We start from the raw sequence: 113,550 nt of genomic DNA on the forward strand, positions 1-113,550 counted from the left end.
GCGCGCAGCGCGACTTCGGTGCCGAACTCGTCCGCGCGTGGCGGATCTGCCCGCAGGTGCGCATGCGCCGCGGCCAGGAGCGCGTGACGATCGAGCCGTGCCAGATCGAGGAGGCCGAGCCGAACCCCGGCGAGCGCTGGTGGACGTGGGTCGAGTCGAATGCGCAGGGGCGCCGGGTCGTCGCGTCCCGCACGAAGGCATTCGCGCCGGGTGTCGCGGAGCGCGAGCTGTTCGACGCCGAGCATGCGGGTATCGTCGTCGCGATGCCGGAGCCGGCGGCGCAGGCAGACACCGGATCGGCAGACGCAACGGACGAGCGCGATCGCGCGAGCACCGGTGCGGTGGACGAAGCGGCGTTCGCCGCGTCGTCCGGGCCGCCGCCGTTGCAGCTCGTGAGCGAGCGGCGGCGCGGGCGATGGGCGGACGACAGCGGCGTGGTGGTCGAGATGACGCTCGACGACATCGCGCTGCATGGCGGCACCGAGCCGCCGCGCCGTCACGTCGAGCTGCGTCTCGCGGCGCCCGATTGGGAAACGCCGCCCGCGCGCGCAGCCGCATTGCATGCGCTGTTCGCCGCCGCGCGCGAGCTGAGCGGCGCGTGGCCCGCGTTCGTGCAACTGACCAGCGTCATCGATCGCGCGTGCGCGGGCGAGTCCGCCGTCGCCGAGCCGGTCAAGGCGCAACTCGTCGACCTGACCGGTATCCGCACGCAGCGCGCCGCGCTGTTCGCGCTGTCCGGCGACATCGTCGCGCAATGGCTCGGCAACGAAGGCGGCGTACTCGATCGCGACGATCCCGAATTCGTGCACCAGATGCGCGTCGCGCTGCGCCGGTTGCGCACGCTGATGCGCTTCTTTCCGCGCTTCGCGGACGAGCAATGGCAGGACACGTTCGGCGTCGACCTGCGCTGGCTCGCCGCGCTGCTCGGCACGGTGCGCGACTGGGACGTATTCTCGACCGAGAGCCTGCCCGCGCTGATCGCGGCCGACGGCGGCAGCGCCGACTGGAACGGCACGCTCGACGCCGCACGTGCGCAGGCGGCGGCCGCGCGCGTCGAATTGCGGCAGGCCCTGCATTCCGCGCGCTATGCGCGACTGACGCTGGGCTGGCTCGAATGGCTGAGCACGCTCGCGCTGCCGTCCGCGGAAGGCGACGATACCCCGTCGCTGCGGCGTCACGCGACCAAGCGGGTGCGCCGGCTGTTCGGCCATTTGTATGCCTCGCCGTCGCTCACGTCGCTCGACACGGCCGCGCGGCACCAGGTGCGGATCGATGCGAAGCGGCTGCGCTACGCGCTCGAATTCTTCGCGTCGCTGGCGTCGCGCCGCACGCGCAACGAGACGGTCAAGACGCTCGCGCGCGTGCAGAGCGTGCTGGGCGAGGCGAACGACACGATGGTCGCGCTGCACCATCTCGAACAACTGGCGGCGCCCGCGTACCAGCTCGGTTTCGTGCGCGGCTACGGGGCCGCACTCGAGCAACGCGCGGCGCGCGACGCCGAGACGCTGCTCGCGAGCCTGCGTCCGCCGCGGCTCGACGGGAAGTCGGGTTGAGCGGTGCGCGCTCACTATAATGACTCCCCGTTTTCTTCGACCAGACCGATGACCGACGCGTTGCCTCCTTCCTCTGCTGCCGAACCGCTCGAACTGGGCGGCGAACTATGGTTGCGCGCGGGCGAGCAGACGCTCGGCGGCGCCACCCGCATCGCGCTGCTCGCGGCGGTCGGCGACACCGGTTCGATCACGCGCGCGGCAAAGGCCGTCGGCCTCAGCTACAAGGCCGCCTGGGATGCGATCGATACGATGAACAATCTTGCCGGCGAACCGCTCGTGATGCGTTCGACGGGCGGCAAGGGCGGCGGCGGCACGACGCTGACGCCGCGCGCGACGTCGCTGATCGCCGCGTTCCGCACGATCGAGCGCGAGCATCGCCGCTTCATCGAGGCGGCCGGCGCGGCGGTGGCCGGTTTCGACGTCGACTGGGCGCTGATCGGCCGGATCGGGATGAAGACGAGCGCGCGCAACCAGTTGTTCGGCAAGGTCGAAGCGATCGTGCGCGGCACGATCAACGACGAAGTGACGCTCGTGCTGCCCGGCGGGCAGGCGATCGTCGCGGTGCTCACGCATGAAAGCGCCGACGGGCTCGGCTTGCAGCCCGGCGCGGATGCGTGCGCGCTCGTGAAGGCGTCGTGGGTCGTGCTGGCCGTCGACGACGACGGCGAAGCAGGGGCCGAAGCGTTGAAAGTGTCCGCGCGCAACCAGTTGCGCGGTATGGTCGACGCCGTTGCGGCAGGTGCGGTGAACAGCGAGGTGACGCTTGCGCTCGATGGCGGCGGGACGCTCACGGCCGTCGTCACGAACGACAGCGTCGATGCGTTGCGGCTCGACGCGGGCCGGCGCGCGATCGCGTTGTTCAAGGCATCGAGCGTGATTCTGGCGGTGACGGGCTGACCATACGCGGCGGCGGGCGCGGGCCTTTGCCGTAGCCGCGTCCGTCCGGACGGACGCGAAACCGGCGCAGCCCAGGGGGTGAGGCGCCGGCTTCGATCCCGGTTGCAACTTATGCCGCCAGTACGGCTTCTCTCAGGCGCCAACGTGGCTGCCAGGGCCACTGCCTTCGCGCGCTCAGGTGACGCGCGTCGGCCACTCGGCGTGCGGCGTCGCCGCCTGCACGCGTCCTTCGCTCAATTGCACGACCTGGTCGCCGAACGCGGCGACGTCGTCGGGGTCGTGCGAGATGAGTACCATCGGGATGTCGAGCCGCGCCTGCAGTTCCGCGAGCTCGTGACGCATGCGCTGGCGCATCGCGCCGTCGAGCGCCGAGAACGGCTCGTCGAGCAGCAGGATGCGCGGTTGCGCGACCAGTGCGCGCGCAAGCGCGACGCGCTGCTTCTGTCCGCCCGACAACTGCGACGGAAACTGCCCGGCGAGCTTGTCGAGTTCGAACGCGTGCAGCCAGTACGCGACTTCGGGCGGCACCGTTTTCGCGCGCGGATTGCGCAGGCCCGGCGTGAGTCCGAATGCGATGTTCTGGCGCACGTTCAGGTGCGGAAACAGCGCGTAGTCCTGGAACAGGTAGGCGACGCGGCGCGCGCGTGTCGGCACGTCGATGCCGCGTGCGGCATCGAACAGCGGTTCGCCGTTCAGCGTGACCGTGCCTTCGTCGGGCGACAGCAGGCCGGCGATCGCCTGCAGCGTCATGCTCTTGCCCGCGCCGGACGGCCCGAACAGCACGACGCGCTGCGTGGTGGCGGTAAACGACACGTCGAGCGTGAAGCGGCGCTCGGCGTTCGCGTAGGTCTTGCGGATATCGACGGAGACGCTCATGCGGGCCTCCGTCGTGCCGCGCCGCGCGTGGCGGAAAGGTGGATCGTCATGCGGCGCGCGGCCGAACGACGCGGATGTGACGCGCGCGTCATGTCAGTTGGCTCCGGCCGGCCCGCGACGGCACGAGCCAGCCGGTCGCAAGCAACACGAGCACGCAGGTGATCGACGTCACGAGCACGAGGAAGTTGGCGGTGTTGTCGTCGCCGGCCTGCACGGCGGCATAGATCGCGACCGACAGCGTCTGCGTGCGGCCGGGCAGGTTGCCGGCGATCATCAGCGTCGCGCCGAATTCGCCGAGCGCGCGCGCGAACGCGAGCAGCGCACCGGCGAGGATGCCGCGCGTGGCGAGCGGCAGCGTCACGCGGAAGAACACCGCGGCTTCGCCGAGCCCGAGCGTGCGCGCCGCGCGCTCGAGATGCGGATCGACGTTCTCGAACGCGGTGCGCGCCGACTTCAGGATCAGCGGGAACGCGACGACCATCGATGCGACCACCGCGCCCTGCCACGTGAAGACGAGCTCGATGCCGAGCCTGTCGAGCCATGCGCCGAATACGCCACGCCGGCCGAGCAGCACGAGCAGGTAGTAGCCGAGCACCGTCGGCGGCAGCACGAGCGGCAGCGTCAGCAGCGAATCGACGACGTCGCGCATCGGCGAGCGCCAGCGTGCGAGCACGAAGGCGGCCGCGACGCCGAGCACGATGTCGAGCGCGGTCGCCCAGCCGGCGACCTTCAGCGACAGCAGCAGCGGTACCCAGGCGTCCTGCATCACGCTACGCTCACTTGCCCGCGGGCTTGAAACCGAACGTCGACAGCACGGCCTGGCCCTGCGGCGACGCGACGAAGTCGATGAACGACTGCGCCTGCGCGGCATGGCGGCTGTCCTTGACCACCGCGATCGGATAGGTGATGGCCGTTTGCGTCGGCACGGTCAGTGCGATCTTCACACGGCCCGGCATGATCGCCGCGTCGGTGCCGAACACGAAGCCCGCGTCGACTTCGCCGCGCGCGACGTAATCGAGGCTCTGGCGCACGTTCGCGGCCAGCACGCCCTTCGCGCTGATGGCGTCCCACACGCCCGCCGCGCGCAGCGCGCCTTCGGTGTAGCGGCCGACCGGCACCGACGCCGGGTCGCCGTACGCGACACGCTTCACGCCCGGCGCCGTCAGGTCGTTCAGCGACGTCGGCGCGGCCGCGTGGCTGTCGGCCGGCACGATCAGCACGAGCGAGTTCGCGGCGAAATCGCGGCGCGTGCCGGGCACGATGACGTTTTCGCTGACCGCGCGATCCATCGCCTTCTGGTCGGCGGACGCGAACACGTCGGCCGGTGCGCCCTTGGCGATCTGCTGCATCAGCACGTCCGACGCGCCGAAGTTGAACAGCACCTTGGTGTCCGGATGCTGCTTCTGGTAAGCGTCGCCGACGGCCTTGAACGCGTTCGTCAGGCTTGCGGCTGCCGAGACGACCAGTTCGTCGGCAGCGGAAGCCGGTGCGCTGAACGCGATCCCGGCGGCAAGCGTGGCGATCGGCAGAAAGCGGAGCAGGGTGCGGCGAAGCGGGCGAACGGTTGAGCGCATGGTCTGATCGTTTGAATGGTGGAAAACCGTAATCGTAATATAGGGCGGGTTATAACGCTCGACATACCGTTCATGTGACGGCGCACATGAAATCGTCAGACTTGAGATCGGGCGGGAATGACGCTCGCGCGGCCCGTCACGCGTGCAGCAATGCCGCCGCCGATTCGCTGCGCTGCAGCGACGACGGCTGCGACGCCGGCCGGTAGTTCGGATTGGCTTTCCAGCGCGCGCGGACGAACGGGCGCTCGTGGCCCGACAACTCCAGCGCGACCTTGGTGACCCAGCGATGCGACGGAACCGTGATGCCGTGCAGCGCAACCGTGACGAGCGCGAGGCTCGCGACCACGGCCGGCACCGACCAGCGGTGCGGCACGGCGCGCCATGAACCGGCGATGAATACGAGCGCGGCGATCGCGCCGACGATGCAGCCGGTGATCGATTCGGACGGCGAATGGGCATCCAGCGCGACGCGCGACACGCCGACCGCGATGCCGGCCGCGAGGCCGAGCGCGATGCCGGCGATGCGGACCGGCGCGCGCGTGCGGATCAGCGCGAGGAAGATCGCGACGGGATACACCGACGTCGACAGCATCGCGTGGCCGCTGAAGCCCGTGAAGTCCCACGAGCGGATGCCGATGCCCCAGCCGAGGAACGCGATCTTGGTGAGCGCGACGACCGCGATCGCGGCCGCGAGCACCCCCAGCCACGCGACCGAACGCTGCCACGAGTAGCCGAGCGCCAGCCAGACCGCGATCGTGACCGCGAGCGGCAACGTCAGGCCGGCGCCGCCGAATGCGGTGATCATGATCCACAGGTGAGAGGACAGGTCGAACATCGGGAAGGGAGCAGGCAGAGGCGGGACGAATGCTTAAATCAACGCGCGAGCCGGAAAGAACGACTACAACGGATACAAGCGGCCAAACCCGAGTATAGCGCCGCGTGTGCTCGGGGCCCGTTTTTCGCGGCGCGGGGAACTATCCGCGTGCAGGAAAAATCCCAGAAACAGTGTTATGGTGCATTGCACAAACGCGAACGATGCACCCTGTGTGGTGTCCCCATTTTTCCTGACTGCGAGCCCGATCGATGACCAAAAGTCTGACGAAGGTGTGGCTGGGCGGCGTGAAACGCATGCTGTCTCCGGCTGCCAAACGTGCGGCGCGCGATGCCCAGCGGATCACGCGCGATACGCTTGAGGCCGCGGCGTCGTCCGCTGCCGCTGATCTGTCCCCGCCGCGCGAGTCGCGCGTGCGGCCTCGCGCGGCGGCGTGGGCGGCCGGCGAATGGACGCGTGGCGAGCATCCGATGGCGCCGGCGCTCGGCCGCCTGGTCCAGCAACTTGCATATGGCCTCTACGTGCCGCCAGGGCGTCGGCGCGGCGCGATGCCGCTCGTCGTGATGCTGCACGGCTGCCAGCAATCGGCCGACGAGTTCGCGCAGGGCACCCGGATGAACCTGCTGGCCGACAAGCACGGTTTCGCGGTGCTGTATCCCGAGCAATCGCTGCGCGCGCACGCGCACGGCTGCTGGCACTGGTACGAAGACACCGACCGCGCGGGCCGCGGCGAAGCGGACGCGGTCGCGTCGCTCGTCGACGCGCTCGTCGACGAGCGCGGTTTCGACGCGTCGCGCGTGTACGTCGCGGGCCTGTCGGCCGGCGCGGGCCTCGCGTCGCTGCTCGCGCTGCACCATCCCGACCGCTTCGCGGCGGTCGCGCTGCATTCGGGCCCGGCGCTCGGCGAGGCGAATTCCGGGATCAGCGCGATGGACGTGATGCGGCGCGGTCTGCGGCTGAACCCGGCTGCGGCCGTCGATGCGCTGGTCGACCCCGGTTCGCATCCGGGCATGCCAGCGCTGATCGTGCAGGGCGACGGCGACCATGTCGTCGCGCCGAAGAACGCCGATCAGTTGACCGTGCAGTTCATGCGCCTGAACGGGCTCGCGGACAGCCGCGGCGCGCTGCGCGGCGGCGACCGCGCGGAGACGCGCGACGCGGGCGCGCAGATCACCGACGTGCGCCGCGACGGCGAACCGGTCGTGCGGCTGTGTCACGTGAAAGGGCTCGATCATGCGTGGGCGGGCGGCGACGAAGCCGTGCCGTTTCACGCGGCCGTCGGCCCCGATGCGAGCGCCATGATCTGGTCCTTTTTCGAACAGAATCGCCGAACTGTGGCGACCGAACGACGCACCGTCTGATCGATGCTAGCCAAGGTTTAGGGTTTTCCCTATAATTCGGGAAAACCCTAGTCAAAGAACCTTTGGATTGCGAGATCGAACATGTACCTGCTGAGCCACCTCTTCCTGATGCTGACCAAGAACGCCGAGAAGGCCTCGAAAGAGCGCGCCGAAGCGTACCTGTCCGAAGCGACCGACATCTACGATCTCGAATTCCGTATGCGCAAGATCGATCGCGAAGCGGCGATGGGCCGTCCGTTCTCGTTCGGCTCGCGTTAAGCAGCGCAGCACGGGCCGGCTCGTCAGTCGGCCCCGAGAATCACGCAAAAGGGCGTGTGCGGCACAAGCCGCACACGCCCTTTTGCATTTGGCGCCGTGCGTCGCGTCAGACGACCGTCAGGCGTACCGGCACGTTGTTGCGCGTGGCGTTCGAGTACGGGCACACTTGGTGTGCCTTGTCGACCAGCGCCTGCGCGTCGGCCTTGTCGAGACCGGGCAGCGACACGCGCAGCTCGATGTCCAGCCCGAAGCCGCCTGCATCGTTCGGGCCGATGCCCACTTCTGCCGTGACCTGCGTGTCGGCCGGCAGCGCCTGCTTGTTCTGGCCGGCGACGAATTTCATCGCGCTCAGGAAACAGGCCGAGTAGCCTGCGGCAAAGAGCTGCTCCGGATTCGTGCCTTCGGCGCCCGTGCCGCCGAGCTCGCGCGGCGCGGCCAGCTTCACTTCCAGCTTGTTGTCGGCGGATACCGCGCGGCCGTCGCGGCCGCCCGTGCTCGTGGCGCTCGTCTTGTACAGAATGTTCATCGTGCAGCTCCTGTCGAAGGAAAGGGAGGAAAGCGGTCCGGTCGGACGGGGTGTCGCCGGCCACGAATAAAATATAGAACACAAATGATTTGTGTGCAAATGAAATTTTAAAGAAAAGGCCCGACAGTGCCGGGCCCGTTGGCGGCGCGGTGCGTCAGCTTTCGTTGGCGTCCGACAGCGCGCTGCGCAGTTGCTGGAGATCCGCGCGCAGCCGCACCAGAAATTCGGGTGTTTGCTGCATCGCGCAAAAGAGATCGGCGGGTACCGAGCGCGCCTTGTCCTTCAGCGCGCGTCCTTCCGCCGTCACGCGCACGTTCACGACGCGCTCGTCGGTCGCGCTGCGCACGCGCTCGACATAGCCGAGCGCCTCGAGCCGTTTCAGCAGCGGCGTGACGGTGGCCGGGTCGAGGTCGAGCCGGCCCGCGATGTCCTTCACCGCGATGTCGTCGCGTTCCCACAGCACGAGCATCGCCAGATATTGGGGGTAGGTCAGCGACAGCTTGTCGAGCAACGGCTTGTACGCCTTCGTCATCGCATGCGACGTGGCATACAGCGCGAAGCAGAGTTGCTCGTCGAGCGTCTGGGGTAATGGGGGCAGACGGTCCATGATTCGGGCGGCGCGGCGGACGCGCTAACGATTTGCACACAAATTATTTTGCGCGCAAATGATTCGGTTGAACAGGGGAGACGGGCAAACGGCGGCGGGCTGGATGGGCCGCCGGCGACGTCCGGCCCGGGCGGGGAAGGGCGGCCGGCGACGCGTGCCGGCCGATGCCGGGCTCAGCGGCCCGACGCGGGCGTCGGGCCGCCCGGTTCCTGCACGCCGAAGCAGCCGCGATAGGTCGCGTAAAAGGAGCAGTACATCATCGTGACGATGATGATCGTCACCGGCATCATGATCGTCAGCCCGTAGGCGCCGGCGCCGAGCGCCTGCAGCAGCAGCGACAGGCCGAACGACGTGCCGAGCGCGACGCCGAACCACAGCAGGCCGTACACGACGAATGCGCCGCGATTGCGCCAGCAGCTGACGATGCTGAAGAACAGCGCCTTGGCGGGCGGAATGTCATGCCACGCGGTGAGCACGGGGGCGAACCAGAACAGCATCGCGACCGGCGCGTAGAGCAGCGTCGCGAGGAGCAGTGCGCCGAGCGTGCCTTGCGCGGCGAGCGCTTCCGGCGTGGTGCTCGGGTCGCCGGTCGTGCCCAGCATCATGTGGAGCAGGGCGCCGCCGTCCACGATCGACGAAGCGGCGAACACCAGCACCATCAGCGCGACATAGACGACGCCGAGCACGAGCAGCCGCTGCGTCGTGGCCGGGCCGTACGAGCGGAAGCCGTCGATGAGGATCGTCGGCATCACCGGTTTGCCGGCCACCGTGTCGCGGCACGCGGCCATGAAGCCGACCGCGATGCCGGGGATGAACAGCAGCGGCAGCGCCGCGCCGACCACCGGCACCATCGACACCAGCGTGATCGCCAGCAGGTACGTGAAGAACAGCGTGATGAACGCGAGCGGGTTCCGGCGGAACAGCCAGATGCCTTGACGGAACCAGACATAGCCCGCTTTCGCGGGCACTTCGATCAGTTGCATGCGGTGTGGATCTCGGGAAGCGCGGGCGTATGGGCAATACGCTCACGCAGGATGCGTTCGAAATGGCCGGGGTCGTGCGGTTTGAGCATTTCGGCCGCACGCGGCAGGTAGAAGTCGTACAGGCGCGATACCCAGAAGCGATACGCGCCGGCGCGCAGCATGTCGCGCCAGTGGCGGCGCTCCTCGGCCGTGAACGGGCGCACCGTCTGGTACGCGCGCACCAGCGCGTCCGCGCGCGCGACGTCGAGCACGCCGGTCGCGAGGTCGACGCACCAGTCGTTGACGGTGACCGCGACGTCGAACAGCCATTTGTCGCAGCCGGCGAAATAGAAGTCGAAGAACCCGCCGAGCCGGACGTCATGGCCGGTATCGGGCGCCGCGTGCGCAAACAGCACGTTGTCGCGGAACAGGTCGCAGTGGCACGGGCCGCTCGGCAGCGCCGCGTAATCGTCCGACGCGAAGAATGCGGCCTGATGCGCCAGCTCGCCCTCGAGCAGCGTGCGCTGCGCGTCCGAGACGAACGGGACGATCGCCGGCACGTTCTCCTGCCACCACGGCAGGCTGCGCAGGTTCGGCTGGTAGCGAGGATAGTCGCGGCCGGCCAGGTGCAGGCGCGCGAGCATCTGCCCGACCTCGATGCAGTGTTCGACCCCCGGTGCGAGTTCGGCGGCCCCGTCGAGCTTCGTGACGATCGCCGCCGGCTTGCCGTGCAACTCGCCGAACAGCGCGCCGTCGTCGCGGGGGACCGGATCCGGCACCGGCACGCCGTGGCCGGCCAGATGGCGCATCAGGTCCAGGTAGAACGGCAGTTGTTCCGCCGTCAGCTTTTCGAAGATCGTGAGGACGTACTCGCCGCGCGTCGTCGTCAGGAAGAAATTGCTGTTTTCGATGCCGGACGGAATGCCGCGGAACGCCAGCACGTCGCCCAGTTCATAGTGGCGCATCCATTGCGCGAGATCGGAGTCGGAAACAGCGGTGAAAACGGCCATGCGAGATGCGTCTGGTCAGTTGTCGGCCCGCGCGGGGCGTGCAGCGCGACAGGAGGTGAAGGGGGAGCCGCCGCGCCGCATCGGGATCGATGCGGCGCGGCAGGAAATCAGTAGCGCAGGTTGACCGACGGCAGGCGCGTGATCGGGACGCCCGCGTCGTGCGGCTTCGGCGACGTGTCGAGCGTCGAGCTCATCTGGTAGCGCGTGCCGAAGTTCGACTTCACGTCGATCTCGACCGGCTTGCCGCGATCGCGATACTCGGTGACCTCGGTGCCGTTCTTGCTCTTTTCATGGAAGCTCGGCGTGCGGCGGATGTCGGCGAAATCGACTTTCGACGTGACTTCGGCGCCCGGCCGGTTGATCTTGCGGAGATCGGGCAGGCCGGCGGCTTCGTTGGCCTCGGCCTGGGCCTGCGCGTCGGCGGCCGGCGTGCTGCCGGCGGCATAGGCGGCGCCGGCGGTGGCGAACGTGCCAGCGAACGCGGCGGCAGCGGCGACGAGAATGAGCGGCTTCATGATGAGTCTCCAGTGAACCTTCCGATTTTAGCAAATACTGCGCGCCGCCCGGCCTTCGTTTGCAAGCTGCGTGCAAGCGGGCGGCCATGAGCGCGACCGGGTTCCGTGGTAATGTCGTTGGATCAGACGAGGTGATGAAAATGAAGAACGATTTGAGCCGCCGGCACCGGGTGCTGACGCCCGAGAGCCCGCCCGTCGAAGCATTCGACGATCCGATCACCGCCGTCGCGCGGCTGTCGGCCATCTACGATACCAATACCGGTTTCCTGCGCGATGCATTCGCGCGCTACCGCCGCCACGAACCGATCACCGAGCACGTGCGCGCGTGCTATCCGTTCGTACGCATCCGCACCGAAGTCAATACGCACGTCGATTCGCGCCGCTCGTACGGTTTCGTCGCGGGCCCGGGCGTGTTCGAGACCACCGTCACGCGTCCCGATCTCTTCGCGAACTACTATCGCGAGCAACTGCGTCTGCTGTCGAAGAACCACCATGTAAAGATCGAGATCGGCGTGTCGTCGCAGCCGATTCCGATCCACTTTGCGTTCCCCGAAGGGATCCACCTCGAAGGCGAACTCGACCGCGACCGCCTGCTCGCGATGCGCGACATCTTCGATACGCCCGATCTGTCGTATCTCGACGACCGCATCGTCAACGGCACGTTCGAGCCCGAGCATGGCGAGCCGCATCCGCTCGCGCTGTTTACCGCCGCGCGCGTCGACTTCTCGCTGCACCGGCTGCGTCACTACACGGCCACGTCGCCCACGCATTTCCAGAATTACGTGCTCTATACGAACTATCAGTTCTATATCGACGAGTTCGTGAAGCTGGGCCGCATGCTGATGACCGAAAGCAGCGATCCGGAGGTGCGTGCGTACCGCAGCCAGTACAGCGCGTTCGTCGAGCCGGGCGACGTCATCACGTACAACGCGAATCTCGGCAGCGAGGCGGCCGAAGGCGCCGCGCCGCCGCGGCTGCCGCAGATGCCCGCGTATCACCTGAAGCGCGCGGACGGCAGCGGGATCACGATGGTCAACATCGGCGTCGGCCCGTCGAATGCGAAGACGATCACCGACCACATCGCGGTGCTGCGTCCGCATGCATGGGTGATGCTCGGTCACTGCGCGGGCCTGCGCAACACGCAGCGTCTCGGCGACTACGTGCTCGCACACGGTTACGTGCGCGAGGATCACGTGCTCGACGCCGACCTGCCGCTGTGGGTGCCGATCCCGGCGCTCGCCGAAGTGCAGCTCGCACTCGAGCGCGGCGTGGCCGAAGTCACGCAGCTCGAAGGCGTCGAGCTGAAGCGCGTGATGCGCACGGGGACGGTCGCGAGCGTCGACAACCGCAACTGGGAACTGCGCGATCACCGCGAGCCCGTGCAGCGCCTGTCGCAGAGCCGGGCGATCGCGCTCGACATGGAAAGCGCGACGATCGCCGCGAACGGGTTCCGCTTCCGCGTGCCGTACGGCACGCTGCTGTGCGTATCGGACAAGCCGCTGCACGGCGAGCTGAAACTGCCGGGCATGGCCGACACGTTCTATCGCGGGCAGGTCGACCAGCATCTGCAGATCGGCGTGAAGGCGATGGAGATCCTGCGCACGAACGGGCTCGACAAGCTGCATAGCCGCAAACTGCGGAGCTTCGCGGAAGTGGCGTTCCAGTAAGAACAGAACGCGCGTTGTCCCGCAGTGTCGCCATGGCGCTGCCGGAGCGCGCCTTCAGCCGGGCCCGCGCGCCCGGCTCACCATTGCACCGGTTCAACCGTGCGATCGAATGCCGCCTCGACCAGCGCGGTTTCGTCATCGTCGAGCGTGAGACCGAGTGCCGCGAGCGCGTCGGTCACGTGATGCGGCTTCGACAGCCCGACGATCGGCGCCGTGACACCCGGGCGGCGCAACGCCCATGCGAGTGCAATCTGCGCGGGCGGCACGCCGCGCGCTTGCGCGACCTGCCCGACCGTCTCCACGGTCGCCGCGACCGCATCCCGACCGTCGTACCACGACGCGATCTGCTGATCGGTGGCGGCGCGCGTCGTCGCGGCGTTGCGCGAGCCGGCCAGCAGCCCGCGACCGAGCGGCGACCACGGCGTGTACGCGATGCCTTCGCCGATGCACAGCGGCAGCATGTCGCGCTCGTCGTCGCGGCAGATCAGGCTGTACTGGCTCTGCATCGACACGAACGGCGCCAGACGGTGATGCCGCTGGTAGTCCAGCATCTTCATGAACTGCCACGCATGCATCGACGATGCGCCGAGATAGCGGACCTTGCCGCTCCTGACGATCGCGTCGAGCGCATCCAGCGTTTCCTCGATCGGTGTGTCCGGATCGAAGCGATGCACGATGTACAGATCGACGTAGTCGGTGCCGAGACGCTGCAGCGATGCGTCGATGCTCGAAAACAGATGCTTGCGCGACAGTCCGCGCGCATTCGGCGCGTCGCGCATTGGAAAAAACGCCTTCGTCGCGATCACGACGTCGTCGCGCGTCGCGAAATCGCACAGCGCGCGACCGAGAATGCGTTCGCTTTCGCCGTTCGAATAAATGTCCGCCGTGTCGAAGAAGGTCACGCCTGCATCGAGCGCGGCGCGGATGAACGGCAGCGCGTCGCGTTCGGTCGCGACCCACGGCCGCCATGCCGGGTCGCCATAGGTCATGCAGCCGAGGCAAAGTCTCGATACCTTCATCCCGGACGTGCCCAGTCTCACGTATTCCATCGGTTCCTCTCTGTCGTGGGTCGCGATGCCGCGTCGTTCAACGCATGCCGGCGATCGTATAGCCGCCGTCGACCAGAATCGATTCGCCGGTGATGAAGCGCGCGGCGTCGCTGCACAGCCACACGGCGGCATCCGCGACGTCCTCGGGCGTGCCGACCCGCCGCGCGGGCGTGAAGGCGGCGAACGGGCGCAGCATCTCGTCGTCGCCGAAGCGGCGCGCCATCGGCGTGTCGATGACGCCGGGGTTCACGTTGTTGATGCGGATGCCGTGCGGCCCGCCCTCGAGCGCGACCGCGCGGACCATCGCGTCGAGCGCGCCCTTGCTCGCCGAATAGACCGACGAGCCGGCGAGCGCGCCGCGCGCGAGCCACGACGACGTATTGACGATCGCGCCACCGCCGCCGTGCGCGAGCATGGCTTCCATCTCGAGCTTGACCGACAGCCAGGTGCCCTTGAGATTGGTGGCGATCACGTGGTCGAAATCGGCTTCCGTCTGGTCGACGATCGGCGCGAACGTGCCTTCGGTGCCGGCATTGTTGAATGCCGCGTGCAGCGCACCGTAGCGTTCGATCGTTGCGGCAACGAGGGCGCGGACGCTGTCGGACGATGCGATGTCGACAGGGACGGCGAATGCGTCGCCTCCTTCCCCGGCGATCGCCTGCACGGTTTCGTCGAGCAGCGCCGGGCGTCGGCCGGCGACGACGACACGGGCGCCGTGCCGGGCGAACGCGATCGCGGCGGCGCGGCCAATCCCGGTGCCGCCGCCGGTGACGAGGGCGACACGGCCGTCGAGGCGCGACGGCGTATCGGCAAGCGGGGGGCGCTGAATGCGTGAGTCGGACATGATGGATGGCTCCGGATGAGGGGAAATCGTGGCGGCCGACGGGCCGGCGTTCAGTCTTCGCCGGCGGATACCGTCAACGGCAGCCCGGGCGCACCCGCGTAGAACACGATGAGCTCGGCCGGCTCGTCGCCGGTCTCGCCGCGATGAACGCCGCCGACCATTTCCGGCACCACGTCGCCGGGGCCGAGCGCGAGCCGCTTGCCGTCGCTTCGACGTACCGCGTTCAGGTGTCCGGACAGCACGTAGCCGACGTTGATCGACGGATGCTGGTGCCATGGCAGTACGGCGTGCGGCGGGATCGTGTAGCGTACGACGGTGATTTCCGGTTGCTGCCGCGGGTAGGCGCGGTAGCGCGAGCCGTCCCATGCGCGGGTGGTTCGCAGCAGGACCGTTTCGTCCGCACGAGCCTCCTGCGCGGCGACGGTCGATGTGCCTGCGGCGATCATCGCGATCGCGACGGCGGTTCGGGAAACGATGGAGAATGAGCGCTGGTTCATGGCGTGCGGCCCGCCGGGCCGGGGCATTGAAGACAGCGTCATTGTGCGAAGCCAGTCGCGGTGCGAATAGTGCCGGTTCGGTTGAAACCGATTCAACGCGACCGGCACGCGCTGCAACGCCATGGATGAATGCCCGGGCGAATCGGGCTTGACGGAGTGCCGAATGGATCGTTTGAAAGCGTTGACGGTATTTGTCCGCGTCGCGGTTGCGGGCAGCATCAGCGCGGGCGCCCGCGAACTGGGCATGACGCCGCAGGCGGCAAGCAAGCAGGTCGCCGGGCTGGAGACGCTGCTGAGCGTTCGGCTGTTTCAGCGTTCGACGCGCCGGATCGCGCTGACGGCCGAGGGCGAGCGCCTGCTGGCCCAGTGTCGTGGCGCGGTCGGCGAACTGGAGAGTGCGCTGCGCATGCTGGACGACGATCGCGCGCAGGCGGTCGGGACGATCCGTGTCGCGGCGCCGTATTCGTTGGCGAGGCGCTTTCTTGCGCCGTTGCTCGGTGAGTTTTGCGACCGTCAGCCGGGCGTGACCGCCGAGCTGATCGTCAGCGACGATATGGCCGACATCGTCGAGCAGCGGATCGACATCGCGCTTCGGACCGGTAATCTGCCCGACAGCGGACTGGTCGCGCGTCGCGTCGCCGACCTGCAACTGATCGTGTGCGCGGCGCCCGCGTACCTGCGTCGGCACGGCGAACCGCAGACGATCGACGCATTGGCCGATCATCGCTGCACCGCGTTCCTGTACCCGCGCACGGGCAAGCCGTTTCCGTGGGAATTTCTCGTCGACGGCGGCGTGCATACCCGGCAGGTGCGTCCGTTCATCGCGACCAACGATATCGATGCGGAACTCGATACCGTACTGAGCGGCGCCGCGATCGGCCAGTTCTTCGGCTATTCCGTCCACGCGCACGTGCGCGAAGGGCGCCTCGTGCCGCTGCTGACCCGGCACGTGACGTCCCGCTACGGCCTCTATCTGTGCATGCCGCAGCGCACCCATCTGCCGCGACGAAACCGGCTGCTGATGGACTTCCTTGCCGACCGGCTCGGCGCGCATCCGGACCTGGCGCCGCTTTCGCTGGCGGATGCGGCGGCGTGACGACCTGACGGGGCGCGTATCCCGGCGGCGGCCCGGAAACGACAAGGCCGCCTGGCACCGTGGTGCGCAGGCGGCCTTGCCGTCTAGGTTCGCGTCGTGGCGTTCAGCACTCGCCTTTCTTCGCGTGTCCCGGCGGGCAGTGATAGCCGCGCCCTTCGTGACCACGATAGCGCTGATGGTCTTCCCATTCGCGGCGCTCCCAGTAGCGATGGCCGTCCCAGTAGCGGTCGCCGTGCCAGCCAACCACCACCACGGGCGCAGGCGCGACGACGACCGGTGCGGGCGTGCCGATGTTGACGTCGACGTTGACGGCGTGGGCGAGGCCGGACAGCGAAAGGCCGAGGCCGGCGAAGGCGAGGGCGATCAGCGAGCGTTGCATGTTCTTTTCCGTGATGTCGTTGTTGAAAGGTCGGCGCGACGCGATGGACGCGAGGGGGAATCGTTCCACCGGGGGGCCGCCACGCCGACGACTGCAGTGTGCTGGCGCGGCGACGAAAAGGCGAGACGTGTTTGTTACCGCGGATTGGCGTGACGCGGTGCGACCGGATGGTGCGCGCGCAGCGTGATTTGACAATGACGAGCCGCCCGCGCGGGACGTTGCCGCGCAGCGCGCGGCGCGGGCGGCCGGGATTTGACATTCGACGGCACGCGACCGTGAAACCGGATTAACGCGACGTTACAAAGTCATGCGCGGCAGGAGGCCGAATGGCCATGCCTGCCGCGCGTGAAGCGATACGCCGGCCGTGAGGCCGGCCATCGACATCGATCGATCACGGATTTACAGATAGAACATGCGGTCTTCTTCGGGCCGCGGCGGATGACCTTCGCCATCGTCCGAGCCTTCCTCTTCGCCGCTGTCCTCGTAGAACGCGAGCACGGCGTCGAGCACCTGGTCGGGATCGTCGATCACCTGCATCAGGTTCATGTCTTCCGGATTGATGAGGCCCATCGGAATCAGCTGGTCGCGGAACCATTGCAGCAGGCCCTTCCAGAACTCGCTGCCGACGAGAATGATCGGCACGAGGCGCGACTTCTTCGTCTGGATCAGCGTGAGCACTTCGGACAGTTCGTCGAGCGTGCCGAAGCCGCCCGGCATCACGATCACCGCGTCGGAGTTCTTCACGAACGTGACCTTGCGCGTGAAGAAGTGACGGAAGCGCAGCGAGATGTCCTGATAGTGGTTGCCGGCCTGCTCATGCGGCAGCTCGATGTTCAGGCCGACCGACGGTGCCTTGCCCGCGTGCGCGCCCTTGTTCGCGGCTTCCATGATGCCGGGGCCGCCGCCGGAGATCACGGCGAAGCCGGCGTCGGAGAGCTTGCGCGCGATCTGCACGGCGAGCTTGTAGTGCGGCGTGTCGGGTTTGAGGCGGGCAGAACCGTAGATGCTGACGGCAGGGCGGATCTCCGACAGGTACTCGGTCGCCTCGATAAACTCTGCCATAATCGTGAACATCTGCCACGATGCGCGCGCCTTCTTGGCCGTCGCGCGTTCTTGGTCTGCGAGCGAACGCAGACTCGGAATCACTTTTCTCTTGTTCATAATGCCTGAAGAACGAAATCTGGAAGGTAAGACCCTGCTATTGGTTGACGGTTCGAGCTATCTGTATCGGGCTTACCATGCGATGCCTGATTTGCGTGGCCCTGGCGGGGAGCCGACCGGAGCGCTCTACGGAATCATCAACATGCTGCGCCGTATGCGCAAGGAAGTCAGTGCAGAGTATAGCGCTTGCGTGTTCGATGCAAAGGGCAAGACGTTCCGCGATGACCTTTATGCCGACTATAAGGCAAACCGTCCGTCGATGCCGCCCGATCTTGCCTTGCAGGTCGAACCGATTCACGGCGCGGTGCGCGCACTCGGCTGGCCGCTGTTGATGGTCGAGGGCGTCGAAGCCGACGACGTGATCGGCACGCTCGCGCGCGAAGCCGAGCGGCACGGCATGAACGTGATCGTGTCGACCGGCGACAAGGATCTCGCGCAGCTCGTCACCGATCACGTCACGCTCGTCAACACGATGACCGACGAGACGCTCGATCGCGACGGCGTGATCGCGAAGTTCGGCGTGCCGCCCGAGCGGATCATCGACTACCTGTCGCTGATCGGCGACACCGTCGACAACGTGCCGGGCGTCGAGAAGTGCGGGCCGAAGACGGCCGTCAAATGGCTGTCGCAATACGACAGCCTCGACGGCGTGATCGAACACGCGGGCGAGATCAAGGGCGTGGTCGGCGACAACCTGCGCCGCGCGCTCGACTTCCTGCCGCTCGGCCGCAAGCTCGTGACCGTCGATACGGCCTGCGATCTCGCGCCGCATCTCGAATCGATCGAGGCGTCGCTGAAATCCGACGGCGAAGCGCGCGACCTGCTGCGCGACATCTTCGCGCGCTACGGCTTCAAGACGTGGCTGCGCGAAGTCGAGAGCGCGCCCGCGGAAGGCGGCGGCGCCGATGCGCCGGAAGGCGAGCCGGCGCCGGCGGTGATGGCCGACATTGTCCGCGAATACGACACGATCCAGACGTGGGAGCAGTTCGATGCATGGTTCGCGAAGATCGATGCGGCCGCACTGACCGCATTCGATACCGAAACCACGTCGCTCGATCCGATGGCGGCGCGACTCGTCGGGCTGTCGTTCTCGATCGAGCCGGGCAAGGCTGCCTACCTGCCGGTTGCGCACCGCGGCCCCGACCTGCCCGAGCAGCTTCCGTTCGACGATGTGCTCGCGCGCCTGAAGCCGTGGCTCGAATCGGCCGATCGCAAGAAGGTCGGCCAGCACCTGAAGTACGACGCGCAGGTGCTCGCGAATTACGATATCGCGCTGAACGGCATCGAGCACGACACGCTGCTCGAATCGTACGTGCTCGAATCGCATCGCACGCACGACATGGACAGCCTCGCGCTGCGTCATCTGGGCGTCAAGACGATCAAGTACGAAGACGTGGCCGGCAAGGGCGCGAAGCAGATCGGCTTCGACGAAGTCGCGCTCGAGCAGGCCGCTGCGTACGCGGCCGAAGATGCCGACATCACGTTGCAGCTTCATCAGGCGTTGTATCCGCAGGTCGCGCGCGAGCCGGGCCTCGAACACGTGTATCGCGACATCGAGATGCCGGTGTCGCTCGTGTTGCGCAAGATGGAGCGCACCGGCGTGCTGATCGACGATGCGCTGTTGCAGGCGCAAAGCAGCGAGATCGCCACGCGGCTCATCGAGCTCGAGGGCCAAGCATACGAACTGGCCGGCGGCGAATTCAATCTCGGCTCGCCGAAGCAGATCGGGCAGATCTTCTTCGAGAAGCTGCAGTTGCCGGTCGTGAAGAAAACGCCGAGCGGCGCGCCGTCGACCGACGAGGAAGTGCTGCAGAAGCTGGCCGAGGATTATCCGCTGCCGAAGCTGCTGCTCGAACATCGCGGGCTGTCGAAGCTGAAGTCGACCTACACCGACAAGCTGCCGCGCATGGTGAACCCCGCAACGGGCCGCGTGCATACGAACTATGCGCAGGCCGTCGCCGTCACGGGGCGCCTCGCGTCGAACGATCCCAATCTTCAGAACATTCCGGTGCGCACGGCCGAAGGCCGGCGCATCCGCGAGGCATTCATCGCGTCGCCGGGCCACCGGATCGTGTCGGCCGATTATTCGCAGATCGAACTGCGGATCATGGCGCACATCTCGGGCGACGCGTCGCTCTTGCGTGCGTTCTCGCAGGGCGAGGACATTCACCGTGCCACCGCCGCCGAAGTGTTCGGCGTGACGCCGCTGGAGGTCAATTCCGACCAGCGCCGGATCGCGAAGGTGATCAACTTCGGGCTCATCTACGGGATGAGCGCGTTCGGCCTCGCGTCGAACCTCGGCATCACGCGCGATGCGGCGAAGCTCTATATCGACCGCTACTTCGCGCGTTACCCGGGTGTTGCGCAGTACATGGAAAATACGCGCGCGGTGGCCAAGGAAAAGGGCTACGTCGAAACCGTTTTCGGCCGCCGCCTATGGCTGCCGGAAATCAACGGCGGCAACGGCCCGCGCCGTCAGGCGGCCGAGCGCGCGGCCATCAATGCCCCGATGCAGGGCACGGCGGCCGACCTGATCAAGCTGTCGATGATCGCGGTGGACGACTGGCTCACGCGCGACGGGCTCGCGTCGCGCATGATCATGCAGGTGCACGATGAACTGGTGCTCGAGGTGCCCGACGGCGAACTGTCGCTCGTGCGCGAGAAGTTGCCGGAAATGATGTGCGGTGTCGCGAAGCTGAAGGTCCCGCTCGTCGCCGAAGTCGGCGCCGGTGCGAACTGGGAAGAGGCACACTGACGCATCGCTGCCTGATTCCCGCATTCCCGCAGCATATTGTTGCAGGGATGCTGAATATCGAGATGGTTTGCTTGTGGTCAACGCGCAAGCTCCCGGACAATGCATGTCAGCCAGGTCATTGTCGCGGGGGCAGCGCGCCCCGCGTTCCGGGGTCGGCGCATCGAAGTGCTTCGAACTGCACATCGATGATGTCCGAACTGGTTAATCCAGCGGGCGATGCGAACGCATCGCGTCCGTATCGTCCGGCGGCAGAAGTTTCGAATCGCAAAGGGGGAATCAGATGCATCGGATCATCATCGTAGGCGGAGGCGCGGGCGGCCTGGAACTGGCGACGCGGCTCGGCGACCGTTACGGCGCGCGCGGCAATCGTCCCGCGCGTGCGCTCGTCACGCTCGTCGACCGCAATCCGACCCACATCTGGAAACCATTGCTGCACGAAGTCGCGGCCGGCAGCATGGACCCGTTCACGCAGGAGCTCGAATACGCGGCGCAGGCGCGCTGGCATGGGTTCGAGTTCCAGCAGGGCGAACTGAGCGCGCTCGACCGCGCCGCGAAGCGCATCACGCTGTCGCCCGTCAACGACAGCGACGGCGAGGCGCTGCTGCCGGCGCGTGACCTCGAATACGACACGCTCGTGATCGCGATCGGCAGCACGACGCACTTCTTCGGCGTGCAGGGCGCGGCGGAAAACGCGATCGCACTGGATACCGTCGGCGAGGCCGAGCGTTTCCGCAAGCGGTTGATCGCTGCGTGCATGCGCGCCGAACATCAGGCGCCTGCCGAGCCCGTGCCGGGTGCGGCGTCCGAGCCGCGCATCCAGGTCGTGATCGTCGGCGGCGGTGCGACGGGCGTCGAGTTGTCCGCGGAGTTGCGCAACACCGCGCAGGTGCTGTCCGTGTACGGTCTGCACAAGCTCGATCCGCGGCACGACGTCGGCATCGTGCTGATCGAATCGGGGCCGCGGATTCTCCCGGCGCTGCAGGAACGCGTGTCCGCGGCGACGGCCGAACTGCTCGAGAAGCTCGGCGTGCGGCTGATGCTCGCCGAGCGCGTGACCGAGGTCGCGCCGGGCGTCGTGCATACCGCGAGCGGCAAGGCGGTGCGCGCGGACCTCACGGTCTGGGCGGCCGGCATCAAGGCGCCGTCGGTGCTGTCGCATCTCGACGGCCTGCAGGTCAACAAGCTCGGCCAGCTCGACGTGCGTCGCACGCTGCAAACCTTCACTGACGACAACGTGTTCGCGCTCGGCGACTGTGCCGCATGCGTGTGGCCCGGCAACGAGCGCAACGTGCCGCCGCGCGCGCAGGCCGCGCACCAGCAGGCGAGCTTCCTGCTGAAGGCGATCGGCTGCCGGCTCGACGGGCGTCCGCTGCCCGAGTTCACGTATCGCGATTTCGGCTCGCTCGTGTCGCTCGGTCACTTCAGCGCGGTCGGCAACCTGATGGGCGGGCTGATCGGCGGCAACATGCTGATCGAAGGGCTGTTCGCGCGGTTCATGTACATGTCGCTGTATCGGCTGCATATCGCGGCGCTGCACGGCTATCCGCGCATGGTGCTCGACACGTTCGCGCACTGGCTGCGGCGCACGACGTTGCCGCGCGTCAAGCTGCACTGAGCGCCCGCTTCGTGCATGGAGCGGGCAGGGAACGGGTTCCCTGCCCGTCGTTGCTGCGGCTGAGGAAAGCGTCGCCGCTTGCCGCGCACCGCTGGTTGCAACGTCTTTTTCGTATCGATCGGCAAGCATTCGATCGCGCAGCGGCGTGTTGTGCGTGCCTGCCGCATGTGGATTCCAGGTCCCGTCGACACCGCTCGATCGAGCCGTCGTAATCGAGTCTTACACATCTGACAGTTGACGCAACAACGGATTATTGGGCATCTTGTCCGGGTTTCCGTTTGCGGCGGGGTGCCAACCGCCGCAACATCCGCGCCGTCCGCCGGCGCGATGCCCCGTCAGATCGAATCCGTGACCATGACGGCGGCGCCCAATCGAGGAGTGCATTCATGTTGAAACCCGAAGTCGACAGCCTGGTTCCCCACGTTCCGTTCTCGCGCCGCAAGTTCATGCAGGCCGCGCTGGGCGGCACCTTCGCGGCGGCCGTGCTGCCCGTGTCGGCGCAGACGGTCACGACCGACAGCGCCGGGCTGGACGTCGACACCATCGAGATCCGCTCGGGCGATGCGAGCATCCCCGCGTATCGCGCGCAACCGGTCGACAAGACGAACCTGCCGGTCGTCATCGTGATCCACGAGATCTTCGGCGTGCATGCGCATATCGCCGATGTCTGCCGCCGCTTCGCGAAGCTCGGCTATCTCGCGATCGCGCCGGACCTGTTCGCACGGCAGGGCAACGCGGCGAAGTATCCGACGATGAAGGAGCTGTACGACCACATCATCAGCAAGGTCCCGGACCGGCAGGTCACCGAGGATCTCGATGCGACCGTCGCATGGGCCGGGAAGAACGGCGGCGACCTGTCGCGCCTCGGCCTGACCGGGTTCTGCTGGGGCGGTCGTCAGGCGTGGCTGTATGCGGAGCACAACCCGCACGTGCGCGCCGCGGTGGCGTGGTACGGGTTTGTCGAAGGCAAGACCGACGAGATGACGCCGTTCAATCCGGTCGATCGTGCGTCGTCGCTGAAGGTGCCGGTGCTCGGGCTGTACGGCGAGAAGGATCAGAACATCACGCAGGCGTCGCTCGCGGACATGCGCAAGGCGATCCAGACGAGCGATTCGAAGCTCGCCCGCGAATCGGAGATCGTCGTCTATCCGGATGCCGGCCACGCGTTTTTCGCCGACTATCGGCCGAGCTACGTGGAGGGTGACGCCGAGGACGGCTGGAAGCGCGCGATCGCGTGGTTCCACAAGTATGGCGTGATGTAAAACGGCAAGCGGCGGCCGGAGCCGCCGCTTCGTCATCGCGCCGCGCCGGTGCTTACGGCGTCGGGCCGGTCGCGACCGGCCGCGACGGATCGGCGCTCCATTCGCTCCACGAGCCCGGGTACAGCGACGCGCCGTGCAGCCCCGCGATCTCGAGCGCGAGCGCGTTGTGGCATGCGGTAACGCCCGAGCCGCACTGCAGGATCGCGCGATTCGGTTCGGTGCCGGCCAGCAGTGTCGAGAACGTCTCGCGCAGTTCGTGGCCGGTCTTGAAGCGTCCGTCGGCGTTCAGGTTGTCCTTGAAGAACCGGTTGCGTGCGCCCGGAATGTGGCCGCCCACACGATCGATCGTTTCGTTTTCGCCGCGATAGCGGTCCGGTGCGCGTGCGTCGATCACGACGCGCGCGGGCGACGTCACGTTCGCGAGTACGGCTGCCGCATCGACCGTCGATTCGAGCGGCGCCCCCGTCCGGAAATCGCCGGCGGCAGGGTGCGGCACGTCGGTCGTCAGCGGCTGGCCGGCCGCTTCCCATGCCTGCAGGCCGCCGTCGAGCACGGCGACCGAATCGTGTCCGAGCCAGCGCAGCAGCCACCACAGGCGCGCCGCGTAGGCGCTGCCTTGCGCGTCATAGGCGACGATCTGCTGGCCCTGTTTGACGCCGCGGCTCGCGAGCAGCGTGGCGAGCGCGTCCCGGGTCGGCAGCGGATGGCGGCCGTTGGTGCCCGTCTTGCGCCCGGACAGGTCGCGATCGAGATGAAGGTACTGGGCGCCCGCGATATGGCCGGCCGCATAGGCGGCTTCGCCTGCGTCCGGATCGGCGAGATCGAAGCGGCAGTCGAACACGGCGACGCTGCCGGGCGCGGCGGCCAGGCGCTCGGCGAGATTGGCTGCGGAAATGAGCGTGGTGTAGTGGGTGTGTGGCATGACGGCTCCCTGGAGTGCAAACGGCCTGATACTCCAAGTCTAAACAAAAAAAGACGGGCCGAAACCCGTCTTTTCATATGCCGAATGCCGTGCGGCGCCGGAGCGCCGTTGGGGCCGTCAGAGATCGCCGAGATGGCGGCGCAGGAACTCGTGGAAGTGCTGCATGCCGTCTTCCATCGGGCTCTGGTACGGACCGACCTGCGACTCGCCGCGCGCCATCAGCGCACGCCGGCCCGCGTCCATCCGCATCGCGATTTCGTCGTCCTCGACGGCCGTCTCCATATAGGCGGCGCGCTCGGCCTCGACGAACTCGCGCTCGAACAGCGCGATTTCCTCGGGGTAATAGAACTCGACGATGTTCGTCGTCTTCTGCGGGCCGCGCGGGATCAGCCACGACACGACGAGCACGTGCGGATACCACTCGATCATCAGGCCCGGGTAATAGACCATCCAGATCGCGCCGAACTCCGGCGGCACGCCGTTGCGGAACTTGAGCACCTGCTCGTGCCACTTCTGGTAGGTTACGCTGCCCGGCTTGGCGAGTGCGTTGTGCACGCCGACCGTCTGCACGCTGTACCAGTCGCCGAACTCCCAGTTGAGATCGTCGCACGACACGAAGCTGCCGAGGCCCGGGTGGAACGGAACGACGTGGTAATCCTCGAGGTAGACCTCGATGAACGTCTTCCAGTTGTAATCGCACTCGTGCACTTCGACGTGATCGAACTGGTACTCGGAGAAGTCGAAGTGATGCTTCGTGCCGAGGTTCGCCAGATCGCGCGCGACGTTGCGGCCTTCGGCCTCGAACAGCAGCCCCTGCCAGTTCTGCAGCGGGCTCTTGCCGAGGTTCAGGCACGGCTTGTCGGGGAAGTGCGGCGCGCCGAGCAACTGGCCTTCCAGATCGTACGTCCAGCGGTGCAGCGGGCACACGATGTTCTGCGCGTGACCGCGCCCGTTGAGCATGATCGCCTGCCGGTGGCGGCACACGTTCGACAGCAGTTCGATCTGGTTCGCCGGGTTGCGGACCAGCACGCGGCCTTCCTTCTCGGACGGCAGCGCAAAATAATCCCCCGCCTCCGGCACCATCAACGCGTGCCCGACGTAACGAGGTCCTTTCTTGAAGAGGGTTTCGATCTCGCGCTCGAGTAGCGCCTCATCGAAATATGCAGTGACTGGAAGCTGGCTGTGAGCCGACTTCAACTGAAGCGCATCGCTCAGATTGGACATTCCCACTCCCGGTGTTAGCGTGAAAGCAGTGAACAACCCAACCATCGAAAAATCGATTTAGGGAAACGGGGAATTATACCCGGTTCGTCTCGCAAGGCTAGGATTAAGTGCCTGATTTGTGTCAATTTTTTGTCGGGCGACGATCGTCGGGTGCACAATGTGTGCAACAGAAGGGGCCCGAAGCCGGGCCGGGGTGTCCAAGTCGTCAGGTCGGAAAATTCTCTTTTGCCGTAGAATGTCCGACTTGTTTTGAAATTTGACACCCTCGTCCATGGCGAAAACCGCATCCCAAGGCGCTACCCCGCCCGGTAATGGCACCGAAGGCACCGAACCGTTGCCGGACAATTACGAAGCGGCGCTCGCGGAACTCGAGACGCTGGTTGCCCGGATGGAAGGCGGCGCACTGAGCCTCGAGGATTCACTGGCGGCGTATCGCCGCGGTGCGACCCTCGTTGCATTTTGCCAACAGCAACTCGAGAAGGTGGAGCAGCAGGTCCGCGTGCTCGACGGCGCGACGCTGAAGCCGCTTTCGTCCGGAACGGCCGCCACGGACGGCGAAGACGACGATCTATGACATTCGAACAATGGATGCGGTCCGTGCTCGGCCGCGTCGAGGACGCACTCGGCCACTATTTGCCGGCTGAAAACGTGGTGCCCACGCAACTCCACGAAGCGATGCGCTACGCGGTCCTCGGCGGCGGCAAGCGCGTTCGCCCGTTGCTGTGCCATGCGGCAGGCGAACTGACCGGCGCGACGGAAGCGGCGCGCAACGCGGCGGCGGCGGCGCTGGAGATGATCCACGTCTACTCGCTCGTGCACGACGACATGCCGTGCATGGACGACGACGCGCTGCGACGCGGCAAGCCGACCGTGCACGTGCAGTACGACGAGCCGACGGCGCTGCTGGTCGGCGATGCGCTGCAGTCGCAGGCATTCGTTGCGCTGACCGACGCCGCTGCGCTGTCGCCGGTACAGCAGGCCGCGCTCGTGCGCGAGCTTGCGCTCGCGAGCGGCTCGATCGGCATGGCCGGCGGTCAGGCGATCGACCTGGCGAGCGTCGGCCTCAAGCTGACGCGCGAACAGCTCGAGACGATGCACCGGATGAAGACGGGCGCGCTGCTGCGTGCGGCCGTGCGGATGGGCGCACTGGCCGGCGAGGCGCCGTCGGCGGAAGCGATGGCTGCGCTCGATGTATACGCGGGGGCCGTGGGTCTGGCCTTCCAGGTCGTCGACGATATTCTCGACGTCACGACCGATTCGGCGACGCTCGGCAAGACGGCCGGCAAGGATGCGGCGAACGACAAGCCGACTTACGTATCGATCCTCGGCCTCGACGCGTCGCGCGAGCTCGCAGCCCAGCTGCGCGCCGAAGCGCACGACGCGCTGAAACCGTTCGGCGCACGCGCACAGCGTCTCGCCGAACTTGCCGACCTGGTGGTGAACCGGGTCAGCTGACGCGAAAGCCCGCCGCCGCGCACACGCTACGGTGCGTGCAATAGAATGCGGGCGCGTTTGATTTCCTACAATGGAACGACGATGTACGACTTGCTGAAAACCATCGACGACCCGGCGGATTTGCGCCGCCTCGATCGTCGCCAACTCCAACCGCTCGCGGATGAACTGCGCGCGTTCGTGCTCGACAGCGTGTCGAAGACGGGCGGCCATCTGTCGTCCAACCTCGGGACGGTCGAGCTGACGATCGCGTTGCACTACGTGTTCAACACGCCGAACGACCGGATCGTCTGGGACGTGGGTCACCAGACCTACCCGCACAAGATCCTGACGGGTCGCCGCGACCAGATGCATTCGCTGCGCCAGTACGACGGCATCTCGGGTTTCCCGCGTCGCAGCGAATCCCAATACGACACGTTCGGCACCGCACACTCGAGCACGTCGATTTCTGCGGCGCTCGGCATGGCGATCGGCAGTCAGCTGAACGGCGACGATCGCTTCTCGATCGCGGTGATCGGCGACGGTGCGATGACGGCCGGCATGGCGTTCGAGGCGATGAACAACGCGGGCGTGTCGGAAGATGCGAAGCTGCTCGTGATCCTCAACGACAACGACATGTCGATTTCGCCGCCGGTCGGCGCGCTGAATCGCCATCTCGCCCGCCTGATGTCGGGCCGCTTCTATGCGGCCGCGCGCGCAGGCGTCGAGCGCGTGCTGAGCGTCGCGCCCCCGGTACTCGAACTCGCGCGCAAGCTCGAGGAGCATGCGAAGGGCATGGTCGTGCCGGCTACGCTGTTCGAAGAGTTCGGCTTCAACTACATCGGCCCGATCGACGGTCACGATCTCGATTCGCTGATCCCGACGCTGCAGAACATCCGCGAACTGCGCGGCCCGCAGTTCCTGCACGTGGTTACGAAGAAAGGCCAGGGCTACAAGCTGGCCGAAGCCGATCCCGTGCTCTATCACGGCCCCGGCAAGTTCAACCCGGCAGAAGGCATCAAGCCGTCGACCACGCCCGCGAAGAAGACGTACACGCAGGTGTTCGGCGAATGGCTGTGCGACGAAGCTGAGCGCGATTCGCGCGTCGTCGGCATCACGCCCGCGATGCGCGAGGGCTCGGGCATGGTCGAGTTCGAGAAGCGCTTCAAGGATCGCTACTACGACGTCGGCATCGCCGAGCAGCACGCGGTGACGTTCGCGGGCGGCCTCGCGACCGAAGGGCTGAAGCCCGTCGTCGCGATCTACTCGACGTTCCTGCAGCGTGCCTACGATCAGCTGATCCACGACGTCGCGCTGCAGAACCTGCCGGTCGTGTTCGCGATCGACCGCGCGGGCCTCGTCGGTGCCGACGGTGCGACGCACGCGGGCGCGTACGATCTCGCGTTCATGCGCTGCATCCCGAACATGACGATCATGGCTGCGTCCGACGAGAACGAGTGCCGCCAGATGCTGCACACGGCGCTTCAGCAGCCGAACCCGACCGCGGTGCGTTATCCGCGCGGCGCGGGCACGGGCGTGGCGACGGTGAAGGAACTCACCGGAATCCCGCTCGGCAAGGGCGAGGTGCGTCGCCGTACGTCGCAGCCGGAAGGCAAGCGCGTCGCGATCCTCGCGTTCGGCACGATGGTCGCGCCGTCGCTCGTGGCGGGCGAAGCGCTCGACGCAACGGTGGCGAACATGCGCTTCGTGAAGCCGGTCGATGCGGCGCTCGTGCGTGAGCTCGCCGAGACGCACGACTACCTCGTCACGGTCGAGGAAGGTTGCGTGATGGGCGGTGCGGGCTCGGCCTGCGTCGAAGCCCTGATGGAGAGTGGGGTTATCCGACCCGTAATACAATTGGGCCTCCCTGACCAGTTCATCGATCACGGCGACCCCGCGAAGCTGCTGTCGCAATGCGGCCTCGACGGCGCGGGCATCGCGAAATCGATTCGCGAACGCTTCCTGAGCCCGGCGGCCGATGTCGCCGGTCAGGCGAAGCGCGTCGCGTAAGCTGGCGCCGCCCGCGGGCGGCGTCGGTGCGACTGGCGTAACCGGTCTTCATTGATTCGGAAAACATGGGCCTGCGGGCCCATGTTGCTTTTCCGGCTGCCGCATGACGCGGCGTGCGCGTCGTCGAACGCGCGGCTTACAAGGATTGAACAAGATGAACCAGATGAATCCCGCCTTCGTGATGCCCGACGTGCAGAGCACGGTGGATACCCGCCAGATTCCGATTCAGCGCGTGGGCGTGAAGGCGGTCCGGCATCCGTTGACGGTGTGCACCGAAAGCGGCGACGTGCAGCCGACCGTCGGCGTCTGGAACCTCGACGTGCGTCTGCCTGCCGATCAGAAGGGCACGCACATGTCGCGCTTCGTCGCGCTGCTCGAAGACAACCGCGCGCCGCTGACGGTCGAGCGTTTCCGCGCGATGCTCGCATCGATGCTGGAGAAGCTCGAGGCCGAGGCCGGCCGCATCGAGGTCACGTTCCCGTATTTCGTGAACAAGACGGCGCCGGTGTCGGGCGTGCAGAGCCTGCTCGATTATGAAGTGACGCTCGCGGGCGAAAGCCGCAACGGCGAGACGCGCCTGTTCCTGAAGGTGCTCGTGCCGGTAACGAGCCTGTGCCCGTGCTCGAAGAAGATCTCGCAGTACGGCGCGCACAACCAGCGCTCGCACGTGACGATCGACGCCGAGCTCGCGGCCGACCTGCCGGTCGAGGCGCTGATCCGCATCGCGGAAGAAGAGGCGTCGTGCGAGCTGTGGGGCCTGCTGAAGCGTCCGGACGAGAAGTTCGTCACGGAGCGTGCGTACGAAAATCCGAAGTTCGTCGAGGATCTGGTGCGCGACGTCGCGCAGCGTCTCGATGCGGATGCGCGCGTGATCGCGTACGTGCTCGAAGCCGAGAACTTCGAGTCGATCCACAATCACAGCGCGTATGCGCTGATCGAGCGCGACAAGCGCCACGCCGCGTAACGCTGCGTCGATTTGCCGCTGCAATGAACAAGGCCGCTCGAGAACGAGCGGCCTTTTGCTTTTCGGCGCGTGCCGGTGCGGGGTTATCGCGTTGTGCGGCTCAGCGCGCGAGCGACGTGAGATCCCAGCGCGGTTTCACCGTGAACGCGTAGTCGGCACTTGCCTGCTCGGGCCAGCGGCCGAGCCGCAGCGCGCCGGCGAGCGCGATCATCGCGCCGTTGTCGGTGCAGAGCGCGAGGTCGGGATAGTGCACGTCGAAGCCGCGCTTGGTCGCGGCGGCCGACAGCGCCGCGCGCAACTGGCGGTTCGCACCGACGCCGCCGGCGACCACGAGCCGCTTGAGCTTCGTCTTCTTGAGCGCGGCGAGCGACTTCGCGACCAGCACGTCGACGGCCGCATCGACGAAGCCGCGCGCGAGGTCGGCCTTCGCGCGCTCCAGCGTGTCGCCTTCGAGCTTCGCGGCCTCGAATTTCTTCATCTGGGTGAGCACGGCCGTCTTCAGGCCGCTGAAGCTGAAGTCGAGATCGCCGGAATGCAGCATCGGGCGCGGCAGCACGACGGCGCCCGGCGTGCCCGTTTCCGCGAGCTTCGAGACTTCCGGGCCGCCCGGGTAGCCGAGGCCGATCAGTTTCGCGGTCTTGTCGAACGCTTCGCCGGCCGCGTCGTCGAGCGTCTCGCCGAGTGTCTCGTACACACCGACGTCGGTCACGCGCATCAGCTGCGTATGGCCGCCCGACACGAGCAGCGCGATGAACGGGAACGGCGGCGGCTCGTCGACGAGCAGCGGCGACAGCAGGTGGCCTTCGAGGTGATGGATGCCGACGGTCGGCTTGTTCCACGCGAGCGCGAGCGCATTCGCGATGCTCGCGCCGACCAGCAGTGCGCCGGCGAGGCCGGGGCCCTGCGTGAAGGCGATCGCGTCGATGTCGTCGCGGTGCGTGCCGCTTTGCGCCATCACCTCCTCGAGCAGCGGCAGCGCGCGGCGGATGTGGTCGCGCGAGGCGAGCTCGGGCACGACGCCGCCGTATTCGCGATGCATCGCGATCTGCGAATGGAGCGCGTGCGCGAGCAGGCCGCGCTGCGTGTCGTAGAGCGCGAGGCCGGTTTCGTCGCAGGAGCTTTCGATGCCGAGAACGAGCATGGGTGCGGGCAGGGCGCGCCGTATCGGGCGTGCCGCAGGAAGGTCAACGTAACCCGAAATTATAGCAGGCGAGGGCTGGCCTGCCGCCGCGGGCAGCCCGGCCCCGAAGCCGGGCAGGTACAATCCGCGCCATGGAAACCTATGACATCGCCGTGATCGGCGCGGGCGCCGCCGGGATGATGAGCGCCGCGGTTGCCGGGCAACTCGGCCGCCGCGTGGTGCTGATCGACCACGCGCCGCGGCTCGCCGAGAAAATCCGTATCTCGGGCGGCGGCCGCTGCAACTTCACGAATCTGTACGCTGGCCCCGACAATTACCTGTCGTCGAATCCTCATTTCGCGCGCTCGGCGCTCGCGCGCTATACGCCGCGCGACTTCCTCGGGCTGCTCAAGCGCCATCACGTCACCTGGCACGAGAAGCACAAGGGCCAGCTCTTTTGCGACCACGGCAGCGACGCGATCATCGACGTGCTGAAGCACGAATGCGACGCGGGCGGCATCGCGTGGCGCCGGCCCGTGGTCGTGGACGCGGTGCGCCACGCGCCGGAGGACGGCTTCACGCTCGACATGCAGCAGGCGGGGCCGATCCGCGCACGCGCGCTGGTCGTCGCGACGGGCGGCCTGTCGATCCCGAAGATCGGCGCGACGGACTTCGGCTACCGGCTCGCGAAGCAGTTCGGCCACAAGCTCGTCGATACGCGGCCCGCGCTCGTGCCGCTCACGTTCGCGCAGCAGGACTGGGCGCCGTTCGCGGCGCTGTCCGGCGTGTCGCTCGAGGTGCGCGTGTCGACCGGCGACAGGAAGCGCGGCGGCGAATTCGTCGAGGATCTGCTGCTGACCCATCGCGGCCTGTCGGGGCCCGGCATTTTGCAGATCTCCAGCTACTGGCAGTCCGGCGACCCGATCCGCATCGACCTGCTGCCGCAGTGCGACGCAGTGGCCGAACTGCTCGACGCGAAGCGCGCGTCAAAGCGCCAGATCGGCTCGTTGCTCGCGGACTGGGTGCCGTCGCGTCTCGCGCACGTGTGGCTCGACACGCATCGCGTCGCGGCCGATGCGCGGCTCGCGGACCTGCCCGACAAGACGCTGCGCCAGATCGGCGATGCGCTGTCCGGCTGGACGCTGACGCCGAACGGCACCGAGGGCTACAAGAAGGCCGAGGTGACGAAGGGCGGTGTCGATACGCGCGAGCTGTCGTCGGCGACGATGATGAGCGCGCGGGTGCCGGGGCTGTTCTTCATCGGCGAAGCCGTGGACGTGACGGGCTGGCTCGGCGGCTACAACTTCCAGTGGGCATGGGCGTCCGGCACGGCAGCCGGGCAGGCGGCGGCGGAGTTCGCGCGCGGCGCGTGACGGCGGCCGGCCCGTGGATGACGGGACCCGTCCCTTATGTCTTTGTGCGGTGCTCTGCTATACTCGTAAATCTTCCCTGCAAACCTTTATTCGTGTCGGATCATGACGATCATTCGCGTTAAAGAGAACGAGCCGTTCGAAGTCGCCATGCGTCGCTTCAAGCGCACGATCGAGAAGAACGGTCTGCTGACCGAGCTTCGTGCGCGCGAGTTTTACGAGAAGCCGACCGCCGAACGCAAGCGCAAGAAGGCTGCCGCGGTGAAGCGTCATTACAAGCGTATCCGCAGCCAAACGTTGCCGAAGAAGCTGTACTGAACGATTGAGCGCCGCGCGATTCACCGAGCGGCGCACCGGCGATTCTGCACGGTCGGTCACGATCGCGGGGCGAATCGCCGATGCCGGATTCGAGCAACCCGCTTGAGACATAGTCCCAAGCGGGTTTTTGTGTTGACGCCCTTTTGTGGGCGTCGAACTCACATTTCCATCCCGGGTGCAAGATGAGTTTGAAAGAGCAGATCAGCGAAGACATGAAGGCCGCGATGCGCGCGAAGGAAAGCGAGCGTCTGGCGACGATTCGCCTGCTGATGGCCGCGATCAAGCAACGTGAAGTCGACGATCGCGTAACCCTCGACGACGCGGGCATCACGGCCGTGATCGACAAGATGATCAAGCAGCGCAAGGATTCGATCAGCCAGTTCGAGGCCGCGGGCCGTGACGATCTCGTCGCGAAGGAGCAGGCCGAACTGACCGTGCTGGGCGCGTACATGCCCGCGCAGTTGTCGGACGCCGAAGTGGCTGCCGAAGTCCAGGCCGCGGTCGCGGCAACGGGCGCGGCGGGCCCGCAGGACATGGGCAAGGTGATGGGCGTGCTGAAGGGCAAGCTCGCCGGCCGTGCCGACATGACGGCCGTTTCCGCGCAGGTCAAGGCCGCGCTTTCGAAGTAAATCCCGCTTTCCGGCGCGCCGCATGCGTGTGCGCCGGGGCGTCGTATTGTCTATTTTTCGCTCGATCCCACGGTGATTCCGCATTCGTTCCTGCAGGATTTGCTGAACCGCGTCGATATCGTCGACGTGGTGGGCCGGTACGTGCAGCTCAAGAAGGGCGGCGCGAACTTCATGGGGCTGTGCCCGTTCCACAACGAGAAGAGCCCGTCGTTTACCGTCAGTCCGACCAAGCAGTTCTATCACTGCTTCGGCTGCGGCGCCCACGGCACGGCGATCGGCTTCCTGATGGAGCACGCAGGTCTCACGTTCCCGGAAGCGGTTCAGGAACTCGCGCAATCGGTCGGGTTGACCGTGCCGCACGAGCCGTCGATGCGCGGTGGGGGCGCAGGCGGTGGCGGCGGCGATTATCCGGCGCCCGTATCGAAGTCGGTCGCGACTGCGTTGTCCGACGTGATGTCGGCCGCGTGCGACTACTACCGCAAGCAATTGCGCGGCGCGACGGTCGCGATCCAGTATCTGAAGAACCGGGGCCTGACCGGCGAGATCGCCGCGCGCTTCGGGCTCGGTTATGCGCCGGACGGCTGGCAGAACCTCGAAACCGCGTTCCCGGACTACCGTGACGATTCGCTCGTCGAATCGGGGCTCGTGATCGTCAGCGAGAAGACCGACGGGCAAGGTGTCGCGCGACGCTATGACCGGTTTCGCGAGCGAATCATGTTCCCGATCCGCAACGTGAAGGGGCAGGTGATCGGGTTCGGCGGCCGCGTGCTCGGCAGCGGCGAGCCGAAGTATCTGAACTCGCCGGAAACGCCGCTGTTCAACAAGGGCAGCGAACTGTACGGGCTGTTCGAGGCGCGTCTCGCGATTCGCGAGCGCAAGTACGTGCTGGTCGTCGAAGGCTACATGGACGTCGTCGCGCTCGCGCAGCTCGGCTTCCCGAACGCGGTCGCGACGCTCGGCACGGCGTGTACGCCGATTCACGTACAGAAGCTGCTGCGCCAGACCGATACGGTCATCTTCAGCTTCGACGGCGACTCGGCCGGGCGGCGTGCGGCACGTCGCGCGCTCGAGGCATGCCTGCCGCATGCGGCGGACAACCGGACGATCCGATTCCTTTTCCTGCCGTCCGAGCATGATCCGGACAGCTATGTACGCGAATTCGGCGCGGATGCGTTCTCCGAGCAGGTCGAGCGCGCGATGCCGTTGTCGCAATTTCTGTTGAACGAAGCAATTGCCGGCAAGGCGCTCGATCAGCCGGAAGGCCGTGCGAAGGCGCTGTTCGATGCGAAGCCGATGCTGCAGGCGCTGCCGGCGAACGCGTTGCGCGCGCAGATCATGCATATGTTCGCCGACCGGCTCGATATCCCGTTCGAGGAAGTGGCCGGGCTGTCCGACGTCGATTCGCGGATCGCTGCGCCGCCGCGCCAGGCGCCCGCGCGCAGCGAACGGCGGCGCGTGACCGACAGCGAAAAGCGGGCATTGCGCACGCTCGTCATGCATCCGCGCATCGCGTCGCAACTCGACGACGAGCAGATTGCGACCCTGCGGGCGCTGCCCCGCATCGGCGAGCTGTTCGCGGAGGTCGTCGATCACGCGCGCGCGCTGGGCGACGGCGCCGAGTTCCGGCTGCTGTCGGATGTCCTGCGGACATCCTCGAATGGGGCGACTTACGAGGAAATCTTCCGCGAAATTCTGGACTATGATGAAAACGTCCGCGACTTGCTGTTACAGAATCCGGAAGACGAGACGGTGCCCGAGCGGCAGCGCGAACAGGAACGGATCGCGGGGGAGGAACTGCAGGCAGCGGTGCTCAAGATGCGCTATGACGCTTGCTGCGACCGGCTCGACAGGCTGGCGCGGCAATCCACTTTCACACCCGAGGAACTGGCTGAATTGACGGAATTGAACCAGCAGCGAACCGACATGAAGCGTCGGCTCGGGCTGTAGGCGGCCGGGGCGCCAGGAGAGGGCTCCCCAGCGTGCTATAATATAAGGTTTCCAGCGGTTTGTTTTCTAAGCAGAGGCGAAATTCGCGATGGCAAAGACGACAGGCGGAAAGAAAGCAACAGGCAAGGGCTCGACGGAGCCGACCACGAAGGTCACAGCGGCCAAGTCTGCTTCTTCCATCAGGACAACGTCTTCAGCCACGTCAGCCCCTGCAGGAAAAAAAACCGCGGCCGGCACTGCTCAGGCTGCGCCGGCGCCGGCAGCCAGAACACGGGCTGCCGCCAGACCCGACTCCGGGCCGGCCCAGCCGGCGGCGAAGCGGGCAAGTGCGAAAAGCGCAAGGGACACGACTGCCGCTGCGGACGAAACGGCAGTACGTACTACTCATGCACCAACGGTTCAACCGGCTGTCGTCCAGCAGCCGCGAGTCGATATAGCCGGTACGGCGAACTCCATGACCAAAAAGCTGAACGAAGTATCCGTCGATGACGACGCAAATCAGAGCGACGAGCAGCCCGCAGCCGTGGCTGCTCCGGGCAAATCCAAGGTGCGCGATCGTCGCGCCAAGGAAAAGGCGCTGCTGAAGGAAGCGTTCGCGACGAGCACGCCCGGCACGGCCGAGGAGCTCGAAGAGCGCCGCGTGAAGCTGCGCGCGCTGATCAAGCTCGGCAAGGAGCGCGGCTTCCTCACGTATGCCGAAATCAACGACCACCTGCCGGACAACTTCACCGAGACGGAAGCCCTCGAAGGCATCATCGGCACGTTCAACGACATGGGCGTGGCGGTTTACGAGCAGGCACCGGACGCGGAAACGCTGCTCCTGAACGACAACGCGCCGGCCGCGTCGTCGGACGACGAAGTCGAAGAGGAAGCGGAAGTCGCGCTGTCCACCGTCGATTCGGAATTCGGTCGCACGACCGATCCGGTCCGGATGTACATGCGTGAAATGGGCACGGTCGAGCTGCTCACGCGCGAAGGCGAAATCGAGATCGCGAAGCGGATCGAGGACGGCCTGCGCCACATGGTGATGGCCATCTCCGCGTGCCCGACGACGATCGCCGACATCCTCGCGATGGCCGAGCGCGTCGCGAACGAAGAGATCCGCGTCGACGAGCTCGTCGACGGCCTGCTCGATCCGAATGCTTCGGACTCCGCCGATACGGACGGTTTCTCCGCGAAGGAAGCGGAAGCGATCGAGAACGAGGACGAGGAAGCCGAAGAGGAGGAGGAAGAAGAGGAAGAGGAGGAGGACGACGGTGCCGCGCAGGCATCGGCCAACGCCGCTCAACTCGAAGCCCTCAAGCGTGCGTCGCTCGACAAGTTCTCGCAGATCAGCGAGTGGTTCGACAAGATGCGCCGCGCGTTCGAGAAGGAAGGCTACAAGTCGAAGTCCTACCTGAAGGCGCAGGAAACGATCCAGACCGAACTGATGACGATCCGCTTCACCGCGCGTACCGTCGAACGTCTGTGCGACACGCTGCGTGCGCAAGTGGACGAAGTGCGTCAGGTCGAACGTCAGATCCTGCACATCGTCGTCGACAAGTGCGGCATGCCGCGTTCGGAATTCATCGCGCGCTTCCCCGGCAGCGAGACGGATCTCGACTGGGCCGAGAAGGTCACGGCCGAAGGTCATTCGTACAGCGCGGTGCTGTCGCGTAACGTTCCGGCGATCCGCGAACAGCAGCAGCGCCTGCTCGACCTGCAGGCGCGCGTCGTGCTGCCGCTGAAGGACCTGAAGGAAACCAACCGCCAGATGGCGGCCGGCGAACTGAAGGCGCGTCAGGCGAAGCGCGAAATGACCGAGGCGAACCTGCGTCTCGTGATCTCGATCGCGAAGAAGTACACGAACCGCGGCCTGCAGTTCCTCGACCTGATCCAGGAAGGCAACATCGGCCTGATGAAGGCGGTGGACAAGTTCGAATACCGTCGCGGCTACAAGTTCTCGACCTATGCGACGTGGTGGATCCGTCAGGCCATCACGCGTTCGATCGCGGACCAGGCGCGTACGATCCGTATTCCGGTTCACATGATCGAAACGATCAACAAGATGAACCGCATCTCGCGGCAGATCCTGCAGGAAACCGGTCTCGAACCGGATCCGGCAACGCTCGCCGAGAAGATGGAAATGCCGGAAGACAAGATCCGCAAGATCATGAAGATCGCGAAGGAGCCGATCTCGATGGAAACGCCGATCGGTGACGACGACGATTCCCATCTCGGCGACTTCATCGAGGACAACAACACGGTCGCGCCGGCGGATGCCGCGCTGCATGCAAGCATGCGCGACGTCGTGAAGGACGTGCTCGATTCGCTGACGCCGCGCGAGGCGAAGGTGCTGCGGATGCGTTTCGGTATCGAGATGAGCACCGATCACACGCTCGAGGAAGTCGGCAAGCAGTTCGACGTCACCCGCGAGCGGATCCGTCAGATCGAGGCCAAGGCGCTGCGCAAGCTGCGTCACCCGAGCCGTTCCGACAAGCTGAAGTCGTTCCTCGAAGGGAACTGATTTCCAGCGTCTCGGTTGCGAGCGCCGCCGGTATCCGTGTGATACCGGCGGCGTTTGTCCCTTTCGTCGTCTTTGTTGTTACAATGCCGGCCCGGCCTCGTTGCCGGGGCAGCGTGTAGCACGCTTTGCTTCTCGTCTGGGCCCCTAGCTCATGCTTGGTTAGAGCAGCGAACTCATAATTCGTTGGTGCCGGGTTCGACTCCCGGGGGGCCCACCAGATTCGCTTCCATGGTTGTCCGGGGAAGCCGCGAAACCCGCGATGCCGCACGGCGTCGCGGGTTTTTTCTCGTGTGCGCCGCCCGAATGTGTCGAACGTATTGAATGCGTTCGCGCCGGCGCCGCATGTCGCATCTTTGCCACCGGGGAAACACTGAAAGCGTGCCGCCCCGATATCAATCGAAGTATGCTGTAGCGCGATCCGGTCGCACGCTGATCCGTTCAGCGCGCGCATCGTGGACCAGCGCCGCGCTCTGTCCGGCAGCCAGAACAAACACAATCCGACTTCGCCCGACAGTGAGGGGCGGCCAACATGATCATGCTGCGTTCGTGGGGTGCGATTCTGTCGTTGCTGATGCTTGCCGCGTGCGCGAGCCTGCCGCCGCAGGCCGACCGTGCGCCGACGCATGCATTCGCCGATACCGGCAACACGCGCCTCGGCGTGGCATTTCGTCAGCAGGCCGCCGCGCATCCGGGGCAGGACGCGTTTCATCTGCTGCGCGACCCGGTCGATGCGCTCGATGCGCGCGTGCTGCTCGCCGATCGCGCGGACCGTTCGCTGGACCTCCAGTACTACATCTGGCACGACGACCTGACCGGGCATGAACTCGCGGACGCGATCATGCGCGCGGCCGATCGCGGCGTACGCGTGCGCGTGCTGCTCGACGATCTCGGGACGAACGCGGACGACCGAAAACTGCTCGAGATCAGTTCGCATCCGAACATCGAGATCCGGCTCTTCAATCCGGTGGCGACACGCCACTTCAAGAAGATCGGCACGGTGTTCGAATTCGCGCGCGTCAATCGGCGCATGCACAACAAGGCGATGATCGCGGACAACCAGGCGGCGATCATCGGCGGCCGCAATATCGGCGACGAGTACTTCGGCGCGTCGTCGATGCTGGAGTTCGGCGATCTCGACGTCGTCGTGCACGGCCCGGTCGTGAACGACATCTCGAACGAATTCGACGCGTTCTGGAATTCGCCGTATGCGTATCCGGTCAATGCGCTGGTCGGGCATGACGCGCCGCCGGGCGGACTCGATCAGGAACGCGAACGATTGCGCGATTACCTGCGGGCGATGGAAGACAATCCGTACGTGCTCGAGGCGCGGCACCGGCTCGACCAGATCGTGCATGGCGAGGGCACGGAGCTCTCATGGGGGCATGCAACGCTGCTGTACGACGATCCCGCGAAGATCGCGCGGGCGCCGAAGGACAGCGAAGGGCACCTGATGCCGCAGCTGCGTGCGCTTGCGTTGCGGCCCGAGCACGAGTTGCTGATCGTGTCGCCGTATTTCGTGCCGGGCAAGGACATGGTCGAACGGCTGCATGCGCTCACCGCGCGCGGCGTACGCGTGACGATCCTGACGAACTCGCTCGCATCGACCGACGTCGCGGCCGTGCATGCCGGTTATCGGCGTTATCGGCGCGATCTGGTGGAGGCCGGCGTGCGGCTTTACGAGCGCCGGCCGTCCGGCGACAAGAGCATCTCGAAGCAGGTCATCATCGGTTCATCGCGCGCGTCGTTGCATGCGAAGACGTATGTGTTCGACCGCAAGAGCATCTTCATCGGATCGATGAATCTCGACCCGCGCTCGCTGAACCTCAACACCGAGATCGGTGTTTATTGCGAGAGTCCGGCGATCGCATCCGAAGTTGCGACGGACCTGGAGCCGCGGCTCGATCGCATCGCGTGGCGCGTCGAATTGAGGAGCGACCCGGCGGGGAAAGGGCGGCTCAAGTGGATGCAGACCGACGCGGACGGGAAGGTGACCGAGCTCGATCACGAGCCGGAAGTGTCCGCGGCGCGGCGGATGGAAGTGTGGTTTCTCGGCTTGTTCCCGATCGAGTCGCAGCTATGAGCGATGATGCGGGCATCCGGCGATGCGTGCTTTCGTTGCCGGATGCCCGCGGTCGGGCGCTACCGAACGAGCCGGTCTCGTGCTTGATGTACGAGACGTCGCCACATGCGCTGACGACACTGCGCGCGCGCATGTAGCGGCCGCTACCGTTCACTCAGGACGGTGTTCGTGCGGGTCGTGTTGCTGTTGCGGTTGCTCGGAGTGATGCTGAGCAGGCTCGGGTTGTCGTGGCTGCGGTGCTGCATGTTCCTGCGGTTGCGGCTGGGCATGCGGCTGCATCTCCCTGCGCTGCTGTTGCTGTTGAGCCTCGTTGCGTTGCTGCATCTCGGCCCGTTGTTGCTGTTGCTGCTGAGCCTCATTGCGTTGCTGCATTTCCGCGCGCTGTTGCTGCTGTTGAGCCGCGTTGTGCTGCTGCATTTGCTCGCGTTGTTGCTGCTGAGCCTCGTTGTGCTGCTGCATTTGCTCGCGTTGTTGCTGCTGAGCTTCGTTGTGTTGCTGCATCTCCTCGCGTTGCTGCTGCTGCCGTGCGTCGTTGTGCTGCTGCATCGCATTGCGTTGCTGTTGCTGCGCTTCGTTCCGCTGCTGCGCCTGCTCCCGTTCCTGTTGCATCGCCTGTTGAGCATGCATCGGGCCACCGGGCGCCTGCCGACCCGATGCGTCGGCATGCGGCGCATTCGCGCGGTTCTGCTCGAACGCATTCGGCGCCGGCCGCGCACCCGGGCGTGCGTCATTCGCGCCGAAGTGCGGCATCGTCATCGGCGCGGCGCCGGGAGACGGTCGCATCGCCTGTTCGCGCGGCGGCTCCGCGCCCGGCCGCATGCCGTTGCGCTCGAACGTATTGTTGTTGGTGACGTTGCCGCCGTTGTTGTTCGTGATGCGCGTGTTGCGGATGTTGGTGATGTTGTTGACCACCGTGGTCGACTTCGTCACGTACGTGGTGTGGTTGTACACCACAGCCGGACGCTGCCAGCCTTCGTTCCGGTCCGGGCCGCCCCGGTGCGGCGCGCCCCAGTTCATGCCCCACGCGTGCCAGCCCCAGTCGTGGTGCCCGAAGATCGCGGCGCCCACGGCAATGCCGATACCGAACGTGACCACGCCGGCCGCCACGGCTTCGCCGGTGGTGTAGGCGGGCGGCTGGTACACGTAGCCGGGATAGGACGACACCGGTTCGCCATAGACGACGGTCGGGTTGTACGACGGCACGTAGACGACGTCCGGCTGCGCGGGCTCGATCTCGATGGCCTGCTCCGGCGGCGGGATGACGGCCGGGCCGCTGTAGACCGCCGGTGCGTCGGCGGACGGCGCATAGTTGGCCGGCGCGGCCGGTGCGACCTGCGTGACGTGCAACTGGCTGCCCGAGCGCAGATGGCCCGATGCCTGCGCACGCTGGCGCATCACCTGGATCGCATTCATCACGTCGGTCGGGTCGTTGTAGTACGCCTGGCCGAGCGCGGTCGTCCATGCCGGGTTCGACGCCATTTGCGCGAGCACCGCGGGGAAGGCGGTCAGCGCCTTGACGGACGGATCCCACGGCTGCGTATCGGCGGCGGTCGCGAGTGCCTGCCCCTTCAACGACGGATTCTGCCCGACCCAGGTGTTGGCGGCCGCGATCTGGTCCGGGTACGTGGCGCCCGCGAGCACGAGTGCGACGAGCTTGTCCGGAAAGAGCGCGATCGGCGCGACCATCTGGTAGAGCTGGTCGGCGCTCGGCGGCGTGTACGCAACCGGTGCCGACGCGGGCTGCGGCGCGGACGCGGCGCCGGCATCGCTCGCCGGTGCGGACGGCGTGGACGTGCTGTCGTTCTTGTTACAGGCCGACAGCCCGAGCAGCGACACGATGAGGGACGACGCAATCAGCGTCCTGACGGGATGGCGAGGTGCGGAGGCAGCGGTCATGGCGTTCGTTCGATGCAGTGGAGGCGTAAGCGGGGATGCGAGGCACGCGACCGGCTCGAGCACGATGTCGGCACCGTCCGTGCATGGGCCGGGGCATCGGCCTGAGAAAGAGGCGGACGGGAAGATCGGGTCCGCATGGTTGTTGTTCCGCGATCGATTCATATTCAGATAAACGCGCGACGGGTGCGGAAGGTGTCGCCATGTTGTGTAACAGTATGTGAGTGCCTTGCGGTCTGAAAGCATGAAGGAGCAACGAACCGGCCTGAAATGAAAAAACCCGCGAGGCCGTCGCGGGTTTTCTGTATCGGCGGGGCGGTTCCGGCCGTGGGCCGGAACACCGGTCATCGTGCCGTCATCGCGCGAAATCCGACGTGCTCTTGATGAACGCGTTCAGCTTCGAGATGTTCACGCTGCCGAAGCCCGTCGTCGCGTCCCAGCCGGCTTTCGCGTTGTAACCGTAGCTACCGCTGCCGTTGTTGCCGGACGTGACGTCGTGCAGCAGCGCCGCGTTGCTCGGGAAGTACTTGTAGATGCTCGACGCCGGGAAGCCGAGCGCGTTGTTGTTCGCCGATTGCAGACGCGCCCAGATGCCCGTGAAGATCGGCGCGGCGAGACTCGTGCCGCCTTCGTTGTTCAGGTAGCCGGACCCCCACAGCGTGTTGGACGTCTGGCCGTTCACCACGAGGATCGCGCCGGTGCGCAGGTCGGCGTCGAAGCCGACGTCCGGCAATGCACGCTTGGTCGATCCGGTGAGGCTCGACGATTGCCACGACGGCGCGGCTTCGTACTTGCTGTAGCCGCCGCCCGTCGACCACACGGTGCCCGGCTGCCAGCTCGGATCGTTCCACACGACTTCGCTGTTGTACGCGTTGGTCGACGTGTTGGTGAACAGCGTCGTGCCGCCTACCGCGATCACGTACGGCGACGTCGCCGGCTCGCTCACCGTGTAGGTCGAGCGCGACGGCGTGCCGCTCGCGCATTCGTATGCGCCGTGGTCGCCGGCCGATACGGAGAAGGTCTGCCCTTGCGCGACGGCCTGCTTGAAGATGGTGTCGTCGGTTGCCTGCGAGCCGGTGCTGTTCGCCGACGATTCGCACACGCCGAGCGACACGTTGATGACCTTCGCGACGTTGTCGCTCACCGCCTTGTTGTATGCGGCGGTGATGGCCGTGAGCGTCATCGACGGCGCCACGTAGAACACGACCTGCTTCACGCTGCCGCCGGCGGCGCCGACGATCGACTGGCTGTCGAGATTCCATTCGACGGTGCCGTCGGTGTCGGTGTACGAACTGCCGGACGGGCCCGTCTTCACGATGCTGCTGCTGATCGTGCCGAGACCGTTGTTCGCGGCGAACGTATCGAGGTCGCTGACCGTCTGCGACAGATCGCCTTCGGAGATGATGCCGACCGTGGTCTGCGACGCCGTCGGCGTGCCGTCGCCGCCGTAGAGCGACGAGAACTCGGTCGGGTTGTGCGGCACCGCGGATGCGCCCGCGGGGATCGTCAGGTTACTGGTGTTGCCTTGCGGCTTGCTGCCCGCGCCGGTATGCATCAGTTCGACGTTCTGCAGCCCGAGCACCGCGCCGACGACGCCGCCGATCGCGTTCGGCACCTGCGCGGCATCGGTGTTCGCATAGACGCTGCGGCCGTTGCGCGTGAAGCGCTTGAGCGTGGTGCGGAACCCGGACTTGATCGTGGCCGCGGTGCCGGACGCGGAGACGAGCAGGCGGTTCGGCGCGACCACGATGTCGACGAAGCCGGCCTTGCGCAGGTGCGCGACGACGGCCGCGACCTGCTGGTCGGTCGGCGCGTATTGCGCCGCGAACTGCGCAGGCGTGAGGAACTGCCTGTAGTGCGGCGAGCCGGGCGTATGCAGGTCGCGCAGGTACTGGTCGAGTTGCGCCTCGTTGCGCAGGTTCAGGCCGAGCACGACGTCGACCGTTTCACCGGGCGCCATTTCGGTCGCGGCTGCCGCGGCGGCCGCGGTGCTTGCCGCCGGCGCGCCGGCGGTACTGCTGCTTTCGCCTTGCTGGACGAGCGGCAGAAATCCCTTGGTGCGCGTCTCGGTCCAGCCGGCGGCCGGTGCGGCATGGACGGCCGTCATGCCGAACGTAGCGGCTGCTGCGGCGGCGAAGGCGAGCTTGACGATGCGGATGTGCTTTTGTTTCTTGTCTGCAACCTGATTCATTTGAATTACCCCTCCGGTTGAACATCGAACGGCACGAACAACAACGGTCGACAGCGGCGCCGATCGTGCGCCGCCGATATCCGCCGCGCCCGCACGGATGGTGCGGACGCAACGGGGCCTTTCGCCCGATCCGGAAAGACGGTCGTCCTCCGGGGGCGAAATGCTGGAATGCTCGGTAACGGGAGGGCTGCGCCGCGAGGCGAAGCAGCCGGATTTGACGCAGGCGGGATGGCTAGAGCAACAGCTTCGGTGTCCTGCTCATTTGGTTCGATCCTTCGGCTCGCTGCCGGACGGCAGGTGCCCAATGAAATGCATCGGATGTTGCATGCACCGACGCAAAGAGGATGGGGTCGGCGACGAGAACTTCGGTGCGGCGGAAGCGAAATGCGTGGAGCGGAAGCGATTGCGTGTCTTGCAATTCGTCAGATTGCTTGCATCGGACGGTATCAAGAATGAAAGTCGGGTGTCAAACTTTTTCTGATTATATGAAACAAAATTAAATGGAATAAAGCGAAATGATTTTGAAAAGATTGGCGGAGATTTGTAATTTTCAAATCCGGTATCGGATGCAATAGCGGATCGATCCGCTCGATCATTGACGAATCGATTCGTAATGCGCGAGCGGTTGTCGAGGAATCATTCGAATCGGCTCGATTGGCCGGATCGATGCGGCTGCATGCCGCTGGCGGTTTGCCGCGCGTCAACCGGCGTTCGTCTGCCATCCGAGCCCGAGGCTCTTCTGCAGCGACACGTAATCCTTGATCAGTTCGGCTTGCCCGGCGATCACGTTCTGTTGAGCGGCGAGCGCTTCGCGTTGCGTATCGAGCAGATCGATCATCGACGCGACGCCCGCGCGATAGCGTTCGTCCATCAGCGTGGCCGAATGCGTAGCCGACGTCTGCACCTTCGTCAGCGCGACCACGTGTTCGCGCTGGTGTCCGTAGCGCTGCAGCGACGTGTTCGCGTCCTGCAACGCGCCGAGCACCGCTTTCTGGTAGTTCGCTTCCGCTTCGTCACGCGACGCTTCGGCTGCGCGCACCGCGCCGCGCGTGCGTCCGAAGTCGAGGAGGTTCCATTGCAGGTACGGCGCGCCGATCCACGTGAAGTTTTGCTTGCGGAACAGATGGCCGGGATCCGTCGCGCTGAAACCGAGATCGCCGAGCAGCGTCACTTTCGGGAAATAGTCGGCGATGTGTTCGCCGATCTGCGCATTGCTCGATGCGAGCCGGCGCTCGGCCGCGCGGATGTCCGGCCGCTGCTTCAGCAGCGCGGCCGGATCGCCGACCGGCACGCTCGCGGGTAGCGCCGGCAGCGGCGTGTCCGGCGCCGACAGCGCGGCATCGAGCGCGCCGGGCGCACGGCCGGTCAGGATGGCCAGCCGGTCGAGCGACTCCGTCACCTGCGCGTCGAGCGGGGTCAGCGACGCGCGCGTGTTCTCGACCTGCGTCGTCAGGCGCTCGATGTCCGCATCGGCGGCGACGCCGCGCGCGCGGCGCTGCTCGGTGAGTTCGAGCATCTTCTGTTGCAGCTCGGCCGTGCGCTGCGACAGCGCGAGCCGTTGCTGCTGATCGCGCAGGTCGACATACGCGGTCGCCACTTCGGCCGCGATCGACACCTGCGTGTCGGCGAGATCGGCATCGACCGCTTCCGCCTGCGTGGAGGCGGCTTCGACCGCGCGACGCGTGCCGCCGAACAGGTCGATTTCCCAGGTCGCGTCGAAGCCCGCCGAATACAGTTGCAGCGGACCGGAGCCGCCAAGCGACGGGGACGAGCCGCCCGACTGGTTCGAGCCGTCCGACGGCAGCAGCGAGCCGAGCGCGCTGACGTCCGGCTCGCGCATGCGGATCGCGGCGACGGTGGCCGACGACTTCGGCAACTGGGCCGCGCGCTGTTGCGAGAGCTGCGCGCGGGATGCCCGCAAGCGCGCCTGCGCGGCGTGCAGATCGGGGTTGTGCGCGAGCGCGGCGGCAATCAGGTCGTCGAGCTGGCGATCGTGCAGCGCATGCCACCACGCGCTCGGCGCGGGCGCGGCGGTGTCGACGCCCGATGCCGGCGCGCGCACGAAGGTCGGTGCGTCGGGCGCAGCGGGCGCGCCGTGGTAGTCGGGGCCGACGGTACAGCCGGCGAGCAGGCATGCGGCCGCGCACAGCGTGAGCGCGGGGCGGCGGGGCAGGGAGAAGGGCTTCATCGCGTAAGACGGTTCAATGGCCGGATGACACCGGTTGCGGGCCGCGCGGCGTTTTCAGCAGCAGCGCGAGCGGCACGCACGCAAGCAGCGCGAGGCCCAGCAGGTAGAAGGTTTCGGAGTAGGTCATCACGACGGCCTGGACCTGGATCTGCTGCGCGAGCTGGCCGAGCGCGCGCATGTTCGAATACGCGAGGTCGCCCGTGTGTGCGAACCAGTTCGCCGCATAGTCCGACAGCCGCGCCTGCCCGATCAGCGAATTGGCCGTCACCGATTCGCGCAGCGCGGCGGCATGGAAGGTCGTGCGCCGGTCGATCACGGTGCCGATGATCGCGAGCCCGATCGAGCCGCCGAGGTTGCGCGCCATGTTGTAGAGCCCGGCCGCGTCACCCGAATCCTCGCGCGCGACGGCGGCCATCGATGCCTGGTTCAACGGCATCATCGCGAGCATCTGCGCGACGCCGCGAATCAGTTGCGACCACACGAAATCGTGGCCGACGCTCTGCGCGGTCAGGCTGATGTCGAGCATGCAGCTCAGGCAGAACAGCAGCAGGCCGGAAATCACGAGGATGCGGAAGTCGACCTTGCCGAGCAGGCGCGGCAGGATCGGCATCACCAGAAACGCGGGCAGGCCCGACAGCAGCATGATCGAGCCGGCCTGTTCCGCGTTGTAGCCCGCGACGATCGCGAGGAACTGCGGCAGCAGGTACGACACGCCGTACAGCCCGGCGCCCACCGCGGACACGATCACGATCACGCTCGCATAGCGCGGGTTGCGCATCAGCGACAGGCGCATGATCGGCCGCTTCGCGAAGCGCTGCGACAGCGCGATCAGGATCATCCCGGCGAGCGACACGTAGCTCAGCGTCACGATCATCTGCGACTCGAACCAGCGTTCGCGCTGGCCTTCCTCGAGCACGACGGTCAGCGAGCTCAGCCCGATCGCGAGGCCCGCGATCCCGAGCCAGTCGGCATTGAAGAACGTGTTCCATTGCGGCTTGTCCGACGGCAGCCCGAACACCAGCAGCGCCATCAGCAGCAGGCACACCGGCAGGTTCAGGAAGAAGCACCAGCTCCAGCTCACGTTCTCCGCGAGCCAGCCGCCCAGCACGGGGCCGAACAGCGGGCCGAGCAGCACGATCAGGCCGAACAGCGTCATTCCGACCGGCAACTGCGACAGCGGCAGCCGCGTGCGGATGATCGTTTGTGCGGTCGGGATCAGCGCGCCACCCGTGAAGCCCTGGCCGATGCGCCCGGCGATCATCATCGCGAGCGAATGCGACCAGCCGCACATCATCGAGAACGCGATGAACAGCGCGGCGTTCGTCAGCAGGAAATTGCGGAGTCCGAACACGCGCGTGAGCCACGCGGCGAGCGGGATCATCACGATTTCCGACATCAGGTAGCCGGTCGAGATCCACGTGCCTTCGGTGCCGGTCGCGCCGATTTCGCCCTGGATCTGCGGCAGCGCGGAGTTCGTGATCGAGATGTCGAGCGTCGCCATCAGCGCGCCGAGTGCGCCGGCGGCGACCGCGATCCAGTCGGTCACGCTCGCGCGGCCTTCGTGCGGCGGCGCGGGCGGGGTGGCGGCGGTGTCAGCCATGATGCTTCTCGTTGTCGGCCGAATGCGTGTCGACGTCGACGGTCACGGACAGCCCCGGCAGCAGCAGGCGTTGCGCGCGCGCATTCGCGGCGAGGCGGATGCGCACCGGCACGCGCTGCACGATCTTCGTGAAGTTGCCGGTCGCGTTCTCGGGCGGCAGCAGCGCGAACTGCGCGCCCGTGCCCGGCGCGAAGCTGTCGACGGTGCCGCTGAGCGTGTCGTCCGGCAGCGCGTCGACGTGCAGCTCGACGGGCTGGCCGATGCGCATCCGGCCGATCTGCGTTTCCTTGAAGTTCGCGACGAGGTAGAGCGCGTTCACCGGCACGACGGTCAGAAGGCGCGTGCCGGGCTGCACGTACTGGCCGACGCGCACCGTGCGGTCGCCGACGCGGCCGTCGAGCGTGCTGCGCACGATCGTGTTGTCGAGATCGAGTTGCGCCTGCGCGGCGCTGGCCTGCGCGGCTTCGAGCTGCGCGCGCGCCTGTTGCAGCTGCGCGGTAAACGACGCGATCTGCGTGCGGGCGGCGGCGATGGACGCGTTGTTCGCGGCAAGCGTCGCGGCGGCCTGGTCGCGCGTGCTCTTCAGGTCGGCGACGCGTTCGTGCGTTTCGGCGCCGGTCGCCGCGAGCGGCGCATAGCGCGCGTATTCGTCGCGCGCATGCCCGGCGTTGATCTGCGACACCTTTGCCTGCGCTTCGGCCTGTTCGAGGTTCGCGCGCTGCTGGCTGATGTCGGCTTCCGCGCGCGCGATGTCGGCGCGGCGCGCGTCGACGGTCGCGGTCGATTGCGCGAGCGCGACCTGGTACTGGCGGACGTCGAGCCGTACGAGCGGATCGCCGGCCTTGACCGTCTGGTTGTCGCGCACGTAGACGTCGGTCACGTAGCCCGCGACCTTCGGTGCGGCCGTCATGTTGTCGGCCTGCAGATACGCGTCGTCGGTGCTTTCGATGAAGCGGCCGACCGTCCACCAGCGGCCGAGCCACACGGCGCCGCCGATCGCCGCGAGCACGACGACGGCGATCAGGATGCGCCGCTTCGAGCCGCCGTTGCGCGGCGATGATGCGGGTTCCTGACGATTTGCTTTCGATGACGGGTCTTGCGGCGTCGACATGCGGGACATCCAATTTATTCCGATCGGAAGAATTATTCCAGTTGCTAGAATTGTGTCAAGTAGAATGTCGGTCGATCGAATGACGAGGAAGGCATGAACGAAGCGAAGAAGCTGCGGCGCACGTCGGCGGCCGGCTACGCGCGCGGCGACGAGACGCGCCAGCGGATCATCGAGGCGGCGATCGAGCTGTTTGGCGAATACGGGTTCGCCGGTGCATCGACGCGCGACATCGCTGCGAAGGCCGGCGTCAATGCACCGGCGCTGCAGTACTACTTCGAGAACAAGGAAGGCGTCTACCGCGCGTGTGTCGACGCGATGGCCGAACTCGGCTGGAGCGTGCTGGGCCCGGCGGTCGAACATGCGCGGGCGGTGCTGGACGCGGATGCGGACGTCGACGCGCTGATCGACGCGTTCATCGGCATCCTTCGTATGCTGGCCGACCGGATGTTCACGGTGCCGAAGACGCTGGGGCAGCGGATGTTCTTCGCGCGCGAGCAGGTCGGGCAGGAGCCGGCGAGCGCGACGGAAATCCTGATGAAGCGTGTGCGCAAGCCGCTCAACGACGTGAGCGCCGAGCTGATCGGCCGGATCTCCGGGCGGGCGGCCGACGATCCCGTCACGCGGCTGCGTGCGATGAGCCTGTTCGGGCAGTTGACGGTATTCCATCTCGTGCCGCGCTCGACGCTGCAACTGCTCGACTGGGACAGTTTCGACGGGGAAGGCGGCGCGCTGCTGATGGCGACCATTGCCGATCAGACGCGTGTGCTGCTCGAACACTGGCATGCACAGCGCGGCGTGGCGGGCGGCGAACAGGCCGTCGGCGCGAAGCCGGCCGTGCCGGCAATCGCATCGAAGCGCGCCCCGCGCGCGAAGAAAACCGCCGGGCGCTGAGCGCGGCGGTCAGTCGTCGGCAGGCGACAACGCCGCCGGCATCGGCACGATCAGTCCGGCTTGCGCGCCGGTGCCGCGGGCGGCGGCGGTTCGGCGGCCGGCGTGCCGGTGGCGTGGTCGCCGTGTTCATGGCCATCGCCGTTCCCGGGCGCGGCAGGCCGCGAACCCTGCTCATACGCGACGAGACTACGTTGCGGATTCGCGATCCGGATCCCGCGCTCGGCGAACATCACCGCGATCCGCCGGTTGAATTCGCGCTGCACGCCCCAGCGCGCCGAGTCCTTGCACTGCACTTGCCCCGCCAGCGCGATCGTCGCGCCGTCGACCTGGTCGATGCCCCAGTAGCTGAAGTCCGACAGGATGCCGTCCTTGTAATTCGGGTCCTCGCGCAGCGCGGCGCCGATTTCCTTCAACGTCGCGATCGCGCGATCGATGTCCTGGCCGTACGCGATGCTGACCTTCACGGCGGCGTTGCCGAGCCCGCGATTCGTGTTGTTGACGGTCGTCACCGAGCTGAACGGGATCGTGTACAGCGACCCGTCGCCCGCGCGCAGCCGCACCGTGCGGATCGACAGGTATTCGACCGTGCCGGACACGCCCGCGAGCGTGACCCAGTCGCCCACCTGCATCGCGTTTTCCATCAGCAGGAAGATTCCGGTGATGAAATCCTGCACGAGCTTCTGCGAGCCGAAGCCGAGCGCGACGCCGAAGATGCTCGCGCCGGCGAGCAGCGGACCGATGTTCACGCCGATTTCGCTGAGGCCCGTCAGCACGACGACGAGCGCGATCATGATGAACAGCAGCGAACGCAGCATCGGCAGCAGCGTGCGCAGCCGCGCGGCCCGCACGAGATTGCCTTCGCGGGTCCACTGCTGCAGGCGCCGCTCGATCGCGATGTTCGCGGCTTCCCACACGATCAGCGCGACGACGGCCGCGATCGCGATCGTTATCAGCGCCGACGCGAGCCGATGGCCGATCGTGCCGCTTTCGAATGCGTGGAAGATCGGCACGCCCCAGATCTGCAGTAGCAGCACGACGGTCACGACCGCGATCACCGCCGACACGATCTGGCGCAGCAGCGGGTAGTAGCGATAGGCGTGAAGATGGACGAGCGTGCGATCGTCGTCGCGGTGCTGGAACAGCCGCGCGAGCGCGCCGAACACGACGATCGACACGATCCGCATGCCGATCATCACGGCGATCGAGCGGCCGCCGAGCGTGATCAGCACGCGATAGCCGTTGTGGACGTCGAGCGCCCACACGAACCACAGCGCCATCACGACGAATACCGAGGCGGGCGCCCAGGCGTCGGCGAGCGCATTGCCGATCATCGCGAAGGTCGGGCGGTCCTCGCAGGCCGCGCGAATGCGCGCGGCGACCGGCTGGCGGCACTGCAGGATCAGCGCCGAGACCATCAGGTGGCCGACGAGTGCGATGGCCTTCAGCAGCGCGACGTGGCCGGCATCGCTGAGGCCGAAGTTCGCGGCGATCTCGACCGCGGCCGTGCAGGCGCCGACGACGATCGCGATCCGCGCGATCGAGCGTTGCGCGAACGCGGCCCACGCGTCGCTGATGTGCAGCAGTCGCAGCTGCCGCGCATCGGGCTGGAAGAACAGCCGGCTGACGATCGTCACGAGGCGGCAGATCACGTAGATGTCGATCAGCGATTCGAGTGCGCTTTCGATCGGCGTGCCGGCGGCGTCGAGGGCCGACATCGTCAGGCTCGCAGCGCCGACGAACACCAGCAGCGGCACGACCCGCAACGCGAGGCTGACCAGCGCGCGCGGCATCCGGCGCAGCAGGGTCGTGTGGCGGCGCGCGTGGCCGCGGCCTTGCGACGACGCATCGGGTGTATCGGTGTCGTCGGTCTTCGCGGCGGAGTCGGCCGAGGCCGCCGCCGACACCGTGTCGTCGTCGGGCCCGGGCGGCTCGGCCCCGGATGGCCCGGCCTCGGTCCGTCGCGACGCTTCCGCGCGACGCGCGCTCAGTGCGGCCAGCGCGCGCCGCAGCAGCCGCTTCGCGAACCATTCGACGACGAGCGCGGGCATGAGCACGGCGAGGATGATCAAGATCGCGTGCGTGAGGTCCGCACGCTCGTCGGCGCGGACCAGCCGTTCGTGCCACCAGCTTCCGACCGAGCCGACATCGAGCAGCGAGTGCAGCGATTCGTTCAGCGCGCCGCCGATTTCCGCTGCCCAGTGCGATCCCTGCCGGACGACCATCGACGCGAGCCCGTTCGTCGTGAGCGTGGTGGGCGCTGCCGCCGTCGACGCGGCGCTGGCCGCGGCCGCGCTGCTCGCGGGAACCGCCGGCGCGCTCAACACGCCGACGGCCGCGATCGCACGCAAGGTCGTCTCGACCTGTTCGCGTTCGCGCGGGTTTTGCAGCACGGAAAGCGCTTGCTGCGCCTGTTGCGGCGTCAGCGCGGGCGTGGCGCCGGAGGCGGCCGATGCGGCGGCCGGAGCGGGGGCGGCCGCATGAGCGGCCGATACGACGGCGGCGAGCAGCCAGCCGAGCAGGAAATGTCGCATGAGTAGGCATGCGGGCGCGCTTTGACACGCGGCCCGCCGGTCTGGACGATGGGCGGAAGTTAACATGATCGCGATCGGAACCGAATAGTTCCGTCGATGAATACTTGAATCGGGCATGCGACAGGCACGGTGGGCGTGTGTGGCTTGCCGGAAGATGTGCATCGTGCGGGAAATTGTCTGGCCGCGAATGCTTGCGGCCCGCGATTCGGAAATCGCGTTCGTGCGCGATCGCGGCACATGACACGATGGTCTCGATGGCGCTTGAGACGGGAACGAAATGTGCTCGCCGTCGATGGCTGGCGTGCCGCCGGTAGCTTCGTCAGCATGAAACTGATTCGAATTCCTGATGAATTATCCGCGATCGTCATGGAAGATCGGCAACACGTGCTCGGCGACTTCCTCGATGATCTCGCGGACGGGCCGGTCCGAACCGGGGTTCAGCGTGACGTGATGCGTGCCGGCCGCGCGCATGTCGCGCAGGATGTCGATCAACGCATGCCGTCCGGTCGCATAACCGAGCGGCAGCGCGGTGGCCGGCGTATCGCGGTGCGCCGCGAGGTCGAGCCGCATCGATACGCCGAATGCGCGAAATGCCGGTTGCGGGAGCCGGTCGACGGCCGCGCGCCACATCGAATGGCGGGCGCGCTGCGTGTCCGGATCGCGGTGATACGTCATCCAGCCGATCGAGTTGCGCGCGATCCAGTCGACGCTCTGTCCGCCGGAGCCGACCGCGAGCATCGGCACCGCGTCGTCGCCGCGCGGCAGCAGCGTGAATTCCGGTGCGTCGGGCGGCGCGTCGTCGGGCAGCACGCGCGACGGCACGCCGAGCGCGGCCGCGATGATGTCCCAGTGCCGGCGATACCGGTCGCGTCGCGTTTGCGCATCCACGCCGAACGCCGCGTATTCAGGCGGCCGGTCGCCGGAGCCGAGCCCGAGGATGAAGCGCGAACCGGACAGCGTCGCGACCGACAGCGCGCCTTTCGCGACATGCAGCGGATGACGCAGCGGCAGCACGATCGCGCCGCTGGCGAGCACGATCCGGCGCGTGCGCGACGCGAGCGCGCCGAGCAGCACCCATGGATCGAGATGTCCGACCGGATCGGGATAGTCGGCGCTGTTCAGCGGCACGTCGCGAATCCACAGTGCGCGAAAGCCGAGCGTATCGGCAAGCGCGGCCAGTTCGAGCTGCTCGTTGAAATCCGCGACGGTGTTGCCGCCGCGAAGCAGCGGCAGCGTCAGGCCGATCGACAGCCGCTCGGCGGAGAAGACGCGGTGCGCGACGCCGGCGCGGTCGGGGGCGGGCAAAGGCATGTCCAATCCTTGAAGTCGGGGAGGCAGGCTCGCCACGCGAGTCGTGCCGTGCCCGCATGCTAACGTGTTTGCGCGCGGCTTGCGGCGCGCGCCGGCCGGCAATCGAACGCATCGGCGGTTCCGGCATAATCGGCGCGTTCCGTCATCAGGCAATGATCAGAATGAACGCACTTCAGCAGACGATGGCCGGCCTCGCGGCGAGCGCGGTGCTGTCCGTGGCGGCATGCGGCGCTGTCGCGGACGAAGCGCCGCGCGCCGATATCTGCAAGACCGCCGAAGAGTCGGGCGTCACGGCCGACATCCGCAATTGCCTCGGACTGAAATACGACGCGGCCGACAAGCGGCTGAACGCCGTCTACAAGACGAAGATGGCGAGTCTCGACGAGGCGGGCAAGCTGAGGTTGCGCAACGACGAGCGCCGCTGGCTCAAGGCACGCGATGCCCGCTGCGCGGAGTCGCGGCAGCCCGATGCAGGCGGCACGCTCGGGCTCGTCGAGCACGACAGTTGCGTCGTCGACGAAACCGAACGCCGTGTGAAGGCGCTCGAAGCCTATCGGTGATCGGGCGTCCTGGTCACGCGATCGACTGCCGTTACACGATCGACTGTAAGAAGATCGTCAGCGTCGCACGGATCCTCTCGACGCCGCATCCCGTCCCATTCCTGTAACACCGCCGCCGCGGCAAACGTTGCGTGCCAAGGTCGATCGTGCGGGCCTTTTCCCCATCGTTTCACTTTCGAAACGTTCGCGTGTATTCATCGCGGCCCGATTGCCGGTGGGGCCATTTCACCTGCCCGCGCGGCCTTGTGCCGCGAAGCATGGTGCGCTCCTTGCATATCCGTATGAGCCGTGAGCGCGATCGCCGGCGGAGTCGGTCCGGCAATCGCTTCAGTGGGTCGGACGCATAGAAGACGGGGACAAGAGAATGAAAACACACCGAATCGCAACGCATCGTGTTGCAAACATGAATCGCCGACCTGCCCGTGGATTCGCTTCGCCGCTGATCGTGGCGACATGAGCACACGGCTTTCCGTTCCATCTGATCGAATCAGGTTCGTTCTGGACGACGACGTGCAGGCGTGACGCACGAGGCCGACAGGTGCCAGTCGGCCGTCGGGGATGAACCGCTGGTGCACGCTGATGGGCGAGCATGACCTCCGATCGATACTTCGACGCGCAAGACGCGAGCGCGCCGCATGCATCCATGCGTCGCACGCGCCGCATGGCGGCGATCCGCGCGACATCGGGCAACCGAAAACATAGAACCGAACACGTCATTCAGGGGAAAGGTCCGCCGGCCGCACCGCGGCGGATGCGACGACATTGTGCTGTCAGTTGATCCACTACCCCGATGGATCAATTGTTGAAGCGCCCATCGCCATGAGGTCGATGGGCGTCTTTTTTGATATGCCGGCTCGCCGTGCCGGCCGCCGGCCGGATCGCACGGCGTTCTGTATCATGTGCTGGCGCGCTGGCCGCCCGTGCGGGCGCACGGCCTGCCGGCACCCCGATCACGCACCGCCGACATGAACGATACCGCCTTGCACGACCCTTCATCCGCCGGCATCGAGCCGGCTGCGCTCGATGCGCTGCACACGTTCGTCGAGCGCCATCCGCGGCTGCTCGTGTTGACCGGCGCCGGCATCAGCACGGATTCCGGCATTCCCGGCTATCGCGACCGCAACGGTCAATGGATGCGCTCGCCGCCGATTCAGCTCCACGAATTCCTCGGCTCCGATGCGGCGCGCCGACGCTACTGGGCGCGCAGCATGATCGGCTGGCCGGTGGTCGGCCGCGCGCAGCCGAACCGCTCGCACGTCGCGCTCGCGCGGCTCGGCGGTGCCGGCCGGATCGAGCGGCTCGTGACGCAGAACGTCGACGGGTTGCATCAGCGCGCGGGCAGCGGCGACGTGATCGAACTGCACGGCGGGATCAACGGCGTGACATGCCTCGATTGCGGTGCGCATCATGCGCGCGCGACGATCCAGACCGTACTCGAAACGGATAACCCCGAATTGCTGGGCGCGCAGGCGGAGCCGGCCGCCGACGGCGACGCGCACCTCGAATGGGCCGCGCTCGACACGTTCCGCATTCCGGCCTGTCCCGCATGCGGCGGGCTGCTGAAGCCGGCGGTCGTGTTCTTCGGCGAGAACGTGCCGCGCGAACGCGTGGCGCTGGCGTCGCAGGCGCTCGACGCGGCCGATGCGCTGCTCGTCGTCGGTTCGTCGCTGATGGTGTATTCGGGCTACCGCTTCTGCGTGTGGGCGCAGGCGCAGGACAAGCCCGTCGCCGCGCTGAACCTCGGCCACACGCGCGCCGATCCGATGCTGACGCTGAAGGTCGAGGCGCGCTGCGCGCCCGCGCTCGATGCGCTGACGGCGCGGATGGGCGTCGGCGATACCGCACCGGAGCGTGCATCGTGAGCGGGCCGACGTTGCCGCCGGATGCACCCGATCCGTCCGTGAGGTTGTCGGCGCCGGCGGCCGAGCGCAACCGCGAACCGATCCTCGACGTGCTGCGCCGCGTGCTGCCGGCGAGCGGCAACGTGCTCGAGATCGCGAGCGGCACGGGGCAGCATGCGGTCCATTTCGCGCAGGCATTGCCGGCGCTGCGCTGGCAGCCGAGCGACCCCGACGCGCACGCGCGCCGCTCGATCGCCGCGTGGGTCGCGCATGCCGGCCTCGCGAACCTGGCCGAGCCGCTCGCGTTCGACGTGCGCGACGCAGCGTGGCCGGCCGCGGCGCTCGATGCGATCGTCTGCATCAACATGATCCACATCTCGCCGTGGGCGTGCACCGACGCGCTGTTCGCCGGCGCGTCGCGCGTGCTGCGCCCGGGCGGCGTGCTGTTCCTGTACGGCCCGTATCGCCGCGAAGGCCGGCACACGGCGCCGTCGAACGAAGCATTCGACCTGCAGTTGCGCAGCCGCGATCCGTCGTGGGGCGTGCGCGATCTCGAGACCGTCGTTGCGCTCGGCCTCGACCGCGGGCTCGATTGCATCGAGGTCGTCGAGATGCCGGCCAACAACCTGAGCGTCGTATTCCGGCGCCTGCCGCACGCCGAGCAGTGACGAGCATGCGCGCATCGCGGCCGGGTTTCCACTATCCTTTCGCCTGTGCGCGCGGCCCGGGTCGGGTCGCGCCCTGTTTTTTCCGGAGAATCGAATAATGGGCAAACAAGCAATCGGTGTGATCGGGCTCGCGGTGATGGGCCGCAATCTCGCACTCAATATCGAGAGCCGCGGTTACGCGGTGTCGGTGTACAACCGCAGCCGCGAGAAAACCGACGAGCTGATCGCCGAATTCCCCGGCCGCAATCTCGTGCCGACCTATACGCTCGAAGAATTCGTCGCGTCGCTCGAAACGCCGCGCCGAATCCTGATGATGGTGAAGGCCGGCGAAGCGACCGACGCGACGATCGCGTCGCTCAAGCCGCTGCTCGAGAAGGGCGACGTGCTGATCGACGGCGGCAACACGCATTTCACCGACACGATCCGCCGCAACCAGGAACTCGCGCAATCGGGCCTGCATTTCATCGGCACCGGCGTGTCGGGCGGCGAAGAGGGCGCGCTGCGCGGCCCGTCGATCATGCCCGGCGGCCAGCGCGACGCGTACGATCTGGTCGAGCCGATCCTCAAGCAGATCGCCGCGAAGGCGCCGTCGGACGGCGAGCCGTGCGTCGCGTACATGGGGCCGGACGGTGCGGGCCACTATGTGAAGATGGTCCACAACGGGATCGAATACGGCGACATGCAGCTGATCGCCGAGAGCTACGCGGTGCTGAAGGACGTCGCGGGCCTGACCAACGAAGAACTCGGCGCGGTGTACACCGAGTGGAACCAGGGCGAGCTCGACAGCTACCTGATCGAGATCACGTCGAAGATCTTCGGCAAGAAGGACGACGAAACCGGCAAGCACCTCGTCGACGTGATCCTCGATCGCGCCGCGCAGAAGGGCACCGGCAAGTGGACGAGCCAGAACGCGCTGGATCTGGGCGTGCCGCTGCCGCTCATCACCGAATCGGTGTTCGCACGCGTGCTGTCGTCGCTGAAGACGGAGCGCGTCGCGGCCAGCAAGATCCTGTCGGGGCCGGCCGCCGCGCCGTTCGACGGCGATCGTGCCGCGTTCATCGAAGCGGTGCGCCGCGCGCTGTACCTGAGCAAGGTGATCTCGTACGCGCAGGGCTTCGCGCAACTGCGCACGGCATCCGAAGAGTACGGCTGGAGCCTCGATCTCGGGACGATCGCGAAGATCTTCCGCGCGGGCTGCATCATCCGCGCGCGCTTCCTGCAGAAGATCACGGACGCGTACGCGAAGGATCCGGCGCTCGCGAACCTGCTGCTCGATCCGTATTTCAAGGACATCGCCGCGCACTACCAGGCGTCGCTGCGCGACGTCGTGGTCGCCGCGGTGAAGGCCGGCGTGCCGGTGCCGGCGTTCGCGTCGGCGGTCGCGTACTTCGACAGCTACCGTTCCGAACGGCTGCCGGCGAACCTTGTGCAGGCGCAGCGAGATTTCTTCGGCGCGCACACGTTCGAGCGTACCGACAAGCCGGGCAGCTTCCACGCGAACTGGTCGTAACCGGCCCGCGAGGGCGGCATTGTTGCGAAATTCTATTCTTTGAGTAGGGTTTTTGATTCCCGGATCCCGGAATTGTTGGTTCCAAGGAAACAGTGTTTTCGTTCTTTCATGGTTTTCCCTAAGGGACGCCAGGACTAAACTCTGTTCCATCGCTGCAGACATGGTGTGTGCGGCGGAGCAAAAAAATTCCGGAGGTAATCATGAAATCGCTGATCGCAACGTTCGCTGCAGCTGCCGTCCTCGCCGTTCCCGCCGTGTCGTTCGCCCAACAAAACGCGCCCGTCACCCGTGCGCAGGTGAAGGCCGAACTGTCGGCCCTGCAACAAGCCGGCTACAAGCTGGGCAGCGACCGCACGGACTACCCGGCAGGCATCCAGGCCGCTGAAGCCCGTCTGAACCCGCAACAGAACGTCGCCGCCGCCGATACGACCGGCTACGGCGCACAACCGGTCGCCCAGCAAGAGTCGGGCGCTCCGGCCGTCGCGAAGGCCGGCTGGCAAGTCAAGCGCGTGTCGGATGGCGCACCGGTCTACAAGGGTCGTTAATCGAACGGCCGCCCCGGCGGCCTGATCGAACCCCGAAGTACAAGCAGCCCGCCGTTCCGTATCACGGAACGGCGGGCTGTTTTCATTGGCATGCCGCCCGGATCAGTGCAGCGGCCGCGGACCGCGTCCGATTGCCGCAAAGGGGCCGCCGGCCGGCTCCAGCGCCTGCAGCCACGTTTCGTCGTAGCCGCTGAGCGAGTCGAGTGCTTCGCGCAGCCGCTCGATCGCGAGTACCGGCAGCTCGACGCTGTGGCGGGTGGCGCCCGTCAGGTGCGTGACGCTCGCGAGCTGGACGAGCGCGTCGGCCGCTTCGGCGACGTCGGTGGCGAACAGCAGGTGCCGGTTGAGCAATTCGACGAGGCCGCTGGAACCAGTGAAATCCTCGGCGTTGAGCTGCACGGATAGAAACGTCGCGTTGTTCATTGTGATCTCCTCGTTATCGCTGGATCGTGCTGCATTCCGCAGTATAGGAGGCGTCCGGCCGGGTGACGGCGGGTAGTTCGATGCCGACTGCCGCGGCCTCGCGGCGCGGCGCAAGCCCGCCGGGCGCGGCTTGCGGGCCGCCGGCACCCGTGTGCGGCGCCGCAAGAATGTTGCCGGAACGCGTGCTTGTCGCGGCCCTGACCGCGACAAATGGTATCTTTGCCGATCGGAGCGACGCGAAAAAGGGGCCGGTGAGTCCGTTCGCGTCGACGTTCCGCTGTGGAAACTGACGGCCGCGAGAGCGGTCGGATACTGGTCGGTCCGGCTTTTTGGCCGGACATCGTGCGTCGCGCGCCGGGGGGCGGTGGGCGGCGCGACGACGCAACTCCGGGAGGACCCTTGAAAAAAAATATTCCGATCCACGATTCCCTGGCGCGCTGGCTGCCGCAGGCGGCACTCGTCGCCGCGGCCGCCGCGCTGACGGGCTGTACGATGACGCCGTGGACCGACAACTGGCAGCCGGTGCGCCCGTCGACGCCGACGTCGGCCGCCACGCCGGGCGTGATCGCCGGCTATTACCGCGTGAATCCGGGCGACACGCTCGCGGGCATCGCGGCCGCCTACGGGCAGCGCGTGCAGGACGTCGCCAGCTGGAACCACATGGCGCCCACCGACGCCGTGTCGCCGGGTCAGGTGCTGCGCGTCGCGCCGCCGCCTGCCGCGACGTCGCTCGGGCAGCCGTCCGCAGCCGTTGCACAACCCGGCTCGCTCGCATGGCCGGCCACGGGCAGCGTCGTGACGCCGTTTACGGCCGGCAAGACGCGCGGCGTCGTGATCGCCGCATCGGGGCCCGATCATTCGGTGCGCGCGGCGGCGAACGGGCGCGTGGTGTATGCCGGGTCGGGTGTGAAGGCTTACGGGCCGCTCGTGATCCTGAAACACGATAACGGGCTCATCACGGCCTACGGGCACAACGGCAAGCTGCTCGTCAGCGAAGGCGACGCAGTACGTGCCGGCCAGCCGGTCGCCGAGATGGACACCGACGCGAGCGGCCGCGCGACGTTCGAGTTCGAAGTCCGGCAGAACGGCAAGGTCGTCGATCCGATGAACTTCCTGCCGCGCAACGGCGGCTGACCGGCCGCGTCACGACGTGTGCGCCGTGCGGTGCACACGCTCCCGCCTTCATCCTTCCTTGAGCGTCGCGGCGCCGGATGGTCTTGCGTGATTGCCGATCCAGCGGATGCCGAGCGCAAGTCCCGCCGCGCCGAGCGCGATCAACGAGCACTGGATCGCCACCGGCAGGTAGCCGTGCGGCCGCGGATCGACGAACGGGTACGGATACCAGTTCTCCAGCGCGCCGCGCACCAGCGTATAGCCGAGATAGACGACCGGAAAGCCGAGCCACGCGAACGCGCTGCGCCGCGCGATCGGCGAGCGCGGCTCCACGTACAGCCAGTCGCACAGCATCACGAGCGGCACGATCCGGTGCAGTACCCAGTTGTTGAGGGCCGGCGTGATGTGGCGCAGCGCATCGAGCCGCGCGAGCAGCAGCTCGTAGACGATCGCGGTGATCAGCACGTACAGCACGGCGGCGCCGCGCATCGATTCGTAGCGGGCCGAGCCCGGGCGCGCGATGCGCCGCAGCCCCGCGGCCAGCATGGCGGCCGCGTAGAGGCTGCTGAGTTGTGTGAAGTAGCTGAGATAGTTGCCGAGATGAAAGCTCGGCATGGCCCAGTCGTTCGCGATGCTGTGCAGCGTAGTGGACACCGCGAGCAACGCGGCGATCAGCCGATAGGCCGCAACGAAGAACGCCTTGCTCATGATGGCCGCGTAACGTCGCACCAAAGCTCCATCGTGCCACAGCCGTTTGCGCACGCGATGCGGATTTTCCATATGCCGGCACGCGGCGGGACAGCATCGATTCCTCGGTTATTTGATCCGGTCGCGCAACAGCGGACGCGCGGACGGCTACAATCGGGGCAGCCGCCCGGCCCAGGCCAGCCGCGGCGCGCTTTCCCCGAATACAACACGAGAAACACGAGACCGAGCATGAGAAACATCCTTGCGAAACAGACGCGCTACAGCTCGCCTGCGATCTTCTTTCACTGGGCCATCTTTCTGCTGGTGGCGCTGGCCTACCTGGCCATCGAGATTCGCGGGCCGAAAGGCAGCGACAGTCGCGTGTTCTGGATGAACGTGCACCTTCTGGCCGGTACGTTCGTGCTGGTGCTGTCGGTGTTGCGCGTGCTGTGGCGGGCGGTCAGCCGCGTGCCGGAAGCGATCCCGCAGGCGACGCTGCTGAAGTGGCTGTCGAAGCTCGCGCATTTCGCGCTGTACGTGTTCATCATCGCGCAGCCGCTGCTCGGCATCATGATGGTCAACATGGGCGGCAAGCCCGTGTCGCTCGACTGGATCGGCGTGTCGTTTACGCTGTTCGGCCCGGACAAGGCGCTGCGGCCGACGATCAAGGAGGCGCACGAACTGATCGGCAATGCGTTCTACTTCGTGATCGGCCTGCATGCGCTGGCCGCGCTCTATCACCATTTCATTCGACGCGACGACGTGCTGCGACGCATGGTGTGATCGCCGCGCGCTGACGCCGCGCAGCAGCCCCGGGGGCGCATGGTTGTATTGACAACCATGCGCCCCCGGGCCGTTTACCGGTCCGCACGGCTGGCTATCGCGCCGAACATTCTGTAACATCTCGGCTGTTTTTACATTCCGCTTACGCACCGCCGCGCATGTTGCATCGACATCGTCACTTGACCGCCTGGCTCGGCGTGTTCGCGATCTGGATCGCGATCGCGGCGCCGCTGGTGTCGCAGTGGCGCATCGCACAGGCGGCGACGCCCGATGCAATCGTCTGCAGTGCAGAGCATGGCGCGCACCGGTCGGCCGGTGCGGCCAGCGCGCACGATCATGCGTCGCATCTCGATGCATGCGGATACTGCGCATTCTTCGCGCATAGTCCCGCGATCGGCGGCCCGGCTGCCGCACCATTCGCGTTCGTCCCCGCCACGACCGTTTCCGCCGCCGCACCGCATGCCGTCGCGGCGCGCGACGATCGCTATCCGCGCGCGTATCCACGCGCACCGCCCGAGCGCGCCTGACGCGCTGTCTTCCGTTTTTTCATCGCCGATATCCGTGCGGTCCGCCGAGACCGCGTGGAGGGCGTCACTCGGGCATTCGATCCATGAACACTTTCTTCTTGCGCGCGCCGACGGCGTCGCGCCATTCCCGTACGCGGCGCGTGCCGCGGATGCTGCAACTCACCGTTCCCGCGCTGGCCGTCAGCGCCATGACCGCGGCGGCTGCCGCCGAACCCGCGAGCGCGGCCGGTACGCCGACCGACGACGCGACCGCGCTGCTGCCGCCCGTCGAGGTCGTCGCGTCGCCGCTGACGACGCCGCTCGTCGTCGTCACCGATCCGAAGACGCCGCGCCAGCCGCTGCCGGCGAGCGACGGAGCGGATTATCTGAAGACGATCCCCGGCTTCACGTCGATCCGCAGCGGCGGAACCAACGGCGACCCGGTGCTGCGCGGGATGTTCGGTTCGCGGCTGAACATTCTCGCGAACGGGCTGCCGACGCTCGGCGCGTGCCCGAACCGGATGGACGCGCCAACTTCGTATATCGCGCCCGAAAGCTATGACAAGGTCACGGTCGTGAAGGGGCCGCAGACCGTGCTGTACGGTCCCGGCGCATCGGCCGGCACCGTGCTGTTCGAGCGCGTGACGCCGCGCTTCGAGCGGCCCGGCATGCGCTTCGAGGGCAGCGTGGTCGGCGGCTCGTTCGGCCGCAACGACCAGAACGTCGACGTGACGGCCGGCACGCCGGATGGATATGGCCGCGTGAGCGCGAACCATGCGCACGCGCAGGACTACAAGGACGGCAACGGCAATACCGTGCCGTCGCAGTGGGACAAGTGGAACGCGGACGCGGCGCTCGGCTGGACGCCCGACGATCACACGCGCGTCGAACTGACGGCCGGCACCGGCGACGGCTACGCGCGTTATGCGGGACGCGGGATGGACGGCGCGCATTTCCGTCGCGAGACGTTCGGCCTGTCGTTCGACAAGCGCCATCTCGGCGACGTGCTCGACCGGATCGAGGCGCGCGTGTACTACAACGAAGCCGACCACGTGATGGACAACACCACGCTGCGGCAGCCCGATCCGACCAGCAGCATGCCGATGCGCATGGCGTCCGAAGTGCGGCGCCGCACGCTCGGCGCGCGCGCAGCGGCGACGTTCCGCTTCGGCGACGACTTCAAGCTCGTGACCGGCGTCGATGCGCAATCGAACCGGCTCGACGCGCGCTCGGCGATGGGGTGGCAGAACTACGGCGACCAGCCGTGGAATGCGCAGGCGACGATGTGGAACGCGGGTGCCTTCGGCGAGCTGACGTGGTACGCGAGCGACGCGTCGCGCGTGATCGGCGGCGCGCGGGTCGACTACGCGAGCGCGCGCGACAAGCGCGCGACGACGAGCGGGATGATGACGAGCAAGCCGAATCCGACCTTCGACGACGATCGCGCGCGCGTGCTGCCGAGCGGCTTCGTGCGCTACGAGCGCGATCTCGCGTCGCTGCCTGTTACCTGGTACGCGGGGATCGGTCACGCGGAACGCTATCCCGACTACTGGGAGCTGTTCTCCGCGCAGCGCGGGCCGGCCGGCTCGATCAACGCGTTCTCCGCGGTGCGGCCGGAGAAGACCACGCAGCTCGACATCGGTGCGCAGGTCAAGAGCGACCGCTTCGACGCATGGGTGTCGGCCTATGCCGGCTATGTGCAGGACTTCATCCTGTTCAACTACGCAGCCGGGATGATGGGCTCGACCACGCAGGCAACCAACGTCAACGCGCAGATCATGGGCGGCGAAGCCGGCGTGTCGTGGCGGCCGGTCGCGCCGCTGCGCGTCGAGACGTCGCTCGCCTACGCGTGGGGGCGCAACGCGACGAGCGGCGAGCCCTTGCCGCAGATGCCGCCGCTCGAGGCGCGCGTCGGGCTTGAATACACGCGCGGCGCATGGTCGGCCGGCGGCCTGTGGCGAGTCGTTGCGCCGCAGCATCGCTATGCACTGAATGAGGGCAACGTGGTCGGCAAGGACTTCGGCCCGGGCGCCGGGTTCGGCGTGCTGTCGCTGCACGCGCAGTACAACGTCAGCAAGAAGGTGCAGGTCTCGATCGGCGTCGACAACGTGCTGAACAAAGCCTATGCCGAGCATCTGAACCTGGCCGGCAACGCGGGCTTCGGCTATCCGGCGAACGCGCCGGTGATGGAGCCGGGGCGTACCGCATGGGTGCGCGTGAGCGCGAAGCTGTAACGCCCATCGCGCATGTGCGATGCAGCATGCGCGCGTACGAACGCGGCCCCGCCTGAACGGGCGGGGCGCGTCAACCGATTAGAGAACCGTATCTAGTCGGGGCGCAAACGTTCGCGACTCGTGATTCACTCCCGCATTCGACGCACACGGTGCCGGCGACGCATCGTGCACGTCGATCCGATCTCATTCGTACCGGCAGCACAATAATCAGGAGAACATGCATGGCCAGATCGATGCGTTCCAGGGTGGTGGCAGGGGCAGTGGCATGCGCGATGAGCGTCGCGCCGTTCGTCGGGACGACCGCGGCGGTGACGCTCGCGACGACGCACTCGGCGATGGCGGCAATCGCGCCGGTGGACAACTACGCGGCGACGCGCTATCCGATCATCCTCGTGCACGGGCTCACCGGCACCGACAAGTACGCAGGCGTGCTCGAGTACTGGTACGGTATCCAGGAGGACCTGCAGCAGCACGGCGCGAACGTCTATGTCGCGAACCTGTCGGGCTTCCAGAGCGACGACGGCCCGAACGGGCGCGGCGAACAGCTGCTCGCGTACGTGAAGACGGTGCTCGCTGCGACGGGCGCGGCCAAGGTGAACCTGATCGGCCACAGCCAGGGCGGCCTGACGTCGCGCTATGTCGCCGCGGTCGCGCCCGATCTCGTCGCGTCGGTGACGACGATCGGCACGCCGCATCGCGGCTCCGAGTTCGCCGACTTCGTGCAGGGCGTGCTCGCGAACGATCCGACCGGCCTGTCGTCGTCGGTGATCGCCGCGTTCGTCAATGTGTTCGGGGTCCTGACGAGCAGCAGCCACAACACCGACCAGGATGCGCTCGCCGCGTTGAAGACGCTGACGACCGCCCAGGCCGCAACGTACAACCAGAATTATCCGAGCGCCGGCCTCGGCGCGCCGGGCAGTTGCCAGACGGGCGCGCCGACGGAGACGGTCGGCGGCAACACGCATCTGCTGTATTCGTGGGCCGGCACGGCGGTCCAGCCGACGATCTCCGCGTTCGGCGTCACGGGTGCGACGGATACGAGCACGATTCCGTTGATCGACCCGGCCAACGCGCTCGACTTGTCGACGCTCGCACTGCTCGGCACCGGCACGGTGATGATCAATCGCGGCTCGGGCCAGAACGACGGGCTGGTGTCGAAGTGCAGCGCGCTGTACGGGAAGGTGCTCAGCACGAACTACAAGTGGAACCACCTCGACGAGATCAACCAGTTGCTCGGCGTGCGCGGCGCGTACGCGGAGGATCCGGTCGCGGTGATCCGCACGCATGCGAACCGGCTGAAGCTCGCGGGCGTGTGATCGATGACGGCACGTGAAGGACGCGCGCCGCTCGCGCGGCGCGTTGCGCTCTACGGGGCGGTGGGGCTCGCGGCGATTGCCGGCGCGGCGCTCTGGAGCGGCGCGGCATCGCATCGCGGCGCGGCTGCCCCGCGCACGTCGGCCGATGCGGCAGCGCTCGGCGGCGTGGCCGCGGCGCCGCAGGCTGCGGTGCCGGCGAGCGCGGGCCTGCCGTCGCCGCTTGCCGGTTCGAGTGCGCCGCGGCTGCCGCTCGATGCCGGCGGCCATCTTGCGAAGTCGCGCGCGGTGCGCGATTTCTTCGACTACTGCCTGACCGCGCAGAGCGACCTGAGCGCGGCCGCGCTCGATGCGCTCGTCGTGCGCGAGATCGCCGCGCAGCTCGACGGCACGGTCGCGCAGCCCGAAGCGCTCGACGTCTGGCACCGATACCGTGCGTATCTCGATGCGCTCGCGAAACTGCCGGATGCGGGGGCGGTCGACAAGTCCGATTTCGGTGCGCTGCAGCTCGCACTCGACCAGCGCGCGTCGATCGCCTACCGGACGCTCGGCGACTGGAGCGCGCCGTTCTTCGGGGCGGAGCAGTGGCGGCAGCGCTACGATCTCGCGCGGCTGAAGATCATGCGGGACCGCACGCTGACGGATGCGCAGAAGGCCGAGCGGCTCGCGGCGCTTGCGCAGCAGATCCCGGCGGACGAGCGGGCGGCGCAGCAGCGGATCGACCGGCAGCGCGCCGCAATCGACCAGATCACGCAGTTGCGGAAAAGCGGGGCGACGCCGGACGCGATGCGCGCGCAACTCACGCAGACGCTGGGCCCGGAGGCCGCCGCGCGCGTCGCGCAGATGCAGCAGGACGATGCGTCGTGGCAGAGCCGCTACGCCGACTATGCGGCGCAGCGTGCGCAGATCGATGCAGCCGGGCTGTCGCCGCAGGACCGCGACGCGCAGATTGCCGCGCTGCGGCAACGCGTGTTCACCCAGCCCGGTGAAGCGGTGCGCGCGGCCTCGCTCGACCGCGGCGCGGCCGGCGCGAACTGACGCGCACGGTCATGCCGCGCGGGTGAAGCGCCGCGGCAGATGCTGCTCGATGGTTTGCGCGAGCGTGTCGAACGCGGGGCCGATTCCTTCGTGCGCGACGCATGCATAGCCGAGCAGCAGCCCGCGCCGTGCGGTGTCCATGCGGCTGTAGTAGCTCGTGAGCGGGCGCACGATCACGCCCGCGTCGAACGCGCTCTGCGTGACGACGCGATCGTCGCACGCGTCGGGCAGCCCGAGCACCAGATGCAGGCCGGCTTCGTCGCCCATCACGGGCAGCGCGTCGCCGAAGCGGGTGCGGATCGCGTCGATCAGCAATTGCCGGCGCTCGCCGTACAGCGTGCGCATGCGCCTGACGTGCGAAGTCAGGTGGCCGTCCATGATGAATTCGGCGAGCACGGCCTGCTGCATCAACTGGCCCTCGCGGTACAGCTCCGACAATCCAGTGCGGAACGTGTCGACCAGATGCTCGGGCACCACCATGTAGCCCATCCGCAGGCCCGGGAACAGCATCTTGCCGAGGCTGCCGACGTAGATCACGCGGCCGCCGTCGTCGAGCCCCTGCAGCGACGCGAGCGGCCGGCTGCCATAGCGGAATTCGCTGTCGTAGTCGTCCTCGATGATCCAGCAGCGGTGCTGCCGCGCGTATTCGAGCAGCATCCGGCGCCGCGCGAGACTCATCACCATGCCGAGCGGATATTGATGCGACGGCGTGACGAGCACGAGCCGCGGCGGATGCCGCATGTCGCTCGCGCGCGGATCGATCCCTTCGTCGTCGACCGGCACCGGTGCGAGCGTGAGGCCGGTCGCCTGCAGCACGCTGCGCACGCCCCAGTAGCACGGCTCCTCGACCCACGCGCGATCGCCGATGTCGGACAGCAGCCGCACCGCGAGGTCGATCGACTGGTGGATGCCGGTCGTGATGATCACCTGATCCGGCGAGCATTTGACCGAGCGCGCGACGCGCAGGTAGTCGGCCAGCGCGCGGCGCAGCGGCCGGTAGCCGCCGCCCGGCGCGTAGGTCAGCAGTTCCGGGTTCGCTTCCTTCCACAGTCGCGCCTGCAGGCGACTCCACGTGCGGCTCGGAAATTCCGATACGTCCGGCACGCCCGGCATGAACGCGCCCCACTGGCGCCGCGACACACCCGCGTGTTCGATCAACTGTCGGCCGCGCGTCGACAGCACGTCCTGCGCATCCGGCAGCGGCGGCGCACCGGCGGCCGGCGACGACGGCGCGGCGCCCGGCGTGGGGATCGCGGCGGTATCCGGACGCGTATCGGCGACATAGGTGCCGCTGCCGGTCGTCGTCAGCACGTAGCCTTCGGCCGTGAGCTGGTCGTACACGTGCAGCACGGTATTGCGGGCGATCGACAGGTCGGCCGCGAGCGTGCGTGAACTCGGCAGTTTTGTCCCTGGCCCCAATTCTCCGGTCAGGATGGCTTGCTGCATCAGTTGCAGCAATTGCCGGTACATCGGCTCGGGCGAGCTGCGGTCGATACGGGCGGAGAGCCAGTCGGCGACGATCACGGTGTCCAAAGTGGTCCCACTCGGAATATTGAAATGGTTCCCTATTGTAGAACCGTATGCGCCGTATAGTGGTTCGCATCTCAAAAATGATTGTCGCGCAGCAGGGGAGACAGCCACGATGAAGTCCGATGATGTGATCGTCAGTTTTCGCGGTGTGCGGAAGACCTACGATGGCGAGACGCTGGTCGTCAAATCGCTCGACCTCGATATCCACCGGGGGGAATTCCTGACGCTGCTCGGGCCGTCGGGCTCGGGCAAGACCACCTGCCTGATGATGCTGGCCGGCTTCGAATTTCCGACCGGCGGCGAGATCCGGCTCGACGGCGAACTGTTGAATACCGTGCCGCCGCACAAGCGCAACATCGGCATGGTGTTCCAGAACTACGCGCTGTTCCCGCACCTGACGGTCGAGCAGAACGTCGCGTATCCGCTGACGGTGCGCAAGCTGTCGGCGGCCGAGCGCGCGGAGCGCGTCGCGCATGCGCTGAAGATGGTGCAGATGGAGCGCTTCGCGAAGCGCTATCCGGCGCAGTTGTCGGGCGGTCAGCAGCAGCGCATCGCGCTTGCCCGTGCGCTCGTGTTCGAGCCGAAGCTCGTGCTGATGGACGAGCCGCTCGGCGCGCTCGACAAGCAGTTGCGCGAACACATGCAATACGAACTGAAGGCGCTGCACGAGAAGCTCGGCGTCACGTTCGTCTACGTGACGCACGACCAGGGCGAGGCGCTGACGATGTCCGATCGTGTCGCCGTGTTCGACAAGGGCATCGTGCAGCAGCTCGATACCGTCGACCGCCTGTACGAGTCGCCGTGCAACGAATTCGTCGCGAACTTCATCGGCGACAGCAACCGGCTGCGCGGCACCATCGCGCGCGTCGACGGCGAATTCTGCGAGTTCCGGCTCGACGATGGCACGACGCTGCGTGGCCGCCGCATCGGCGATGCGGCCGAAGGCGCGTCGGCCATCGCATGCATCCGCCCCGAGCGCATGAGCCTCGCGAACGGGCACGCACCCGTGAGCGATGCGGCCAACCGCATGGCCGGCGAAGCGCGCAGCCTCATCTATTTCGGCGATCACGTGCGCATGCGTTGCGCACTGCCGGGCCAGGACGAATGTTTCGTGAAGGTGCCGCTCGGCACGGGCGCGCTCGACGTGTTCTCGCCCGGTGCGCCGGTGTCGCTCGCATTCGCGCCCGAGCACCTGCGCGTGTTCGCGTAACACATGGTTTTCCCGATTTTCCGCAGCACGTCGTCAACAACAACTGCCCACTTCCACCACGAGAGGAGAGGAACCACCATGAACCGAGCAAGCTTTACCGCGCGTCGCACCGCGGTCGCACTGGCGCTCGCCGCTTTCGGCGTATCGGCCGCGGCGGCCGAACTCACGGTCGTCAACTTCGGCGGCGCGAACGGCGACGCGCAGAAGGTCGCGTTCAACCAGCCGTTCGAGAAGGCGACCGGCAACAAGGTCACGGCCGTCGAATACAACGGCGAGCAGGCCAAAGTAAAGGCGATGGTCGAGGCGAAGCACGTCAACTGGGACGTGGTCGAGGTCGAATCGGGCGACCTGAACCGCGGCTGCGACGAAGGGCTGTACGAGAAGCTCGACTGGTCGAAGATCGCGAAGAAGTCCGATCTGATTCCGGAGTCGCCGCAGGTGTGCGGTGTCGGCTTCTTTGTGTGGTCGACCGCGCTGTCGTACAACGCGGACAAGCTCAAAACGGCGCCCACCGGCTGGGCCGATTTCTGGAACGTGAAGAAATTCCCCGGCAAGCGCGGGATGCGCAAGGGCGCGCGCTACAACCTCGAGTTCGCGCTGATGGCCGACGGCGTCGCGCCGAAGGACGTGTACAAGGTGCTCGCCACGAAGGCCGGCCAGGACCGCGCGTTCAAGAAGCTCGACGAGTTGAAGCCGAACATCCAGTGGTGGGAGGCCGGCGCGCAGCCGCCGCAGTTCCTGGTCGCCGGCGACGTCGTGATGTCGACCGCGTACAACGGCCGCATCGACGCCGCGCAGAAGGAAGGGAAGAACCTGAAGGTCGTGTGGAACGGCAGCATCTACGACCTCGACTACTGGGCGATTCCGAAGGGCTCGCCGAACAAGGCGCTCGCCGAGCAGTACATCGCGTACACGCTGACGCCGAAGCCGCAGCAAGGGTATGCGCAGCACATCGCGTACGGCCCCGCGAACGTCGCGGCGATCAAGTCGCTCGACGCGAAGACGCTCGCGAACCTGCCGAACTCGCCGGCCAACGGCAAGAACGCGGTGCTGGAGGATATCGGCTTCTGGACCGACCACAGCGACGAGCTCGAGCAGCGCTTCGCCGCGTGGGCGACGAAGTAACCGTTCAGGAATCCTGATGCAACCGGCCGCGCGGCGCGCTGAACGCGTCGCGCGGCATTCCGCCGGATCGCGCCCGGCCGGAGAGAACCGTTGAACACGATGACGATCGCTCCTTCCTCGCCGTCGACAGCCGCGCTCAAGCGCGAACTGAAGGCTGCCGAGGCCCGCAAGCGCACGATGGCGCTGCTGCTGATCGCACCGCTTGCGATCTTCCTGTTGCTCATCTTCGTCGTGCCGATCGGCACGCTGCTCACGCGCGCGGTGCAGAACCCCGAGATCGCGACCGCGCTGCCGAACACGATCGCCGCGCTGTCGGGCTGGGACCGCAAGACGCCGCCGTCCGACGCCGCGTATGCCGCACTCGCGGCCGACATGACGAAGGTCGCCGACAGCGAGGCGATGGGCGCGCTCGCGCGGCGCCTGAATACCGAGATTCCCGGCTATCGTTCGCTCGTCGCGAAGACGGCGCGCGCGATGCCGCTGAAGGACGACAACGATACCGCCGCCGCGGCGCTCACGCCTGCACAGACGCGCGCGAAGCTGATCGACCTCGATTCCCGCTGGGGAGACGTCGCATACTGGCAGTCGATCGCGAAGAACGGCAGCCAGCTGTCGCCGTTCTACCTGCTTGCGTCGCTCGACCACAAGCAGGATGGCTTCGGCCACATCGTGCAGGCCGATCCCGACCAGTCGATCTATCTCGCGATCTTCGGCCGCACGTTCGTGATCGGCGTTGCGGTCACGCTGTTCGCGCTGCTGCTCGGCTATCCGCTCGCGTACTGGATCTCGACGCTGTCGGAGCGCCGCGCGAACCTCGTGATGATTCTCGTGCTGATCCCGTTCTGGACCTCGGTGCTGGTGCGCGTCGCCGCGTGGATCGTGCTGCTGCAAAGCGAAGGGCTGATCAACAAGGCGCTGATCGGCAGCGGGTTGATCTCGCATCCGCTGACGCTGCTGTTCAACCGCGTCGGCGTCTACATCTCGATGACGCACATCCTGCTGCCGTTCATGATCCTGCCGCTCTACAGCGTGATGAAGTCGATTCCGCCGACTTACCAGCGCGCGGCCGTGTCGCTCGGCAGCCATCCGTTCGCCGCGTTCTGGCGCGTGTACGTGCCGCAGACCTATCCGGGCATCGGCGCGGGTGCGCTGCTCGTGTTCATCCTCGCGATCGGCTACTACATCACGCCCGCGCTGCTTGGCGGTCCGAACGACCAGATGGTCAGCTACTACGTCGCGTACTTCACGAACGTGACGATCAACTGGGGCATGGCGTGCGCGCTGGGCGGCCTGCTGCTCGCCGCGACGCTGGTGCTGTATGCGGTGTACGGGCGCTTCACGCGCACGAACGTGAGCCTCGGCTGAGCGTCGCGCCCGGCGCGATGCACACAAAACGAATACGCAATACGAGAAGGGGATGCCGACCATGAAACTCGCCAGGCCGCTGTTCGCGCCGCACATGTCGTTCGTCGAGCGCGCGTGGTACGTCGCGTTGCGCGTGCTCGTCGTGCTCACGCTGCTGTACCTGATCCTGCCGGTGCTCGCGATCGTGCCGCTGTCGTTTTCGTCGAGCACGTTCCTCGTCTATCCGATTCCCGGCTTCTCCACGCGCTGGTACGAGAACCTGATCGCGTCCGACGACTGGCGGATGGCCGCGAAGAACAGCTTCATCGTCGCGCCGTCGGCGACCGTCGTCGCGACCGTGCTCGGCACGCTCGCCGCCATCGGGCTCACGAAGGCGAACTTCCGCGGCAAGGCGCTGCTGATGGCCGTGCTGCTGTCGCCGATGATCGTGCCGGTCGTCGTGGTCGGCGTCGGCATGTATTTGTTCTTTGCGCCGCTCGGGCTCGCGAATACGTACACGGGCTTGATCGCCGCGCACGCGGCGCTCGGCGTGCCGTTCGTCGTCACGACGGTTGCCGCCACGCTGCAGGGCTTCAATTACAACCTCGTGCGCGCCAGCCTGTCGCTCGGCGCGAATCCGGTGACGACGTTTTTCCGCGTGACGCTGCCGGTGATCGCGCCGGGCGTGATGTCGGGCGCGCTGTTCGCATTCGCGACGTCGTTCGACGAAGTCGTCGTCACGCTGTTCCTCGCGGGCGCGGACCAGACGACGCTGCCGCGCCAGATGTTCACCGGGATCCGCGAGAACATCAGCCCGACGATCGCCGCGCTCGCGACGATCCTGATCATTTTCTCGACCAGCCTGTTGCTCGCGCTTGAATGGTTGCGCGGGCGCAACGCGCGGCGCGCGGTGAGCTGACTGCTGCCCGGGCGCCATTCGGCGTCACCGGTGGTTGGGTACTCGACGCCGCCGCGGACGCCATGCGGCGCGCCGAAACTTTCATTTGTCTGACTGACGAAGCGGTTGCCTGCACGTTCCATGCGGCTCTGCAACAATACGGTTTCCGGTGACGCGCGTCCCGTTCCTGCTGCACGGATCGCCCGTTGCCGCGCCGCTCAACCCGCGACGCAGCGCGTCGCTCGTCAGCCGAGCCTCATCTTGTCCGAATTCGCTTCCCCCGCCGGCGCCCGCGAGCCGGCCGTCAACTGGCGCGCGATGTCCGCCGTGCTGCTGGCCGTCGCGCTCGCGACGCTCGACACCGCGATCGCGAACACCGCGCTGCCCGCGATCGCCGCCGACCTGCACGCGTCGCCTGCCGCGTCGGTGTGGATCATCAATGCCTATCAGCTTGCGATGGTCGCGACGCTGCTGCCGTTCGCCGCGCTTGGCGACATCGTCGGCCACAAGCGCGTGTATATCGCGGGCCTCGCGGTGTTTACGCTCGCGTCGCTCGGCTGCTCGCTCGCAACGACGCTGCCGCAGCTGACGGCCGCGCGGATCGTGCAGGGCTTCGGCGCGAGCGCGATCATGAGCGTGAACGTCGCGCTGATCCGCAACCTGTTTCCCGCGCACCGGCTCGGGCGCGGCGTCGGCTTCAACGCGCTCGTCGTCGGCGTGTCGTTCGCGGTGGGGCCGACGATCGCGTCGTTGATCCTGTCGGTCGCTGCGTGGCCGTGGCTGTTCGCGGTCAACGTGCCGCTCGGCGTGGTCGCGCTTGCAGTGGCGATTCCGTCGCTGCCGCAGACGGCGCGCGGCAAGCATGCGTTCGATCCGCTCGCCGCGCTGTTCAACGTGATCACGTTCGCATCGCTGATCTTCGCGCTCGGCGAATTCGCGCAGCGCGGGCCGCTGTCCGTCGTGTTCGCGGCAGCGGCGGTCGCGCTTGCGTTCGGCTGGCTGCTGATCCGCCGCCAGGCCGGGCACCCGGCGCCGATGCTGCCGGTCGACCTGTTTCGCCGCCCCGTATTCACGCTGTCCGCGCTGACGGCCGTGTGCGCGTTTGCCGCGCAGGGCCTCGCGTTCGTCTCGCTGCCGTTCTACTTCGAAACCGTCCTGCATCGCAGCGCGGTCGAGACCGGATTCCTGATGACGCCGTGGTCGGCGGTCGTCGCGCTGGCCGCGCCGATCGCGGGCCGGCTGTCCGATCGCTATCCGCCCGGGTTGCTCGGCGCAATCGGGCTCGCGCTGTTGAGCGCGGGGATGGTATCGCTCGCCGCGCTGCCGGCGACGCCGGACGTATTCGACATCGGCTGGCGGATGATGCTGTGCGGTGCGGGCTTCGGCTTCTTCCAGTCGCCGAACCTGAAGGCGCTGATGTCGAGCGCACCGCCCGAGCGCAGCGGCGGCGCGAGCGGGATCATCGCGACCGCGCGGCTGATCGGGCAGGCGACGGGGGCGGCACTCGTCGCGCTGTCGTTCGGGATCGCAGGCCGGCACGGGCCGACGCTTGCGCTGATGCTCGGCGCGGGTTTTGCCGGCGCCGCGAGCGTCGCGAGCGGGCTGCGGCTGTTCGCGCCGTCGCATCGGGCCGGCGCGCCGGTTGCAACGGTGCCGGTGAAGGAGCAGGCGACGGAGTAGAGCGCCGGCGCCCGCAAACCCTTCGGCCGGCGCGCGCCGGCCTTCGCATCACGCTCAGAAGCCGCCCGTCTGGATCAGCTTGTTGAAGTTCGCGATGTTCAGGCTGCCGAAGCCGGTCGTATAGTCCCAGCCGGTGCCTGCGTTGTAGCCGTACCCCTGATAGCCGTTGTTGCCCGACACGACGTCATAGCGCACGAGCGACGGGTTCGACGGAATATCCGCATAGAACTTGCCGGCCGGGAAACCGAGATCCGTGCCGTTCGCCGCGAGCAGCCGTGCCCAGAAACCGGTGAAGATCGGTGCGGCGAGGCTCGTGCCGCCGCTCTGCTGCAACTGGCCGTAGTTGTAGATATACGCGCCGGTGCTTTGCGCGGCGTCGAACGATATGTCGGGCAACTGACGATTGCCGCCCGACTGCCATGCCGGCGCCGGCAGGATCGTGCTGACGCCGCCGCCTGTCGCCCACAGCTTGCCGTTGCCGTCGAGGCCTTCGTTCCATACCGTTTCGTTCGAGAACGCACCCGCCGACGTCGTGTACAGCGTCGTGCCGCCGACCGCGACCACGTGCGGCGAAGCCGCTGGCCACGATACCGTGTAGTTCGCGCCGTCCGGGTAGCCGCGGTTGTTGCACTCGTACACGCCTTCGTCGCCTGACGACACGGAGAACGTCTGGCCTTGTGCGGCGGCCGTCGTGAAGATCTGTTCTTCGGCGTCGATCGTGCCGTCCGCGTTCGCGTCGGTCTCGCACCAGCCGAGCGACACGTTGATCACCTTCGCGGTGTTGTCCGATACCGCGCGGTTGAACGCCTGCGTGAGCCCCGTGTTGCCGGATGCGTTGAGGTCCGCCATGTAGAACACGAGCTTGCCGACCTGGCCGCCGGCCGAGCCGACGATCGACTGGCTGTCGAGATCCCATTCGCCCTGGCCGTCCTGGTCGTCGCTGTAGCTGCCGCTCGTGCCGGTGCCGTTGGTCTTGACGGCTTGCGTCGAGACCGTGCCGTAACCGTTGCTCGACGTGAACTGCTTCAGATCCTGCTGCGTTTGCGATACCCCGCCGATCGTGACGATGCCGACGGTCACGCCGGCCGCGGTCGGCACCCCCGTCGCGTTGTAGAGGCCCGGGAATTCCTTCGGATAGTGGCCGGTGGCCGTGCCGGCCGCGACGGCCTGCGGTTTCGCGACGTTGCCGATGCGCAGCATCGGCCGTGCACGCGCGACGTTCTGCAGCCCGAGCACCGAGCCGACGATGCCGCCGAGCGCACGCGGCACCTGTGCGCTCGATGCATTCGCGAAGCCCGAGTGTCCTGCATACTGGAAATGCACGAGCGACGTGTTGAACGCGGTCTTGACCGTGCCGGCCGTGCCGCGCGCGGAGACCAGCAGCCGGTTCGGCGCGACCTCGATGTTCACGAAACCGCTCTTGCGCAGATAGTCGACGACCGACTTCACTTGCGCTTCGGTCGGCGCGTAGCTGGCGAGGAACTGCTCGTGCGTGAGGTACTGGCGGTAATGCGCGTTGCCGGGCCGGTTCACGTCGTGCGCGAGCTGCTTGAGCTGCGCCGCGTTGCGCAGCTTCAGGCTGACGACGACGTCGGTCGTCTCGCCGGCCGCGAGTTCGAGCGACGGCGCCGCGCTGCGCGCCATCAGTTGCGGGCCGGTCAGAAAGGCCTTCGTGTGGGTGTCGACCCAGTCCGTCGTCGCATGCGCTGCGCCGGCGGCGAGCACGAGCGGCCACGCGCACGCGAGGCGGCGGGGCGACGGAAGGGGGAGGGCAAACCAGGCGTTCCTTTTCATCGGGAGTCCTTTTTAGGAGAGACGACGTTGCTGGAACCCCCGGCCCTTGTGGGGCCGCGAGCGGTGACGAGCGTAGGGTGTCGGTGCCGTTCCGGTAGCTGCCAGTTTCCACAGCTGTCAGTTCTGACATCGGCGTGCCCGCGCGTATCCGCTGCGTCGTTCATGCCGGCGGCAGCGTTCGCCAGCAGAGGGAACCGGTTCGCGACGCGATCGCACGACGGTCGACGACGTTTGCGCGCACGACTCGTCCGTTGCGGTATCGGAATGCGCGCGATGGCGGAACGAAGCGCCGTGCGCGTGCATTGCCTTCGACCGGCCGTGGGCGCGTCGCGCGTTGCACTATGTGGTCAAGTGCTGCCGCGGTGCCGGCGCGACGACGCCCGGATGCGCGGATGCACAAAAACGGGGCCGGTCGCTCGCGAGCGTTTCCCGAACTGTGGAACAGCGCATTGCCGAGTCTTGCAGCGTGCTTTCGGTTCGCGGCGCACGCGGGCGGATTAGAGTGAATGCTCGAATGCGGGCGGCAACCGGGACCCGAGGCACGGTGACGTCCGTCGTACGCCGGTTCGTCGATGTCCCGCCGGTTCCGGCGAACGCGGCACGCGGCGGGATCGAACAGCGTCCACCCGCGAAATTCCTCCTTGACGTGTGGCGATCTCGCGCTATCCTTCAATCCATAACCATTGGGTTATGAATTCAACCATGCAAACCGCTCACGACATGCTGTTCAGGACGCTTGCCGACCCGACGCGCCGCGCGCTCTTCGAGCGGCTGTGCGAGGAGGGCGAGCTGACGGTTGCCGCGCTGACTGCCCACGCGGGCGTGTCGCAGCCGGCTGTTTCGAAGCATCTGGGCGTACTCAAGCAGGCCGGGCTCGTGAGCGATCGCCACGAAGGCCGGCAGACGCACTACAGCGCACAGCCGCAAGCGCTGACTCCGTTGATCGACTGGACCAGCCAGATGGCCGGCTTCTGGCAGAACCGGTTCGATGCTCTCGAAGATCTGCTCAAAAGGATGGATCAATGAACCAGACCACCACCGAAACGCGTACCGTCGTCGTCGAACGGGAACTGTCGCATCCGCCGGAGAAGATCTGGCGTGCGCTCACGCAACCGCACCTGATCGAGGCGTGGCTGATGAAGAGCGACTTCGAGCCCGTCGCGGGCCGCGCATTCAGCTTTCGCGCCGACTGGGGTTCGGTCGACTGCAAGGTGCTGACGATCGAGCCGCAGCGCGCGCTGTCCTATACGTGGGCCGCCTACGGCCTCGAAAGCGTCGTCACGTGGACGCTCACGCCGACCGCTGGCGGCACGCTGCTGCGCATGGAGCAGGCCGGCTTTCGCACGGATCAGGAACAGGCATACCGCGGCGCTCAACACGGGTGGACGCAATTCTTCGCATCGCTCGAGCAGGTGCTGGCGCGCCCCGATGACGATCCGGAGGTTCACGCATGACTGCTGCGGACCCGAGCCCGTCCGGGCGTATCGACGCGCTGATCGCGGGGCTCGTCGACTGGCGCGGCAAGACGCTCGCCGAGCTGCGCGAGACGATCCTCGCGGTCGACGATGGCATCGTCGAGGAATGGAAATGGATGGGCAGCCCCGTGTGGGAGTGCGACGGGATGATCGCGGTCGGCAACGCGCACAAGGGCAAGGTGAAGCTGACGTTCATGCATGGCGCGCACGTGCCCGATCCCGACCGGCTGTTCAACGACGGTCTCGACGGCAACGCGCGGCGTGCGATCGATTTTTTCGAGGGGGACAAGGTCGACAAGCGAGCGCTGAAGCGTCTCGTTCGCGCGGCGATCGACTACAACCGGGCGCACCTGAAGAAGAACGCACGGGCCGGCACGGGCACCCGGAAGCGTAGCGACAAGGCCGCATAACGCGCTGGCGTACCAGCACGCCGGCGCGATCCCCGGCCGTCCTCGATGAACCAAAAAAAAGCCCGACACGAGGTCGGGCATCCAAATCGGCCGCAACCGCCGCGAGGCGGCTGCGGCACCTGCAAAAGCCGCGCGCTTACGCTGCGAGCAGCGAGCGCAGCACGAACGGCAGGATCCCGCCGTGCTTGTAGTAGTCGACTTCGATCGGCGTATCGATGCGCAGCAGCACCGGCACGCGGGTCGTTTCGCCGTTCTTGCGGTTGATCACGAGCGTGACGTCCTGCTGCGGCTTGAAGTCGTCGCCGAGGCCTTCGATGTCGTACGTCTCTTCGCCGGTGATGCCGAGCGACTGGACGCTGTCCGAGCCCTTGAACTGCAGCGGCAGCACGCCCATGCCGACGAGGTTCGAGCGGTGGATCCGCTCGAAGCTGCGTGCGATCACGGCCTTCACGCCGAGCAGTTGCGTGCCCTTCGCGGCCCAGTCGCGCGACGAGCCCGTGCCGTACTCTTCGCCCGCGAACACGACGGTCGGCGTGTCGGCTGCGACGTACTGCATTGCCGCGTCGTAGATCGACTGCTGCTCGCCGCTCGGCTGGTGGATCGTCAGGCCGCCTTCGACGCGCGTGCCGTCCGCCTTCGCCGGGATCATCAGGTTCTTGATCCGGACGTTCGCGAACGTGCCGCGCATCATCACGTCGTGGTTGCCGCGGCGCGAGCCGTAGCTGTTGAAGTCGGCCTTCTGCACGCCGTTTTCCTTCAGCCACTTGCCTGCCGGCGAGTCTTCCTTGATCGAGCCTGCCGGGCTGATGTGGTCGGTCGTGACGGAGTCACCGAAGATGCCCAGTGCGCGTGCGCCCTTGACGGTCGGGATCGACGCGGCCGGTTCCATCGAGAAGTCGTTGCCGAAGAACGGCGGCTCCGCGATGTACGTCGACTTCGGCCAGTCGTAGACCTGGCCCGTTTCGCCCTCGATCTTGCTCCAGAGGTCGCCCTTCTTGGTCAGGTGCGCGTAGTTCTTCTCGAACTTTTCCGGATCGAGCGCGTACTTGAGTAGCGCATGGATTTCCTCGCTCGACGGCCAGATGTCGCCGAGGTAGATGTCGCGGCCGCCCTTGCCCTTGCCGACCGGCTCGGTCATCAGGTCGCGCGTGATGTTGCCGGCGATCGCGTACGCGACGACCAGCGGCGGCGACGCGAGGAAGTTCGCGCGGATGTTCGGGTGGATGCGCGCTTCGAAGTTACGGTTGCCCGACAGCACGGCTGCCGCGACGATGTCGTTCTTCGTGATCGCTTCGTTCAGCTCCGGCGTCAGGTCGCCCGCGTTGCCGATACAGGTCGTGCAGCCGTAGGCCGCGAGTTCGAAACCGAGCTTCGACAGGTAGGGCAGCAGGCCCGTCTTCGTCAGGTATTCGGTGACGATGCGCGATCCCGGCGCGAGCGAGGTCTTGATCTTCGGATCGACCGTGAGGCCGGCCTCGACCGCCTTCTTCGCGAGCAGGCCGGCAGCCAGCAGCACGCTCGGGTTCGACGTGTTCGTGCACGACGTGATCGCGGCGATCAGCACGTCGCCGTTCTTCACGTCGACGCCGTTGCTCGTCGTGTATTGCGTGCCCAGGTCGTCCGCCTTCTTCGCGAAGCCGTTTTCCGCGACCGGCTTCGAGAACAGGTCGGTGAACGTCGACTTGACGTTGCCGATCTCGATGCGGTCCTGCGGGCGCTTCGGGCCGGCCAGCGACGGTGCGACCGTCGCGAGATCCAGCGTCACCGTCTTCGTGTAGTCGATGTCGCCGGCCTTCGGGATGCCGAACAGCTTCTGCGCCTTGAAGTAGTTTTCGAACGCGGCGATTTCCGCCTTCGTGCGGCCCGTGCCTTCGAAGTAGTCGATCGTCTTTTCGTCGACCGGGAAGAAGCCCATCGTCGCGCCGTATTCCGGCGCCATGTTGCCGATCGTCGCGCGGTCCGGCAGCGACAGCGACTTCGTGCCCTCGCCGAAGAACTCGACGAACTTGCCGACGACCTTCTCCTTGCGCAGCATTTCGGTGATCGTGAGCACCAGGTCGGTGGCCGTCACGCCTTCGCGCAGCTTGCCCTTCAGCTCGACGCCGACGACGTCCGGCGTCAGGAAATACACCGGCTGGCCGAGCATGCCGGCTTCAGCCTCGATGCCGCCCACGCCCCAGCCGACCACGCCGATGCCGTTGATCATCGTCGTGTGGCTGTCCGTGCCGACCAGGGTGTCCGGGTAGTACACGGTGTCGCCGCCGTCCGCCTTCTTGTGGACGCCGCGTGCGAGATACTCGAGGTTCACCTGGTGGACGATGCCCACGCCCGGCGGCACGACCTTGAACGTGTCGAACGCCTGCATGCCCCACTTCATGAACTGGTAGCGCTCGTTGTTGCGCTGGAATTCCAGCTTCATGTTCAGGTCGAGCGCGTCCTTCTGGCGGAAGTAGTCGATCTGGACCGAGTGATCGACGACGAGATCGACCGGGACCAGCGGCTCGATCTTCTTCGGGTTCTTGCCCGTGCGCTCCGCGACGCCGCGCATGGCCGCGATGTCGGCGAGCAGCGGCACGCCCGTGAAGTCCTGCAGCACCACACGCGACACCACGAACGGAATCTCGTCGACGCGCTTGGCCGTCGGCTTCCAGTTCGCCAGTTGCTCGATGTGCTCTTCGGTGATCTTCTTGCCGTCGTAGTTGCGCAGCACGGACTCGAGCACGATGCGGATCGACACCGGCAGGCGTTCGATCTTCGTCTTCAGTTCCTTGCCGAGCTGCGGCAGCGAGTAGAACTTGCCTTTGCCGGAACCGCTGTCGAATTCCTTGAGGGTCTTGTGGAGATTGTGGGCCATGGTGATTTTCCTGGGTTTAAGGCTAGGAAACAAAGAGTCTCGTATTTGACGGCTATATCACATACAAGTCGACGTACTCATCGACCGGCATCGCTTCGAGCTTTGCCTGGTCCAGCGACACGTCGAGAATCGCTTGTTGCTGCTTTGCCGGGAAACGGCGGGCGAGGTTGGTCCTGAATTTCTCGACCAGGAGCGGGATGCCGTCCGCACGGCGTCGCTGATGGCCGATCGGGTATTCGACCGCCACTTCGGCAAGCTTCGATCCGTCCGCGAATTCGATCGTCAGCGCGTTCGCGATCGATCGCTTGGCCGGGTCATGGTAATCCTTCGTGAACCGCGGGTCCTCGACGCACACCGTTTTCGCGCGCAGCGCGTCGATGCGCGGGTCGGCGGCGACCGAATCCTCGTAGTCGGCCGCGGTCAGCCGGCCGAACAGCAGCGGCACGGCGACCATGTACTGGATGCAGTGGTCGCGGTCGGCCGGATTGGCGAGCGGGCCCTGCTTGTCGATGATGCGGATCGCGGCCGCGTGCGTGCGGATCGTGATCCGGCTGATCTCGTCGGTCGTGCGGCCCGCGGCGGCGAGTTGCGCGTGCAGCTGCAGCGCGGCCTCGGCGGCCGTCTGCGCATGGAATTCGGCGGGGAACGCGATCTTGAACAGCACGTTCTCCATCACGTAGGTGCCGTACGGACGCTGGAAGCGGAACGGCTTCCCGTCGAACAGCACGTCGTAGAAGCCCCAGGTTTTTGCGGTGAGCGCCGACGGGTAGCCCATTTCACCCGTTTTCGCGATCAGCGCGAGGCGCACCGCGCGGGACGTGGCGTCGCCGGCCGCCCACGACTTGCGCGAACCGGTGTTCGGCGCGTGGCGGTAGGTGCGCAGCGACTGGCCGTCGACGAACGCGTTGGACACCGCGTTGATCAGCTCGTCGCGCGTGAGCCCGAGCAGGCGCCCGACGACGGCCGTCGACGCGACCTTCACGAGCAGCACGTGGTCGAGCCCGACGGCATTGAATGAATTCTCGAGCGCGAGGCAGCCCTGGATTTCGTGGGCCTGGATCATCGCGACGAGCACGTCGCGCATGGCAAGCGGCTTCCTGCCGGCCGCGACGGCCGTGCGGGACAGCCAGTCGGCCGTCGCCAGGATCCCGCCGAGATTGTCGGACGGGTGGCCCCATTCGGCGGCGAGCCAGGTGTCGTTGAAGTCCAGCCAGCGGATCATCGCGCCGATGTCGAAAGCGGCCTGGACGGGATCGAGCTGGAAGGACGTGCCCGGCACCTTCGCGCCGTTCGGCACGATCGTGCCGGGCACGACGGGGCCGAGCAGCTTGGTGCAGGCAGGGTAGGACAGCGCCTCGAGTCCGCATCCGAGCGTGTCGATCAGGCAATGACGCGCCGTCTCCAGCGCGAGCGCGCTGTCGATGCCGGTGTTCAGCACGTAGTCGACGATATCGACGAGTACCGAATCCGGCGCAGGGCGGACGTTGGAGACCGGGGCGGACATCGAGGTCTGGGAGACGCGCTTAGTTCGTGGCCGGCTTCAGCTCGTTCGACTGCGTCGGCGCTGCGGCGCCTTGCGCCATTTCCGGCGTCACGCACTCGTCGGCGAGACGCTCGCCGCCGTTCGCGTCGGTGAACAGCATCGCCTTGCTCGGGATCACGATCAGCTTGAAGCCGTTGGCCGGATCGTAGAACGTATCGGCGCCCGTCGTCGTGGCCTGACGCGGCAGCTTGTAGTTCTTCTTCGCCCAGTGAACCGTGACGACCTGGTCGCGCTTCATGTCACCGGCGAGATCGAACGACAGACCGTCCTTGCACGACCACTTGACCGCGCCGTCCGGCACCGGATCGACCTTGGCCGCGGCGCGCGCCTGGGCCTTCTTGCTGCGCGGGATGATGCGCTTGGCCGGCGCCGGGCGCTTGGCCGTCTTCTTCGCGGTCGTACCCTGGGCGAACGCGCTCGGAGCCGACACCAGCATCGTGGCGGACAATGCGCCGATGGCGGTAGCGATCAGGAGTTTCTTCATGGAGTCAGAACCTTTCGATAATCAGTTGACAAGGGCCGGCATCCGCCGGCCGGTTTGAAACTGCACGCGCCCCGGAAGCGCGCAGCGGCCGCTATTTTCACCTATTTGGCTGCGCATATTTCAGGTTTTCGGGCTCCGTTACGTTTTTTGTCGTTTCGCAAACCTGTATCGGGTTCACGCTCCAGCGATTCGATGAAATCCGTGTGTCGGCACGCTTACCGGGCCGCGCCGGCTGCGCTCGGGCCGAACAGCGGCGCGGCCTCGGCCGGCACGGGCTGGCCGGTTGCCCGCGCGCGGCGCAGCACCGACCAGTAATAGCGGTAGCTCGCGCGGTCGTGCAGGGTATCGCCGTGGCGCGTCGGGCCCCAGTCGGCCGCCTGCGCGGCCAGCAGGATCCCGGCGGCCAGCGCGACTTCGTCGGTGCGCGGCGCGAACGCGTCGACGATCGGGCGAATCTGCGCCGGATGGATGCTCCACATCCGCGTGAACGCGAACGCGTCGCGTGCGCGGCGCGCATCGCCGGCGACGACGCTCATGTCGCGCACTTCGGTCGTTACGTTGTGCGACGGCGTCTTGCCGTGCGCGTGGCAGGCCGCGGCGATTTCCAGCTTCGCGCGGCGCACGAGCGGGTGGTCGAACTGGCCGGGCGAGCGCATTGCCGCGTCGGGGATCGCGCCATGATGCGCGGACACGAAGTCCATCAGCCCGAAGCTCAGCGTGCCGACCAGCGGCAGCGCGGCGAGGGCGGCCGCCTGCGCGAGCGCGCCGTGCGTCTCGACCAGCACGTCGACCGGAATCGGTTGTGCGAGGCCGAGCTCGCGGCGCGTGCCTTCGATGAACGCGACCATCTCGGCCGCGTCGGCGGCGCTCGCGATCTTCGGCAGCGTGATGTAGGCCGGCGCGCAGGCGGCGCGCAGCACGATGCGCACGTCGTCGCGCCAGTGGGAATGGGAAAAATCGTGGATGCGTACGCCGACCCGCCCGAAGCGGTTTTCGGCGCTGCCGAGGCATTCGGCGACGAGCTGCGCGTGCGCGGCCTCCTGGCCGACGGCCGCGCCGTCCTCGCAGTCGAGCGTAATGTCGAATACGGGGCCGAGCTCGGCCTGGAGCGCGAGCGACTTGCGCATCAGCTTCTCGCTGCCCGCGTAGTGATCGCAGCAGGGCAGGATCGCGGGCGGGGACGCCCCGTCGTACAGCACTTGTGCAGGAGTGAGCGCGGACATCTCTTCTACGTCCAGGAAGCGGGCAACGTGGAGAAAATCGGATTCGGGCGCGTTCTGGGCCGGCGCGTGGAGCGCTTGGGGCGGCAAAACGTGCCCGGATCGGATCGGGCGGCGGCGCATGCATGCAGGTGCCGCCGTCCGTGCCGTGACCGGGCCGCCCGCAGGCGGCCCGGCAGTGCATCCTTGCTTAGTTCTTCAGCAGGTGAGCGACGCCGTCGCGCTCTTCGAGCAGCTCGGCCAGCGTGCCGTCCATCTTCTCGCGCGAGAACGCGTCGATTTCCAGGCCTTCGATACGCTTGTACTCGCCGTTTTCGCAAACGACCGGCACGCCGTAGATGATGTCTTCGGGGATGCCGTACGAGCCGTCCGACGGGATACCCATCGTGACCCACTTGCCGTTCGTGCCGAGCACCCAGTCACGGACGTGGTCGATCGCCGCGTTGGCCGCCGACGCTGCCGACGACAGGCCGCGCGCTTCGATGATCGCCGCGCCGCGCTTGCCGACGGTCGGGATGAACGTGTCGCGGTTCCACACGTCGTCGTTGATCAGCTTCAGCAGCGATTCGCCTTCGACGGTCGCGAAGCGGAAGTCCGGGTACATCGTCGGCGAGTGGTTGCCCCACACGGCGAGCTTCTCGATCGATGCGACCGGCTTGCCCGACTTGGCTGCCAGTTGCGACAGCGCGCGGTTGTGGTCGAGGCGCAGCATGGCCGTGAAGTTCTTCTTCGGCAGATCCGGCGCCGACTTCATCGCGATGTATGCGTTGGTGTTCGCCGGGTTGCCGACGACCAGCACCTTGACGTCGCGGCTCGCGACTTCGTTCAGTGCGGCGCCCTGGACCGTGAAGATCTCGGCGTTTGCCGACAGCAGGTCCTTGCGCTCCATGCCCTTCGAGCGCGGACGTGCGCCGACCAGCAGTGCGACGTCAGCATCCTTGAATGCAACCTTCGGATCGTCGGTGATCACGACGCCCGCGAGCAGCGGGAACGCGCAATCGTCGAGTTCCATCACGACGCCTTTGACGGCGGCTTGGGCTTGCGGGAGGTCGAGCAGTTGCAGGATGACCGGCTGGTCCTTGCCGAGCAGGTCGCCGTTCGCGATGCGGAACAGCAGGGAGTAAGCGATTTGACCTGCGGCGCCGGTGACGGCAACGCGCTTTGCGGGCTTAGCCATTGAAAATCTCCAGGACGGGTGAAGCGGTGGACGCTAGGCAAAACGCCATTCTATGCGCGTTATGCGTAGCGTTGCATTGAAGCAGGGCTGAGGACTCGCGAAAGGCAGACGCGGTGAACCTGGAGACGGCCGTGGCACGTAGCCGGGGACGCGTATTTGCACCCGCGAACCCTTGCTCGCCCCGGAGTGTAGGAGCCGTCGGGCCCAAAGTCAAACGGTATCATATGTCTTATATAAGACAGATGTTTTGCGGAATTTGAGTGGACGAAAAAGCGCGGTTTGTGATGAAATGCGCGCCATGACATCGAACCAGGCGAACAACGCGAATCCGACCGGCGCAGGCGGCCCAGGGCAGCCGGGCGCGGGTGATTCCGTGCCGGCGCCTGCCGTTTCGGCGTCGCCGACATTCAGTCCGTTATACCAGCAGATCAAGTCATTGATCACGCAAAGTCTCGAAACCGGTGAATGGAAGCCGGGCGAGATCATCCCGAGCGAAGTGGAGCTCGCGGCCCGTTACAAGGTCAGCCAGGGCACCGTTCGCAAGGCGATCGACGAACTGGCCGCCGAAAACCTCGTGGTTCGCCGGCAGGGCAAGGGCACTTTTGTTGCGACGCACAACGAGGATCGCGCGCAGTTCCGCTTCCTTCGTTTGCTGGCCGACGACGGTGCCGAGCACCCGCACGTGAGCCGCCTGCTCGAATGCCGGCGCCTGCGCGCGCCGGCCGAGATCGCGCGGCAGCTCGACCTGAAGCCGGCGGATCCGGTCGTGCAGGTGCGGCGCCTGCTGGAATTTGACAGCGAAGTGACGGTGCTCGACGAGATCTGGCTGCCGGGCGCGATGTTCCGCGGGCTCACGTTCGAGCGGCTCAGCGAGTACAAGGGGCCGCTCTACGCGATGTTCGAGACGGAGTTCGGCACGCGGATGATCCGCGCGACGGAGAAGATCCGCGCCGTGGCGGCGGAGCCGGCCGTGGCCGACCTGCTGCACGTGCCGGCGGGTTTTCCGTTGCTTTCGGTCGAGCGCGTGTCCTATACATATGGCGACCGGCCAGTGGAAGTGCGACGCGGCTGGTATGTCACAACCGGGTATTACTATCAGAATGACTTGAGCTGACGACGTATCGGCACAAGCAGCGTGCATGCGCGTTTCCCACCTTCGCGTAGCACGTTTCGGGCCGCCTTTATTCTCGTTCGCGTAACGATCCAGAGCAGACTTTCGCTGCAGCGCGATATAAAAAGGCGCTAAAATTGCGGATTAGTGTGACAACATAGTAGGGGTCTAGCATGACTGATGCAGTAAGAAAGCCGAGGCCGGAATACCGGAACATCGGATTCGGCGATATCACGATGAAATACCGCATGCCGCTGGCGGCGATATTGTCGATCCTCCATCGAATCAGCGGCGCGCTGCTGTTCCTGTTCCTGCCGTTCCTGCTGTTCCTCTTCGACCAGAGCCTCACCTCCGAGCTGAGCTTCGAAGTCTTCAAGGCTTTCCTCTCCAACATCGTCGTCAAGCTGATCGTCCTCGCGCTGTCGTGGGCGTTCCTCCACCATTTCTGCGCCGGCATTCGCCACCTGCTGATGGACGTCAACCACGACGCCGTCACGAAGGAAGGCGGCAAGCGGACGGCAGTCGTCGTCTTTGTCGTCTCGATCGCCCTGACGATCGCCATGGCACTCAAACTGTTCGGAGCGTTCTAAGAAAATGGCAGCCAACAACCGAATCGGCTCGAAGCGCCTCGTCGTCGGCGCTCACTACGGCCTGCGCGACTGGCTCGCGCAACGCGTCACCGCCACGATCATGGCGGTCTATACGATCATCCTGCTCGCCCTGTTCTTCGGCGCGCACGACTTCTCGTACGAAGGCTGGGCATCGATCTTCTCCGCACAGTGGATGAAGCTCGCGACCTTCGTGACGCTGCTTTCCCTCTTCTACCACGCATGGGTCGGCGTGCGCGACATCTGGATGGACTACGTGAAGCCCGTCGGTGTGCGCCTGCTGCTGCAATCGCTGACCATCGTCTGGCTGCTCGCATGTGCGGGCTACGCCGCGCAGATTCTCTGGAGAGTGTAAAGAATGGCTGCAATCAAAACTTCCCTGCCGCGCCGCAAGTTCGACGTGGTGATCGTCGGCGCGGGCGGCTCGGGCTTGCGCGCAGCGTTGCAACTGTCGCGCGCGGGCCTGTCGGTCGGCGTGCTGTCGAAGGTGTTCCCGACGCGTTCGCACACGGTGGCGGCGCAGGGCGGCATCGGCGCATCGCTCGGCAACATGAGCGAAGACAACTGGCACTTCCACTTCTACGACACGATCAAGGGTTCCGACTGGCTCGGCGACCAGGACGCGATCGAGTTCATGTGCCGCGAAGCACCGAACGTCGTGTACGAACTGGAACACTTCGGCATGCCGTTCGACCGTAACGCCGACGGCACGATCTACCAGCGTCCGTTCGGCGGCCACACCGCGAACTACGGCGAGAAGCCCGTCCAGCGCGCTTGCGCGGCCGCCGACCGTACCGGTCACGCGCTGCTGCACACGCTGTACCAGCAGAACGTCGAAGCGAAGACGCAGTTCTTCGTCGAATGGATGGCGCTCGACCTGATCCGCGACGCCGACGGCGACGTGCTCGGCGTGACGGCCCTCGAGATGGAGACGGGCGACGTCTACATCATGGAAGGCAAGACGACGCTGTTCGCGACGGGCGGCGCAGGCCGGATCTTCGCGGCATCGACCAATGCGTTCATCAACACCGGCGACGGCCTCGGCATGGCGGCCCGTTCGGGCATCGCGCTGCAGGACATGGAGTTCTGGCAGTTCCACCCGACCGGCGTGGCCGGCGCGGGCGTGCTGATCACCGAAGGCGTGCGCGGCGAAGGCGGCATTCTGCGCAACGCGAACGGCGAGCGCTTCATGGAACGCTACGCACCGACGCTGAAGGATCTGGCGCCGCGTGACTTCGTGTCGCGTTCGATGGACCAGGAAATCAAGGAAGGCCGCGGCGTCGGTCCGAACAAGGACCACGTGCTGCTCGACCTGTCGCACATCGGCGCAGAGACGATCATGAAGCGTCTGCCGTCGATCCGCGAAATCGCGCTGAAGTTCGCGAACGTCGATGCGATCAAGGAACCGATCCCGGTCGTCCCGACGATCCACTACCAGATGGGCGGCATCCCGACCAACATCCACGGTCAGGTCGTCGGCACGTCGCGCGACCACAAGGAGCCGGTCAACGGCTTCTACGCAGTGGGCGAATGCTCGTGCGTGTCCGTGCACGGCGCGAACCGCCTCGGCACGAACTCGCTGCTGGACCTCGTGGTGTTCGGCCGTGCGGCCGGCAACCACATCGTCGAGCACGTGAAGAACCAGAAGGAACACAAGCCGCTGCCGGCCGATGCAGGCGAATTCTCGCTGGCACGCCTGGCGAAGCTCGAGAAGTCGAGCTCGGGCGAGTACACGCAGGACGTCGCGAACGACATCCGTTCGACGATGCAGAAGCATGCAGGCGTGTTCCGCACATCGGCGCTGCTGAAGGAAGGCGTCGACGAGATGGCCGGCCTGAAGGCCCGCGTGGAAAACATCCACCTGAAGGACAAGTCGAAGGTGTTCAACACCGCGCGCGTCGAAGCGCTCGAGCTGGAGAACCTGATCGAAGTCGCCCGCGCGACGATGGTGTCGGCGGAAGCGCGCAAGGAAAGCCGTGGCGCGCACGCACACAGCGATTACGAACACCGCGACGACGAGAACTGGCTGCGCCACACGCTGTGGTACAGCGAAGGCGATCGCCTCGACTACAAGCCGGTTCAAATGAAGCCGCTGACGGTCGAATCCGTGCCGCCGAAGCCGCGCACGTTCTAAGCCGAGTCAAAGGAATCCGAAATGGCAAAACGCATTTTTGAAGTCTACCGCTACGATCCGGACAAGGACGCGGCACCGCGCATGCAGACGTACGAGCTCGAGATCAAGCATGAACGCATGCTGCTCGACGCACTGGTCAAGCTGAAGGCAGTGGACGAGACGCTGTCGTTCCGCCGCTCGTGCCGTGAAGGCGTGTGCGGTTCGGACGCGATGAACATTAACGGCAAGAACGGTCTCGCGTGCCTGACGAACCTGAACGACCTGCCGCAGAAGATCGTGCTGCGCCCGCTGCCGGGCCTGCCCGTCGTGCGCGACCTGATCGTCGACATGACGCACTTCTTCAACCAGTATCACTCGATCAAGCCGTACCTGATCAACGACGCGCCGCCGCCGGAGAAGGAACGCCTCCAGTCGCCGGAAGAGCGCGACGAGCTCGACGGCGTGTACGAGTGCATTCTGTGCGCGAGCTGCTCGACGTCGTGCCCGAGCTTCTGGTGGAACCCGGACAAGTTCGTCGGCCCGGCCGGCCTGCTGCAGGCTTACCGCTTCATCGCGGATAGTCGCGACACCGCCACCGGCGAGCGTCTCGACAACCTGGAAGATCCGTACCGTCTGTTCCGTTGCCACACGATCATGAACTGCGTCGACGTTTGCCCGAAGGGCCTGAACCCGACGAAAGCGATCGGCAAGATCAAGGAACTGATGGTTCGCCGCGCGGTTTAAGGTTGTATGAGCGACGATTCGCATCAATCCGACCCGCACCGTCGCGCGCGCCTTCGCTGGCGCGCGCGACGGGGTCTGCTGGAGAACGACATCGTTTTCGAACGGTTCTTCGGCAGATACGAGCATGACCTCACCGATGCAGACGTAGGCGCGTTGTCGCGCCTGCTCGATCTGAGCGACAACGACCTGATGGACTTGCTCCTCGCGCGCAAGGAACCAGAAGGCGACCTAGACAGCCCGGATATTCACCGGCTGTTGGAGATGCTGCGCAACGTGTAACGCCAAGGTGTAACGCGCTGTGCCCGTTATCGAATCCCGTTTCTTTATTTCGATTGAGGATGTGCCATGACTCCGTCTGATGTTAAAGCCACGCTATCGTTCAGCGACAACTCTCCGAGCGTCGAAATGCCGATCTACAAGGGCACGATGGGCCCGGACGTAATCGACATCCGCAAGCTGTACGGCCAGACCGGCAAGTTCACGTATGACCCGGGCTTCATGTCGACGGCAGCTTGTAATTCGGCGATCACGTACATCGACGGCGACAAGGGCGAACTGCTGTACCGCGGCTACCCGATCGACAACCTCGCGCAGAACGCGGACTTCCTCGAGTCCTGCTACCTGCTGCTGAAGGGTGAACTGCCGAACGCAGCGCAGAAGAAGGAATTCGTCGACACCGTCACGAAGCATACGATGGTGCACGAGCAGATGCACTTCTTCTTCCGCGGTTTCCGTCGCGATGCGCACCCGATGGCGGTGCTGGTGGCGGCCGTCGGCGCACTGTCGGCGTTCTATCACGACTCGCTCGACATCAACGACCCGCGTCACCGCGAAGTGTCGGCGATCCGCATGATCGCGAAGCTGCCGACGCTCGTCGCGATGGCGTACAAGTTCAGCATCGGCCAGCCGTTCGTGTATCCGAAGAACGAACTGTCGTACAGCGCGAACTTCATGCACATGATGTTCTCGAACCCGTGCGAAGAGTACAAGGTCAACGACGTGCTCGTCCGCGCACTCGACCGTATCCTGATCCTGCACGCCGATCACGAGCAGAACGCATCGACGTCGACCGTCCGTCTGGCCGGCTCGTCGGGCGCGAACCCGTTCGCATGTATCGCGGCCGGTATCGCATGTCTGTGGGGCCCGGCGCACGGTGGTGCGAACGAAGCCGCGCTGAACATGCTCGAGCAGATCGGTTCGCCGGACAACATTCCCGAATTCATCAAGCAGGTGAAGGACAAGAATTCGGGCGTGAAGCTGATGGGCTTCGGTCACCGCGTGTACAAGAACTACGACCCGCGTGCGAAGCTGATGCGCGAAACGTGCTACGAAGTGCTGAACGAACTGGGCCTGCACGACGACCCGCTGTTCAAGCTCGCGATGCAGCTCGAGAAGATCGCGCTGGAAGACGAGTACTTCGTGTCGCGCAAGCTGTACCCGAACGTCGACTTCTACTCGGGTATCGTTCAGCGCGCGCTGGGCATCCCGACGTCGATGTTCACGTGTATCTTCGCGATGGCACGTACGGTCGGCTGGATCGCACAGTGGAACGAAATGATTGCCGATCCGGAGCAAAAGATCGGCCGTCCGCGTCAGCTGTTCATCGGCGACACGCCGCGCGAAGCGAAGCCGATCAGCGCACGTTAAGTCGTGCGTGGCGCGACGGCCGCGAGGCCGCTCGCGTCCGGCAGGCGCAACGCCTCGACACCCCGGTGGGTCATCCTGCCGGGGTGTTTTCATTTGTGCGGTCGAGGCCGGCCCGGTCCGGTGCTGCGCTCCAGCGACGGCGGCCGCGTATCGAGCGGCGCCGGCGCGTCGGCATCGGGCGCGTGGCCGTGCCGCGCGAAGAACTGCCGGTATGCGCCCGGCGTCATTCCGCGCGCGGCGAGGAACTGGCGGTTGAAGTTCGCCGCGTTCGGAATGCCGCAGCGCGCGGCCACCGTTGCGATCGGCCAGTCGGTGCCGACCAGATGGCGGCACGCATGCGCGAGCCGCAGCCGCTGCACGTAGCGGCCGACGCTTTCGCCGAGGTGCCGCACGAAGAGCCGCTGCAGCGTGCGTTCGGACATGTGTGCCGCCGTGGCGAGTGCGTCGACGCGCAGCGGTTCGTGAAAATGCCGGTCGATCGCGTCGAGCACGCGGTCGAGGCGTTCGGCCTCCGGCGCGGCGACGTCGGCGGCCGCGGCCGTGGCGGTTGCAGCGGGCCGGCCATACGCCTGCGCGGTGGCGAGCGGCTCGCCGCCGGCTTCCGCGAGATCGGCGAGCGTATCGAGCGCGGCCGCGAGGCGGATGCGCGGCGACGCATCGAGCAACTGCGGCAGCCGTGCGCGCATCGCGCGAGCCGTGTCGGCTGCAAAGCTCAGCCCGGGCGCCGCGCGCCGCAGCAGCGAGCGCAGCGGCGCGTATTCGGGGCAGCAGTCGGCCACGCGTCGCGCCCAGTCGCCATCGAACCAGACGACGAGCGCGACTTCGGGCGCGTCGCGATCGATGCGCGCGTTCGACGACCACGTATGCGGCAGGTTGGGCGGCACGAGCACCAGGTCGTCGTCCGTGTAGCGGGCGACGTGATCGCCGACGAAGCGCCGGCCGCGGCTATTGAGCGTCAGCGTCAGTTCGTATTCGGGATGGCGGTGCCATTCGAACGGAATGCGCGCGAGCTGGCGGTGGTACACGCGGATCGAACAGCCGGGGGCGAACGTCACGTGTTCGTACTGCGGTTTCATCACGGCCTCCGGTGGGGCAGGCAACGCGCCGTGGCATGATCGTGAGCATTCGTCACGACGGAGCGATGCCATGTTTTCACATGTTTGCGTGGGTGTCGGCGATACCGCGCGCGCGTACGACTTCTACGCGCCGCTGCTCGCGGAACTCGGGTTGCGTCTGAAGTTCAGCGAGCCGGACGGCTGGTCGGGCTGGATGCCGGCCGATACCGACCGTCCGCTGTTCTTCTTCGGCCGCCCGCTCGACGGCCGCGTGCCGGAACCGGGCAACGGCCATACGATCGCATTTGCCGCGCAGACGCGCGCGCAGGTCGATTGCTGCCATGCGCTCGCACTGCGGCAGGGCGGCACCTGCGAAGGGCCGCCGGGGCTGCGGCCGCACTATCACCCCGACTATTACGGCGCGTATTTCCGCGACCCGGACGGCAACAAGCTGTGCGTGGTGTGTCACCGGGCCGAATGAATCGGTTGTCAGGATTGTATCGATTGTTGGCCGGATAGTGTCGTTGCCGGGTGCGCGGCGGCCGTACGCTGAGCACTCGTCACGACACGATTCAGCGAGGAGACAACGATGCACCTGACGATTGACGATCTGCCCGTCGCGATTGGCGCGGCGAAACGGGCGCTGCGCGCCGATCTGCCCGGCTACGCGGCCACGTTCCGCGAACTGGCGGGCGACATCGCGCGACAGGTCGACGCGATCCGCCGCGCGCACGCGCACGGCCACGACGTGATTCCGGTGCTGCGATTCGCGGATATCGCGAACGGCACCGTCGATCCGGGCGCGATTGCCGCGATCCGCACGCGCGGCGCGGCGGTGATCCGCGGGGTGTTCGACGCGCGGCAGGCGCGCGACTGGAACGACGAGATCGGCGCCTATCTGGAGTCGAACCGCTTCGCCGACCGTCTGCATGCGCGCGCGGAGGATCGCTATTTCGGCAACCTCGCGTCGGGCAAGCCGCAGATCTTCGGCGTCTACTGGTCGAAGCCGCAGGTGGCCGCGCGCCAGTCGCCGGCACTCACGCAGGCACGCGTGTTCCTGAACCGCCTGTGGCGCCATGCGGACGGCGCGCGCACGCATTTCGATCCCGATCAGGTGCCGGCCTACGCGGACCGGATCCGCCGCCGGCCGCCCGGCTCGACGTCGCTCGGGCTGTCGCCGCACGTCGACGGCGGTTCCGTCGAACGCTGGCTCGGCGCGAATTTCCGGCAGGTCTATCGCCACGTGCTGGCCGGCCGGTGGCGCGATTACGACCCGTTCGACGCGGCGTTCCGCCCGGATGTCGAGGAGATTCCGTCGCCGGCCGTATGCTCGATGTTTCGCACGTTCCAGGGCTGGACCGCGCTGACGCCGCAAGGGCCGGGCGACGGCACGCTGCAGCTGATTCCGGTCGCGAACGCGATGGCGTATGTCGTGCTGCGCGCGCTGCAGGACGACGTCGCCGACGATGATCTGTGCGGCGCACGTCCGGGCCGCGCGTTGTCGATCCTGCCGGAATGGCATGCGCTGCTGCTCGACGCGCTGGTGCCGATTCCGCACATGGAGCCGGGCGATGCGGTGTTCTGGCACGGCGACGTCGTGCATGCGGTGGAGGATGCGCATCGCGGCAACGGCGACAGCAACGTGATGTACATCGCGGCCGCGCCCGGTTGCGCGAAGAACGATGCGTACCTGCAGCGCCAGCGGGTCGCGTTCCTGCGCGGCGACAGCCCGCCCGATTTCCCGGCAGACCATTTCGAGGTCGACTTCGACGGGCGGGCGGGGGCGGGCGATCTCACCGCACCCGGCCGCGCGCAGATGGGGTTCGAGCCGCTCGCGTAACGGCCGCGCCGCGCCGCACAGGCAGCGCCGGCGGCCGTTTGCGCCGCGGTCGGAGGCCGTCTGCCGAATCCGCTGCATCGCGCATGCAATTCGACGCGATCGGCTGCGGACACTCGTGAAATCGACGCGAATTGCGCAATTTGGCTTCCGATAATGGTCCGGACACAACGCAGCTGCCCCGTGCGCCGCACGGGGGAAGCGATGACCATGGAGAAGTCGATGCAATTCACGCAAGCGATCGTTCGCCGTCCCGCGCCGTCCTGTGGCGCGGGTCTCACCACCGCCGTGCTCGGTGCGCCGGACTACGACAAGACCCTCACGCAGTTCCACGCGTACTGCGATGCGCTGCGCGGGCTCGGCGTCGAGCTGACCGAGCTGCCGCCGCTGGACGCATTCCCCGATTCGCACTTCGTCGAGGACGTCGCCGTCGTGACGCCCGAGTTCGCGGTGATCACGCGCCCCGGCGCGCCCGCACGGCGCGGCGAGACGGTACACATCGAAGCGGCGCTGGGCGCGCATCGCGACCTGCTGCCGATGCAGGCCGGCCGTCTCGACGGCGGCGACGTGATGCTGGTCGGCAAGCGCTTCTTCATCGGCCTGACGAGCCGCACCGACGCCGAAGGCATCGCCGCGTTCGAATCGCTGGTGTCGCGCTACGGCTATTCGGTCGTCGCGGTGCCGGTCGGCGCCGGCCTGCACCTGAAGTCGGTCGTCAACGCGCTCGGCGACGACACGCTGCTCGTGACCGAGGCGCTGGCCGCACATCCGGCGTTCGCCGACTATCGCCGGATCGCGATTTCGGCCGCCGACGAATATGCGGGCAACACGCTGCGCGTGAACGGCACGCTGATCACGCCGGCCGGCTATCCGCGCGTGCACGACGCGATCGGCTCGCTCGGGCTGCCGCTGCACGTGATCGACACGAGCGAGTTCCGCAAGATGGACGGCGGCCTGACCTGCCTGTCGCTGCGGTTCTAGCCGATTGGCGCGCGGCCGCTTCGGCCGGATAATGTGGCCCCCGCGCGGAACTGGAGGAGATGCTCCGCGCACCAGCCACGACCCGACCGGAGCGAACGCGGATGACCGACAAGAAGATGCAGCTCGACAAGATCGATTTACGGATCCTCGACATCCTGCGCACCGACGGACGAATCTCGTACCGGAAGCTGTCGGAGCGCGTGAACCTCACGCCGCGCCCGTGCCAGGCGCGCGTGGAACGGCTCGAGGCGCTCGGCGTGATCGAAGGCTACCGCGCGGTGATCAAGGCGCCGCGCGCGACCAAGCCGATCGTCGTGATCGCGCAGATCGTGCTGGCCGATCATGGGCGTTCGCAGGCGCCGTTCGAGGACGAGATGCGGGCGAATCCGGCCGTGCTCGATTGCTGGCTCGTCAGCGGTACGTTCGATTTTCTCGTGCGGCTCGCGTGCGAGGATCTCGACGAATACCGGCGGATCGCGAACGCGTGGCTGGAAAGTTCGCGTTTCCGGATCGAGAAGATCGTGACGACGGCCGAGCTGCAGGCGATCAAGCGCAGCGTCGTCTGACGGGGCAGTGCGCGTACGGGCCGGCGGCAGCGGATGCGCGGCCCGTCGGGCAGCGCCGGTTTCGATGCGAATAACCAGCGCGATCGATTGGTATTCCGAATCAAATCGATCGCGCCGAATCCAATCAGGGTGAACACTATGGATGCTTTGCAAGCGGCAGCTCAGACGGCCGCACCGTCCGGGACGGTGCTCAAGCGCCGGCTGCAGAGCCGCCACATCGCGATGATCGCGATCGGCGGCTCGATCGGCACGGGCTTGTTCGTTGCATCGGGCGCGTCGGTTGCGCAGGCCGGGCCCGGCGGTGCGATCGCCGCGTATATCGCGATCGGGCTGATGGTCTACTTCGTCGTCACCGGGTTGGGCGAGATGGCCGCGCTGATGCCGGTGTCGGGATCGTTCGCGGTCTACGGCGAGAAGTACGTCGACGAGGGCTTCGGCGTCGCGCTCGGCTGGACCTACTGGTACAGCTGGGCCGTGACGATCGCGATCGAGCTGGTCGCCGGGCAGATCGTGATGCGCTACTGGTTTCCGGAGATTCCGGGCGTGTGGTGGGGTGCCGGGTTCCTCGTGCTGATCTTCCTGTTGAATACGTTGTCCGTACGCGGCTTCGGCGAATCCGAATACTGGTTCTCGCTGATCAAGGTCGTCACCGTGATCGCGTTCATCGCGGCCGGGCTGCTGATCGCGGCCGGCCTGCTCGGCAACGGGCATCCGGTCGGCTTGCGCAACTTCAGGATCGGCGACGCGCCGTTCGTCGGCGGCGTGCACGCGATGATGAGCGTCGCGCTGATCGCGGGATTCTCGTTTCTCGGCACCGAGCTCGTCGGGATCACCGCCGGCGAATCGGAAAACCCGCGCAAGACGATCCCGCGCGCGGTGAAGCAGATCTTCTGGCGGATCATGCTGTTCTACGTGTTCGCGATTTTCGTGATCGGGCTGCTGGTGCCGTACACCGATCCGAACCTGCTGAAGAGCGACGTGACCGACATCGGCGTGAGCCCGTTCACGCTGGTATTCAGCCATGCGGGCTTCCGGCTTGCCGCCGGCGCGATGAACCTGGTGATCCTGACGGCCGTGCTGTCGGCCGGCAACTCCGGCACGTATGCGGCCACGCGGATGCTGTACAACCTCGCGGCCGAAGGCCGTGCGCCCGCGATGTTCGCGACGCTGTCGCCGGGCGGCGTGCCGCGCAACGCGCTGTACGCGACGATGGCGGTGGGCGGGCTGTGCTTTCTGACCTCGCTGACCAACAACCAGAGCATCTACCTGTGGCTGCTCAATACGGTCGGCATCACCGGCTTCATCGCATGGCTCGGCATCGCGGTCTGCCATTACCGGTTCCGCAAGGGTTTCCTGAAACAGGGCTACCGGCTCGACCAGTTGCCGTACCGCGCGAAATGGTTCCCGTTCGGGCCGCTGTTCGCGATCGCGGTCTGCATCGTGATCTCGCTCGGGCAGGATTACCAGGCGTTCTTCGCGACCCGCATCGACTGGATGGAAGTGCTGTCGATCTACGTGTGGATTCCGCTGTTCGTCGCGATCTGGTGGGCGTATCGCCGCGCGCGCAAGAGCCGGCTCGTGCGGTACGAGGAGATGGATATCGGCCCGTGGTTGACGCGTTCGGTCGAGGCCGTCGATGCGGCGGCGACGCAGCACGGGCCATCGCACTGAGCGTTCATTCGCGCCGGCTGTTTCATCACGAACCTGAGAGAACCATGCATCTGCCGGATCCGTTTTTCAACGAAATCGTCGACGCGCACGTCGACATCGAATGCTGGCTGTCGGGCCGTGCGCAGCCCGACCGGTTTGCGCCGCTGCTCGCGCGTTTTTCGCCGGAGTTTTCGATGATCACGTTGCAGGGCGCGACGATCGGCCACGCGGGCGTTGCCGCGTTGTTCTCGCACGGGCACGGCGCCCGCCCGGGGCTCGCGATCGGCATCGACGAACTGCGCGGGATTGCCGTGTGGTCCGACGGCACGGTGATCGGTTATCGCGAGACGCAGACCGACGGGCAAGGGCGACGCACGGTCCGGCGCTCGACCGCCGTGCTGCGACGCGAAGCGGACGGCCATATCGTATGGCTGCACCTGCACGAGACGCCGGTGACCGCCTGAACGAGCGCGGGTGCCGCCGCGCGGCTGGCGCGCGGCGCCGCGGCCGGTCGTGACGTTACCGATCCAGCTCCGGATAGTGCCGGAAGATGCCCATGTCGTTGAACGGGATGCGGCGCTCCGATTCGAGATAGCGCGCGATGGGCGGGTGCGCGGCAACGCGGTCATGCAGGCCGACGAGCCCCGCAACCTTGCGTTCCGCGCGCTTCATCGCTTTCGGGAACGCGTAACGCAGCCCTTCGATCAGCTGGAATATCGACAGGTCGACGTAACTGAGCGCGCTGCCCGCGATATAGCCGCCCTTGTGCGGATTCTGCGCGAGCACGCGATCGAAGTAGCCGAGGAACTTCGGTAGCCGGGTCTCGAGGAAATCGGCCGCGCGCTCGGCGGCCTCGGCCTTCTGATCCTCGTAGTACAGGCCGCTGCTGATCGGGTGATGCGTGTCGTGGATCTCGGTGACGAAGTCGGCGACGGTCAACTGGAGCTGATGCACCCACAGCCGGCCGGCCTCGTCGTCGGGCGCGAGCCCGAGCCGCGCGCCGAGAAACAGCAGGATGTTCGCGGCCTGCCCGACGAGCACATCGCCGGCCTTCAGGAACGGCGGCGCGAACGGCACGTGTTCGGCCTTCGCGCTGTCCATCATGTGCATCATTGCCGACACGCCCATGCCGCGCCCCGATTCGCGCGCGACGTCGACATAGTCGGCCTCGGTCGCTTCCAGCGCGAGCCGGACGTATTCGCCGCGGCCCTGGATTTCGGGCCAGTAATAGAGTTCGTATCGCATGCGGTGCTCCTGTCCGGTCGATGCGTCAGGCGATGCCCGCATCGTGATGGCGGGGAGGGCGGCCGCGCGCCGCCCGTTGCGAATAGACAGTCTAGGTTGTTCGCATACAAACGGCCATGCGAATGCCCGAAATCGATCATCCGCCAGGGGATTACCTGCGGGGCACACGGCGAGGCGCAAGGCGCGCCGCTGGGCGAGCCAAACAAGCGGCGCACGACGCCGCCATGCAGTCGATTTCGGGTGTTCCCGAGGCGTTGCCCCGGTAAAGGGGCAACGCATGGTCGTTTGTATGTGGACAGATCCTGCTACCCTGACATAACTTCAGGTCATAGCCACTACAACAATTCCGGCGTTGCCCCCGTCTATTTGACTCAATATATTTTTATTCAAGCGCGCGCGGTAGCTGCTTCGTCAAAAGAGCGGCGCTGCGCGGCCTGCATGACTGCCACCGCTTAACCCCTTGTCAAGGAAACGCCGTGAAGAATATTGCCAGGTTTCGTCGTTCGTGCTTCTTGCTTCGCCCGCTTGCCATGACTTTGACGCTGAGCATCGCGGCCACCGCGCCTGCCTTCGCTGCCGGAAAAATCACGTTCGTCTCGCAGGGTGGCGCGTATCAGGAAGCGCAGACCAAGGCAATTCTCGATCCCGCCGCGAAGGCACTCGGCATCACCATCAATCAGGACAGCATTCCGGACGCGTATCCGTCGATCAAGGCGCAGGCCGCAGCCGGCAAGCCGATCTGGGACGTGATCGATACTCCGACCTCGAATTGTCTGCGCGGCGGCCGCGAAGGTCTGCTCGAAAAGCTCGATTTCTCGAAGATCCCCAACGCCGCCGCGATGCCGGAGAAATACCGCACGCCATACTCGGCCGCCTATGAGTTCTATTCGACCGTCATCGGCTACAACAAGAAGACGCTCAAGAAAGTGCCGCAAAGCTGGAAGGATTTCTGGGACGTGAAGAATTTCCCCGGCACGCGCGCGCTGCGCAACGACCCCATGACCGTGCTCGAAGCCGCCCTGCTCGCAGACGGCGTGCCGCGCGACAAGCTCTATCCGCTCGACGTGGACCGTGCGTTCAAGAAGCTCGAACAGATCAAGCCGAACATCACGGTGTGGTGGACGTCGGGCGGCCAGTCGGCGCAATTGCTGCACGACGGCGAAGTGGATATGACGATGATCTGGAACGGCCGCGTCAGCGCCGTGATGAAGGACGATCCAGACGTCGGCTTCACGTTCAATGACGGCATCCTTCAAAACACCCAGCTTTGCGTGCTGAAGAACGCGCCGAATCTGAGCGATGCCATGCGCTTCATGAACGCGGCATTGTCACCGGAATTGCAGGCGAATCTGCCGCTGTATATCGATTACGGTCCGGGCAATCCAGCAGCGTTCAAGACCGGCAAGATCACCGACAAACGTGCGGCGGAACTGCCGTCGTCGCCGGCAAATGCGGCGAAGCAGGCGCTGATGTCGGAAGAGTGGTGGGCGTCGGAGCCGGGCATTCAGGCGAAGGCGCGCTGGCTCAAGTTCATGCAGTAACGCAGTGTCGTGATCGACTATCTGATCCTGGGCGGCGGCTCGGCGGGATGCGTGCTGGCCGCGCGCCTTTCTGAGGATGCGGGCGCGAACGTGTGCATCGTCGAAGCGGGGCGCAATATCTCCGCCCAGACCATGCCCGATGCGATCCGCAGCCGCTATCCGGGCCGCGCGTATCTCGACACGCACCATATCTGGCAGACGCTGAAGGCGCGCATGAGCGTCTCGAGGCACGCGCCGATGCGTCGCTACGAGCAGGCGCGCGTGCTCGGCGGCGGCTCGGCGATCAACGCGATGATGGCCAATCGCGGCGCGCCCGCCGATTACGACGAGTGGGAAGCGCTGGGCGCCGCCGGCTGGAACTGGCAGTCGTGTCTGCCGTATTTCCGCAAGCTCGAATCGGATTGCGATTTCAGCGGGCCATTACATGGCAGCGATGGACCCGTGCGTATCGAGCGCACCGAATGGTCGCGCATTTCGCCGTTCGTGCGTTCGGTGCTGCATACGCTCGGCAAGACCGGACACGCGTTGCATGACGATCAAAACGGGCCGTGGGAAGACGGCGCGTTTATCGGCTCGATTGCGGTAAGCGCCGGAGGCGAGCGCATTCCCACCTCGGTTTGCTATCTCGACGATACGGTTCGCGCCCGTCGCAATCTTTCGATTCGTACTGGCGAAATCGTCGAACGCGTGCTGTTCGATGGCAAGCGCGCGGTCGGTGCGCGCGTGCTGCGCGCCGATGGATCGCGCGAGGAAGTGCGGGCGCGCTGCGTGATCGTATCGTCGGGCGCGATTCATACGCCGGCGCTGTTGATGCGCAGCGGTATCGGTCCGGGCGATGAACTGGCGAAGCATGGAATCGACATCGTATGTGATCGTGCGGGCGTGGGACGCAATCTGATGGAGCATCCGTCGATCGCGGTATCGGCTTTTTTGCCGCGTGACGCGCGCACGCCGTTCCCCGACGAGCATCACGAACAGGCGATCGTGCGTTTCTCGTCGCACTTGCCGAACACGGTTCCCGGCGATATGCACGGCGCGATTTTGTCCCGTTCGGGCTGGCATTCGGTGGGGTATCGGCTGGGGACGATTTTCTTTTGGGTCAACAAGTCGTATTCGCGTGGGCGCGTGACGCTGGCGTCTTCTTCCGCGTCCGATGAACCCAACGTCGATTTCGCGATGCTCTCTGATTCGCGCGATCTCGAGCGCTTGAAGCTGGCGTTGCGCTTCGGCGCGGCGACGCTGGCCTCGCCATTGATGGCAGGCTCGCGCGATGTGGTTTTCCCGTCGAGCTATTCGCCGCGGGTGGCGGCGGTGGCCGTTCCGGGCACGTGGAACGCGATCCAGCGCGGTTTGCTGAGTGGCATGCTCGATATGGCCGGGCCGTTGCGCGCCGCGCTGATCAAAGGCGTGGTGACGCAAGGCGTGACCATCGACGAACTCCTTGCCGACGATGCCGCGATGACGCAGTTCGTCACGTGCTCGGTCGGCGGTACGTGGCACCCGTCCGGCACCTGCCGCATGGGCGCCGCCGACGATTCCCTCGCCGTTACCGATTCGCGCGGCGGGGTGTATGGCGTCGAAGGTCTGCATGTCTGCGATGCATCGCTGATGCCGTCGATTCCGTGCGCGAATACGAATGTGCCGACGGTGATGATGGCGGAGCGGGTGGCGGATGCGTTGCGCTACCGTTTGGCGAGCGATTCGCGGTCCGGCTCCGAAAGCAGTGAGGCCGCGATTGAAGCCGGAACTCGGATTTCCCGTGCGCTCTGAACGATCGTCCAGCCGATACCAGGGGCAATGAAGCGAATAGCGATCGCCGCAATCCATGCGCCGGTCGGGGTAGCGCCGCCACGCCAGCTTCAAGTGCGCATCGGGTTTGCTCGCCGTGGGTATTGTGCGCGGAGTACGCTCACTTCCTTTTGCACCGTCGCGTCGTAAAGGCTATTAGCCGCGGCCCGAGATCACGCCCCAAACCCGACAATCCCTTTCACTTCCAGAAACGCTTCCAACCCCCACTCACCATATTCGCGTCCATTTCCCGACTGCTTGTACCCGCCAAACGGCGAACCCGGGTCCCACGCCGGATAATTCACGTACACGCTTCCCGCGCGCATCCGAAAGGCCACGCGCCGCGCCCGTTCCTGATTCGCCGATTGCACATAGGCCGCCAGACCAAACGGCGTATCGTTGGCAATCGCGATAGCTTCTTCTTCATCGCGATACGGCATGATCGCCAGCACCGGCCCGAAGATTTCCTCACGCGCGATGGTCATCGACGGATTCACGTTGGCGAAGATGGTGGGCTTGACGTAATAGCCGCGATCCAAGCCATCGGGACGATCCAGACCACCCGCCACCAGCTTCGCCCCTTCGTCGATACCCACGCCGATCAACCGCTGCACGCGCTGATACTGAACATCGCTGACGACCGGCCCCATCGTCGTCGAAGCATCGTCAGCACGGCCGACGCGCACCGCGCCCGCCGCGCGCGATGCAATCGCCACCGCCTCATCGTGCCGCGATGCGGGCACCAGCATGCGCGTCGGCGCATTGCACGACTGACCGCTGTTGCCGAAGCACGCGTTCACGCCCGCCGTTACGGCCGCTTCGAAATCGACATCGTCGAGCAGAATGTTGGCGGATTTACCGCCCAGTTCCTGATGCACACGCTTGACCGTTGGCGCCGCGAGTCGTGCAATCTCGACGCCCGCGCGTGTCGATCCCGTGAACGACACCATGTCCACGTCCGGATGCGCGCACAGCGCGGCGCCGACCGTGGGGCCATCGCCGTTGATGAGGTTGAATACGCCCGCAGGCACGCCCGCTGCTTCGAGAATTTCGGCGAAGAGAATCGCGTTCATCGGCGAGACTTCGCTGGGCTTGAGCACCACCGCGCAACCCGCGGCCAGCGCCGGCGCGACCTTGCAGACGATCTGATTGATCGGCCAGTTCCACGGCGTAATGAGCGCCGCCACGCCGACCGGTTCGTGATTGATGAGAGTCGTGCCCTTCCTGCGCTGCCACGGAAAATGTTCGATGGCGTACAGCGTTTCCTCGAGGTGCCGACGGCCCAATCCCGCCTGCCACGCGTGCGCGAGTTTCTTCGGCGCGCCGATCTCGCGCATGATGACATCGGCCATTTCGTCGTAGCGCGCCAGGTACGCTTCGAGCACGCTTTGCAACAACGCGACGCGCTCCGCCACGCTCGTTTGCGAGAATGTGACGAACGCGCGTTTCGCCGCCGCGACCGCGCGATCCACGTCGTGTTCATCGCCTAAAGCGACATCGCCCAAAGACGTTTCCGTCGACGGATCGATCACCGGCAGACGCTCGCTGCCCGAAGGCTCGACCCATTCGCCATCGATATAAAACTGCTGGAGATGTCGCATGTAATCCTCAGGCTCGTGCCGCGGCATTGGAACGGCGGCTGATAACGACGAACATCACCAGGCACAAGGTCAGTGCGGTCAGCATGGTGCTGATCGCGGCGATGGTCGGGTCGATTTCATCGCGCAAGGTGACGAACATGCGGCGCGTCAGCGTCTGATTCGGGCCGCCCGAAATGAACAGCGCCACGACGGTTTCATCGAGCGCCTGGATGAAGACGAACACCGCGCCGGAAATCACGCTCGCCTTGATCTGCGGCAGCGTCACCGCCATGAACGCGCGAAAGCGATTCATGCCGAGGCTGCGCGCGACCATCTCCTGCGTGCGGTCGAAGGTGCGCAAATCCGCGCCGACTGAAATCAGCACGTACGGCAGACCGAGCATGGTATCCGCGACGATCAGACCCGTCAGCGTATTCACATAACCCGCCTGCGAGAACACGAAGAACACGCCCACCGCGACGATGATGATCGGCACCATCAGCGGCAGCATGAGAATCGTGCGCAAGTACTTGAGCCACGGATGCGAGCCGTACTGAATGCCGTACGCCGCCATGATGCCGAGCGGCGTCGCGATCAGCGCGGCACACGTCGATGCGGCGAACGTCGTCTTGGCGGCTTCGATCCACGCGGGGTTATCGAAGAAAGCGTGATACCAGCGCAGCGAATACCCCGGCGGCGGGAAGGTGAGAAAGCGCGCGTCCGAGAACGACAAGGGCACGACGATGATCACCGGGATCATCAGAAACGCCAGAATCAGCATCACCGATGCGCCCAGCGTCACGCGTCCGAACGAGAGTGAGTTCATTTTGCCCCCAGCGTCTTTTCGAGCGGAATCACGCGGCTCACGGCATAGAAGATCGCAAACACGCAGACCAGCAGGGCCACGCTCACGGCGCTCGCCGCGCCCCAGCTGTTGTAGATCTCGACGTTGCGGCTGACGATCATGGAGACCATCATCGACTTGCCGCCGCCCATCAGTTCCGGCGTGATGTAGAAGCCCAGGCACAGGATGAAAACGAGCGTCACGCCTGCAAGCACGCCGCTCATCGACAAAGGCAGGAACACGCGCAGGAACACATGCACGGGCGAGCCGCCGAGACTCGCGCCCGCCTGCGACAGGTTCGCGGGGATCTTCTGCATCGCCGAATACAGCGGCAAGACCATGAACGGCAGCAGAATGTGAACCATCGCGATCACGGTGCCGAACTGGTTATACGAAAGCTGCAAAGGCCGATCGATCAATCCCATGCTCAATAAGGCCTTGTTGATAAGGCCGGTCCGTTGCAGCAGCACGAGCCACGCATACGTGCGCACGAGCACGCTGGTCCAGAACGGCAGCATCACCATGCCGAGCACCAGCGCGCTCCATCGCGGCGAGATCGATGCCGCGAAATACGCCACCGGATAACCGAGTAATAACGTGATTACCGTGACGATCAGACTGAGCTTGAAGGTCAGCAGAAACGTATCGAGATAAGCGCCGGTGAACACGCGCTTGTAGTTGGCGAGTGTGAAGCCGCCATCGTGATAGATCGATTCCCACGAAAGCCACGCCAGCGGCACCACCAGCAGCACCACGACCACGAGCAGCGCGGGCGCCATCAGAAGCAGCATCGCGCGGTCTTCGCGTTGCTGGTGGCGTACCGAAGGGTCGGTCGATACTGCGTGCATCGCGGTCGGGTCCTGAAAAATCCGTTGAGTCCGTTTGGCTGTCGTCATCATGCACCCACGGCGTCGAGAAACTGATACCACGCAGCGACGAGCCTGACGCCCGGCGCGCGCAGCGCGTGAAACGGCACGGGCCGCAAGCCATCCTGCGCAAGCAACGCCAGTTCGGGCTTTTCGCCCAGCGCGAGCGCCGCCGCGTGCTGCCCGATCAGACTGGCCATCGCCACGCCCGCGCCGTTGTAGCCCAGACAGAACACGGTGGCGTCGTCGCTGCGGCCGACGTGCGGCAGCGCATTGAAGGTCATGCCGACATAGCCCGACCAGCGATACGCCACCGGCACGCCCACGAGCATCGGGAACAGCGCGATCATCGCGCGTTGCAGCGCATCGAAACCGGTCGGCGCGCCTTCCTTGCCGAATGCGTCGCGCCCGCCGAAGAGCATGCGGCCATCGACCTTGCGGAACCACTTCATCATGCGGCGCGTTTCGGTGTAGCTGCGTCGATTGACCATCAATTGCGCATCGAGCTCGGGCGATAGCTTCGCCGTTGCGATCATCGCGCTTCGGAAGGGGACGAGTTCGCGATGATAGGACGATGTCGCATCGGTCAGGTTCGAGTACGCGTTAGTCGCGACGATCACCTGTTTCGCGCGCACCGTGCCGCCGGGCGCTTTCAGCACGACGCGCTTGTCGTCGGCGCGCGACATGCCGGTCACCGGCGTGTTTTCGTAGATCGGCACGCCGCGCGATTCGATACCGGCCGCCAGGCCGCGTACGTATTCGAGCGGCAGAATGGTGCCCGCGTCCGCGCTCAGCACGCCGCCGACGAAGCCCTTCGATCCGGTTTCGTGCTCGATCTGCGCGCGCGATTGCACGCTCATCGACGTGTCGTTGAGCGTGGTTCGCACCCAGTCGGCTTCCGCCTTGATCGATTCGAGCGCGCGATCCGTATGCGCGCACCGCAAGCTGCCGGTATGTTCGAAGCGCGCCTTGTCGAGCTTGAATTCGTCGAGCAGCGCTTCGACCGCGCGCACGCCGTCATGCGCCAGCCGATGCATGCGCACGGCGACATCGACACCGAAGGTATGGGCGATGGCCGGAAACGACGGCCGGAATTTCGACGACACCACGCCGCCGTTGCGCCCGCTTGCGCCCCAGCCGACCGGATTCGCATCCAGCACCGCGCACGCGACGCCGCGTTTCTGCAATGCGTACGCGGCGGTCAGCCCCGAGTAGCCCGCGCCGATGATCGCCACCTCGACATCGAGATCGCGGGCGAGCGGCGCTCGCGGATCGGCGGGTGCGGCGAGCGCACGCCAGAGCGAATCGGCGTGCGGGCGTGGCGGTGTCGTCGGGGCGCGCATGGGCTTCGGCCTCGCCTTATGCGGCTGCGCGGACTTCGGCTTCGACGGCATCCGCGAGCGCGGCGAGCGTTGCGAACCTGAAGGTCGGCGTTGTCACGGATTCGGGTGTGGGCGTCGCACCGAAACCTTTCTGGCCCTGACGACGTTCGATCCAGCACGTCGCATAACCCAGCTTCGTCGCCACGCCGATATCGTGATACTGGCTCTGCGCCGTGTGCAGAATCTCCTCGAACTTGTAGCCGAAGGCGGCCTGACGTCCTCGGTTGTACGCGAAGAATTGCGGATCGGGCTTGGGGACGCCGGTTTCGTCGCAGCAGACGGTGTCATCGAACGGATTGCCGAGCGTGTGCGCATACGCGGACAACGCGACGCGGTCGGCGTTGGTCATGGCGACGAGGCGGAAGTGCTTGCGCAGACGCTTCAGTGCAGCGACCGAGTCTTCGAATGCGGGCCAGTCGAGCACGTCGCGCTGGAAGGCGGCGGCGGTTTGCGCGTCATCGGGCAGGCCCAGTTCCCTGGCGAGATGCAGGTAGACGTTGGCCATCGCGTGGCTGGAGCGGCCGGGATATTTCGCGCGGCCATCCATGTACGGTCCGAAAATCTGGTCGTCGGCCAGGTCCTGCGCCTTTGCGCCGCCGAGACGGTGCACGGAATCGAGCACGCCCTTTTCGAAGTTGATCAGCGTGCCGACGACATCGAACGTCAGGACCTTGAAATCGAGGAGATTCATTGCTTCATCCTTTGCAGTTGCGTTTGCACGCGTGAGAGAGAGTCAGGCTGGAACGACGATGGTGTCCTGCGGATCGAGCGCCACCGTCATGGATGCGCCCGGTTCCGGAATGCGACGCCGTGCTTCATGGCTACCGGGTTGTCGAAGGCTGATGGCCGTGCCGTCGGCGAGTTCGGCGAACACGCGCAGGCTTTCGCCCTGGTACAGGATTTCGGTCACGCGGCAATTCAGGCGATTCGAGTCCGCGTGCCGATTGTCGGCATCGATGACGAGCTTTTCGGTTTGCACGGCGAGCAGCAGTTTTTCGCCGCGTGGCAGAGGATGCGCGGTGCGAAGCACCGTGTCGCCGAGACGCACGGCATCGTCGCCGGCGCGGGTCACGTCGAGCAACGTCGCTTCGCCGATGAAACTCGCGACGAAGGCATCGCACGGGCGGTCGTAGAGGCGCTCGGGGGTGTCGATCTGCACGAGCTTGCCGTCCTTCAGCACGGCGACGCGGTCGCTCATGGTGAGCGCTTCTCGCTGATCGTGCGTCACGTTCACGATCGTCGCGCCCAGTTGCCGATGCAGCCTGCGCAATTCGATCTGCATGGTCTCGCGCAGTTGTTTGTCGAGCGCGGAGAGCGGTTCGTCCATCAGGATCAGTTGCGGCTGGAAGACCATCGCGCGCGCCAGCGCGACGCGCTGCTTCTGTCCGCCTGACAACTGATGGATGCCGCGATCTTCGTAGCCTTTGAGTTCGACCATGGCGAGCGCATCGGCGACGCGTTTGGGCCAGGTCGATTTCGGTTCACGCCGCGCACGCAGCGAAAACGCGACGTTCTCGCCAACGGTCATATGCGGAAACAGCGCGTAGTTCTGAAACACGATGCCGATATTGCGTTTGTGCGGCGGCGCAAATGTAATGTCCCGCTCACCGACCCAGACGCTGCCGGAACTCGGCTGCACGAAGCCGCCGAGAATGCCGAGCAGCGTGGTCTTGCCTGAACCCGACGGTCCGAGCAGCGACACGAACTCGCCCGGCGCGATATCGAGCGATACGTCGTCCAGCGCCGTCACTGCGTCGTAGCGCTTGGTGGCCGACCGGATTGACACTCCCGTTTTTGCGCGTGCGTCCATGACATTCATTCCATATGACAAGCCGTGGTTGAGGAAAATACTAAGTCGCAACTTTATTGACAGCAATTCCAAAATTGTTGGATCGGGCATAACATGAAGTCATGCCAAACCTTCGCAAGAAACTCCCGAGCGCCAACGCGCTGTTCGTCTTCGAAGCCGCCGCGCGCTGCGGTAATTTCACGCGCGCGGCGCAGGAGCTTTACGTGAGCCAGCCTGCGGTGAGCCGCATGCTCGCGCGCATGGAGGAGCATCTCGGCGTGCGCTTGTTCGATCGCGTGCGCGGAGGAATCGAATTAACGGAGAACGGGAAGATTCTTTATCGCAAGATTTCGGAGGGCTTCAGCGGAATCGAAAGTGCGATACGGGAAATCGAAGCGCGTGCCACCGGTGTTGAAACCGTTACGCTGTCAGTCTCCACAGGGTTTACCACGCATTGGTTGATGCCGCGCATGAAGCGGTTGAATCAGGCGTTTCCTTCGGTGGATTTGCGGTTTCAGCTGATATCCGGCCGGATTGGCGGCCCGCTGGTCGATGTCGATCTAGGCATGCGTTTTCTGCATGACGAAGAAATCGACGAGCACGCGGTCTTGGTCATGCCCGAAATGCTGTTGCCCGTTTGCGATGCGCGTTACGACGAGACCAATCGCGTCGACGGCGACACGGTCATCATGATGGACGATGAGGAGCGCGGATGGCATGAGCGCTTTCATGCGTTTGCATCGCGCAATCGCCATGCCGCGGGGATGCTGAGCTTCAACGATTACGCGATTGTCGTGCAGGCGGCGCTGCTCGGGCAGGGGATTGCTTTAGGCTGGCTGAACGTTACGTCGCACTGGCTCGCGCAAGGAACGCTGGTGCCTGCGGAGCAGGAACTCCTTGTGTCCAGCAGGCGGTGCTGCTTGCTGACGCCGCAGAACAAACCCACGAGGCCCATCGTCGCCGATGTGCGGGATTGGCTGATTCAGGAAGCGTTAAGCGATTTGCGGGTGATCGAGGGGAAGTATCCGGGGTTGGGATTGCGGGGGGCGATGAAACAGGTGGGGGTTGAGTTGGGGTGAGCGGGCGCTCGGTTGCACGGGATCTGTTTTACTTCGAATAACTGTCCGTTGCCTGCCGATTTGGCTTAAGGGTTTTCGCCGTTTCTCTCGAAGAGAAACGGCAATACGACGCCGCCCGATCGAATCTCGCTTGGCGCTTCGGCGAACCGGCAGCCTGCCAGGAGATCGTACGGACAGTGCGGTGCAAGCCGCGTCTCATGCGCCGCGCTCGTCGCGCTCGCCGCCTTCGGGGCCGTAGAAGAACACCCAGGTCGAGAAGTCGTCGGAGAAGCCGACGAAACGGTGCGCGGCGAAGGCGGGCACGAACAGCACGTCGCCGGCCGCGACCCCGCATTCGCGTCCGTCGAGCACGAACCGCGACGTGCCGGCGGCGATCACGTAGACCTCGTCGCGCGTATGCGGCGTCTGCCGGTCCTCGCCGCGCGGCCGGTACAACTCGACGTCGAGCGTGCCATGGCGAAACAGCGTGGTGAACAGCGTGCCTTCATCGTCGAGGCGCGCGAGCGATGCGTCGATGCCGAGCTTCATCGTCGTAGGCTCCGGGTCCAGATCGTGGGAACGTGGGCATGCGGATCGCACCATCGTAGCGCGAAACACGACGATTGGCCCGCCGCGTGCGACGCCGCATGCGCATCACGTTGCGCACCATCGATGAAACGGCGACCGTCCGCGCTCGCCGCCGATGAAACGAACGTGTCCACCGGTGAAACGGTGCGATGAACGTCCGCATTCGTTCGGCAGGTTCACCACGATTTAATAAACGCCTACTACGATCGCGCATCGTCAATCGACGGAGCGTCGCGTCGAGGCTCGCGCTTCGATCCTGCCGCCCCTCGCCGAACCGCGCGACTCGCCCGATTGTCATTTCCCGTGAACCCGCGATGTGCGACGCCGTGGCATGCAGACGGCGCGCTTCGCATCATTTCGTATTTCTGATGAAATTGAATCCGTCGACTGCTACACGCAGAAAATTCCTGGCTGCCGTGCCGGCCGTTGCAGCAGCGCCGCTGTTGAGCGCATGCGGTGGCGACGATGTCGTATCGGCGCCGATCACCGATGCGGCGCTGGCCGCGCAGATGTCCGCGAAGTTGAACGCGCAGCTCGGCGATGCGGCGACCGTCGACGCGATCGTGCCGGCGCTGACCGATGTCGGCTTCACGTGGGATCTGCCGACGGTGCCGGCCGCGCAGATCGGCGCGATCGTTGCGTACAGCTTCGGCAATCGCCCGAACGCGGCGAGTGGCAACACGTCGAGCACGGGAGGCAACCAGTCCGCGCTGCCCGATCCGGGGCCCGTCAACGAAGCGCTGGCGGACGCCGTGTACCGGATCCGCCAGTTGAAACCCGTCAAGGTCTACGCGCAGTGGGAAATCGCGCGCTTTCTCGTGTCGAAGTACGGGATGGGCAGCGACGTGCTGTCGTCGGTCGAGCCGGTGATCGCGAGCGACGGCACGATCGTGTATCTGAGCACGGCCGGCGTTGCGGCCGAGGCCGTCACGCGCGCGGGCGGCGCGGCCGCGATGGGCACCGTGGCGGTGGTCGGCCATCGCGATCATGCGAAGCGCTGCATCCAGACCTCGCAGCAGGCGGGCATGACGGCGGCTGCCGTCGCCGAGGTGTCGCTCCCGACCGTGTACGACCCGCAATCGGGCCAGCCGTGGACGCGCAACCGCAGCCTCTACCTCGTGCACGACATGTATGCGCAGATGCTGACCCGCGCGATCGCCGCGACGATGCAGGCGTTTCCGAAGGGCTGATGCCTTCCGCTTTCCATTCGACTCCGATGACCATGACGACCCGCCGCCATTTCCTGACTTCCTCTTCGTTGCTTGCCGTATCGTGTGCCGCCGCGGTGCCCGCGCGCGCGGGCGATGCGCCCGTGTCCGATGCCGAGCTTCGGCGCCAGATGCTCGGCAAGCTGACGAACGAACTGAACGATTCCACGGTGGCCACCGACGAGACCGGCTACCTGCTCGACACGTTTTTCTCATGGACGCCGCCGACCCTTGACCCTGCAGGCATCGACACGATCGCCGCGTTCAGCTTCGGCAATCGCGCGGGCGCGTCCGGCGCGGCACCCGTACCGGGCCCGGTGAACGAGTCGATTGCCGATGCGGTGTTCCTGCTTCGGCAGAAGGCCGCGGCGCCGATTTACGCGCAGCAGGAAGTCGCGGGCGTGCTCGCCTCGAAATACGGGCTGACGGCCGGCGTGACGTCGATCGCGACGCCGGCCGTGGCCGCCGGCAACCCGATCCCGACGCCCGACGGCGTCGCCGCCGCGATCGTCCGGCAGGCCGGCTCGGCCGCGGCGCTCGGCAAGGTCGGCATCGTCACGCACCTGGACCAGGCGTCGCTGGCCGTGCGCGTGTCGACGGCCGCGGGGCTGCAGGCGGCGGTGCCGGCCGGGCTGACGCTGCCGGTGCGCTACGACGCCTCCGCGCAGATGCCCGCATTGCGTCGTCGCGATCTCTACCTGCTGAGCAGCGCGGGCGTACAGCTGGGCATGCTGCGGCTCGACCTGATCAGCCGCGAATACCCGAACGGCTGATGCCCCAATTTGGCTGGTAATGCCGATACAGGTATTGGCACTACCAGCCAAACCACTGTTTTTAATGGGTTTTTTCTCGTTCGCGCTACGCCGTGGCCCATTCTGCGTGGCATAATCGATCGCACCAGTAAGGCTTGTAGTCACAACGACCCCGCATACCCATGGCACAGACTCTCTACGACAAACTGTGGAACACCCACGTCGTCCACACCGAGGACGACGGCACGGCATTGCTCTATATCGACCGTCAACTGCTGCACGAAGTCACGAGCCCGCAGGCATTCGAAGGGCTGAACGTCGCGCACCGTCCGGTGTGGCGCATCAGCGCGAACCTGGCCGTGTCGGACCACAACGTCCCGACCACCGATCGCAGCCACGGCATCGCCGATCCCGTCTCGAAGCTGCAGGTCGACACGCTGGATGCGAACTGCGATGCGTTCGGCATCACGCAGTTCAAGATGAACGACGTGCGCCAGGGCATCGTGCACATCATCGGGCCGGAGCAGGGCGCGACGCTGCCGGGCATGACGATCGTGTGCGGCGATTCGCACACGTCGACGCACGGCGCGTTCGGCGCGCTCGCGCACGGCATCGGCACGTCGGAAGTCGAGCACGTGCTCGCGACGCAAACGCTGCTGCAGAAAAAGAGCAAGAACATGCTCGTGAAGGTCGAGGGCACGCTGCCGCGCGGCTGTACCGCGAAGGACATCGTGCTCGCGATCATCGGCAAGATCGGCACGGCAGGCGGCACGGGCTACGCGATCGAATTCGGCGGCTCGACGATCCGCGCGCTGACGATGGAAGGCCGGATGACCGTCTGCAACATGGCGATCGAAGCCGGCGCGCGCGCGGGCATGGTCGCCGTCGACGATACGACGATCGACTACCTGAAGGGCCGTCCGTTCGTGCCGACCGGCGCGGAATGGAACCAGGCCGTCGAATACTGGCGCGAGTTCAAGTCCGACGAAGGCGCGCAGTTCGACCGCGTCGTCGAGCTGAACGCCGCCGAGATCGTCCCGCAGGTCACGTGGGGCACGTCGCCGGAAATGGTCACGTCGATCGACGGTCGCGTGCCGGA

General features: G+C 66.3%; 101 protein-coding genes and 1 tRNA gene (2 of these 102 running past the window's edge). 59 read left to right on the forward strand and 43 right to left on the reverse strand.

What is annotated here, in order from left to right; all coding sequences use genetic code 11:
* A protein-coding gene (locus DCN14_RS04520) for a CHAD domain-containing protein (protein ID WP_096504123.1) crosses the window boundary here: on the forward strand, nucleotides 1-1,553 show its 3' portion. The gene continues 76 nt to the left of window position 1, outside the view; the window shows 1,553 of its 1,629 coding nt (coding positions 77-1,629); its start codon lies off the left edge, out of view; the stop codon is at nucleotides 1,551-1,553.
* A 48-nt stretch (nucleotides 1,554-1,601) separates the two neighbouring features.
* Nucleotides 1,602-2,450 carry a TOBE domain-containing protein gene (locus tag DCN14_RS04525; RefSeq protein ID WP_096504121.1) on the forward strand — a complete coding sequence of 283 codons (849 nt, stop codon included), beginning with the start codon at nucleotides 1,602-1,604 and terminating at the stop codon, nucleotides 2,448-2,450.
* A gap of 174 nt (nucleotides 2,451-2,624) precedes the next feature.
* Here the strand turns inward: DCN14_RS04525 and DCN14_RS04530 are convergent, their stop codons facing one another.
* The 4 genes from DCN14_RS04530 to DCN14_RS04545 form a co-directional block, all read right to left on the reverse strand.
* The gene (locus DCN14_RS04530; protein WP_096504119.1) at nucleotides 2,625-3,326 is read right to left on the reverse strand and encodes an ATP-binding cassette domain-containing protein; all 702 of its coding nucleotides are present in this window, start codon (nucleotides 3,324-3,326) and stop codon (nucleotides 2,625-2,627) included.
* A gap of 88 nt (nucleotides 3,327-3,414) precedes the next feature.
* On the reverse strand, nucleotides 3,415-4,092 hold the full coding sequence (modB, locus tag DCN14_RS04535; protein WP_096504117.1) for a molybdate ABC transporter permease subunit: 678 nt from the start codon (nucleotides 4,090-4,092) through the stop codon (nucleotides 3,415-3,417).
* Nucleotides 4,093-4,102: 10 nt separating this feature from the next.
* Entirely contained in the window at nucleotides 4,103-4,900 is a 798-nt protein-coding gene (modA, locus tag DCN14_RS04540; protein WP_096504115.1) for a molybdate ABC transporter substrate-binding protein, read from the reverse strand.
* Nucleotides 4,901-5,036: 136 nt separating this feature from the next.
* Nucleotides 5,037-5,735 (reverse strand): phosphatase PAP2 family protein, encoded by a 699-nt coding sequence (locus DCN14_RS04545; RefSeq protein WP_096504113.1) that lies wholly within the window; start codon nucleotides 5,733-5,735, stop codon nucleotides 5,037-5,039.
* A 248-nt stretch (nucleotides 5,736-5,983) separates the two neighbouring features.
* Between DCN14_RS04545 and DCN14_RS04550 the strand changes: the two genes are divergently transcribed.
* Both DCN14_RS04550 and DCN14_RS04555 read left to right on the forward strand, forming a co-directional pair.
* Complete coding sequence (locus DCN14_RS04550) at nucleotides 5,984-7,093, forward strand: PHB depolymerase family esterase (protein WP_096504111.1); 1,110 nt, start codon at nucleotides 5,984-5,986, stop codon at nucleotides 7,091-7,093.
* Nucleotides 7,094-7,174: 81 nt separating this feature from the next.
* Nucleotides 7,175-7,351 carry a DUF3563 family protein gene (locus tag DCN14_RS04555; protein ID WP_096504109.1) on the forward strand — a complete coding sequence of 59 codons (177 nt, stop codon included), beginning with the start codon at nucleotides 7,175-7,177 and terminating at the stop codon, nucleotides 7,349-7,351.
* Nucleotides 7,352-7,457: 106 nt separating this feature from the next.
* Here the strand turns inward: DCN14_RS04555 and DCN14_RS04560 are convergent, their stop codons facing one another.
* The 5 genes from DCN14_RS04560 to DCN14_RS04580 form a co-directional block, all read right to left on the reverse strand.
* Nucleotides 7,458-7,877 (reverse strand): organic hydroperoxide resistance protein, encoded by a 420-nt coding sequence (locus DCN14_RS04560; RefSeq protein WP_096504107.1) that lies wholly within the window; start codon nucleotides 7,875-7,877, stop codon nucleotides 7,458-7,460.
* 154 nt (nucleotides 7,878-8,031) lie between these two features.
* Nucleotides 8,032-8,484 carry a MarR family transcriptional regulator gene (locus DCN14_RS04565; RefSeq protein ID WP_096504105.1) on the reverse strand — a complete coding sequence of 151 codons (453 nt, stop codon included), beginning with the start codon at nucleotides 8,482-8,484 and terminating at the stop codon, nucleotides 8,032-8,034.
* A gap of 173 nt (nucleotides 8,485-8,657) precedes the next feature.
* The gene (locus DCN14_RS04570; RefSeq protein WP_096504103.1) at nucleotides 8,658-9,467 is read right to left on the reverse strand and encodes a BPSS1780 family membrane protein; all 810 of its coding nucleotides are present in this window, start codon (nucleotides 9,465-9,467) and stop codon (nucleotides 8,658-8,660) included.
* On the reverse strand, nucleotides 9,458-10,456 hold the full coding sequence (locus DCN14_RS04575; protein WP_096504101.1) for a homoserine kinase: 999 nt from the start codon (nucleotides 10,454-10,456) through the stop codon (nucleotides 9,458-9,460). The genes DCN14_RS04570 and DCN14_RS04575 overlap by 10 nt, the downstream gene beginning before the upstream one ends.
* 107 nt (nucleotides 10,457-10,563) lie before the next feature.
* Complete coding sequence (locus DCN14_RS04580; protein WP_096504099.1) at nucleotides 10,564-10,971, reverse strand: hypothetical protein; 408 nt, start codon at nucleotides 10,969-10,971, stop codon at nucleotides 10,564-10,566.
* Nucleotides 10,972-11,111: 140 nt separating this feature from the next.
* Here DCN14_RS04580 and DCN14_RS04585 point away from each other — a divergent pair, with 140 nt between their 5' ends.
* Complete coding sequence (locus DCN14_RS04585; protein WP_096504153.1) at nucleotides 11,112-12,638, forward strand: AMP nucleosidase; 1,527 nt, start codon at nucleotides 11,112-11,114, stop codon at nucleotides 12,636-12,638.
* Nucleotides 12,639-12,715: 77 nt separating this feature from the next.
* On the opposite strand, the gene DCN14_RS04590 is transcribed toward DCN14_RS04585, so the two are convergent.
* The 3 genes from DCN14_RS04590 to DCN14_RS04600 are packed head-to-tail and all read right to left on the reverse strand — an operon-like array spanning nucleotide 12,716 to nucleotide 15,151.
* Nucleotides 12,716-13,687 (reverse strand): aldo/keto reductase, encoded by a 972-nt coding sequence (locus DCN14_RS04590; protein WP_096504097.1) that lies wholly within the window; start codon nucleotides 13,685-13,687, stop codon nucleotides 12,716-12,718.
* 37 nt (nucleotides 13,688-13,724) lie between these two features.
* Nucleotides 13,725-14,531 carry a glucose 1-dehydrogenase gene (locus DCN14_RS04595; protein WP_096504095.1) on the reverse strand — a complete coding sequence of 269 codons (807 nt, stop codon included), beginning with the start codon at nucleotides 14,529-14,531 and terminating at the stop codon, nucleotides 13,725-13,727.
* Between the two features lie 50 nt (nucleotides 14,532-14,581).
* Entirely contained in the window at nucleotides 14,582-15,151 is a 570-nt protein-coding gene (locus DCN14_RS04600) for a cupin domain-containing protein (RefSeq protein ID WP_240327268.1), read from the reverse strand.
* Between the two features lie 40 nt (nucleotides 15,152-15,191).
* Between DCN14_RS04600 and DCN14_RS04605 the strand changes: the two genes are divergently transcribed.
* Complete coding sequence (locus DCN14_RS04605) at nucleotides 15,192-16,124, forward strand: LysR family transcriptional regulator (protein WP_096504093.1); 933 nt, start codon at nucleotides 15,192-15,194, stop codon at nucleotides 16,122-16,124.
* Between the two features lie 103 nt (nucleotides 16,125-16,227).
* Here DCN14_RS04605 and DCN14_RS04610 read toward each other — a convergent pair whose 3' ends face one another.
* Together DCN14_RS04610 and DCN14_RS04615 are read right to left on the reverse strand one after the other, a co-directional pair.
* On the reverse strand, nucleotides 16,228-16,503 hold the full coding sequence (locus tag DCN14_RS04610; protein WP_096504149.1) for a hypothetical protein: 276 nt from the start codon (nucleotides 16,501-16,503) through the stop codon (nucleotides 16,228-16,230).
* A 399-nt stretch (nucleotides 16,504-16,902) separates the two neighbouring features.
* A complete protein-coding gene (locus DCN14_RS04615; RefSeq protein WP_096504091.1) occupies nucleotides 16,903-17,664 on the reverse strand; it encodes a TIGR00730 family Rossman fold protein in 762 nt (253 codons plus the stop codon).
* Between the two features lies 1 nt (nucleotide 17,665).
* On the opposite strand from DCN14_RS04615, the gene polA reads away from it, so the two are divergent.
* The 3 genes from polA to DCN14_RS04630 all read left to right on the forward strand — a co-directional run bounded on the left by polA (nucleotide 17,666) and on the right by DCN14_RS04630 (nucleotide 23,296).
* On the forward strand, nucleotides 17,666-20,419 hold the full coding sequence (gene polA / locus DCN14_RS04620; RefSeq protein ID WP_096504089.1) for a DNA polymerase I: 2,754 nt from the start codon (nucleotides 17,666-17,668) through the stop codon (nucleotides 20,417-20,419).
* Nucleotides 20,420-20,699: 280 nt separating this feature from the next.
* Nucleotides 20,700-22,034, forward strand: coding sequence for an NAD(P)/FAD-dependent oxidoreductase (locus DCN14_RS04625; protein WP_096504087.1), 1,335 nt, complete (start codon nucleotides 20,700-20,702; stop codon nucleotides 22,032-22,034).
* Nucleotides 22,035-22,420: 386 nt separating this feature from the next.
* Entirely contained in the window at nucleotides 22,421-23,296 is an 876-nt protein-coding gene (locus tag DCN14_RS04630; RefSeq protein ID WP_096504085.1) for a dienelactone hydrolase family protein, read from the forward strand.
* 52 nt (nucleotides 23,297-23,348) lie between these two features.
* On the opposite strand, the gene DCN14_RS04635 is transcribed toward DCN14_RS04630, so the two are convergent.
* Nucleotides 23,349-24,218, reverse strand: a complete 870-nt coding sequence (locus tag DCN14_RS04635) for a sulfurtransferase (RefSeq protein ID WP_096504083.1) — start codon at nucleotides 24,216-24,218, stop codon at nucleotides 23,349-23,351.
* A gap of 117 nt (nucleotides 24,219-24,335) precedes the next feature.
* Nucleotides 24,336-25,442, reverse strand: coding sequence for an aromatic ring-hydroxylating dioxygenase subunit alpha (locus DCN14_RS04640; protein ID WP_096504081.1), 1,107 nt, complete (start codon nucleotides 25,440-25,442; stop codon nucleotides 24,336-24,338).
* Nucleotides 25,443-25,713: 271 nt separating this feature from the next.
* Between DCN14_RS04640 and DCN14_RS04645 the strand changes: the two genes are divergently transcribed.
* The 4 genes from DCN14_RS04645 (at nucleotide 25,714) to folE2 (ending at nucleotide 29,847) form a co-directional block, all read left to right on the forward strand.
* Nucleotides 25,714-26,016, forward strand: a complete 303-nt coding sequence (locus DCN14_RS04645; RefSeq protein ID WP_096504079.1) for an exodeoxyribonuclease VII small subunit — start codon at nucleotides 25,714-25,716, stop codon at nucleotides 26,014-26,016.
* Complete coding sequence (locus tag DCN14_RS04650; RefSeq protein WP_096504077.1) at nucleotides 26,013-26,897, forward strand: polyprenyl synthetase family protein; 885 nt, start codon at nucleotides 26,013-26,015, stop codon at nucleotides 26,895-26,897. The genes DCN14_RS04645 and DCN14_RS04650 overlap by 4 nt, the downstream gene beginning before the upstream one ends.
* Nucleotides 26,898-26,978: 81 nt before the next feature.
* On the forward strand, nucleotides 26,979-28,883 hold the full coding sequence (gene dxs, locus DCN14_RS04655) for a 1-deoxy-D-xylulose-5-phosphate synthase (protein ID WP_096504075.1): 1,905 nt from the start codon (nucleotides 26,979-26,981) through the stop codon (nucleotides 28,881-28,883).
* A gap of 154 nt (nucleotides 28,884-29,037) precedes the next feature.
* Nucleotides 29,038-29,847, forward strand: a complete 810-nt coding sequence (gene folE2 / locus DCN14_RS04660; protein WP_096504073.1) for a GTP cyclohydrolase FolE2 — start codon at nucleotides 29,038-29,040, stop codon at nucleotides 29,845-29,847.
* A gap of 100 nt (nucleotides 29,848-29,947) precedes the next feature.
* Here folE2 and tsaD read toward each other — a convergent pair whose 3' ends face one another.
* Nucleotides 29,948-30,988 carry a tRNA (adenosine(37)-N6)-threonylcarbamoyltransferase complex transferase subunit TsaD gene (gene tsaD, locus DCN14_RS04665; RefSeq protein WP_096504071.1) on the reverse strand — a complete coding sequence of 347 codons (1,041 nt, stop codon included), beginning with the start codon at nucleotides 30,986-30,988 and terminating at the stop codon, nucleotides 29,948-29,950.
* Between the two features lie 131 nt (nucleotides 30,989-31,119).
* On the opposite strand from tsaD, the gene DCN14_RS04670 reads away from it, so the two are divergent.
* The 4 genes from DCN14_RS04670 to dnaG all read left to right on the forward strand — a co-directional run bounded on the left by DCN14_RS04670 (nucleotide 31,120) and on the right by dnaG (nucleotide 35,231).
* On the forward strand, nucleotides 31,120-32,340 hold the full coding sequence (locus DCN14_RS04670) for an NAD(P)/FAD-dependent oxidoreductase (RefSeq protein ID WP_096504069.1): 1,221 nt from the start codon (nucleotides 31,120-31,122) through the stop codon (nucleotides 32,338-32,340).
* 102 nt (nucleotides 32,341-32,442) lie between these two features.
* Entirely contained in the window at nucleotides 32,443-32,655 is a 213-nt protein-coding gene (gene rpsU, locus DCN14_RS04675) for a 30S ribosomal protein S21 (protein ID WP_006479415.1), read from the forward strand.
* 182 nt (nucleotides 32,656-32,837) lie between these two features.
* Nucleotides 32,838-33,284, forward strand: a complete 447-nt coding sequence (locus DCN14_RS04680; RefSeq protein ID WP_059524656.1) for a GatB/YqeY domain-containing protein — start codon at nucleotides 32,838-32,840, stop codon at nucleotides 33,282-33,284.
* 72 nt (nucleotides 33,285-33,356) lie between these two features.
* Nucleotides 33,357-35,231 carry a DNA primase gene (gene dnaG / locus DCN14_RS04685; protein ID WP_096504067.1) on the forward strand — a complete coding sequence of 625 codons (1,875 nt, stop codon included), beginning with the start codon at nucleotides 33,357-33,359 and terminating at the stop codon, nucleotides 35,229-35,231.
* 66 nt (nucleotides 35,232-35,297) lie between these two features.
* Here the strand turns inward: dnaG and DCN14_RS38980 are convergent, their stop codons facing one another.
* Nucleotides 35,298-35,432 carry a hypothetical protein gene (locus DCN14_RS38980; RefSeq protein ID WP_275896820.1) on the reverse strand — a complete coding sequence of 45 codons (135 nt, stop codon included), beginning with the start codon at nucleotides 35,430-35,432 and terminating at the stop codon, nucleotides 35,298-35,300.
* Nucleotides 35,433-35,685: 253 nt separating this feature from the next.
* On the opposite strand from DCN14_RS38980, the gene rpoD reads away from it, so the two are divergent.
* From rpoD to DCN14_RS04705, 3 genes are all read left to right on the forward strand, one after another.
* A complete protein-coding gene (gene rpoD, locus DCN14_RS04690) occupies nucleotides 35,686-37,737 on the forward strand; it encodes an RNA polymerase sigma factor RpoD (protein WP_240327270.1) in 2,052 nt (683 codons plus the stop codon).
* A 138-nt stretch (nucleotides 37,738-37,875) separates the two neighbouring features.
* Nucleotides 37,876-37,954 (forward strand) — tRNA-Ile (locus DCN14_RS04695).
* 312 nt (nucleotides 37,955-38,266) lie between these two features.
* Nucleotides 38,267-39,817 (forward strand): phospholipase D family protein, encoded by a 1,551-nt coding sequence (locus tag DCN14_RS04705; protein WP_096504063.1) that lies wholly within the window; start codon nucleotides 38,267-38,269, stop codon nucleotides 39,815-39,817.
* Between the two features lie 150 nt (nucleotides 39,818-39,967).
* Here the strand turns inward: DCN14_RS04705 and DCN14_RS04710 are convergent, their stop codons facing one another.
* From DCN14_RS04710 to DCN14_RS04730, 5 genes are all read right to left on the reverse strand, one after another.
* Nucleotides 39,968-41,713: a DUF3300 domain-containing protein gene (locus DCN14_RS04710; RefSeq protein WP_096504061.1), complete on the reverse strand. Its 1,746-nt coding sequence runs from the start codon at nucleotides 41,711-41,713 to the stop codon at nucleotides 39,968-39,970.
* A 352-nt stretch (nucleotides 41,714-42,065) separates the two neighbouring features.
* A complete protein-coding gene (locus DCN14_RS04715; protein WP_096504059.1) occupies nucleotides 42,066-43,901 on the reverse strand; it encodes a S53 family peptidase in 1,836 nt (611 codons plus the stop codon).
* A 700-nt stretch (nucleotides 43,902-44,601) separates the two neighbouring features.
* Nucleotides 44,602-46,089 carry an efflux transporter outer membrane subunit gene (locus tag DCN14_RS04720; protein WP_096504057.1) on the reverse strand — a complete coding sequence of 496 codons (1,488 nt, stop codon included), beginning with the start codon at nucleotides 46,087-46,089 and terminating at the stop codon, nucleotides 44,602-44,604.
* Between the two features lie 13 nt (nucleotides 46,090-46,102).
* Nucleotides 46,103-47,689, reverse strand: a complete 1,587-nt coding sequence (locus DCN14_RS04725) for an MDR family MFS transporter (RefSeq protein WP_096504055.1) — start codon at nucleotides 47,687-47,689, stop codon at nucleotides 46,103-46,105.
* The gene (locus tag DCN14_RS04730) at nucleotides 47,682-48,800 is read right to left on the reverse strand and encodes an HlyD family secretion protein (RefSeq protein WP_096504053.1); all 1,119 of its coding nucleotides are present in this window, start codon (nucleotides 48,798-48,800) and stop codon (nucleotides 47,682-47,684) included. Before DCN14_RS04730 ends, DCN14_RS04725 begins: the two co-directional genes overlap by 8 nt.
* Nucleotides 48,801-48,893: 93 nt before the next feature.
* Between DCN14_RS04730 and DCN14_RS04735 the strand changes: the two genes are divergently transcribed.
* On the forward strand, nucleotides 48,894-49,691 hold the full coding sequence (locus DCN14_RS04735) for a CerR family C-terminal domain-containing protein (RefSeq protein ID WP_096504051.1): 798 nt from the start codon (nucleotides 48,894-48,896) through the stop codon (nucleotides 49,689-49,691).
* Between the two features lie 50 nt (nucleotides 49,692-49,741).
* On the opposite strand, the gene DCN14_RS04740 is transcribed toward DCN14_RS04735, so the two are convergent.
* The gene (locus tag DCN14_RS04740) at nucleotides 49,742-52,222 is read right to left on the reverse strand and encodes a mechanosensitive ion channel domain-containing protein (protein WP_096504049.1); all 2,481 of its coding nucleotides are present in this window, start codon (nucleotides 52,220-52,222) and stop codon (nucleotides 49,742-49,744) included.
* Nucleotides 52,223-52,573: 351 nt separating this feature from the next.
* On the reverse strand, nucleotides 52,574-53,533 hold the full coding sequence (locus DCN14_RS04745; protein ID WP_096504047.1) for an LLM class oxidoreductase: 960 nt from the start codon (nucleotides 53,531-53,533) through the stop codon (nucleotides 52,574-52,576).
* Between the two features lie 161 nt (nucleotides 53,534-53,694).
* Between DCN14_RS04745 and DCN14_RS04750 the strand changes: the two genes are divergently transcribed.
* From DCN14_RS04750 to DCN14_RS04775, 5 genes are all read left to right on the forward strand, one after another.
* Complete coding sequence (locus tag DCN14_RS04750) at nucleotides 53,695-54,093, forward strand: lysozyme inhibitor LprI family protein (protein WP_162826171.1); 399 nt, start codon at nucleotides 53,695-53,697, stop codon at nucleotides 54,091-54,093.
* A 965-nt stretch (nucleotides 54,094-55,058) separates the two neighbouring features.
* Nucleotides 55,059-55,955, forward strand: coding sequence for an NAD-dependent protein deacetylase (locus tag DCN14_RS04760; protein WP_096504043.1), 897 nt, complete (start codon nucleotides 55,059-55,061; stop codon nucleotides 55,953-55,955).
* Nucleotides 55,952-56,602 (forward strand): DUF938 domain-containing protein, encoded by a 651-nt coding sequence (locus DCN14_RS04765; protein ID WP_096504041.1) that lies wholly within the window; start codon nucleotides 55,952-55,954, stop codon nucleotides 56,600-56,602. Before DCN14_RS04760 ends, DCN14_RS04765 begins: the two co-directional genes overlap by 4 nt.
* Nucleotides 56,603-56,699: 97 nt before the next feature.
* Nucleotides 56,700-58,112: an NADP-dependent phosphogluconate dehydrogenase gene (gndA, locus tag DCN14_RS04770; RefSeq protein ID WP_096504039.1), complete on the forward strand. Its 1,413-nt coding sequence runs from the start codon at nucleotides 56,700-56,702 to the stop codon at nucleotides 58,110-58,112.
* Between the two features lie 200 nt (nucleotides 58,113-58,312).
* Nucleotides 58,313-58,657: a DUF4148 domain-containing protein gene (locus DCN14_RS04775; protein ID WP_096504037.1), complete on the forward strand. Its 345-nt coding sequence runs from the start codon at nucleotides 58,313-58,315 to the stop codon at nucleotides 58,655-58,657.
* A 102-nt stretch (nucleotides 58,658-58,759) separates the two neighbouring features.
* On the opposite strand, the gene DCN14_RS04780 is transcribed toward DCN14_RS04775, so the two are convergent.
* Entirely contained in the window at nucleotides 58,760-59,080 is a 321-nt protein-coding gene (locus DCN14_RS04780) for a hypothetical protein (RefSeq protein ID WP_096504035.1), read from the reverse strand.
* A 399-nt stretch (nucleotides 59,081-59,479) separates the two neighbouring features.
* Here DCN14_RS04780 and DCN14_RS04785 point away from each other — a divergent pair, with 399 nt between their 5' ends.
* A complete protein-coding gene (locus DCN14_RS04785) occupies nucleotides 59,480-60,214 on the forward strand; it encodes a peptidoglycan DD-metalloendopeptidase family protein (RefSeq protein ID WP_096504033.1) in 735 nt (244 codons plus the stop codon).
* 48 nt (nucleotides 60,215-60,262) lie between these two features.
* Here the strand turns inward: DCN14_RS04785 and DCN14_RS04790 are convergent, their stop codons facing one another.
* Nucleotides 60,263-60,901, reverse strand: a complete 639-nt coding sequence (locus DCN14_RS04790) for a Pr6Pr family membrane protein (protein WP_096504147.1) — start codon at nucleotides 60,899-60,901, stop codon at nucleotides 60,263-60,265.
* Between the two features lie 228 nt (nucleotides 60,902-61,129).
* Here DCN14_RS04790 and DCN14_RS04795 point away from each other — a divergent pair, with 228 nt between their 5' ends.
* The 5 genes from DCN14_RS04795 to DCN14_RS04815 all read left to right on the forward strand — a co-directional run bounded on the left by DCN14_RS04795 (nucleotide 61,130) and on the right by DCN14_RS04815 (nucleotide 66,754).
* The gene (locus tag DCN14_RS04795; RefSeq protein ID WP_096504031.1) at nucleotides 61,130-61,663 is read left to right on the forward strand and encodes a cytochrome b; all 534 of its coding nucleotides are present in this window, start codon (nucleotides 61,130-61,132) and stop codon (nucleotides 61,661-61,663) included.
* 158 nt (nucleotides 61,664-61,821) lie between these two features.
* On the forward strand, nucleotides 61,822-62,190 hold the full coding sequence (locus tag DCN14_RS04800; protein WP_096504029.1) for a DUF2946 domain-containing protein: 369 nt from the start codon (nucleotides 61,822-61,824) through the stop codon (nucleotides 62,188-62,190).
* An 83-nt stretch (nucleotides 62,191-62,273) separates the two neighbouring features.
* Complete coding sequence (locus DCN14_RS04805; protein ID WP_096504027.1) at nucleotides 62,274-64,403, forward strand: TonB-dependent copper receptor; 2,130 nt, start codon at nucleotides 62,274-62,276, stop codon at nucleotides 64,401-64,403.
* Nucleotides 64,404-64,624: 221 nt separating this feature from the next.
* Nucleotides 64,625-65,719 (forward strand): triacylglycerol lipase, encoded by a 1,095-nt coding sequence (locus DCN14_RS04810; RefSeq protein WP_096504025.1) that lies wholly within the window; start codon nucleotides 64,625-64,627, stop codon nucleotides 65,717-65,719.
* A 3-nt stretch (nucleotides 65,720-65,722) separates the two neighbouring features.
* Nucleotides 65,723-66,754 (forward strand): lipase secretion chaperone, encoded by a 1,032-nt coding sequence (locus tag DCN14_RS04815; protein WP_096504023.1) that lies wholly within the window; start codon nucleotides 65,723-65,725, stop codon nucleotides 66,752-66,754.
* A 9-nt stretch (nucleotides 66,755-66,763) separates the two neighbouring features.
* Here DCN14_RS04815 and DCN14_RS04820 read toward each other — a convergent pair whose 3' ends face one another.
* A complete protein-coding gene (locus tag DCN14_RS04820) occupies nucleotides 66,764-68,287 on the reverse strand; it encodes a PLP-dependent aminotransferase family protein (RefSeq protein WP_096504021.1) in 1,524 nt (507 codons plus the stop codon).
* 109 nt (nucleotides 68,288-68,396) lie between these two features.
* On the opposite strand from DCN14_RS04820, the gene DCN14_RS04825 reads away from it, so the two are divergent.
* The 5 genes from DCN14_RS04825 (at nucleotide 68,397) to DCN14_RS04845 (ending at nucleotide 74,541) form a co-directional block, all read left to right on the forward strand.
* A complete protein-coding gene (locus DCN14_RS04825) occupies nucleotides 68,397-69,494 on the forward strand; it encodes an ABC transporter ATP-binding protein (protein ID WP_096504019.1) in 1,098 nt (365 codons plus the stop codon).
* A gap of 78 nt (nucleotides 69,495-69,572) precedes the next feature.
* Nucleotides 69,573-70,619 (forward strand): ABC transporter substrate-binding protein, encoded by a 1,047-nt coding sequence (locus DCN14_RS04830; protein ID WP_096504017.1) that lies wholly within the window; start codon nucleotides 69,573-69,575, stop codon nucleotides 70,617-70,619.
* A gap of 99 nt (nucleotides 70,620-70,718) precedes the next feature.
* Nucleotides 70,719-71,984 carry an ABC transporter permease gene (locus DCN14_RS04835; protein ID WP_162826205.1) on the forward strand — a complete coding sequence of 422 codons (1,266 nt, stop codon included), beginning with the start codon at nucleotides 70,719-70,721 and terminating at the stop codon, nucleotides 71,982-71,984.
* Between the two features lie 61 nt (nucleotides 71,985-72,045).
* Nucleotides 72,046-72,882: an ABC transporter permease gene (locus DCN14_RS04840; RefSeq protein ID WP_096504013.1), complete on the forward strand. Its 837-nt coding sequence runs from the start codon at nucleotides 72,046-72,048 to the stop codon at nucleotides 72,880-72,882.
* Between the two features lie 240 nt (nucleotides 72,883-73,122).
* Nucleotides 73,123-74,541: an MFS transporter gene (locus tag DCN14_RS04845; protein ID WP_096504011.1), complete on the forward strand. Its 1,419-nt coding sequence runs from the start codon at nucleotides 73,123-73,125 to the stop codon at nucleotides 74,539-74,541.
* Nucleotides 74,542-74,595: 54 nt separating this feature from the next.
* Here the strand turns inward: DCN14_RS04845 and DCN14_RS04850 are convergent, their stop codons facing one another.
* Nucleotides 74,596-76,335, reverse strand: coding sequence for a S53 family serine peptidase (locus tag DCN14_RS04850; RefSeq protein ID WP_096504009.1), 1,740 nt, complete (start codon nucleotides 76,333-76,335; stop codon nucleotides 74,596-74,598).
* A gap of 702 nt (nucleotides 76,336-77,037) precedes the next feature.
* Between DCN14_RS04850 and DCN14_RS04860 the strand changes: the two genes are divergently transcribed.
* Genes DCN14_RS04860 through DCN14_RS04870 form a run of 3 tightly spaced genes read left to right on the forward strand, consistent with a single transcriptional unit; the run spans nucleotide 77,038 to nucleotide 78,220 of the window.
* Nucleotides 77,038-77,361 (forward strand): metalloregulator ArsR/SmtB family transcription factor, encoded by a 324-nt coding sequence (locus tag DCN14_RS04860; RefSeq protein WP_063552572.1) that lies wholly within the window; start codon nucleotides 77,038-77,040, stop codon nucleotides 77,359-77,361.
* The gene (locus DCN14_RS04865) at nucleotides 77,358-77,789 is read left to right on the forward strand and encodes an SRPBCC domain-containing protein (protein ID WP_096504007.1); all 432 of its coding nucleotides are present in this window, start codon (nucleotides 77,358-77,360) and stop codon (nucleotides 77,787-77,789) included. Before DCN14_RS04860 ends, DCN14_RS04865 begins: the two co-directional genes overlap by 4 nt.
* Entirely contained in the window at nucleotides 77,786-78,220 is a 435-nt protein-coding gene (locus DCN14_RS04870; protein ID WP_096504005.1) for a DUF1801 domain-containing protein, read from the forward strand. Before DCN14_RS04865 ends, DCN14_RS04870 begins: the two co-directional genes overlap by 4 nt.
* Nucleotides 78,221-78,356: 136 nt before the next feature.
* Here the strand turns inward: DCN14_RS04870 and acnA are convergent, their stop codons facing one another.
* From acnA to DCN14_RS04895, 5 genes are all read right to left on the reverse strand, one after another.
* On the reverse strand, nucleotides 78,357-81,074 hold the full coding sequence (gene acnA, locus DCN14_RS04875) for an aconitate hydratase AcnA (RefSeq protein ID WP_096504003.1): 2,718 nt from the start codon (nucleotides 81,072-81,074) through the stop codon (nucleotides 78,357-78,359).
* Nucleotides 81,075-81,126: 52 nt separating this feature from the next.
* Entirely contained in the window at nucleotides 81,127-82,578 is a 1,452-nt protein-coding gene (locus tag DCN14_RS04880; RefSeq protein ID WP_096504001.1) for a bifunctional 2-methylcitrate dehydratase/aconitate hydratase, read from the reverse strand.
* Between the two features lie 19 nt (nucleotides 82,579-82,597).
* The gene (locus DCN14_RS04885; protein ID WP_096503999.1) at nucleotides 82,598-83,101 is read right to left on the reverse strand and encodes a hypothetical protein; all 504 of its coding nucleotides are present in this window, start codon (nucleotides 83,099-83,101) and stop codon (nucleotides 82,598-82,600) included.
* 215 nt (nucleotides 83,102-83,316) lie between these two features.
* The gene (locus tag DCN14_RS04890; protein ID WP_096503997.1) at nucleotides 83,317-84,324 is read right to left on the reverse strand and encodes an aldolase/citrate lyase family protein; all 1,008 of its coding nucleotides are present in this window, start codon (nucleotides 84,322-84,324) and stop codon (nucleotides 83,317-83,319) included.
* A 187-nt stretch (nucleotides 84,325-84,511) separates the two neighbouring features.
* Nucleotides 84,512-85,498: a malate dehydrogenase gene (locus DCN14_RS04895; protein WP_014899969.1), complete on the reverse strand. Its 987-nt coding sequence runs from the start codon at nucleotides 85,496-85,498 to the stop codon at nucleotides 84,512-84,514.
* 298 nt (nucleotides 85,499-85,796) lie between these two features.
* Between DCN14_RS04895 and DCN14_RS04900 the strand changes: the two genes are divergently transcribed.
* From DCN14_RS04900 to gltA, 7 genes are all read left to right on the forward strand, one after another.
* Entirely contained in the window at nucleotides 85,797-86,612 is an 816-nt protein-coding gene (locus DCN14_RS04900) for a GntR family transcriptional regulator (RefSeq protein WP_172441897.1), read from the forward strand.
* Nucleotides 86,613-86,782: 170 nt separating this feature from the next.
* Entirely contained in the window at nucleotides 86,783-87,199 is a 417-nt protein-coding gene (sdhC, locus tag DCN14_RS04905) for a succinate dehydrogenase, cytochrome b556 subunit (RefSeq protein WP_096503993.1), read from the forward strand.
* Between the two features lie 4 nt (nucleotides 87,200-87,203).
* Nucleotides 87,204-87,572: a succinate dehydrogenase, hydrophobic membrane anchor protein gene (gene sdhD, locus DCN14_RS04910; protein WP_096503991.1), complete on the forward strand. Its 369-nt coding sequence runs from the start codon at nucleotides 87,204-87,206 to the stop codon at nucleotides 87,570-87,572.
* Between the two features lie 3 nt (nucleotides 87,573-87,575).
* On the forward strand, nucleotides 87,576-89,351 hold the full coding sequence (gene sdhA / locus DCN14_RS04915) for a succinate dehydrogenase flavoprotein subunit (RefSeq protein WP_096503989.1): 1,776 nt from the start codon (nucleotides 87,576-87,578) through the stop codon (nucleotides 89,349-89,351).
* A gap of 21 nt (nucleotides 89,352-89,372) precedes the next feature.
* A complete protein-coding gene (locus tag DCN14_RS04920; protein WP_038570896.1) occupies nucleotides 89,373-90,074 on the forward strand; it encodes a succinate dehydrogenase iron-sulfur subunit in 702 nt (233 codons plus the stop codon).
* Nucleotides 90,075-90,080: 6 nt separating this feature from the next.
* Nucleotides 90,081-90,353: a succinate dehydrogenase assembly factor 2 gene (locus tag DCN14_RS04925; RefSeq protein ID WP_011548107.1), complete on the forward strand. Its 273-nt coding sequence runs from the start codon at nucleotides 90,081-90,083 to the stop codon at nucleotides 90,351-90,353.
* A 66-nt stretch (nucleotides 90,354-90,419) separates the two neighbouring features.
* Complete coding sequence (gltA, locus tag DCN14_RS04930; protein WP_096503987.1) at nucleotides 90,420-91,721, forward strand: citrate synthase; 1,302 nt, start codon at nucleotides 90,420-90,422, stop codon at nucleotides 91,719-91,721.
* Nucleotides 91,722-91,810: 89 nt separating this feature from the next.
* Here gltA and DCN14_RS04935 read toward each other — a convergent pair whose 3' ends face one another.
* Entirely contained in the window at nucleotides 91,811-92,797 is a 987-nt protein-coding gene (locus DCN14_RS04935; RefSeq protein WP_096503985.1) for an AraC family transcriptional regulator, read from the reverse strand.
* 70 nt (nucleotides 92,798-92,867) lie between these two features.
* Between DCN14_RS04935 and DCN14_RS04940 the strand changes: the two genes are divergently transcribed.
* The 6 genes from DCN14_RS04940 (at nucleotide 92,868) to DCN14_RS04965 (ending at nucleotide 98,274) form a co-directional block, all read left to right on the forward strand.
* A complete protein-coding gene (locus tag DCN14_RS04940; protein ID WP_096503983.1) occupies nucleotides 92,868-93,257 on the forward strand; it encodes a VOC family protein in 390 nt (129 codons plus the stop codon).
* Nucleotides 93,258-93,365: 108 nt separating this feature from the next.
* Entirely contained in the window at nucleotides 93,366-94,616 is a 1,251-nt protein-coding gene (locus DCN14_RS04945) for a DUF1479 domain-containing protein (protein ID WP_096503981.1), read from the forward strand.
* A 219-nt stretch (nucleotides 94,617-94,835) separates the two neighbouring features.
* Nucleotides 94,836-95,594, forward strand: a complete 759-nt coding sequence (locus tag DCN14_RS04950; RefSeq protein WP_096504145.1) for an arginine deiminase family protein — start codon at nucleotides 94,836-94,838, stop codon at nucleotides 95,592-95,594.
* 101 nt (nucleotides 95,595-95,695) lie between these two features.
* The gene (locus tag DCN14_RS04955) at nucleotides 95,696-96,160 is read left to right on the forward strand and encodes an Lrp/AsnC family transcriptional regulator (protein ID WP_096503979.1); all 465 of its coding nucleotides are present in this window, start codon (nucleotides 95,696-95,698) and stop codon (nucleotides 96,158-96,160) included.
* 138 nt (nucleotides 96,161-96,298) lie between these two features.
* Nucleotides 96,299-97,831: an amino acid permease gene (locus DCN14_RS04960; protein WP_096503977.1), complete on the forward strand. Its 1,533-nt coding sequence runs from the start codon at nucleotides 96,299-96,301 to the stop codon at nucleotides 97,829-97,831.
* A 44-nt stretch (nucleotides 97,832-97,875) separates the two neighbouring features.
* Nucleotides 97,876-98,274: a DUF4440 domain-containing protein gene (locus tag DCN14_RS04965; protein ID WP_096503975.1), complete on the forward strand. Its 399-nt coding sequence runs from the start codon at nucleotides 97,876-97,878 to the stop codon at nucleotides 98,272-98,274.
* A gap of 55 nt (nucleotides 98,275-98,329) precedes the next feature.
* Here DCN14_RS04965 and DCN14_RS04970 read toward each other — a convergent pair whose 3' ends face one another.
* Complete coding sequence (locus DCN14_RS04970) at nucleotides 98,330-99,055, reverse strand: glutathione S-transferase (RefSeq protein WP_096503973.1); 726 nt, start codon at nucleotides 99,053-99,055, stop codon at nucleotides 98,330-98,332.
* 530 nt (nucleotides 99,056-99,585) lie between these two features.
* Between DCN14_RS04970 and DCN14_RS04975 the strand changes: the two genes are divergently transcribed.
* Both DCN14_RS04975 and DCN14_RS04980 read left to right on the forward strand, forming a co-directional pair.
* Nucleotides 99,586-100,596: an ABC transporter substrate-binding protein gene (locus DCN14_RS04975; RefSeq protein ID WP_096503971.1), complete on the forward strand. Its 1,011-nt coding sequence runs from the start codon at nucleotides 99,586-99,588 to the stop codon at nucleotides 100,594-100,596.
* Nucleotides 100,597-100,605: 9 nt separating this feature from the next.
* Nucleotides 100,606-102,366, forward strand: coding sequence for a GMC family oxidoreductase N-terminal domain-containing protein (locus DCN14_RS04980; RefSeq protein ID WP_096503969.1), 1,761 nt, complete (start codon nucleotides 100,606-100,608; stop codon nucleotides 102,364-102,366).
* Between the two features lie 191 nt (nucleotides 102,367-102,557).
* On the opposite strand, the gene DCN14_RS04985 is transcribed toward DCN14_RS04980, so the two are convergent.
* The 6 genes from DCN14_RS04985 to DCN14_RS05010 are packed head-to-tail and all read right to left on the reverse strand — an operon-like array spanning nucleotide 102,558 to nucleotide 108,866.
* A complete protein-coding gene (locus DCN14_RS04985; protein WP_096503967.1) occupies nucleotides 102,558-103,985 on the reverse strand; it encodes an aldehyde dehydrogenase family protein in 1,428 nt (475 codons plus the stop codon).
* 7 nt (nucleotides 103,986-103,992) lie between these two features.
* A complete protein-coding gene (locus DCN14_RS04990; protein WP_096503965.1) occupies nucleotides 103,993-104,790 on the reverse strand; it encodes an ABC transporter permease in 798 nt (265 codons plus the stop codon).
* On the reverse strand, nucleotides 104,787-105,656 hold the full coding sequence (locus DCN14_RS04995) for an ABC transporter permease (RefSeq protein WP_172441896.1): 870 nt from the start codon (nucleotides 105,654-105,656) through the stop codon (nucleotides 104,787-104,789). Before DCN14_RS04995 ends, DCN14_RS04990 begins: the two co-directional genes overlap by 4 nt.
* A 47-nt stretch (nucleotides 105,657-105,703) precedes the next feature.
* On the reverse strand, nucleotides 105,704-107,017 hold the full coding sequence (locus DCN14_RS05000; RefSeq protein WP_096504143.1) for an FAD-binding oxidoreductase: 1,314 nt from the start codon (nucleotides 107,015-107,017) through the stop codon (nucleotides 105,704-105,706).
* A gap of 16 nt (nucleotides 107,018-107,033) precedes the next feature.
* On the reverse strand, nucleotides 107,034-107,747 hold the full coding sequence (locus DCN14_RS05005; protein WP_096503961.1) for an HAD-IA family hydrolase: 714 nt from the start codon (nucleotides 107,745-107,747) through the stop codon (nucleotides 107,034-107,036).
* A 42-nt stretch (nucleotides 107,748-107,789) separates the two neighbouring features.
* Nucleotides 107,790-108,866 (reverse strand): ABC transporter ATP-binding protein, encoded by a 1,077-nt coding sequence (locus tag DCN14_RS05010; protein ID WP_096503959.1) that lies wholly within the window; start codon nucleotides 108,864-108,866, stop codon nucleotides 107,790-107,792.
* A 101-nt stretch (nucleotides 108,867-108,967) separates the two neighbouring features.
* Here DCN14_RS05010 and DCN14_RS05015 point away from each other — a divergent pair, with 101 nt between their 5' ends.
* Nucleotides 108,968-109,924: a LysR family transcriptional regulator gene (locus DCN14_RS05015; RefSeq protein ID WP_096503957.1), complete on the forward strand. Its 957-nt coding sequence runs from the start codon at nucleotides 108,968-108,970 to the stop codon at nucleotides 109,922-109,924.
* Nucleotides 109,925-110,119: 195 nt separating this feature from the next.
* Here DCN14_RS05015 and DCN14_RS05020 read toward each other — a convergent pair whose 3' ends face one another.
* Complete coding sequence (locus DCN14_RS05020; RefSeq protein ID WP_096503955.1) at nucleotides 110,120-110,452, reverse strand: cupin domain-containing protein; 333 nt, start codon at nucleotides 110,450-110,452, stop codon at nucleotides 110,120-110,122.
* 407 nt (nucleotides 110,453-110,859) lie between these two features.
* Here DCN14_RS05020 and DCN14_RS05025 point away from each other — a divergent pair, with 407 nt between their 5' ends.
* From DCN14_RS05025 to leuC, 3 genes are all read left to right on the forward strand, one after another.
* Complete coding sequence (locus DCN14_RS05025; RefSeq protein ID WP_096504141.1) at nucleotides 110,860-111,681, forward strand: hypothetical protein; 822 nt, start codon at nucleotides 110,860-110,862, stop codon at nucleotides 111,679-111,681.
* 32 nt (nucleotides 111,682-111,713) lie between these two features.
* Entirely contained in the window at nucleotides 111,714-112,472 is a 759-nt protein-coding gene (locus DCN14_RS05030) for a Tat pathway signal protein (protein WP_096504139.1), read from the forward strand.
* Between the two features lie 161 nt (nucleotides 112,473-112,633).
* Nucleotides 112,634-113,550, forward strand: partial view of a 3-isopropylmalate dehydratase large subunit gene (leuC, locus tag DCN14_RS05035; RefSeq protein WP_096503953.1) — the 5' portion only. The gene runs 493 nt beyond the window's last position; only the first 917 of its 1,410 coding nucleotides appear in the window; its start codon is at nucleotides 112,634-112,636; its stop codon lies off the right edge, out of view.

The sequence above is a fragment of the Burkholderia sp. IDO3 genome (genome assembly GCF_003366075.1).
Classification (GTDB): domain Bacteria; phylum Pseudomonadota; class Gammaproteobacteria; order Burkholderiales; family Burkholderiaceae; genus Burkholderia; species Burkholderia anthina.

Coding starts and splice junctions, on each gene's coding strand:
- DCN14_RS04525 (WP_096504121.1), top strand. CDS start 1,602: ATGACCGACGCGTTGCCTCCTTCCTCTGCTGCCGAACCGCTCGAACTG.
- DCN14_RS04530 (WP_096504119.1), bottom strand. CDS start 3,326: ATGAGCGTCTCCGTCGATATCCGCAAGACCTACGCGAACGCCGAGCGC.
- modB (WP_096504117.1), bottom strand. CDS start 4,092: ATGCAGGACGCCTGGGTACCGCTGCTGCTGTCGCTGAAGGTCGCCGGC.
- modA (WP_096504115.1), bottom strand. CDS start 4,900: ATGCGCTCAACCGTTCGCCCGCTTCGCCGCACCCTGCTCCGCTTTCTG.
- DCN14_RS04545 (WP_096504113.1), bottom strand. CDS start 5,735: ATGTTCGACCTGTCCTCTCACCTGTGGATCATGATCACCGCATTCGGC.
- DCN14_RS04550 (WP_096504111.1), top strand. CDS start 5,984: ATGACCAAAAGTCTGACGAAGGTGTGGCTGGGCGGCGTGAAACGCATG.
- DCN14_RS04555 (WP_096504109.1), top strand. CDS start 7,175: ATGTACCTGCTGAGCCACCTCTTCCTGATGCTGACCAAGAACGCCGAG.
- DCN14_RS04560 (WP_096504107.1), bottom strand. CDS start 7,877: ATGAACATTCTGTACAAGACGAGCGCCACGAGCACGGGCGGCCGCGAC.
- DCN14_RS04565 (WP_096504105.1), bottom strand. CDS start 8,484: ATGGACCGTCTGCCCCCATTACCCCAGACGCTCGACGAGCAACTCTGC.
- DCN14_RS04570 (WP_096504103.1), bottom strand. CDS start 9,467: ATGCAACTGATCGAAGTGCCCGCGAAAGCGGGCTATGTCTGGTTCCGT.
- DCN14_RS04575 (WP_096504101.1), bottom strand. CDS start 10,456: ATGGCCGTTTTCACCGCTGTTTCCGACTCCGATCTCGCGCAATGGATG.
- DCN14_RS04580 (WP_096504099.1), bottom strand. CDS start 10,971: ATGAAGCCGCTCATTCTCGTCGCCGCTGCCGCCGCGTTCGCTGGCACG.
- DCN14_RS04585 (WP_096504153.1), top strand. CDS start 11,112: ATGAAGAACGATTTGAGCCGCCGGCACCGGGTGCTGACGCCCGAGAGC.
- DCN14_RS04590 (WP_096504097.1), bottom strand. CDS start 13,687: ATGGAATACGTGAGACTGGGCACGTCCGGGATGAAGGTATCGAGACTT.
- DCN14_RS04595 (WP_096504095.1), bottom strand. CDS start 14,531: ATGTCCGACTCACGCATTCAGCGCCCCCCGCTTGCCGATACGCCGTCG.
- DCN14_RS04600 (WP_240327268.1), bottom strand. CDS start 15,151: ATGGCGTTGCAGCGCGTGCCGGTCGCGTTGAATCGGTTTCAACCGAAC.
- DCN14_RS04605 (WP_096504093.1), top strand. CDS start 15,192: ATGGATCGTTTGAAAGCGTTGACGGTATTTGTCCGCGTCGCGGTTGCG.
- DCN14_RS04610 (WP_096504149.1), bottom strand. CDS start 16,503: ATGCAACGCTCGCTGATCGCCCTCGCCTTCGCCGGCCTCGGCCTTTCG.
- DCN14_RS04615 (WP_096504091.1), bottom strand. CDS start 17,664: ATGAACAAGAGAAAAGTGATTCCGAGTCTGCGTTCGCTCGCAGACCAA.
- polA (WP_096504089.1), top strand. CDS start 17,666: ATGCCTGAAGAACGAAATCTGGAAGGTAAGACCCTGCTATTGGTTGAC.
- DCN14_RS04625 (WP_096504087.1), top strand. CDS start 20,700: ATGCATCGGATCATCATCGTAGGCGGAGGCGCGGGCGGCCTGGAACTG.
- DCN14_RS04630 (WP_096504085.1), top strand. CDS start 22,421: ATGTTGAAACCCGAAGTCGACAGCCTGGTTCCCCACGTTCCGTTCTCG.
- DCN14_RS04635 (WP_096504083.1), bottom strand. CDS start 24,218: ATGCCACACACCCACTACACCACGCTCATTTCCGCAGCCAATCTCGCC.
- DCN14_RS04640 (WP_096504081.1), bottom strand. CDS start 25,442: ATGTCCAATCTGAGCGATGCGCTTCAGTTGAAGTCGGCTCACAGCCAG.
- DCN14_RS04645 (WP_096504079.1), top strand. CDS start 25,714: ATGGCGAAAACCGCATCCCAAGGCGCTACCCCGCCCGGTAATGGCACC.
- DCN14_RS04650 (WP_096504077.1), top strand. CDS start 26,013: ATGACATTCGAACAATGGATGCGGTCCGTGCTCGGCCGCGTCGAGGAC.
- dxs (WP_096504075.1), top strand. CDS start 26,979: ATGTACGACTTGCTGAAAACCATCGACGACCCGGCGGATTTGCGCCGC.
- folE2 (WP_096504073.1), top strand. CDS start 29,038: ATGAACCAGATGAATCCCGCCTTCGTGATGCCCGACGTGCAGAGCACG.
- tsaD (WP_096504071.1), bottom strand. CDS start 30,988: ATGCTCGTTCTCGGCATCGAAAGCTCCTGCGACGAAACCGGCCTCGCG.
- DCN14_RS04670 (WP_096504069.1), top strand. CDS start 31,120: ATGGAAACCTATGACATCGCCGTGATCGGCGCGGGCGCCGCCGGGATG.
- rpsU (WP_006479415.1), top strand. CDS start 32,443: ATGACGATCATTCGCGTTAAAGAGAACGAGCCGTTCGAAGTCGCCATG.
- DCN14_RS04680 (WP_059524656.1), top strand. CDS start 32,838: ATGAGTTTGAAAGAGCAGATCAGCGAAGACATGAAGGCCGCGATGCGC.
- rpoD (WP_240327270.1), top strand. CDS start 35,686: ATGACCAAAAAGCTGAACGAAGTATCCGTCGATGACGACGCAAATCAG.
- DCN14_RS04705 (WP_096504063.1), top strand. CDS start 38,267: ATGATCATGCTGCGTTCGTGGGGTGCGATTCTGTCGTTGCTGATGCTT.
- DCN14_RS04710 (WP_096504061.1), bottom strand. CDS start 41,713: ATGACCGCTGCCTCCGCACCTCGCCATCCCGTCAGGACGCTGATTGCG.
- DCN14_RS04715 (WP_096504059.1), bottom strand. CDS start 43,901: ATGAATCAGGTTGCAGACAAGAAACAAAAGCACATCCGCATCGTCAAG.
- DCN14_RS04720 (WP_096504057.1), bottom strand. CDS start 46,089: ATGAAGCCCTTCTCCCTGCCCCGCCGCCCCGCGCTCACGCTGTGCGCG.
- DCN14_RS04725 (WP_096504055.1), bottom strand. CDS start 47,689: ATGGCTGACACCGCCGCCACCCCGCCCGCGCCGCCGCACGAAGGCCGC.
- DCN14_RS04730 (WP_096504053.1), bottom strand. CDS start 48,800: ATGTCGACGCCGCAAGACCCGTCATCGAAAGCAAATCGTCAGGAACCC.
- DCN14_RS04735 (WP_096504051.1), top strand. CDS start 48,894: ATGAACGAAGCGAAGAAGCTGCGGCGCACGTCGGCGGCCGGCTACGCG.
- DCN14_RS04740 (WP_096504049.1), bottom strand. CDS start 52,222: ATGCGACATTTCCTGCTCGGCTGGCTGCTCGCCGCCGTCGTATCGGCC.
- DCN14_RS04745 (WP_096504047.1), bottom strand. CDS start 53,533: ATGCCTTTGCCCGCCCCCGACCGCGCCGGCGTCGCGCACCGCGTCTTC.
- DCN14_RS04750 (WP_162826171.1), top strand. CDS start 53,695: ATGAACGCACTTCAGCAGACGATGGCCGGCCTCGCGGCGAGCGCGGTG.
- DCN14_RS04760 (WP_096504043.1), top strand. CDS start 55,059: ATGAACGATACCGCCTTGCACGACCCTTCATCCGCCGGCATCGAGCCG.
- gndA (WP_096504039.1), top strand. CDS start 56,700: ATGGGCAAACAAGCAATCGGTGTGATCGGGCTCGCGGTGATGGGCCGC.
- DCN14_RS04775 (WP_096504037.1), top strand. CDS start 58,313: ATGAAATCGCTGATCGCAACGTTCGCTGCAGCTGCCGTCCTCGCCGTT.
- DCN14_RS04780 (WP_096504035.1), bottom strand. CDS start 59,080: ATGAACAACGCGACGTTTCTATCCGTGCAGCTCAACGCCGAGGATTTC.
- DCN14_RS04790 (WP_096504147.1), bottom strand. CDS start 60,901: ATGAGCAAGGCGTTCTTCGTTGCGGCCTATCGGCTGATCGCCGCGTTG.
- DCN14_RS04795 (WP_096504031.1), top strand. CDS start 61,130: ATGAGAAACATCCTTGCGAAACAGACGCGCTACAGCTCGCCTGCGATC.
- DCN14_RS04800 (WP_096504029.1), top strand. CDS start 61,822: ATGTTGCATCGACATCGTCACTTGACCGCCTGGCTCGGCGTGTTCGCG.
- DCN14_RS04805 (WP_096504027.1), top strand. CDS start 62,274: ATGAACACTTTCTTCTTGCGCGCGCCGACGGCGTCGCGCCATTCCCGT.
- DCN14_RS04810 (WP_096504025.1), top strand. CDS start 64,625: ATGGCCAGATCGATGCGTTCCAGGGTGGTGGCAGGGGCAGTGGCATGC.
- DCN14_RS04815 (WP_096504023.1), top strand. CDS start 65,723: ATGACGGCACGTGAAGGACGCGCGCCGCTCGCGCGGCGCGTTGCGCTC.
- DCN14_RS04825 (WP_096504019.1), top strand. CDS start 68,397: ATGAAGTCCGATGATGTGATCGTCAGTTTTCGCGGTGTGCGGAAGACC.
- DCN14_RS04830 (WP_096504017.1), top strand. CDS start 69,573: ATGAACCGAGCAAGCTTTACCGCGCGTCGCACCGCGGTCGCACTGGCG.
- DCN14_RS04835 (WP_162826205.1), top strand. CDS start 70,719: ATGACGATCGCTCCTTCCTCGCCGTCGACAGCCGCGCTCAAGCGCGAA.
- DCN14_RS04840 (WP_096504013.1), top strand. CDS start 72,046: ATGAAACTCGCCAGGCCGCTGTTCGCGCCGCACATGTCGTTCGTCGAG.
- DCN14_RS04850 (WP_096504009.1), bottom strand. CDS start 76,335: ATGAAAAGGAACGCCTGGTTTGCCCTCCCCCTTCCGTCGCCCCGCCGC.
- DCN14_RS04860 (WP_063552572.1), top strand. CDS start 77,038: ATGCAAACCGCTCACGACATGCTGTTCAGGACGCTTGCCGACCCGACG.
- DCN14_RS04865 (WP_096504007.1), top strand. CDS start 77,358: ATGAACCAGACCACCACCGAAACGCGTACCGTCGTCGTCGAACGGGAA.
- DCN14_RS04870 (WP_096504005.1), top strand. CDS start 77,786: ATGACTGCTGCGGACCCGAGCCCGTCCGGGCGTATCGACGCGCTGATC.
- acnA (WP_096504003.1), bottom strand. CDS start 81,074: ATGGCCCACAATCTCCACAAGACCCTCAAGGAATTCGACAGCGGTTCC.
- DCN14_RS04880 (WP_096504001.1), bottom strand. CDS start 82,578: ATGTCCGCCCCGGTCTCCAACGTCCGCCCTGCGCCGGATTCGGTACTC.
- DCN14_RS04885 (WP_096503999.1), bottom strand. CDS start 83,101: ATGAAGAAACTCCTGATCGCTACCGCCATCGGCGCATTGTCCGCCACG.
- DCN14_RS04890 (WP_096503997.1), bottom strand. CDS start 84,324: ATGTCCGCGCTCACTCCTGCACAAGTGCTGTACGACGGGGCGTCCCCG.
- DCN14_RS04895 (WP_014899969.1), bottom strand. CDS start 85,498: ATGGCTAAGCCCGCAAAGCGCGTTGCCGTCACCGGCGCCGCAGGTCAA.
- DCN14_RS04900 (WP_172441897.1), top strand. CDS start 85,797: ATGACATCGAACCAGGCGAACAACGCGAATCCGACCGGCGCAGGCGGC.
- sdhC (WP_096503993.1), top strand. CDS start 86,783: ATGACTGATGCAGTAAGAAAGCCGAGGCCGGAATACCGGAACATCGGA.
- sdhD (WP_096503991.1), top strand. CDS start 87,204: ATGGCAGCCAACAACCGAATCGGCTCGAAGCGCCTCGTCGTCGGCGCT.
- sdhA (WP_096503989.1), top strand. CDS start 87,576: ATGGCTGCAATCAAAACTTCCCTGCCGCGCCGCAAGTTCGACGTGGTG.
- DCN14_RS04920 (WP_038570896.1), top strand. CDS start 89,373: ATGGCAAAACGCATTTTTGAAGTCTACCGCTACGATCCGGACAAGGAC.
- DCN14_RS04925 (WP_011548107.1), top strand. CDS start 90,081: ATGAGCGACGATTCGCATCAATCCGACCCGCACCGTCGCGCGCGCCTT.
- gltA (WP_096503987.1), top strand. CDS start 90,420: ATGACTCCGTCTGATGTTAAAGCCACGCTATCGTTCAGCGACAACTCT.
- DCN14_RS04935 (WP_096503985.1), bottom strand. CDS start 92,797: ATGAAACCGCAGTACGAACACGTGACGTTCGCCCCCGGCTGTTCGATC.
- DCN14_RS04940 (WP_096503983.1), top strand. CDS start 92,868: ATGTTTTCACATGTTTGCGTGGGTGTCGGCGATACCGCGCGCGCGTAC.
- DCN14_RS04945 (WP_096503981.1), top strand. CDS start 93,366: ATGCACCTGACGATTGACGATCTGCCCGTCGCGATTGGCGCGGCGAAA.
- DCN14_RS04950 (WP_096504145.1), top strand. CDS start 94,836: ATGCAATTCACGCAAGCGATCGTTCGCCGTCCCGCGCCGTCCTGTGGC.
- DCN14_RS04955 (WP_096503979.1), top strand. CDS start 95,696: ATGACCGACAAGAAGATGCAGCTCGACAAGATCGATTTACGGATCCTC.
- DCN14_RS04960 (WP_096503977.1), top strand. CDS start 96,299: ATGGATGCTTTGCAAGCGGCAGCTCAGACGGCCGCACCGTCCGGGACG.
- DCN14_RS04965 (WP_096503975.1), top strand. CDS start 97,876: ATGCATCTGCCGGATCCGTTTTTCAACGAAATCGTCGACGCGCACGTC.
- DCN14_RS04970 (WP_096503973.1), bottom strand. CDS start 99,055: ATGCGATACGAACTCTATTACTGGCCCGAAATCCAGGGCCGCGGCGAA.
- DCN14_RS04975 (WP_096503971.1), top strand. CDS start 99,586: ATGACTTTGACGCTGAGCATCGCGGCCACCGCGCCTGCCTTCGCTGCC.
- DCN14_RS04985 (WP_096503967.1), bottom strand. CDS start 103,985: ATGCGACATCTCCAGCAGTTTTATATCGATGGCGAATGGGTCGAGCCT.
- DCN14_RS04990 (WP_096503965.1), bottom strand. CDS start 104,790: ATGAACTCACTCTCGTTCGGACGCGTGACGCTGGGCGCATCGGTGATG.
- DCN14_RS04995 (WP_172441896.1), bottom strand. CDS start 105,656: ATGCACGCAGTATCGACCGACCCTTCGGTACGCCACCAGCAACGCGAA.
- DCN14_RS05000 (WP_096504143.1), bottom strand. CDS start 107,017: ATGCGCGCCCCGACGACACCGCCACGCCCGCACGCCGATTCGCTCTGG.
- DCN14_RS05005 (WP_096503961.1), bottom strand. CDS start 107,747: ATGAATCTCCTCGATTTCAAGGTCCTGACGTTCGATGTCGTCGGCACG.
- DCN14_RS05010 (WP_096503959.1), bottom strand. CDS start 108,866: ATGGACGCACGCGCAAAAACGGGAGTGTCAATCCGGTCGGCCACCAAG.
- DCN14_RS05015 (WP_096503957.1), top strand. CDS start 108,968: ATGCCAAACCTTCGCAAGAAACTCCCGAGCGCCAACGCGCTGTTCGTC.
- DCN14_RS05020 (WP_096503955.1), bottom strand. CDS start 110,452: ATGAAGCTCGGCATCGACGCATCGCTCGCGCGCCTCGACGATGAAGGC.
- DCN14_RS05025 (WP_096504141.1), top strand. CDS start 110,860: ATGAAATTGAATCCGTCGACTGCTACACGCAGAAAATTCCTGGCTGCC.
- DCN14_RS05030 (WP_096504139.1), top strand. CDS start 111,714: ATGACGACCCGCCGCCATTTCCTGACTTCCTCTTCGTTGCTTGCCGTA.